The 88,098-nt window shown below is 73.5% G+C and carries 81 protein-coding genes and 1 pseudogene; 32 read left to right on the top strand and 50 right to left on the bottom strand.

The window, feature by feature from the left end:
- Positions 1-145 precede the first annotated feature (145 nt).
- Positions 146-1,153 (top strand): PHP domain-containing protein, encoded by a 1,008-nt coding sequence (locus EES43_RS28640; RefSeq protein ID WP_124271462.1) that lies wholly within the window; start codon positions 146-148, stop codon positions 1,151-1,153.
- Positions 1,154-1,264: 111 nt separating this feature from the next.
- On the opposite strand, the gene EES43_RS28635 is transcribed toward EES43_RS28640, so the two are convergent.
- The gene (locus EES43_RS28635) at positions 1,265-1,456 is read right to left on the bottom strand and encodes a DUF6381 family protein (RefSeq protein WP_124271461.1); all 192 of its coding nucleotides are present in this window, start codon (positions 1,454-1,456) and stop codon (positions 1,265-1,267) included.
- 118 nt (positions 1,457-1,574) lie between these two features.
- Positions 1,575-2,795, bottom strand: a complete 1,221-nt coding sequence (locus tag EES43_RS28630; RefSeq protein ID WP_124271460.1) for an FUSC family protein — start codon at positions 2,793-2,795, stop codon at positions 1,575-1,577.
- A 156-nt stretch (positions 2,796-2,951) separates the two neighbouring features.
- On the opposite strand from EES43_RS28630, the gene EES43_RS28625 reads away from it, so the two are divergent.
- Complete coding sequence (locus tag EES43_RS28625; protein ID WP_124271459.1) at positions 2,952-3,170, top strand: DUF6480 family protein; 219 nt, start codon at positions 2,952-2,954, stop codon at positions 3,168-3,170.
- A 155-nt stretch (positions 3,171-3,325) separates the two neighbouring features.
- Here EES43_RS28625 and EES43_RS28620 read toward each other — a convergent pair whose 3' ends face one another.
- A complete protein-coding gene (locus EES43_RS28620; RefSeq protein ID WP_124271458.1) occupies positions 3,326-3,505 on the bottom strand; it encodes a CsbD family protein in 180 nt (59 codons plus the stop codon).
- Between the two features lie 75 nt (positions 3,506-3,580).
- Positions 3,581-3,967, bottom strand: a complete 387-nt coding sequence (locus EES43_RS28615; protein WP_124271457.1) for a hypothetical protein — start codon at positions 3,965-3,967, stop codon at positions 3,581-3,583.
- Between the two features lie 77 nt (positions 3,968-4,044).
- Between EES43_RS28615 and EES43_RS28610 the strand changes: the two genes are divergently transcribed.
- Positions 4,045-4,410, top strand: coding sequence for a DUF779 domain-containing protein (locus tag EES43_RS28610; RefSeq protein ID WP_124271456.1), 366 nt, complete (start codon positions 4,045-4,047; stop codon positions 4,408-4,410).
- Positions 4,411-4,435: 25 nt separating this feature from the next.
- Here EES43_RS28610 and EES43_RS28605 read toward each other — a convergent pair whose 3' ends face one another.
- The 14 genes from EES43_RS28605 to EES43_RS28540 form a co-directional block, all read right to left on the bottom strand.
- Entirely contained in the window at positions 4,436-5,176 is a 741-nt protein-coding gene (locus tag EES43_RS28605; RefSeq protein WP_124271455.1) for a hypothetical protein, read from the bottom strand.
- A 41-nt stretch (positions 5,177-5,217) separates the two neighbouring features.
- Positions 5,218-5,412: a hypothetical protein gene (locus EES43_RS28600; protein ID WP_124271454.1), complete on the bottom strand. Its 195-nt coding sequence runs from the start codon at positions 5,410-5,412 to the stop codon at positions 5,218-5,220.
- A 116-nt stretch (positions 5,413-5,528) separates the two neighbouring features.
- Entirely contained in the window at positions 5,529-6,416 is an 888-nt protein-coding gene (locus EES43_RS28595; RefSeq protein WP_124271453.1) for a phosphatidylinositol-specific phospholipase C/glycerophosphodiester phosphodiesterase family protein, read from the bottom strand.
- Between the two features lie 187 nt (positions 6,417-6,603).
- Complete coding sequence (locus EES43_RS28590; RefSeq protein WP_124271452.1) at positions 6,604-7,284, bottom strand: ABC transporter ATP-binding protein; 681 nt, start codon at positions 7,282-7,284, stop codon at positions 6,604-6,606.
- Positions 7,277-8,209 carry an ABC transporter ATP-binding protein gene (locus EES43_RS28585; RefSeq protein ID WP_241192734.1) on the bottom strand — a complete coding sequence of 311 codons (933 nt, stop codon included), beginning with the start codon at positions 8,207-8,209 and terminating at the stop codon, positions 7,277-7,279. Before EES43_RS28585 ends, EES43_RS28590 begins: the two co-directional genes overlap by 8 nt.
- Before the next feature lie 116 nt (positions 8,210-8,325).
- Positions 8,326-9,183, bottom strand: a complete 858-nt coding sequence (locus EES43_RS28580; protein WP_124271450.1) for an ABC transporter permease — start codon at positions 9,181-9,183, stop codon at positions 8,326-8,328.
- Complete coding sequence (locus EES43_RS28575; protein WP_124272194.1) at positions 9,176-10,141, bottom strand: ABC transporter permease; 966 nt, start codon at positions 10,139-10,141, stop codon at positions 9,176-9,178. The genes EES43_RS28580 and EES43_RS28575 overlap by 8 nt, the downstream gene beginning before the upstream one ends.
- A 23-nt stretch (positions 10,142-10,164) precedes the next feature.
- Complete coding sequence (locus EES43_RS28570) at positions 10,165-11,772, bottom strand: ABC transporter substrate-binding protein (RefSeq protein WP_124271449.1); 1,608 nt, start codon at positions 11,770-11,772, stop codon at positions 10,165-10,167.
- 171 nt (positions 11,773-11,943) lie between these two features.
- Positions 11,944-12,933: a hypothetical protein gene (locus EES43_RS28565; protein ID WP_124271448.1), complete on the bottom strand. Its 990-nt coding sequence runs from the start codon at positions 12,931-12,933 to the stop codon at positions 11,944-11,946.
- Positions 12,934-13,038: 105 nt separating this feature from the next.
- Positions 13,039-14,523 carry a glutamate--tRNA ligase gene (gltX, locus tag EES43_RS28560; protein WP_241192563.1) on the bottom strand — a complete coding sequence of 495 codons (1,485 nt, stop codon included), beginning with the start codon at positions 14,521-14,523 and terminating at the stop codon, positions 13,039-13,041.
- 1 nt (position 14,524) lies between these two features.
- Entirely contained in the window at positions 14,525-15,658 is a 1,134-nt protein-coding gene (locus EES43_RS28555; RefSeq protein WP_124271446.1) for an SIS domain-containing protein, read from the bottom strand.
- Positions 15,651-16,457 carry a BtpA/SgcQ family protein gene (locus EES43_RS28550; RefSeq protein WP_124271445.1) on the bottom strand — a complete coding sequence of 269 codons (807 nt, stop codon included), beginning with the start codon at positions 16,455-16,457 and terminating at the stop codon, positions 15,651-15,653. The genes EES43_RS28555 and EES43_RS28550 overlap by 8 nt, the downstream gene beginning before the upstream one ends.
- Before the next feature lie 65 nt (positions 16,458-16,522).
- A complete protein-coding gene (locus tag EES43_RS28545; RefSeq protein WP_124271444.1) occupies positions 16,523-18,100 on the bottom strand; it encodes a pyridoxal phosphate-dependent aminotransferase in 1,578 nt (525 codons plus the stop codon).
- A gap of 72 nt (positions 18,101-18,172) precedes the next feature.
- Positions 18,173-18,880, bottom strand: coding sequence for a TauD/TfdA family dioxygenase (locus tag EES43_RS28540; RefSeq protein WP_164493302.1), 708 nt, complete (start codon positions 18,878-18,880; stop codon positions 18,173-18,175).
- Between the two features lie 358 nt (positions 18,881-19,238).
- Between EES43_RS28540 and EES43_RS28535 the strand changes: the two genes are divergently transcribed.
- Positions 19,239-19,493 (top strand): phosphopantetheine-binding protein, encoded by a 255-nt coding sequence (locus EES43_RS28535; protein WP_164493301.1) that lies wholly within the window; start codon positions 19,239-19,241, stop codon positions 19,491-19,493.
- A gap of 23 nt (positions 19,494-19,516) precedes the next feature.
- Positions 19,517-21,121, top strand: a complete 1,605-nt coding sequence (locus tag EES43_RS28530; protein WP_164493300.1) for a class I adenylate-forming enzyme family protein — start codon at positions 19,517-19,519, stop codon at positions 21,119-21,121.
- A 2-nt stretch (positions 21,122-21,123) separates the two neighbouring features.
- Here EES43_RS28530 and EES43_RS28525 read toward each other — a convergent pair whose 3' ends face one another.
- Together EES43_RS28525 and EES43_RS28520 are read right to left on the bottom strand one after the other, a co-directional pair.
- Positions 21,124-21,675, bottom strand: coding sequence for a GNAT family N-acetyltransferase (locus tag EES43_RS28525; RefSeq protein WP_241192562.1), 552 nt, complete (start codon positions 21,673-21,675; stop codon positions 21,124-21,126).
- Positions 21,668-22,153, bottom strand: coding sequence for a cupin domain-containing protein (locus EES43_RS28520; protein ID WP_124271440.1), 486 nt, complete (start codon positions 22,151-22,153; stop codon positions 21,668-21,670). The genes EES43_RS28525 and EES43_RS28520 overlap by 8 nt, the downstream gene beginning before the upstream one ends.
- Positions 22,154-22,496: 343 nt before the next feature.
- On the opposite strand from EES43_RS28520, the gene EES43_RS28515 reads away from it, so the two are divergent.
- Complete coding sequence (locus tag EES43_RS28515; protein ID WP_277426089.1) at positions 22,497-23,837, top strand: aldehyde dehydrogenase family protein; 1,341 nt, start codon at positions 22,497-22,499, stop codon at positions 23,835-23,837.
- Positions 23,838-23,863: 26 nt separating this feature from the next.
- On the opposite strand, the gene EES43_RS28510 is transcribed toward EES43_RS28515, so the two are convergent.
- A complete protein-coding gene (locus tag EES43_RS28510) occupies positions 23,864-24,862 on the bottom strand; it encodes an aldose epimerase family protein (protein WP_124271438.1) in 999 nt (332 codons plus the stop codon).
- Positions 24,863-24,961: 99 nt separating this feature from the next.
- Between EES43_RS28510 and EES43_RS28505 the strand changes: the two genes are divergently transcribed.
- Positions 24,962-25,939 carry an LLM class flavin-dependent oxidoreductase gene (locus EES43_RS28505; protein WP_124271437.1) on the top strand — a complete coding sequence of 326 codons (978 nt, stop codon included), beginning with the start codon at positions 24,962-24,964 and terminating at the stop codon, positions 25,937-25,939.
- Positions 25,940-25,942: 3 nt separating this feature from the next.
- Here EES43_RS28505 and EES43_RS28500 read toward each other — a convergent pair whose 3' ends face one another.
- The 3 genes from EES43_RS28500 to EES43_RS28490 form a co-directional block, all read right to left on the bottom strand.
- Positions 25,943-26,710 carry a class I SAM-dependent DNA methyltransferase gene (locus EES43_RS28500; RefSeq protein WP_164493299.1) on the bottom strand — a complete coding sequence of 256 codons (768 nt, stop codon included), beginning with the start codon at positions 26,708-26,710 and terminating at the stop codon, positions 25,943-25,945.
- A gap of 193 nt (positions 26,711-26,903) precedes the next feature.
- The gene (locus EES43_RS28495; protein WP_241192560.1) at positions 26,904-27,422 is read right to left on the bottom strand and encodes a GNAT family N-acetyltransferase; all 519 of its coding nucleotides are present in this window, start codon (positions 27,420-27,422) and stop codon (positions 26,904-26,906) included.
- A gap of 112 nt (positions 27,423-27,534) precedes the next feature.
- Positions 27,535-28,755, bottom strand: coding sequence for an ATP-grasp domain-containing protein (locus tag EES43_RS28490; RefSeq protein WP_124271434.1), 1,221 nt, complete (start codon positions 28,753-28,755; stop codon positions 27,535-27,537).
- A 207-nt stretch (positions 28,756-28,962) separates the two neighbouring features.
- Here EES43_RS28490 and EES43_RS28485 point away from each other — a divergent pair, with 207 nt between their 5' ends.
- Positions 28,963-29,697, top strand: a complete 735-nt coding sequence (locus tag EES43_RS28485) for a glutaminyl-peptide cyclotransferase (protein ID WP_124271433.1) — start codon at positions 28,963-28,965, stop codon at positions 29,695-29,697.
- Positions 29,698-29,778: 81 nt separating this feature from the next.
- Here the strand turns inward: EES43_RS28485 and EES43_RS28480 are convergent, their stop codons facing one another.
- The 6 genes from EES43_RS28480 to EES43_RS28455 all read right to left on the bottom strand — a co-directional run bounded on the left by EES43_RS28480 (position 29,779) and on the right by EES43_RS28455 (position 34,880).
- Positions 29,779-30,897 carry an acyl-CoA dehydrogenase family protein gene (locus tag EES43_RS28480; protein ID WP_124271432.1) on the bottom strand — a complete coding sequence of 373 codons (1,119 nt, stop codon included), beginning with the start codon at positions 30,895-30,897 and terminating at the stop codon, positions 29,779-29,781.
- Entirely contained in the window at positions 30,894-32,084 is a 1,191-nt protein-coding gene (locus tag EES43_RS28475) for an acyl-CoA dehydrogenase family protein (protein WP_124271431.1), read from the bottom strand. Before EES43_RS28475 ends, EES43_RS28480 begins: the two co-directional genes overlap by 4 nt.
- Positions 32,081-33,049 carry an NADPH:quinone oxidoreductase family protein gene (locus EES43_RS28470; RefSeq protein WP_124271430.1) on the bottom strand — a complete coding sequence of 323 codons (969 nt, stop codon included), beginning with the start codon at positions 33,047-33,049 and terminating at the stop codon, positions 32,081-32,083. Before EES43_RS28470 ends, EES43_RS28475 begins: the two co-directional genes overlap by 4 nt.
- Before the next feature lie 104 nt (positions 33,050-33,153).
- The gene (locus EES43_RS28465; protein ID WP_124271429.1) at positions 33,154-33,753 is read right to left on the bottom strand and encodes a helix-turn-helix domain-containing protein; all 600 of its coding nucleotides are present in this window, start codon (positions 33,751-33,753) and stop codon (positions 33,154-33,156) included.
- An 82-nt stretch (positions 33,754-33,835) separates the two neighbouring features.
- Positions 33,836-34,573 (bottom strand): PIG-L deacetylase family protein, encoded by a 738-nt coding sequence (locus EES43_RS28460; RefSeq protein WP_124271428.1) that lies wholly within the window; start codon positions 34,571-34,573, stop codon positions 33,836-33,838.
- A 28-nt stretch (positions 34,574-34,601) separates the two neighbouring features.
- Positions 34,602-34,880 (bottom strand): metal-sensitive transcriptional regulator, encoded by a 279-nt coding sequence (locus tag EES43_RS28455; RefSeq protein ID WP_124271427.1) that lies wholly within the window; start codon positions 34,878-34,880, stop codon positions 34,602-34,604.
- A 107-nt stretch (positions 34,881-34,987) separates the two neighbouring features.
- Between EES43_RS28455 and EES43_RS28450 the strand changes: the two genes are divergently transcribed.
- Positions 34,988-35,560 carry a rhodanese-like domain-containing protein gene (locus tag EES43_RS28450; RefSeq protein WP_124271426.1) on the top strand — a complete coding sequence of 191 codons (573 nt, stop codon included), beginning with the start codon at positions 34,988-34,990 and terminating at the stop codon, positions 35,558-35,560.
- A gap of 42 nt (positions 35,561-35,602) precedes the next feature.
- Here the strand turns inward: EES43_RS28450 and EES43_RS28445 are convergent, their stop codons facing one another.
- Positions 35,603-36,898 carry an alpha/beta fold hydrolase gene (locus EES43_RS28445; protein ID WP_124271425.1) on the bottom strand — a complete coding sequence of 432 codons (1,296 nt, stop codon included), beginning with the start codon at positions 36,896-36,898 and terminating at the stop codon, positions 35,603-35,605.
- A 127-nt stretch (positions 36,899-37,025) separates the two neighbouring features.
- Here EES43_RS28445 and EES43_RS28440 point away from each other — a divergent pair, with 127 nt between their 5' ends.
- Positions 37,026-38,189: a betaine/proline/choline family ABC transporter ATP-binding protein gene (locus EES43_RS28440; RefSeq protein ID WP_124271424.1), complete on the top strand. Its 1,164-nt coding sequence runs from the start codon at positions 37,026-37,028 to the stop codon at positions 38,187-38,189.
- A gap of 14 nt (positions 38,190-38,203) precedes the next feature.
- Here EES43_RS28440 and EES43_RS28435 read toward each other — a convergent pair whose 3' ends face one another.
- The 3 genes from EES43_RS28435 to EES43_RS28425 are packed head-to-tail and all read right to left on the bottom strand — an operon-like array spanning position 38,204 to position 40,499.
- Positions 38,204-39,157, bottom strand: coding sequence for an ABC transporter substrate-binding protein (locus EES43_RS28435; RefSeq protein ID WP_241192559.1), 954 nt, complete (start codon positions 39,155-39,157; stop codon positions 38,204-38,206).
- On the bottom strand, positions 39,154-39,825 hold the full coding sequence (locus tag EES43_RS28430; protein ID WP_124271423.1) for an ABC transporter permease: 672 nt from the start codon (positions 39,823-39,825) through the stop codon (positions 39,154-39,156). Before EES43_RS28430 ends, EES43_RS28435 begins: the two co-directional genes overlap by 4 nt.
- A complete protein-coding gene (locus tag EES43_RS28425) occupies positions 39,822-40,499 on the bottom strand; it encodes an ABC transporter permease (protein WP_124271422.1) in 678 nt (225 codons plus the stop codon). The genes EES43_RS28430 and EES43_RS28425 overlap by 4 nt, the downstream gene beginning before the upstream one ends.
- Positions 40,500-40,924: 425 nt before the next feature.
- Here EES43_RS28425 and EES43_RS28420 point away from each other — a divergent pair, with 425 nt between their 5' ends.
- Genes EES43_RS28420 through EES43_RS28385 form a run of 8 tightly spaced genes read left to right on the top strand, consistent with a single transcriptional unit; the run spans position 40,925 to position 50,426 of the window.
- Positions 40,925-42,088, top strand: coding sequence for a glycosyltransferase (locus EES43_RS28420; RefSeq protein WP_124271421.1), 1,164 nt, complete (start codon positions 40,925-40,927; stop codon positions 42,086-42,088).
- Positions 42,085-43,566, top strand: a complete 1,482-nt coding sequence (locus EES43_RS28415) for a sugar transferase (RefSeq protein WP_124271420.1) — start codon at positions 42,085-42,087, stop codon at positions 43,564-43,566. Before EES43_RS28420 ends, EES43_RS28415 begins: the two co-directional genes overlap by 4 nt.
- Before the next feature lie 2 nt (positions 43,567-43,568).
- Positions 43,569-44,948 (top strand): O-antigen ligase family protein, encoded by a 1,380-nt coding sequence (locus EES43_RS28410; protein WP_124271419.1) that lies wholly within the window; start codon positions 43,569-43,571, stop codon positions 44,946-44,948.
- The gene (locus EES43_RS28405) at positions 44,945-46,672 is read left to right on the top strand and encodes a lipid II flippase MurJ (protein ID WP_124271418.1); all 1,728 of its coding nucleotides are present in this window, start codon (positions 44,945-44,947) and stop codon (positions 46,670-46,672) included. The genes EES43_RS28410 and EES43_RS28405 overlap by 4 nt, the downstream gene beginning before the upstream one ends.
- Positions 46,662-47,474 (top strand): polysaccharide deacetylase family protein, encoded by an 813-nt coding sequence (locus tag EES43_RS28400; RefSeq protein ID WP_124271417.1) that lies wholly within the window; start codon positions 46,662-46,664, stop codon positions 47,472-47,474. The genes EES43_RS28405 and EES43_RS28400 overlap by 11 nt, the downstream gene beginning before the upstream one ends.
- Positions 47,471-48,607 carry a glycosyltransferase gene (locus tag EES43_RS28395; protein ID WP_124271416.1) on the top strand — a complete coding sequence of 379 codons (1,137 nt, stop codon included), beginning with the start codon at positions 47,471-47,473 and terminating at the stop codon, positions 48,605-48,607. Before EES43_RS28400 ends, EES43_RS28395 begins: the two co-directional genes overlap by 4 nt.
- Positions 48,604-49,281 (top strand): YveK family protein, encoded by a 678-nt coding sequence (locus tag EES43_RS28390; RefSeq protein ID WP_124271415.1) that lies wholly within the window; start codon positions 48,604-48,606, stop codon positions 49,279-49,281. Before EES43_RS28395 ends, EES43_RS28390 begins: the two co-directional genes overlap by 4 nt.
- Positions 49,278-50,426, top strand: coding sequence for a GNAT family N-acetyltransferase (locus EES43_RS28385; protein WP_124271414.1), 1,149 nt, complete (start codon positions 49,278-49,280; stop codon positions 50,424-50,426). The genes EES43_RS28390 and EES43_RS28385 overlap by 4 nt, the downstream gene beginning before the upstream one ends.
- Positions 50,427-50,506: 80 nt before the next feature.
- On the opposite strand, the gene EES43_RS28380 is transcribed toward EES43_RS28385, so the two are convergent.
- Both EES43_RS28380 and EES43_RS28375 read right to left on the bottom strand, forming a co-directional pair.
- Entirely contained in the window at positions 50,507-51,367 is an 861-nt protein-coding gene (locus EES43_RS28380) for a tyrosinase family protein (protein ID WP_124271413.1), read from the bottom strand.
- A gap of 20 nt (positions 51,368-51,387) precedes the next feature.
- Positions 51,388-51,909, bottom strand: coding sequence for a tyrosinase family oxidase copper chaperone (locus EES43_RS28375; RefSeq protein ID WP_124271412.1), 522 nt, complete (start codon positions 51,907-51,909; stop codon positions 51,388-51,390).
- 242 nt (positions 51,910-52,151) lie between these two features.
- On the opposite strand from EES43_RS28375, the gene EES43_RS28370 reads away from it, so the two are divergent.
- From EES43_RS28370 to EES43_RS28355, 4 genes are all read left to right on the top strand, one after another.
- Entirely contained in the window at positions 52,152-53,441 is a 1,290-nt protein-coding gene (locus EES43_RS28370; protein WP_124271411.1) for a cytochrome P450, read from the top strand.
- Positions 53,442-53,566: 125 nt separating this feature from the next.
- Positions 53,567-54,832, top strand: a complete 1,266-nt coding sequence (locus tag EES43_RS28365) for a glycoside hydrolase family 26 protein (RefSeq protein WP_124271410.1) — start codon at positions 53,567-53,569, stop codon at positions 54,830-54,832.
- A gap of 241 nt (positions 54,833-55,073) precedes the next feature.
- Positions 55,074-57,545: a SpoIIE family protein phosphatase gene (locus EES43_RS28360; RefSeq protein ID WP_124271409.1), complete on the top strand. Its 2,472-nt coding sequence runs from the start codon at positions 55,074-55,076 to the stop codon at positions 57,543-57,545.
- A gap of 85 nt (positions 57,546-57,630) precedes the next feature.
- Complete coding sequence (locus EES43_RS28355; protein WP_124271408.1) at positions 57,631-59,247, top strand: MFS transporter; 1,617 nt, start codon at positions 57,631-57,633, stop codon at positions 59,245-59,247.
- Between the two features lie 196 nt (positions 59,248-59,443).
- Here the strand turns inward: EES43_RS28355 and EES43_RS28350 are convergent, their stop codons facing one another.
- Positions 59,444-59,893 carry a subtilase-type protease inhibitor gene (locus EES43_RS28350; RefSeq protein ID WP_124271407.1) on the bottom strand — a complete coding sequence of 150 codons (450 nt, stop codon included), beginning with the start codon at positions 59,891-59,893 and terminating at the stop codon, positions 59,444-59,446.
- 424 nt (positions 59,894-60,317) lie between these two features.
- Between EES43_RS28350 and EES43_RS28345 the strand changes: the two genes are divergently transcribed.
- The 3 genes from EES43_RS28345 to EES43_RS28335 are packed head-to-tail and all read left to right on the top strand — an operon-like array spanning position 60,318 to position 64,353.
- Complete coding sequence (locus tag EES43_RS28345; RefSeq protein ID WP_206430140.1) at positions 60,318-61,226, top strand: ABC transporter ATP-binding protein; 909 nt, start codon at positions 60,318-60,320, stop codon at positions 61,224-61,226.
- A complete protein-coding gene (locus EES43_RS28340) occupies positions 61,223-62,197 on the top strand; it encodes an ABC transporter substrate-binding protein (protein ID WP_124271406.1) in 975 nt (324 codons plus the stop codon). Before EES43_RS28345 ends, EES43_RS28340 begins: the two co-directional genes overlap by 4 nt.
- A 2-nt stretch (positions 62,198-62,199) precedes the next feature.
- Complete coding sequence (locus tag EES43_RS28335; protein ID WP_124271405.1) at positions 62,200-64,353, top strand: iron ABC transporter permease; 2,154 nt, start codon at positions 62,200-62,202, stop codon at positions 64,351-64,353.
- 76 nt (positions 64,354-64,429) lie between these two features.
- Here EES43_RS28335 and EES43_RS28330 read toward each other — a convergent pair whose 3' ends face one another.
- From EES43_RS28330 to rhaI, 5 genes are all read right to left on the bottom strand, one after another.
- Positions 64,430-67,633, bottom strand: coding sequence for an alpha-L-rhamnosidase (locus tag EES43_RS28330; RefSeq protein ID WP_124271404.1), 3,204 nt, complete (start codon positions 67,631-67,633; stop codon positions 64,430-64,432).
- 29 nt (positions 67,634-67,662) lie between these two features.
- Positions 67,663-67,788, bottom strand: a complete 126-nt coding sequence (locus EES43_RS31790) for a hypothetical protein (RefSeq protein ID WP_277426082.1) — start codon at positions 67,786-67,788, stop codon at positions 67,663-67,665.
- An 83-nt stretch (positions 67,789-67,871) separates the two neighbouring features.
- Positions 67,872-69,329: a rhamnulokinase gene (locus EES43_RS28325; RefSeq protein WP_124271403.1), complete on the bottom strand. Its 1,458-nt coding sequence runs from the start codon at positions 69,327-69,329 to the stop codon at positions 67,872-67,874.
- Entirely contained in the window at positions 69,326-71,365 is a 2,040-nt protein-coding gene (locus EES43_RS28320; RefSeq protein ID WP_124271402.1) for a bifunctional aldolase/short-chain dehydrogenase, read from the bottom strand. Before EES43_RS28320 ends, EES43_RS28325 begins: the two co-directional genes overlap by 4 nt.
- A 53-nt stretch (positions 71,366-71,418) precedes the next feature.
- Positions 71,419-72,579, bottom strand: a complete 1,161-nt coding sequence (rhaI, locus tag EES43_RS28315; protein WP_124271401.1) for an L-rhamnose isomerase — start codon at positions 72,577-72,579, stop codon at positions 71,419-71,421.
- Between the two features lie 261 nt (positions 72,580-72,840).
- Between rhaI and EES43_RS28310 the strand changes: the two genes are divergently transcribed.
- The 5 genes from EES43_RS28310 (at position 72,841) to EES43_RS28290 (ending at position 78,719) form a co-directional block, all read left to right on the top strand.
- Positions 72,841-74,358 (top strand): sugar ABC transporter ATP-binding protein, encoded by a 1,518-nt coding sequence (locus EES43_RS28310; protein ID WP_124271400.1) that lies wholly within the window; start codon positions 72,841-72,843, stop codon positions 74,356-74,358.
- Positions 74,355-75,395: an ABC transporter permease gene (locus EES43_RS28305; RefSeq protein WP_124271399.1), complete on the top strand. Its 1,041-nt coding sequence runs from the start codon at positions 74,355-74,357 to the stop codon at positions 75,393-75,395. Before EES43_RS28310 ends, EES43_RS28305 begins: the two co-directional genes overlap by 4 nt.
- A complete protein-coding gene (locus tag EES43_RS28300) occupies positions 75,388-76,383 on the top strand; it encodes an ABC transporter permease (protein ID WP_124271398.1) in 996 nt (331 codons plus the stop codon). The genes EES43_RS28305 and EES43_RS28300 overlap by 8 nt, the downstream gene beginning before the upstream one ends.
- Positions 76,384-76,411: 28 nt before the next feature.
- Positions 76,412-77,494, top strand: a complete 1,083-nt coding sequence (rhaS, locus tag EES43_RS28295) for a rhamnose ABC transporter substrate-binding protein (protein ID WP_124271397.1) — start codon at positions 76,412-76,414, stop codon at positions 77,492-77,494.
- 193 nt (positions 77,495-77,687) lie between these two features.
- Entirely contained in the window at positions 77,688-78,719 is a 1,032-nt protein-coding gene (locus EES43_RS28290; protein ID WP_124271396.1) for a LacI family DNA-binding transcriptional regulator, read from the top strand.
- Positions 78,720-78,818: 99 nt separating this feature from the next.
- Here the strand turns inward: EES43_RS28290 and EES43_RS28285 are convergent, their stop codons facing one another.
- From EES43_RS28285 to EES43_RS28260, 6 genes are all read right to left on the bottom strand, one after another.
- Positions 78,819-79,808 carry a zinc-dependent alcohol dehydrogenase family protein gene (locus EES43_RS28285; protein WP_124271395.1) on the bottom strand — a complete coding sequence of 330 codons (990 nt, stop codon included), beginning with the start codon at positions 79,806-79,808 and terminating at the stop codon, positions 78,819-78,821.
- Entirely contained in the window at positions 79,805-80,707 is a 903-nt protein-coding gene (locus EES43_RS28280; RefSeq protein WP_124271394.1) for a carbohydrate ABC transporter permease, read from the bottom strand. The genes EES43_RS28285 and EES43_RS28280 overlap by 4 nt, the downstream gene beginning before the upstream one ends.
- Complete coding sequence (locus tag EES43_RS28275) at positions 80,704-81,669, bottom strand: carbohydrate ABC transporter permease (protein WP_124271393.1); 966 nt, start codon at positions 81,667-81,669, stop codon at positions 80,704-80,706. The genes EES43_RS28280 and EES43_RS28275 overlap by 4 nt, the downstream gene beginning before the upstream one ends.
- Complete coding sequence (locus tag EES43_RS28270; RefSeq protein ID WP_124271392.1) at positions 81,666-83,030, bottom strand: ABC transporter substrate-binding protein; 1,365 nt, start codon at positions 83,028-83,030, stop codon at positions 81,666-81,668. Before EES43_RS28270 ends, EES43_RS28275 begins: the two co-directional genes overlap by 4 nt.
- A gap of 113 nt (positions 83,031-83,143) precedes the next feature.
- A complete protein-coding gene (locus EES43_RS28265) occupies positions 83,144-83,905 on the bottom strand; it encodes a DeoR/GlpR family DNA-binding transcription regulator (RefSeq protein WP_124271391.1) in 762 nt (253 codons plus the stop codon).
- Positions 83,906-84,274: 369 nt separating this feature from the next.
- Positions 84,275-84,451: a CsbD family protein gene (locus tag EES43_RS28260; RefSeq protein WP_124271390.1), complete on the bottom strand. Its 177-nt coding sequence runs from the start codon at positions 84,449-84,451 to the stop codon at positions 84,275-84,277.
- A 225-nt stretch (positions 84,452-84,676) separates the two neighbouring features.
- Here EES43_RS28260 and EES43_RS28255 point away from each other — a divergent pair, with 225 nt between their 5' ends.
- Entirely contained in the window at positions 84,677-85,312 is a 636-nt protein-coding gene (locus EES43_RS28255) for a TMEM175 family protein (RefSeq protein ID WP_277426081.1), read from the top strand.
- 54 nt (positions 85,313-85,366) lie between these two features.
- A pseudogene (locus EES43_RS28250) lies at positions 85,367-85,881 on the top strand (ATP-binding cassette domain-containing protein); the annotation flags it as partial.
- 44 nt (positions 85,882-85,925) lie between these two features.
- Here EES43_RS28250 and EES43_RS28245 read toward each other — a convergent pair.
- Positions 85,926-87,128, bottom strand: coding sequence for an MFS transporter (locus tag EES43_RS28245; protein ID WP_124271388.1), 1,203 nt, complete (start codon positions 87,126-87,128; stop codon positions 85,926-85,928).
- A 104-nt stretch (positions 87,129-87,232) separates the two neighbouring features.
- The coding region (locus EES43_RS28240; RefSeq protein WP_206430139.1) for a hypothetical protein at positions 87,233-88,098 on the bottom strand (866 nt) is incomplete at its 5' end.

Raw genomic sequence — 88,098 nt, 5'->3', positions numbered from 1 at the left:
GGGGGCGGGCGGGCCGGGTGCGGTGGCCGTCCGGGCCCCGCTGCGCCCATGCTGGGGTCAGGCGGACCGCCGCGCCGTCCTTCGACGGCTCCGACGCTCCACGGGCGGACGCACCGCCCCGGCCGACGCTTCACGGGAGGTGCCGATGGAACCCGTCACCGCGCTGCGGCGGATCGCGTTCCTGCTCGAACGCTCGCAGGCCACCACCTACCGGGTGAAGGCGTTCCGCACGGCCGCCGCCGCCGTCGACGCGATGGCGGCCGGCGAGGCGGCACGGCGGGTCGAGGCGAAGAGCCTGGAGCGGGTCCCCGGTATCGGACCGCGCACGGCCGAAGTGATCCGCGAGGCGGTGGCCGGCCGGGTTCCCGGCTATCTGGACCGGTTGGAGAAGGAGGCCGCCGCAGCGCCGGCGGTCGAGGGCGGCCGGGATCTCCTGGCGCGGATCCGGGGCGACTGCCATGTGCACTCCGACTGGTCGGACGGCGGCAGCCCGATCGAGGAGATGGGGCGGACCGCCGCGGAACTGGGCCACGCCTGGGCGGTTCTCACGGACCACTCGCCGCGGCTGACGGTGGCGCGCGGGCTGTCGCCGGAGCGTCTGCGGGAGCAGCTCGCGGTGGTGGACCGGCTCAACGAGTCGTGGGCTCCGTTCCGCCTGCTGAAAGGCATCGAGTGCGACATCCTGTCGGACGGATCGCTGGACCAGGAGCCCGCGCTGCTGGACCGGCTCGACGTGGTGGTGGTCTCGGTCCACTCCGAGCTCCGGATGGACCCCGCGGCGATGACGCGGCGGCTGGAGGCGGCGGTGCGCCATCCGCGGGCCGACGTGCTCGGCCACTGCACGGGGCGGCTGCTCTCCGGGCGCGGCCGGCCCGAGTCGCGGTTCGACGCGGACCGGGTGTTCGCGGCGTGTGCCGAGGCGGGCACGGCGGTGGAGATCAACTGCCGTCCGGAGCGCCTGGACCCGCCGCGCGCGCTGCTGCGCCGGGCCGTCGGGGCGGGCGTCCTGTTCGCGGTCGACACGGACGCGCACGCGCCCGGCCAGCTCGACTGGCAGCGGGCCGGGTGCGCGCGGGCCGAGGAGTGCGGGGTCCCGGCCGACCGGGTGGTGACGACCTGGACGGCGGACCGGCTGCTGGAGTGGGCGGGCTGAACCCCCGTCGGGCCCCGCCGCGCCGGGGAGGCGGGGGGCCGGAACGGCCGCCGCGACCGCCTCCGGGCGGGCCCGGGGGCGGTCGCGGAATGCGCCGCGTGGAGGCGGCGGCTACTTCTCGGGGTAGATGTCCCCGCTGGCCATGGCGCTCTGCTGCTCGCTCCGGTCCCGGATCGTGCGGGACTTCTTCTCCAGCCGCTGCCGTTCCTGCGGGTCTGTCGCGCGCTCGGCGGCCTCGGCGAGCTGCTGGGCCTTGTCACGCATCTGCCGCGCCAGGTCGGCGGGCTCCTGGGAACCGCTCATCACCACTCCTCGCTCCTCGGACGACGGGACCGTCTCCCCCAGCGAACCAGCGACCGGCCGCTTCCGCATCCCGCGGCCTCCCGCCGGGGCGGGCGGATCGGGCGCGCTCCCGGGAAGGTCAGGCGGCCCGGCGGCCCAGCCGACGGCGCAGCGCGCTCAGCCGGGGCCGGCGGTCGTGCACCTCGGCGGACCGCCGGTCCAGCTCCTCGCCCAGCCGCTTCGCCCGCTCGTCGGTGTCCAGCTCGGCCAGCACCCGGTCGACCTCGGCGAGCAGGGCCCCGTGCAGCTGCCACTGGCGCGGGTGCTCCTGGACGTCCTCCAGCAGCAGGTCGGCGACGAGGTCGCGGGAGGCCCGGCTGCGGGTGAGGGCTTCGGCGAGCCGGTCCTCGGCCGCCTCGCCGTCGGCGGCCAGCGGGGTCGTCACCAGTTCGGCGAAGCTCTCGACGGCGTCCGCGAGATGGCCGAACAACTGCCGGAGCGGGGCGGCCACATCGGCCGGGAACAGCTCCTCCTCGGTGCGGGCCTTCGCGAGGTCGGTGAGCGTGCGGGACAGGACCCGTACGACGACGGCGCAGATCTCCAGGGTGTCCAGTCCGGTGCGCAGGACGACCCGGTACAGCAGCCCCTGTCTCACCCTGGGGTTGAGGGTGAGACTCTCCTCCGCCTGCCGCAGCGAGGCGTCCACCTCGACGATGTCGTGGTCGAGCCTGCGGGCCTCGTGCAGCCGGGCCGCCGCCCGGGACACGGGGATGTTCCCGGCGACCTCCTGGCCCATGCCGCGGAGCATGTCCCCCATCCGGTCGGCCAGCCCGACGATGGAGGAGCCCGCCGAGCGGACCCAGACGGGCGGGGCGAAGACGAGGTTGAACAGCAGCCCCACGACCGCGCCGATCAGCGTCTCCCACACCCGCTCCCAGGCCGTGTCGGCGACCTGGGAGACGCCGAGGACGAGCATCGCGCTGATCGCCACCTCGGGCACGAACTCGTCCACCCGCACCAGCCGGCCGATCAGCAGCGAGGTGAAGATGGTGAGCCCGAGGCTCCACCAGCTCAGTTCCACCAGGGCGCTGAAGCCGATGGCGATGAGCACGCCGACGACGACGGAGTTCACACGGCGGATACCGGTGGTGAGGGTGGCGTAGAGGGTCACCTGGACGACGAGGAGCGCGGTGAGGGGTGCGGTGAGCGGCGCCGGCTGGGGCAGCAGCGCCACCGCGAGGGAGTAGGCGATGACGGCGGCGGCGGTCGAGCGCAGCGTCTGCACGCCCGCGGGTTCGGTGGTGCGCTGCACGAGCTTGACGACGGGGGCCTTGATGACGGGGGCGGAGACTCCGGGCATGCCTTGACGGTGCCCCGATTCCCGCCGCCGCAGCTCTCCGGGCCGGAGGCTGCGTCCGTACGGCCCTGTGCGGGCGGCCGGGGCCGGCGCGGCGGCGGGCCCCGCCCGGGGGCCGGGCGACATGCGGTGGGGGCCTGGCGGAGAGATCCTTGGAGTATGGCTATTTCGCGGACCACCCCAGGGTCCCGGGTCCCTCCGGGCACCGGCACTCCCCCGCAGGAGACACCGCCCGCCGAGGGCTCGATCGGCGACGCCCACCAGGAGCGGCCGGACGGCGGGATCTGGGAGCACCCCGTCGTGTGGATGGGGCTCATCATGCTGGGCGCGCTGGTGATCGCGGGGTTCTTCATCGGAAGGATCTTCGGCTACGGCTGAGCACCGGGTACGACACGACGCCGCCAGGCGCTCTTCGCGTGGGCACGGCGGAGCCCGTGCCGCCGTGCGCGGCACGGGCTCCGCCGCCCTTCTCCCTACCGGAACTGCTCGGTACGGGAACTGCTCGGTACAGGGACTGCTCGAAACTCCGGAACTCAGTGCTCGAAGGCGCCGCGCGGTTCGCGCGCCCGTTCCTCCTGCCGGCGGGCGGCGGCCTGCTCCCGCCGTCCCTCGGCCTTCAGCCGCTCGTCGCCGAGCGCGATGCCGTCCGATTCCTTGATCATGCCTTTGAGCCTCCGCGCCTTGGCGCGGGCGAGGTCGGTGCTCTTTCCCACAGCTGCCTCCATGCCGCGAGGGGGATGCGGTACCTCCTCCATGATGCATACGAGCGCCGGGGAACGCAGTTCCCGCTACATCAGCGGGTCCTCGCCCTCGTCGGTGCCGCCCTCGACCCGCAGGGCGAGGTCCTGGAGGACGTCGGCCGAGGAAACGTCCGTCTGCCCGGAGTCGTGCACCTGCGCCAGCATGGTGAAGGCGAGCGTGAAGGCGCTCACGAGCTGTTCGACGGCGCCGCCGACCTCGCGCCCGACCACGGTCACCACCTCCTCGACGGAGAAGTCGTCGGGGATGGCGATGTGGGGCATCGTCTCGTTGAGCAGGGCGGTGACGGCCCCCGCTCCCGCATCCAGGTCTTCCCGTTCGAGGTCCGCCTCCAGCAGGCGCTGCATTTCGCGCGCCTCTGTGAGGATGCCGATCACGCGCTTCACGACTTCCCGTTGCTCCATGGCCGCGAGCATAGAACGTGCAACCTGGTCGCAACGTCCGATGGAGTTCACTTGCACCCCGTCGCCTCAGGCCGGGAGAGGAACGATCGATGGAACACGACACGAAACCACCCGCCGTCGAGCTGACCGCCGGGGCCGCCGATCTCCTGCGGCGGTTGCGCGCGGACCACGGCCCGCTGATGTTCCATCAGTCGGGCGGGTGCTGCGACGGCAGCGCGCCCATGTGTTATCCGGCCGGTGAGTTCCGCACCGGGGGTTCCGACGTGCTGCTCGCCGCCCTCGACGTGGACGGCGTGGCGGAGCCCGTCCCGTTCTGGATGTCCCGCAGCCAGTACGAGGTGTGGGCGCACACCCGGCTGATCGTCGACGTGGTCGAGGGGCGCGGCAGCGGGTTCTCGCTGGAGGCGCCGGAAGGAGTGCGCTTCCTCATCCGCTCCCGGCTGGTGGACGGCTGAGCCCGTCCGGCCGGGCCCCCGGGGCTCAGCGCGGCGGGGGCTTCCCGCGCGAGCGGTTCTCCAGCATCGCCCGCCGGATGCCGGCCGCCGTCGCCCGCGCGTGCTCCGGGCTCGCCGTGTGGTCGGCGACGGAGGTGACGAAGCGGTGCAGCGGCCGGCGGCAGCGGGTGCACGGCGCGTCGGTGGTGACGAGGTGGCCGTCCTCGCACTGCGGGTCGGCGCAGGCGCCGGGCGCCAGCAGGTGCTCGGCGATGTCCTGGGCGCTCCAGCGGCGGCGGCCGTCCTCGTCCTTCTCGTTCAGGGCGTGGGCCCAGCGCAGGTTCCAGCGCCGCTCGACGCGCTCGCGCAGAAGGCCGGGGGTGCGTACGGCAAGCTCCTGGTGGATGAGGTCCTGGACGGCGCTGGGCACCCGGCCGCCGAGGGCCTGGAGGAGTTGCGGCGGCAGCGCCTGGAGCACGTAGCCCGGCGCGTTGCTCTTGGCGTTCTCCCGCCAGCGGTCGCACGCGCAGGTCCCGTCGGGACGCTTGGGGCTGCGGCACCGGCCGCACAGTCCCCGGCACTCGGCGCACAGACCGCCGTCGAGCCCGTCCAGATGGGGCGCGGGAGCCCGGCCGCACGCGTGGCAGCAGGCGGCGCAGGGGCCGCAGAGCCGTTCGGAGCCGGCCTTCGTCGTCCAGGTCCGCATCTGGCAGCGGCAGCACAGGCCGGAGTTGCAGTACTCGTGGTGAGCGGCGCCCGAGTGCCGTCCGGGAGGCGGAAAAGACATCTGCCCATTGTGCCTCGGCGGACGGCGACGGTGCTCCGAGGTCAGGGATGCAGGTCGCCGACCAGGCGTGCGGTGGCGCTGATCCCGTCGTGGATGGTGGGCGCCATGCTCGTACTGGCCATGAGGAAGCCGAACAGCGCGCAGACCAGTGCGTGCGAGATCTTCAGTCCGCCGTTCCGCAGGAAGATCACTGCGAGGATCAGCAGAAGCAGCACCAATGAGATCGAAATGGCCATGGCCAACCTCCTCCGCCGCGCCGGATTTGCGGCTTTCGGCCGCCAGTGTGGCGCAGCGGAGAGGCCGTTCGGCGCACTGGCGTGTCCGCCGAACGGGTACGGGCCGACGGGGCGCGTTACGCGGACGGCCGCGCGCGGTCGCGGGCGCGCAGGAAGCGTTGGAGTCCGGCCAGGTCGTCGGTGTTCAGGTGGTCGACGCCGGCGGCGAGCAGTTCGCTCCAGACGGCCTCGCGCTCGGGGCCGGGCTGGTCGGGGGTGGCCCAGAAGCGGATGCGCCGTCCTTCTCGGTGGGCGGTCGCCACCAGCGCGCGGAGCCGGTCGCGTTCCGCGCCGGGCATGGGGCCCGCGCCGAGCCAGCCGAAGGCCGACGTCCAGTTCGCGCTGACCAGCGGGGCGAAGGAGGCGGGGGCCGGGGTGCCGAGGTCGTCGAGGCGGCCGTCGTAGAACGCGTGGCGGGTGCGCTGAGCCTCCATCGGGACCCGGGCGGCGCGGTCGCCGGAGACGACGACGGTCACCGCGCCGGGGCGAACCCGTCCGTGTGCGTAGCCGGTCAGGATGCGGCGGTGGCGGCTCAACTGCCGGTCCAGCTCGCGGTAGGCGGCGACGCCGTCGGCCTTGATGTCGACGAGGAGCTGGAGCGGGGCGCGGTGGTGCGGGTGGACGCTGCCGTGTCCCCGGCGGACCAGGGCCTCCAGCGGGTCCAGGTAGAGCGAGGCGAGCGTGCGCGCGGGGTCGATCTCGTCGGCCTCGTGGGCGACGAGCAGTTCGCCGCCGACCAGGAAGATGTCGGCCTCGACGCTGGTGAAGCCGTGTTCGATCGCGTCGAGCAGCGGACGGGGGTGGAGGTAGTCGTTGTGGGCGTGGGCGCGCGCCAGCGGGCGCGGGCCGCGTGGACGCGCGGACGCGGCCGGAGCGGCGGCGGCGACGCCCGCCGGGACGGTGACGGCGGCGGCTCCGGTGAGCAGCGCGGTGGTCAGGATGCGGCGGCGGGTGGGGTGGCCCATGCGGTTCTCCCTCGGGGGGCGGTGGTGCGGTCGCGACGAGTATGGAGCCGCACACCCCACTTCCATCAGGTACCTGCCAAACGTTGGCGTGATCTTCGCCTGCCGGTCGGCGGCCTCCCGCCGGGAGTTCGCCGTACGGCGGCGGCGCCCGCCGCGTGCCGGCCGCCCCGGGGCGGCCGGTACCGGATCAACGCGCGGCGGCGAGCGGGGCGTCGGCGTCCTCTGCGGTCCATCGGACCGTGCGGTCGCACCAGCGCTCCAGGAGCACCTGGTCGTGGCCGACCGCGAGCAGCGCCGCGCCGGACCCGGCGCGGTAGGACTCCACCACGGCCACCAGGGCGGCGGTCGTGGAGGCGTCGAGCATGGCGGTCATCTCGTCGCAGATCAGCAGCTTCGGCCGCAGCACCAGCGCCCGCGCCAGGCAGGCGCGCTGGAGCTGGCCGTCGCTCACGGCGTGCGGGCGGCGCTCCAGCAGTTCCTCGGACAGGCCGACCCGCGGGGCCAGTTCCGCCAGCCGGGCCGGGACCTCCGCGCGGCGGCCGGTGGCCCGCAGCGGCTGGGCGATCAGCTCGCGCAGGCTCAGGCGCGGGTCGGCGGAGAGCCGGGGCTGCTGGAAGACGACGCCGACGCTCGTCCGCTGCTCGCGCGGTGCGCGGTGCCGCCAGCCGCGTACCACCGTGCCGTCCAGCGTCATGGTGCCGGCGTCCGGGCGGTGCAGCAGGGCGGCGACCCGGGCGAGGGTGGACTTGCCGCAGCCGCTGGGGCCGAGGAGGCCGACCGCCTCGCCGGGGCCCACGTGCAGCGAGACGTCCCGTACGACGGGGTCGCGGCGGTCGTAGCCGGCGGTGATCCGGTTCAGGTCAAGCACCTGCGGCCTCCTTGGCGGGCAGCTCGCGGCCGGTCAGGCCGTGGTGGCAGGCCAGGTCCGCCTCGAAGGCCGGGCGTTCGCCGGTGCAGCGGGCGTCGGCCCGGACGCAGCGGGCGGCGAAGGCGCAGCCCTCGGGGAGCGCGCCCAGCTCCGGGGGCATGCCGGGGATCGGGGCGAAGTCGCGTTCGGGCAGGGCGTCCAGCAGGCCCTTGGCGTACGGGTGGCGGGGCCCGGGGGCGCCGAAGAAGCGGGCGGCCCCGGCGATCTCGACGATGCGTCCGGCGTACATCACGGCGACGCGGTCGGCGACGCGCTCGGCGGCTGCCAGGTCGTGCGTGATGATCAGCAGCGCCCGGCCCTCGTCCGTGTGGCGGCGCAGTTCGTCGACGGTCCGTTCGACGAGGTGCCGGTCGAGTCCGGTGGTCGGTTCGTCGGCGAGCAGCAGCGGTGCGTCGCCGATCAGGGCGAGCGCGGTGGCGGCGCGCTGGGCGAGGCCGCCGGAGAGTTCGTGCGGGTAGCGGTCGAGGTGCCCGTCCGGGAAGGAGGCGCGGGCGGCGGCCTGCCGGGCGGCCTCCCGTACGGCGTCGGAGCCGCGCACGCCGGTCAGCTCGCGCAGTGTCTCCTCCAGTTGGGCCCGGACGGTGCGCACCGGCGTGAGGTGGGCGGCGGGGCTCTGCGGGACGAGCCCGATGCGCCGCCCCCGTACGGAGCGGGCCAGGGTGCGTTCGCCTGCCGTGAGCAGGTCGGTGTCCCCGTCGAGGACGGCGCTGCCGGAGGTCCGCGCGTTGGCGGGCAGCAGCCCGAGCAGGGCGGAGGCCAGGACGGACTTGCCGCACCCGCTCTCGCCCACCAGGGCCAGGCACTCCCCCGGTGCGACGGAGAAGCGGGCGTCGGTGACCGCGGCGATGTCCCGGCCGCCGCGCATCCGGAAGCGGACCGAGAGGTCGCGGACGGCGAGGACGGGGGTGGCGGCCGGGGCCGCCGGGAGGCCCGCGCCGCCGGTCGCGGCGGGACGGCGGGCGGCGCTCTCAGGGGTGCGGGTCACAGCATCAGCTCCGATTTCCGGCGCGGGTTGATCCGGTCGCGCCAGGCTCCGGCGAGTCCCGCGAGCGCGAGGGTCGGAATGATCAGGAAGAGGCCGGGGAAGAGCGTCGGCCACCAGTCCCCGGCGAGCAACGAGCCGCGCGCCGACTGGACCAGGTTGCCGAGGCTCGCCTGGTGGGCGGGCAGGCCGAGTCCGAGGAAGGAGAGCGCCGACTCGTGCCACATGGCGTGCGGCACCATGAGCACCGCCGCCAGTCCGGCCTGCGGGAGCACGCCGGGCAGGAGGTGCCGTGCGATCACCCGGAAGCGGGAGGCGCCGCCGGACACGGCCGCGTCGACGAACGGGCGCGAGCGGAGCGAGAGCACCTCGGAGCGGACGATGCGGGCGGTGGAGAGCCAGTGCGTCAGGGCGACCGAGACGATCACCGGCCAGACGCCGGGCCGGAACATCGCGACGATGAAGATGCCGAGCAGCAGGTGCGGCACCGAGGAGAACGTGTCGACGAGCCGCATCACGACCCGGTCGGTCCAGCCGCCGAAGGCCGCCGCCAGCGCGCCCACGGCGGTGCCGACGACGGTGGCGGTCAGGGCCGCGACCAGGCCGACGAGCAGCGAGACGCGCAGTCCGTAGACGCAGCGCAGCAGCAGGTCGCGTCCGACGTCGTCGGTGCCGAACGGATGGGCCCAGGACGGCGGCCGGAGCTTGTTCGACAGGTCGACGGCCTGCTGGTCCAACTGGGCCAGCGGCGGTACGAGGAGGACGGCGAGCAGGACCGCTGCGACGATCACGGCGGAGGCGGTGACCCGGACGCGGCGGCGGTTGCGGCCCGGCAGGGCGAGCGCGGTGTCAGCCATCGAAGGCCACCCGGGGGTCGGCGAGTCCGTACAGCACGTCGGAGAGGAGGTTGCCGAGGAGCACGGCGGCAGTGGCGAGCACCGTGAGCGCGGCGAGCAGCGCGAAGTCGACGGAGGTGGCCGCCTCCACGGTGGCGGCGGCGATGCCGGGCCAGCTGAAGACCGTCTCGACGAGCAGGGCCCCGGTGATGAGTTCGGGGACGCGGGACCCGATCAGGGTGAGCATCGGCAGCATGCCGGAGCGCAGCGCGTGGCCCAGCAGCACGGTCCGCTCGCTCAGACCGCGGGCGCGGGCGCCGCGCACCGGGTCCTCGGCCAGCGCGTCGGCGACTCCCTGGCGTACGTAGAGGAAGAACCACGGCAGCTGCGAGACGCCGAGGACGGCGGCGGGCAGCACCAGGTGGGAGGCGACCTGGCCGAAGGTGACGGTGTCGCTGGCGGCGTCGGTCAGTCCGCCGGCCGGCAGCACGTCCAGGGTCAGGGCGAAGAACCAGATCGCGAGCAGTCCGAGCCAGAAGGCGGGGGCGGCCTCCAGGGTGTACGCGGCGGAGCTCGCGCAGCGGTCGAGCCAGCCGCCGGGCCTGCGGGCGGCGAGCACGCCGAGGCCGGTGCCGAGGACGATCGCGACGGCGAAGGCGGTGGCGGCCAGCAGCACCGACCAGCCGACCCGCTCGGCGATCACGTCGGCGACGGGCTGGCGCATCACGCTGGAGTCGCCGAAGTCGCCTTGGAGGGCCGAGGTCAGCCAGTTCCACCAGCGGGCGGGCAGCGGCTGGTCGACGCCGAGGTTGGCGCGGAGCTGGTCCAGGTTCTCCTGCGAGGCGGTGAGCCCCGCCGTGCCCGCGTACGCCTTGACGGGGTCGAAGGGGGACGCGGCGGCGACGGCGAAGACGCCGAAGGTGACGACGAGGAGCACGGGGACGGCGAACAGGGCCCGCCGTCCCGCCATCCGCGCCATCGGCCCCCAGGGGAGGCGGCGGCTCACTTCTCCGCGCCCCCGGTCCGCCACTTCTCGACGTTCCACCAGGGGCCGGAGGCGAGTCCGTGGTCGTGCGGCTCGACCTGGGTGCTCAGCGCGCCGAACCTCTTGTCGACGACGTAGAGGTGGTCGATGTGGGTGAGGAAGGTGTAGCCGGGGTTCTTCACCAGTTCGCGCTGGACGGTGTCGTACGCCTTCTTGCGCTCGGCCTTGTCGCCGCTCCTGCGGCCCGCCTCCACGGCGGCGTCGACGGCCTTGTTGTCGTACCAGGCCATGTTGTTGAAGCCGTCGCCCGCGAGGGAGGACTTCAGCAGGTTGTACTGGTCGAAGTCGGGGTCGGCGGGCGAGCCGCCGCCCGCGAGGACCGCGTCGTTCTTCATCCGGGGCTCGATGACCTCCCAGGTGCCGCCCTCGGTGGTGATGTCGATGCCGGCCTTCTTGGCGTCCGAGGCGTAGGCGAGGGCGTGCTCCTGGCGGAGCTTGTCACCGGTGAGGTACCAGAGCGGGAAGGCGGCGCGGACGCCGTCCTTGACCCGGACGCCGTCCTTGCCCGGCTTCCAGCCGGCCTCGTCGAGGATCCTCTTCGCGGCGGTGAGGTCGTGGCGGCGCTCGGTGCCCCGGGCGAACCACTCGCTGTCGGTGGGCACCGGGCCGTAGGCGGGCTTGCCCGCGCCGTTGAGGATGGAGTCCACCATGGCCTGGCGGTCGACCGCCACGTCGAGGGCCCGGCGCACCGCGGTGTCGCCGGCGACCTTGTTGCCGGTGGGCAGCGTCACCGTGCGGTAGTCGTAGGTCGTGGCGGTGTACGTCCTGCGGTTCGCGTCGTCGGCGAAGCCCTTGGCGAGGTTCGGCGGCAGGATCGCGGCGTCGAGGTCGCCGGAGCGCAGCCGGGTGGCGCGCACGTCGTCGTCCTTGATGATCGCCATGGTGAACTTCTTCACCTCGGGTGCGCCGCCCCAGTAGTCGGGGTTGGCGGTGAAGCTCAGCTTCTCGCCCTTGGACCACTTGGTGAGGACGTAGGGCCCGGTGCCGACGGGCCGGGTGGCGAAGGCACCGGTGTTGACGTCCTGCTCGCCGGCGATGTGCTCGGGGGCGATGGGCAGGACGGTCCGCTGGGCGAACGGGGCGTAGGGGTACTTGAGGGTGAAGACGACGGTGTCCTCGCCCTTGGCCGTGACGTCCTCGATGGCGTCCAGCTCGGTGCGGGAGGGGTTGTTCGTCTTCTCGTCCAGGATGGTGCGGTAGGTGAAGACGACGTCCTTGGCGCCGAACGGCTTGCCGTCGCTGAACTTCACCCCCGGGCGGAGCTTGTAGGTGTAGGTGAGCCGGTCCGCGCTGATCCGGGGCAGTTCGACGGCGAGTGCCGGGCGGAGCTTCATGTCCGCGTCCAGGGCGAGCAGCCCGTCGAAGATCTTGGAGTTGCCGTCCTTCCCGTAGCCGAGCAGCGGGCTCAGGCTGTCGGGCTCGTAGGCGATGCCCACCACGGCGGACGTGGACGCGGATCCGGAACCGCCGTCCGAGCCGTCCGGGTTCGAGCAGGCTGCCGCGGTCAGGGACAGTGCGGTCACCAACGCGGCGGCAGCCGCACCCCGTATCGATCGGGCCGTCATACTCTGCACATCCCTGTTCAAGATCGGCTGTTATTGCGAACAGTATGCAATTAAACAGCACGTAAAAGATCCTGGTACACCCCCGCCTACTGAATGTATGCGGACGTTCCGACAACGCGGCGAGGCGCCGTAACTGTCGTCGCGCGCCCGCCAGGGATTGCGGGACGGCCCTCAGGAGCCTCCGGAGGCAGACTGCCGGTCCCGGGCCGGAAGCGGGAGATCCACCCCCGCCTCCTCCAGCGCTCGGGCGGCCAGCTCCAGCGCCCAGTCGTCGTACTTGTTACGGGCGAAGTGCAGGAGTGACACCTCACGCAACGCCTCGCCGGTCAGGCTCCCCCCGTTCAGACGGGCGACCTCCAGATAGGCAGTCTGGTCCTGCGACGTGGTGCCGTGGAGAGGGGCGCGGAGCGCCAGACCCGGCATGAAGTTCCAGCGCAGCGGCAGTTCCCCCACCAGCGCGCGGTCCGCGGCCTCGTGCAGCGCCAGCCACAGGCACAGCTGGTCGTTCGGGACGAATGCCGCGCGGTGCGGACCGGTGGCGATCCGCCGGTAGAGCTCCGCCCAGCGGGTGCACAGCGGGCGCAGGGTGCCGGCGCGCCCCAGCAGCACACCGGAGTTCCAGCAGAGCAGCCGATCGAGTTCCGCCGAGGTGAGCCGGATGTCCAAGGCCCGGCGGAGAAGGTCGCGGATGTCGTCCGCCGAGGGGTCGCGAGCGGTGAAGTTGAGGCGGCCGAAACCCATCAGGGTGGGGATGACCGGTCGGCGCAGCAGCATCATCAACGGCCGGTCCCCGTGTGGCTCCGCCTCTCGCAGCCCGCGCACCTCCAGCACGTCGTCCAGGAGCAAGGTGTCCGAGTCGATGTACAGGATGTCGTCGAACGGGGCCGAGCCGATGGCCCCGATCTTGAGCAGCCTGGACCGGATGAACTCGTTCTCGACCGCGAGCGGGGCGGTGACGAGTTCGACCCGCAGACGTCGCGCCGCCGCCTCGGCACGTTCGTCCGGGGCGTCCACCACGAGCCGTACCGGTACGGAGGGCGAGTGGGCGCGAAGCGAGCTGATGGATGCCATGGCGAAGGGGACATGGCTGCGCGTCGCGGCGAAGACCACCCCGAAATCGGAGCGATGCCGGGCCTCGGCCCGCTGTGTGCTGTCGGACATGCGCTCCCCTGGTGACGTGGACGACGGCTGTTCACGTGCGCGGTGGCCGCGGAGCGATCGCCGCGGCGTGTCCTGGGACGGTCCGCCGGGCTGCCGGCCGCCGGGTCACCGTCCCCCGCCCGCCGGCGGTGGCCCGGTGGTCGCCTGCGCGCCCTCCAGCAGGGCCAGAGCCCGGCCGATCCGGATCAGCGTCCGGTCCCGCCCCAGCAGATGCACCGACTCGTAGAGGGGAAGCGACACGGAGGCGCCGGTGACGGCCACGCGCACGGCGCCCAGCCGGCCGCGGTCGACCGCTCCGCGCATCGCCCGCGCGATCCCCTCCGTGTCCCACGGGTCGAGGGACCGCAGTGCGGCAGCCGCGCGGCGCAGTGCTGCTCGCGCCTCGTCCGCGGGCAGACCGGCGCGGGGATCCTCGGCACCGCGGAACTCCTCCTCCCCGAGCAGGAGGAAGGCGAGGAGCGGGGGCGCGTCCCGCAGCACGGTGATCCGGGGCCGCACCAGGGGCAGGGCGGCCCGCAGCACGTGTTCGGCGGGGCCCCGGGCGGGCAGCCCGGCCCGTTCGAGGTGGGGCCGGACTGCCGCGAGGAAGCGGTCCGGGTCGAGCAGACGCATGTGAGCCGCGTTCAGGGCGCGCACCCGGTCGGCGTCGAAGCGCGCCGGGGCGGGGCTGACCCGTTCCAGGCTGAAGGAGGCGACCATGTCCGCGAGGGTGAACACTTCCCGGCCGTCGGGCGGCGACCAGCCGAGCCGGGCGAGGTGGTTGACCATGGCCTCCGGCAGACAGCCCTCGTCGCGGTAGCGGAGCAGGTGCGCCTGAGGGCTGCTGCGGCCCAGGCGGCGGCGGTTCGCCCCCACGACCGAGGGCAGGTGGCCGAACCGGGGGACGTGGGCGGCCACGCCGATGCGGTGGAGCGCGTCGTGCAGGGCGAGGTGGCCAGGGGTCGCCGGAAGCAGGCTTTCGCCGCGCAGGACGTGGGTGATGCCCATCACGGCGTCGTCGACCGGATTCGCGAGGGCGTAGAGGGGCGCGCCGGAGCCGCGGGTGAGAGCGGGGTCGGGAACGCTGCCCGCCCGGAAGACGATGCGGCCCCGGACCAGGTCGTCGACGACCGCGTCGCGATCGGGCATCCGCAGCCTCCAGACGGGTCGGCGCCCCTCGGCGAGGAAGCCCTGGATCTGTCGGTGCGTCAGCCGCCGGTCGTAGTTGTCGTAGCCGAGTCGCGGATCGCCGCCGGCCGCCGCTCGACGCGCGGCGGCCTCCTGACGGGTGGAGAAGCACGGATACACCTCTCCGGCCTCACGCAGACGCCGCAGGATCTCGGCGTACAGGTCACCGCGCCCGCTCTGCCGGTACGGCGCGTGCGGGCCGCCGGTCTCCGGCCCTTCGTCCCAGGGGAGGTTCAGCCAGCGCAGGGCCTCCAGCTGGGGTTGCTCGTACTCCGGTCGCACCCGTGTCGTATCGGTGTCCTCCAGCCGCAGCACGAACACTCCTCCCCTGCTGCGGGCGAACACCCAGTTGAAGAGGGCTGCGTGGGCCAGGCCGACGCTGGGCGGCCCGACCGGCGAGGGGGTGTAGCGCACCCTGGTCACGTCAATGTGCCCTACCGCCCTTCTTCCGGCCCGGCGCCGTCACCGACGCCGTGGCCCGGCCGCCCTCGAACGGCTCCCGGCCCAGCCGCAGAGCCAGCGCGGCGGTGACATGGTGCACGAAGAGGTGGTAGAGCAGGGGGGCGAACTCTTCGCGTACGTCTCCGTGGACGGGCAGTACGGTCCCCGCCTCGCGTTCCGTCCACTCCGTCCCGCAGGACTCATGGGGGACGACCGCCACGACCCGGCGGCCGAGGTCCCGGGCCCGGACGGCGACGGCGCGGGCGTTTCTCCGGGTGCGTCCGGGCGGGGCCAGGACGATGAGCGGCAGGTCCGCCGGGGAGGCGAAACGCTCGACGTGGCACCACTCCTCCAGGTCCTGCCCGGCCGCCGGAACCCCCGCACCCTCCATGATCTTGGCGGCGCAGAACAGGGCCGTGCCCTGCCCGGGGCCGCTGCCGGCCAGCAGGATCGCGGGAGCGTCGGCGAGTTCCCCGCCGAGCGCCCGGCCGGCGCCCGACGTGCTCCGTACGGTGGTGTCCACGGGCCCGGCCAGATCGGCGAGCTCACGTCGGAGTCGGCCGGCCGCGGGCGCGTCCAGCGCCCCGCGGCCCTCGCCCAGTGCCACGGCGATCAGCAGCAGACCGAGCAGCGAGCTCTGGTAGGTGCGGATGCCCGGGGAGGGCTCCAGGACGGGCGGCCGGATCAGAAGGGTCCGCTCCGCCGTCTCGGTGAGCGGGCTCCCGGCGCCCGCGGTGACGCCGACGGTCAGGGCGCCGCTCGCGCGGCATCGCGCGACCGCCTGGAGGACCCGTTCGGTCCGACCGGAGGCCGACACCGCGACCACCAGGTCTCTCCCCGGTCCTGCGGTGGGGCGCGGACCGTACTCCAGCAGGCGCAGGGCGCTCCACGGCCGGCAGTCGACGGCGGCGAAGGCGCGGAAGGCCGATTCCGCGGCGCGGGCCGCGTGGTAGGAGTCTCCGTCGCCGGTGAGATGGACGTTGCGCACGGTGGCCCACTCGGCCGGGCTCAGCAGTTCGCCGGCGCGGCGTCCGCAGGGCGCTGTCAGCAGGCGCACGTCGTCCGCCAGCGCCAGAGCTTGACGGATCATCACCTCAGGACGGCATCGCTCAGGCATGTCCGGCCTCCTCCGTACCGCTTCGGGGGCGGACGCGGGGACGTCCCGCCCCGGCCGCCGCGGCGACGTACGCCCTGACCCGCCCCGGGTCCACCGGGCCTCCCCAACCGCCCGGCTGGAGGCAGCCGCCCACGAACGCCCCGTCGGCCGCGGCCAGCAGGCGGCCCGCGTTGGCGTGGTCGGTGTGCCCGGCGAGGAGCACCGGAAGGCCGGGGCAGGCTCGGCGCAGGGCGGCCACCGTCCTCAGCAGCGCGGCTTCGTCGGGGTCGCTCACGGCGAGGGCGTCCGCTCCGGCCTGTTCGGCCCAGCGTCCCACCTGCCCGATGGGCGGACTGCCGCCCAGCCAGGAGAAGTGCATGGACGACACCTCGGCCACGACCCGCACCCCCCAGGCTCCGATCTTCTTCCGGTACTCCATGACGCCGGTCGGATCGGCCTCCACCAGCCCGTGCGGGGAGAGGGTCGCCCCCACCAGTGTGGCCACGCGTACGAAGTCGGCGTCCGCCGTCCGTGCCACGGCCAGCGACGCGCGTACGGCGTTCCGCATCATTTGTACCCCGACGCGGAAGTCCGCGCCGACCGCCTCGCGGACCGCGCGCACGGCCAGTGCCATGGCGGCGGTGCGGGCCGGGTCGCTGTCGTCCGCCGCACCGGCCACGCGGTCGGCGGTCTGCACCAGGCAGCCGTCCGCGCCGCCCTCCCTCAGGGCCAGGGCGTCCGCCACGGCCCGGTCGATGATCTCGGGCAGGCTTCCGTCGCGGTGGAAGGGCGTGCCGGGTAGCGGCGCGAGATGCACCATTCCGAGGACGGTGGAGCCCTGTGCCCGCAGCAGTCGGCCGCCCGCGTCTGCTGGGCCGGGGCCGGTCACGCGGAAGTCCCGGGGCCAAGGCGCGAGAAGGCGAGTGCCAGGTCGTCCCAGGGGCGTGACGTGGTCACGCGGACGGGTCCGCCGCCCAGGCAGAAGGTGAGGACTCCGGGGAAGACGGAGACGCCGGTGTCGTGGAGCAGGCGTCTGAAGCACAGGTAGGAGTCGTCGAAGGAAGGGAACTGCACCGTCGCGTTGATGGAGTACAGGGGAGGGACGACGCGTGCCGGGAGGTCCTCCAGTCCGGCCACCGCCGCGGCTCGCACGACGCGCAGGGACTCCTCGCGTGCACGGCGTTCCAGACGGTAGCTCCGGTACGCGGCCCGCAGCCCGTCCGGCCGCAGCCGGTAGCCCGCCTCGAACTCGGCGCACTCGGCCGCTCCGGGTTCGACCAGGCCCTCGGCCATCCACCGTTCCATCCGGGCCAGCACCTCCACCACGGTGTAGAAGAAGGACGGCGGACCGCCGAACGCTGTGGAGGCGTACTCGTGGTACTCGTCCACGAGGCGTCTGTCGGCGAGGATCCATCCCACCTTCAGACCCGGTGCCGACCATGCCTTGGAGAGGCTGCTGACCCGCACCACGTGCGGTGAGCGCCGGGCCGCCGAACGACGCCGTTCCGGCCCCAGCCACTCGTGGCACTCGTCGAGGACCACGACGCACGAGGGCGCCGCCGCCCGGATCAGGGCGGCCAGTTCGTCCTCCGCGACGGCGGCCCCGGTGGGGTTCCCGGCCGTCTGCAGCAGCACCATGGGGGTGTCCGGCCGGATCGCCTCGATCAGCGGTGCGAGCGATACACGGCCCCCGGACGAAGGCAGCGGGACCAGCCTCACCGGGTGGCGGCGGGCGGAGGTCTCGACCAGGGGAGGGTAGTTCGGGATGGCGCACAGCACCGGTGGCCGAGAGCCGCTGTCGTTCGGCCGCCCGTAGGGGCCCGTCAGGATCAGATCGGCCAGGGAGCTGATCGCCGCTGTGCCGCCCATGGTGATGGCGACCTCGGACTCGTCGTATCCGCCCTCCTCGATCCGGGCGTTCTCGTAGCCGGCGACGGCACTGCGGGCGGCGGCCCGGCCGCGTGAATCGGAGTACCCGTACCAGTCCCGGTCGAGGGCGTAGCGGACGCACTGCTTGAGCGCTCCGGGCAGACCCCACACCTCCTCGCTCACCGAGCCGCCGGACAGGATCACGTCGGAGCGCTCCCGCAACGCGCCGTAAAGGTCGTCGCGGAAGAACCAGTTGAACAGTTCCTTCACCATGCGCACGGTGGCCCGTGATCCCAGCACCTCCTCGGCGTCCACGGTCCGCAGGGGCCGGGCCGAGCGCCAGCGCTCCGCGAGCCCTGGCCGCAGCGCGTCCGCTCCGAGCGCGTGCTCGACCCGCCCCAGCCACAGGTCGCGCAGTTCGAAGGGGTCTCGCGGATCGCGTGCCCGGGCGAAGACGTCCAGGGCCGCGGCGTCCACATGGGGCAGGAACACGGCGTCGTCCCGGTGCGGGGCAGGAGGGTGGCGGGCCATTTCCCGCGCCTCGTCCGGCACCGCCGGCGTCTTGAGCTGAGGAACGGAAGCGAACAGTCGCATACTCACTCCCAAGTGCGGACTCGATACGGAGAGATCTCCTCGGGCGGGCCGCGGATCGTCCGGGAAGGCCCGTCAGAGGACGCGGAGCCGTTGGAGGTGGCGCAGCCCCACTCCCGAGGCGGGCGCCGCGGTTCTGCCGTGGAAGAAGCGGCGGTTGTCCACCACGACCAGCAGGCCCGCCTCCCAGCGCACGCCGGAGGCGCGCGTCGTGTACATCGCGGCCAGCAGTCGCCGCAGGGCCGCGTTGACCCGCTCCGGCTCGGGCTCCGGCTCGCGGGCGCGGGCCGGTTCGGGCGTGTAGCGCCATCGCAGCCGCTGCCCCATGAAGTCGCGGAAGGAGAAGACCGGGCGCTCCTCCTCGTAGCGCAGTACGGGAGGCGGAGTACCGGCCCGATAGACGGTGGCCGTGAGCAAGCGTCTCTCCTCGCGGTCCAGCCGACTCGCCACCTCGGCCATCGGCACGAGCACGGTCTGCGCCGCGGCGGCGCCTCCTGGAGCACGGCACATCAGCACGATGTAGCGAGGCTGCTGAGCGACGCCGCGTCCGCTGCCCTCGCTGTGCAGGGCCAGTGCGTCGCGGGCGAAGGGCTGCAGCGCCGGGTCCGCGGTTCGCTTCCGTACGCTGCGCAGGTTGAGTACCACCCGCTCCTCGGTGAAGGGGAGTACCGCGGGATCGGTTTCGGGCTGCGGTGTCCCCAGCAGGGAGCCGAACTGGAGCAGTTGGCGCACCGGCAGGGGGCTCCCCAGCCTCGCCGACGCGAAGCCGTGCTCCCGCACCATGTCGAGGAGGCTCTGTCCGCCACAGGCCGGGAACGGTCCGGAGCGCAGTCGCAGAGGTGCGGGTGAGGGAGGCGGGAGAACAGTGGCGCCGTGCAGAAGAGACCGTCTCATCGAACGGTGAACATCGTTTTCCCGTTCGACTAATTCCGCTTCGGTCAAAGCCCACACCCTTCACCCAGTGATTTCACGGTAGTCAGGCGGTTCGACGGCAGCGAGTGCAATGCAGGCCATCATCTGGCCGGATCAACTCTCGTCATGACGCCGTCCCGTCGAATGACCGGCCCTGTTTCGGAGTGCGAAAAAGTCGATCACTGTTCGTCTTCTCCCCCGCCGAAAGCACATGCCCTATCGTGGCTCCGTGGACGAAATCATGCGTTCCGTCGCCGAAGCCGTCCGACACCACTCCGCGCGGGCGGACGCGCCCGCTTCTCTTCCCGACGCCGACGCCCCGCTCAAAGAGGCCGGTCTGGATTCCCTCGCGCTGGTGGGTCTCCTGTCCCACCTGGAAGAGCACTTCGCGGTGTTCTTCCCCGACCGCATGCTCACCCGGGAGACGTTTCACAGCGTACGGACGGTGGCCGAGGCCGTCCGGGAGCTGCGGGGAGAGGGCTGATGGCGCGGCGGAACGAAGCGGTCGTGACTCCCCCCGCCGGCCGGCCCGGTCCGCCGCGGAACCGGGCGACGGTCCTGGACCATCTGGCCCGCAACGCCCGCGCGCTCGGACCGGCGCCCTATCTCACCGCGGTGGACCCCGACGGCGGGGAGGACACCCTCACCTTCGCCGACGCGGAACTCCTCAGCCGCCGCCTGGCGGGCCGGCTGCGGGAAGAGGTGGGCGCTGCCGCGGGTGTCGTGGTGGGACTGGCGCCCGCCAACGACGTCAGCTCGGTGCTCGCGGTGCTGGCGCTGTTGCGGACCGGCGCCGCGGTCCTGCTCCTGGGACCGCACGACCCTCCCGAGCGCGTGCGGGCGCAGACCGCACGGCTGGGCGTCAGGACCGTGCTGCGCTCGCCGGCGCTGCCCGTCCGGGCGCAGGCTCCCGGTCCGCCCCGGCAGCTCACCCTTCCCGGCGTCCGGCGCGCGTGCGACCCGCGTGCGGACGGCCGGCCTGCCGTCGACCGGGCCGTCGCGCTCCCCGACGACGCCCTCGTGTTCGCCACCTCCGGCTCCACCGCCGCCTCCAAACTGGTCGTGCAGTCCCATCTGAACCTGGTGTCCAACGCGGAGATGCTCACCCGGCACCACGGGCTGCGGCCCGGCGACCGGCTGTTGGGATGCCTTCCGATCCACCACGTGAACGGCCTGCACTTCACGGTCCTGGCGCCGCTGGTGGCGGGGGCTCACGTGGTACTGGCGCACGGCTTCGATCCGCTGACGCACCCGCGCCTGATCGTCCGCCACCGCCCCCGGATCGCCAGCGTCGTCCCGTCGGTCCTGGACGCGTTGCTGGAGACCTGGCGCCGGCCCGGGCAGCAGGACCATCTCGGCTGCTTCGTCACGGCCGCCGCCCCGCTGACCTCCGGCACCGCACGCTCCGTGGCGCAGCGCCTGCGGGTGCCGGTCGTGCAGGGCTACGGACTGACCGAGACCACCAACTTCGCCACCACCATGCCGCACGGCCTGACGGAGGATCTGTACCGGCGGCTCGTCCTGGACGAGGGCATTCCGTCCGTGGGCGTGCCGCTGCCCGGAACCGGACTGGCCGTGCTGCGCGAGGACGGCACCCCGGCGGCCCCGGGCGAGGCGGGCGAGGTCTGCATGCGCGGTCCGCATGTGATGTCCCGGTACGAAGGGAACCCCGAGGCCACCGGCCGGGCGTTGCGCGGCGGCTGGTTCCACTCCGAGGACCTGGGGCGGATCTGGCGGGATCCGGCGTCCGGCCGCGTGTTCCTGACCCTCACGGGGCGGATCAAGAACATCGCCAAGGTCGGTGGCGAGGCCGTGTCCCTGGACGAGATGGACCGTGTCCTGCGGGCCGTGCCCGAGGTGCGCGACGCGGCCTGTGCCGCTCTCCCCCACCGGCTGCTGGGCGAACAGGTCGTGGCCGCCGTCGTTCTCGCCCCCGGGGCGGCGACGGCGGGACTCCGGGAGCGTCTGGCCGCCGTCTTCCCCGCCGCCGTGCTGCCGCACCGCATCGTGGCCCTGGACGCCATCCCCCGGACGGCCACCGGGAAGGTGCTGCGCCCCGACCTCGCCCGGCGGCTGGCAGCGGATGAACACCCCGTCGCACGGCCGCGCTGACGTCACGTCGCCGTGAGCCGCCGCTGCAGGTGCACGCGGCGCACTCCGGCGTCCTCCAGGACCGGCCCCTGCTGCTCGAAGCCGAGCTGTGCCAGCAGCGCCGAGGAGCCGCGCAGGTCCGGATTGGCCTGGGCGCGCAGAACGTCGGCCCCTCGGGCACGGGCTTCCCGCAGGGCCTCACGGAGGCAGCGCAGTCCGGCCGGCTCACCGGTTTCGAGCAGTGCGGGCAGGACCGACAGCCGGCTGAGGTAGAGGGGGCGCGCGGCCGGGGCGAAGCGCGCCTCGTCCGGCGGGAAGGGCGGTTCGGTGGTCAGGGTGAACGAGGCCACGGCCGTGCCGCCGCTGCGCAGTACCCGGACGCACCCGGCTCTGACCCGGCGTCTGGTGGTCTCCGGGTCCCGCCGGGGAACCGGCGTACCGCTGAGGCGGGCGTGCAGGGCGTCGCTCGCGCACAGCAGGGCGTGGACCTCGGCGTCCAGGCGCGCGACCTCCCACCGTCCGCTGTCCGTCGGGGGACGTCGGCCGCGGTCCGGAACGGCGGCCGGCTCAGCCATGTGCCGCTTCTCCGAGACGCGCCGGGGAGCCCGGCCCGGGATCGGCCGCGAGCGGCTCCTCGGGGACGAGCGTCATCCGCTCGGGCGAGGTGAGCGGCATGTGGGGCACGCCGAAGGCGAGCAGTTCGAAGGGCTCCCGGGCGGCCCGGTGGGTCCGTACGCCGTGCGCGTACCGCGCCGGTACGTAGATGGTGTCGCCCGGGCCGATCTCGTAGTCGATCCCGTCGACGTGGATGACGCCGCGGGCGCGCAGCACGTACAGCAGGTGGGCCCCGGGGTGGGTGTGGAGTTCGAAGGCGCTTCCCGGTCGCATCACGAGCCGGTCGACGCCGATCTCGACATCGCGGTCGATCATCTCCGCGGCGCCCTCGACCCCTTCGATGCCCGACAGCGCGACGCCGTCGGGGCCCGCGAGCAGCACCGCGCGTTTCTCCAGCACATTGCGGATATGCCGTTGTGCGTCGAATTCGTCAGTCATGCGGCCTCCTGTTCCCAGTCCACCGTCTTACCCAGCCGGTCGGGCGTGTGAAAGCCGAGGCGCGAGAATGGCGGAAAGAGAAGTGGGTTCCCGGTGGCCGCGAGATACAGAGTTACCGGTGTTGCGCCTGTTTCCCGAGTGATTCGAGAAGAGAAAGAATTGAGCCCCCGAGGCTCGCAGCAACGTGTTCCGGACGGCTTTCGGCCATACTTCACGCGTGTGTTCTGCGCGACGGGTGACACTTCTACTCTGAGTGGCCATGGCCTCCCGTCCTGTTTCCCCTCGTGCCGAGAAGGCCCCACCGGTTCTCACCGGCGACCCGCCGGCCGGGTCTCCGTGGCGGCTGACCGACCCGCGAACCGGAGGGGCGCGCGGGACGATGCGGGCCGCCGACGGCCCGGACGTCGCCGCCGCGGTCAGGACCGCGCGGAAGGCGGCCCGCGGCTGGGGCGGCCTCAGCGGCGGCGAGAGGTCACGGCGCCTGTCCCGGCTGGCGGACCTCATGGAACGCGAAGCGCCGGCGTACCTGGCCGCCGAGCTGGCCGGGACGGGCAAACCGCCCTCCGAGGCCGCTGCCGAGGTCGCCGCGAGCATCGACGTCCTGCGCTTCTACGCGGGCGCTCTGCGTACGGGCACGTCCCCGGCCGCGGGCGAGCTGATCCCCGGCCACGAGAGCTGGGTGCGATGGGAGCCGCTGGGCGTGGTCGCCGCGATCGTGCCCTGGAACTACCCGCTGCTCATGGCCGCCTGGCGGATCGGCCCCGCGCTCGCCGCCGGCAACGCGGTGATCCTCAAGCCGGCGGCCACCACACCCGACAGCGGACTGCTGCTCGCGCGCGACGCCGGGCAGGAGCTGGGACCGGGAGTCCTGCAGACCCTCGTCGGAGGACGCGCCACCGGGCGCACACTGACCGCGGGCCCGGTGGACGCGGTGGCCTTCACCGGCAGTCCGGCCGCCGGCCTGGACGTCCTCGGCCGTGCCGGCACGCGTCGCGTGAGCCTGGAGCTCGGCGGCAACAGCCCGGTGATCGTCCTGCCCGACGCCCCAGCCGACGCCTGCCGGGCGCTGATGGACGCGTGCACGTACAACGCCGGGCAGAGCTGCGCCGCTCCGGCCAGGGTGATCACCCTGCGGGAGAATCACGACGCGGTGGTGGCCGGGCTGGTGGAGGCCATGGAGTCGCGGCCGGCGGGCCCGGCGTTCGGCCCGCTCAACAACGCCGAGCAGGCGGCCCGCTACGACACGCTGCTGCGGAGCTCCGCCGCTTCCGTCCGCCGGTCCGGGCCGATGGACGTCACGGAGGAGGAGCGGGGCGGGTACTGGCGTCCCGCGACCGTTCTCGCCGGGCTGCCGGAGGACGACCCGGCGGTGCGCGAGGAGGTCTTCGGCCCCCTTCTCACCGTCCAGGTCGCGGCCGACCCGCACGACGCTCTGCGGCTGGCCGGCTCCGTGCCGCAGGCCCTCGCCGCCAGTGTGTGGAGCCGGGACCTCGCCCGTGCCCTGCCGCTGGCGCAGGCGCTGGACGCGGGCGAGGTGTGGGTCAACTGCCACCTCGCACAGACCGCCGAGCTCCCCCATGGCGGTCGGCGCGGCTCCGGACACGGCACCGACCTCAGTGTGCTGGCGCTGACGGAGTACCAGCGGCCCAAGACCGTCACCGTCCGGACCGGACCGGGCCTCTGAGCGATCCGGGCGGCCGGGCGGGCGTGTCAGCGGTCGGAGAACAGGTACTCGGTCCGTGCCCGGTACCGGTCGCCCGGGTCCAGTCGACAGGACGGGTAGTCGGGGCGGTTGGGCGCGTCGGGCAAGGGCCCGGTCTCCAGGCACAGCCCGGCGCGCGGCCTCTGCGCCCAGTGGTCGGCGGAGTACACGCCGACGGCGGGCTGGTCCGTGTACACGCGCATCACGCGCCCGGTGCGCCCGTCGGAAAGGGTCGCCGCCCACCCCTCTCCTTCCAGCAGATAGCAGTTGTCCAGCGCCACGTGGTCCAGCGGGCGGGGACGGGTGAAGTCCAGTGCGGTGCCGTCGACCGGAACGGGCGCGCCGGCGAGGGGCATCAGCCGGGCGTCGAAGGCCACGGCGTGCCGCGCCCCGAGCCGCAGCCGGTGTCCGTCCACGGTTCCGGATCCGGCCAGGTTCCAGAACGCGTGGTTGGTGAACCCCACGATCGTCGGCGCCGATGTCGTCGCCCGGTACTCGATGGTCAGACGCCGGTCCGGACCGACCCGGTAGACGGCTTCCGCCCGCAGTTCGCCGGGATAGCCCTGATCGCCGTCCGGACTGGTCAACCGCATCCGCAGCACGGCCCCGCCACCGTCGCGGTCCGCCTCCGCCTCCCACACGGAGCGGTCCGTCCCCCAGGTGCCGCCGTGCATGTGGTGGGGGCCGTCGTTGCGGTCGAGCCGGTACTCGGCGCCGTCCAGCCGGAACCTGCCGTCCGAGATCCCGCGGCAGTACCTGCCGACGGTGGCGCCCACGTACGGATTGCGCGCCCGGTCCTGGTAGGCGGCCAGATCGGGCAGCCGGGCCACGACGTTGGCCCTGCGGCCCGCATGGTCGGGCGCCAGCACTTCGACCAGGGCGGCCCCGTAGGTCCAGACGGTGACCGCGAGACCGTCCTCGCCGCCGAGGGTGTAGGCGTCCACGGGACGGGGCCCCTGGCCGGGGTGTCCCTCGGTGGTGCCGACGTGGGAGCGTCGGATGTCCATCGTGTGCGTCTCTCCTCGCTCGATGTGCCCGAAAGTCCGCGGTCGGTCCGCGGGCGTTGCGATGATGGGCGAAGCGGTTCCCTGACGAAGGGCGGCACGGTGCGGATCCACGGTGAGGCGGTGCGGTTCGGCGTCCATTCCGGACAGCAGTACGAGAGTTTCGGGGCGTGCCTGGAGCTGTGGCAGCGGGCGGAGGCGCTGGGATACGACTGGGTGTCGCTCTTCGACCATCTGCGACCACCGCTCGGCGGGCCCGGCGGTCCCTGTCTGGAGGGGCCGACTCTGCTGGCCGCGCTCGCGGCCCGGACGCGGCGAGTCCGCTGCGGGCTGCTGGTCCTGGCCGTGCCCAACCGGCACCCGGCTTCGGTGGCCGCCATCGCGGCGACCCTCGACCATGTCTCCGGCGGCCGTCTGGAACTCGGCCTGGGTTCGGGCGGTCCGGACCTGATGTACGACCAGTTCGGCCTGGAGCGTCCGGCGCCCGCCGACCGCGCCGTCATGCTGGACGAGACCTGCCGCGTCGTGCGCTCCCTGTGGACCCGCGAGAGCACCGATTTCCGCGGTCGCCACTACACCCTGGACGGTGCGCACCTGGCGCCCAAACCGCTCCAGCCCCACATCCCGCTGGTCCTGGGAGGCGCGGGCTCCGGGGTGCTGCGGGCCGCCGCCCGGCACGCGGACATCTGGAACACCCTGCCCGGCACTCCCGAGGCGTACCGCCGTATGTGCGCCGCTCTGGGCGAACACTGCGACGAGGCGGGCCGGGATGCGGCGGACATCCGGCAGTCCATCACCTTCCGGGCCGTCCTCGCCGAGGACGAGAAGGAGGCGATGCGCCGCCGGGAGGCGCTGCTCGGGCATCTGCCACCGGATTCGCCTCTGCTCGACGAGTATCTGAGCTTCGGCACCCCGGAGAGTTGCGTGGCCGATCTGGCGCCGTACGCGGCTCTCGGAGCGAGGGACTTCATCCTGGGCGCTCGCCCGCCCGTCGACTGGACGACCGTGGAGCTCGTCGCCACCCGCGTCACGCCCGCCCTGCGACAGATGGTCGAGGGATCTTCGGGGTCCGACCGGTAGAAGTCACCGGACGGGCTTGAGCGCACGGTAGACCGTACGGCAGGGGACTGCCGACTTCGAACACGAGCCCGACTCGCAGGTCGAGTACCGCGCGTCGACGTCGTGCTCGACCCGCACGAGCCCGGCCTCGGCCAGCGCGGACGTCACCTCGGCCGCGGAGTAGTACCGGCTGCGCAGTGTCTGCTCGACCCGCACGATGCCGGTGTCGGAGCCGACCACGCCGGAGACCCTCAGCATGCCGCGACCCACCTCGTCGTCCCACGCCCCGCGTTTCGCCACGACGGTGTCGTCCTCGTCGATGAGCGTGAGGTTGTTCCAGTGCCGGAAGTGGGGGAGTTCGAAGAGGTCGAAGACGAACTCTCCCCCCGCGTGCAGCGCCTCGGCCACGCTGGTGAAGCAGCGGACCAGGTCCTCCCGGCTCTCGAAGTGGTTGAGCGCCCCGTCCAGACACACGCAGGCGCCGACCGGTTCGGGAAGCGAGAAGTCCCGTGCGTCCCCCTCGACCAGACGCACACCGCCGGCGCGGACCTCCTCCGCCGATCTCCTCGCGGCGATCCGCAGCATGGCGGCGGACCGGTCGAGGCCCGTGACGTGCCGGCCCCGTTCGCTCAGGACGGCCGTCGTCACACCCGTTCCGCAGCACAGGTCCAGCACACCGTGGCCGCCGCCGGTCCTGTCCAGGTGATCCGCGAGCGCCGGAGAGTAGTCCCGGACCCAGCCTGTGAAGTAGCGGTCGTAGAAGGTCGCGAACCCCTGCGTGTAGTACGTCACCGTACGACTCCCTCCTCCGCCGGCGTGGTGCCGGCCCGGCACCACGCCAGGCTAGGACGCACCGGGCGGCGCACCGCAGGTGGCGGAGACCGAGGTTGTGCGCCCCGCGTGCACCGGTGCGGCTCGAACGGCACCTGTGCGGTGGTCGGCCGCGTGCCCGTGGCGGCGGTCGGTCACCCGTGGCGGTGGCCGGTCACGTGCCCGTGCGGGACGGTCCCCCTCTGAGGAGGTGTTCCGTGCGGACCATGGCGAATTCCCGCCTGTCCGCGGCGGCGTCTTCGGCGGGGCCGCCGGCCGCCGTGCGGCGGAAGCCGTGACGGGAGTAGAGGCGTTCGGCCGCGTCGTTGCCCTCGCTCACCGTCAGCCGCACCTCGACGCAGCCGTGCTCCTCGGCCCAGCCCAGCGCCGCGTCCAGCAGCAGCCCGCCCACGCCCTGTCCGCGCGAGCGGGGCCGGACCCAGACGGAGACCAGCTCGGCGACCCGGGGCTCCGCCGGAACGACACCGGCGATACCGCACGGATCGCCGTCCTGCCTCGCGACGAACTGGCCGCGGCCTTCGAGCCGGCGTCTCCACTGATCCTCGGTGAGGGCTTCCTCGCGGGCCAGCGTGGAGCCGAACTCCTGGGGCGCGTCGGTGAGGGCGGCCAGCCGAAGGGCGCGGTACAGGCGCCAGTCGGCGGGTTCCAGAACGTGGGTGGTGAATGAGGACACCGGTGCATGCTCGCACACCGGGCCGCGGGCCTCGGGCCCCGATACAGCCGGTTCACCCGCGCGCGGGGCGGGGAGGCACGGTGTCCCGCCGCCGCGTGCCCCGCCGCGCGGCTCAGGGCCGTACGGTCACCCGCAGGGTCCGGTGTGCCCGGTCCAGGCGTTCCGCGACGGCACGCGCACTTGGACCGCACACCGTGATCATCGCTATTCCCTGACCCCAGCTGGTCGCCGGGACGATCTGCTGCCCGGGCCGGTAGAGCGGGCTGAACTGCACGATCCACTCCTCCTGCGGCACCCGGTCGTACGCCACCAGGGCGCCCAGCTCGCGCGGGTAGACGACGGCGTGGCCGCTGGAGCGCTCCGCGGGCGGGCGTGCCTCCTGGAACTCCGGGAAGGGTTCGCCGACTTGGGGCAGCAGAGCGGCCTGCACCAGGCTCACGCCGAACCGGTGCCGGAAGGCGGGCGCGATGCCGCCGCCGCCCGGTCGACCGCCGATCTCGCAGAACACCGGCTGACCGGCCCGGTCCAGGAAGAGCTGGAGGTGGGTCACGCCGGAGAACCACGGGATCGCGCCGAGCACCTGATCGTTGAAGGCCAGCACGGTGTCGCGCTCCGGCCCGTCGTCGAGCAGCACGGAGCGGCAGACTCCCCCGGCCGGGAAGACCGTGTCGGGATCGAGCATCGTGGAGGCCGTGGCCACGAGGGCGCTGCCCCGGTCCACCACCGAGTCGATGTGGAACAGGCGGCCGTCGATGAACTCCTCCGCCTCGTAACGGCTCCCGGCACTCAGCCCTTCGCGGTCGAGCCGCCGGAGTTCCGACCGGCTCCCCACGAGGTGCACACCGGCGGAGCCCATGGAGTCCACCGGTTTCAGAACGACCGCGCCGTGACGTTCCAGCAGTCCTGCCGCGTCTCCGGGTCGCCCGATCGCCGTGAACTCCGGCGTGCGCACCCCGCGAGCGGCGAAGTACTCCTTCATCCGCACCTTGTCCCGAAGGGGCTCCATCCGGCTCCATCCCGGTCCGGACACCCCCAGAGCCTCACGCAGCCGGGCGGCGGGGAGCAGCGTCCATTCCGAGAGCGAGACCACCGCGTCCACCGGCGCACCGGCCGCCAGAGCGGGCACGGTGCTCAGAACCTCCCGCTCGCTGTAGGTGTCGGTGTGCACGACCGTGACCGCGTCCTCGGGACGCACATCGCGCCCGCGTCCGGGACGGGTCAGCAGGGTGACCCGGTACCGCTCGGGGTCGAGGAACGGCCGTCCGTCCTGGTGCCGGTATTTCCCGTAGTCCGAACGGTCGACGATCACGACGTGCCGGCGATCGCGCTTCATGGCTCCTCCTGGTCGGGGCGGGGAGACGAGGGCTCCCGGCCGACGGCCGAACGCTACCCATGGTGACGCAGGGTATTCACAGTCGGGCGGCGGACGACCCGGCCCGGCCACGAGGCGACGCGCTCTTCGGGTTGCCGCACGCCCCGACACGGGTATCGCTTCCCGGGAAGCCCGCCGTGCGGCCGATCCCCCGTCAGAGGAGGGGCGTTGAGATTTCGCAGCTTCCGGACCCTGCACCGGCTCCCCCACCGGGGACAGCCGTTCGTCCAGGGCATAGAGATCGACCGTGGAACGATCTGGGAGAGCACCGGCCGCTACGGTCGCTCCACGCTTCGCCGGCTCGACGCGGCCGACGGAACCGTGCGGTGGAGCAGGCGGCTTCCCGACGATCTCTTCGCGGAGGGGATCTGCCGGGTCGGAGACGTCCTGTGGCAACTGACCTGGCGAGAAGGGATCGCGCTGCGCTGGCGCGTGCGCGACATGACGTGCGAGCGGGTTCCCTACGACGCCGAGGGGTGGGGGATGTGCTTCACCGGAACCGATGTGGTCACCAGCGACGGCTCCGACCGGCTGATGGTGCGCGATCCGGGGAGCCTGCGGAGCCACCGCGCGGTGGCCGTCCGTATCGGCGACCGGCCCGCCTCCGCCCTCAACGACCTGACCTGGGCCGACGGCGTGCTCTGGGCCGTCGTCCACGGCACCCCGTACGTCCTGGGCATCGACCTGGCGGACGGGCGGGTGTGCAGTTGGGTGGACGCCTCGGACATGCGCCGTGACGAACTGCCGGTCACCGCACATGTCATGAACGGCATCGCGGCCCTGCCGGGAACCGACCGCTTCCTGCTCACGGGAAAGCACTGGCGGTCCTTGTACGAGGTCGAGCAGCGACCGGCCCCGCCACCACGCTGGGCGCGCCTCGAAGGACTCGACTCCCCGCCCTGACGCCGCCGCACCGCGCGGCGTCGGGGTCGGCGTCGTCCGCGTACGCCCCCGTACGCGGACGACGCCCCGTCGCGGGCCACCCTAGGGAGCCGGCAGCTCCACCAGTCCCGCGACGGTGTCGCGGTGCCGGCCCGCGCTGCCGTACGCGATCGAGTCCGCCTTGGCGCGCTTGAGGTAGAGGTGCGCCGGGTGCTCCCAGGTCATCCCGATGCCTCCGTGCAACTGCACGCACTCCTCCGCCGCGTGGACCGCGACGCCCGCGCAGTACGCCTGGGCCACGGCGACCGCGAGCGGCGCGTCGGGGCTGCCGGTGGCGAGCGCGTCGGCGGCGTTGCGGGCGGCGGCCCGGGCCGAGACGACTTCCAGCCACAGGTGCGCCATCCGGTGCTTGAGCGCCTGGAACGAGCCGACGGGCCGGTTGAACTGGCGGCGTTCGCGGGTGTGGCGGACGGTCTCGGCCAGGCACCACTCGGCGAGGCCGAGCTGTTCCGAGGCGAGCAGTCCGGCCCCGGCGAGGAGTCCGCGGCGTACCGCGGCGGCGCCCGCGTCCGGACCGGCCAGCGGTGTGGCCACCGCACCGGCGAAGGTGAGCGTGGCGAGCGGGCGGGTCAGGTCGAGCGGGACGAGGGGCTCGACGGTGACGCCGGGAGCGTCCGCCACGACCGCGTACAGGCCGTCGGCCGCCGGCACCAGCAGCACGTCGGCGACGGCCGCGTCCGCGACGCCCCGCACCGTGCCGTCGAGCGAGGCGGTGGCCGCGTCCGCGCCGGAGGGCGGCGTGCCGAACGGCACGGCGAGCACGGCGGTTCGGCGGCCGGCGGCCAGCTCGCGCAGAAGGTCCGCGGCATGACGGGACTCACCGCTCAGCGCGAGCAGCGTCTCGGTCGCCACGACGGAACTGGTCAGATACGGCGCGGGCGCCACGCTGCGCCCCAGCTCCTCCAGGACCACGGCGGCCTCGCGGTGCGAGGCGCCCTGCCCGCCGAGCCTCTCGGGCACGAGGAGTCCGGCAGCGCCGATGCCGGCGGCCAGCGCCTCCCACAGCCGCGGGTCGTACGGCGTGGCGGACTCGGTGGCGGCGATGACCGCCGGCGCGTCGGCCCGGTCGGCGAGGAGGGCGCGCACGGCGGAGCGCAGGTCCTCCTCCTCGGCGGAGTAGAGGAGGTCGGGGGTGGCGGGCGGCTGGTGCGGCGCGGTCATCGGCTCAGGTCCTTCCAGGGGACGTCCTTGTCGTTGCGGGGTTCGGCGGGGAGGCCGAGGACGCGTTCGGCGATGATGTTGAGCAGGACCTCGCTGGTGCCGCCCTCGATGGAGTTGCCCTTGGAGCGCAGGTAGCGGTAGCCGGCGTCCCGTCCGGTGAAGTCGACGAGTTCGGGGCGGCTCATGGTCCAGTCGCCGTACAACAGGCCCTCGTCGCCGAGGAGTTCGACTTCCAGGCCGCTGATCTCCTGGTTGAGGCGGGCGAAGGCGAGCTTCATGCCCGAGCCCTCGGGGCCGGGCTGTCCGGCGACCAGTCGCTGGCGCAGCCGTTCGCCGGCGAGCCGGGCGACCTCGGCCTCCACCCAGAGCGTGAGCAGGCGCTGGTGGGTGTCGTGGGTGCGCAGCTCCGGGCGTTCGCGCCAGGTCCGCGAGACGGGGCCGATCATGCCGCCCTCGCGCGGGAGCCGGGAGCCGCCGATGGAGACGCGTTCGTTCATGAGGGTGGTCCGGGCGACCTTCCAGCCCTCGCCGACCGGGCCGAGCCGCCGGCTGTCGGGGATGCGAACACCGGTGAGGAAGACCTCGTTGAACTCGGCCTCGCCGGTGATCTGGCGCAGCGGGCGGACGTCGACGCCGGGGTCGGTCATGTCGCAGACGAAGTAGCTGATGCCGCGGTGCTTGGGCTGGTCGGGGTCGGTGCGGGCGATGAGGATCGCCCAGCGGGCGAGATGGGCGCTGGAGGTCCAGACCTTCTGGCCGTCGACGATCCAGTCGCCGTTCTCGTCGCGGACGGCCCGGGTGGCGAGGGCCGCGAGGTCGGAGCCGGCTCCGGGTTCGCTGAACAGCTGGCACCAGATCTCCTCGCCGACCCACAGCGGGCGCAGGAAGCGCCGCTTCTGCTCGTCGGTGCCGAAGCCGAGGAGGGTGGGCGCGGCCATGCCGAGGCCGATGCCGATGCGGCGGGGGTCGTTGTCCGGAGCCTCGGCGGCGGCGAGTTCGGCGTCGACGGTCTGCTGGAGGGAACGGGGCGCGTCGAGCCCGCCGAGGCCGACCGGGTAGTGGACCCAGGCGAGGCCGGCGTCGAAGCGGGCCCGCAGGAAGTCGGTGCGCCCGGTGGTGGCGGGCGGGTGGGCCGCGAGCAGGTCGCGGGTGAGGCGGCGGACTTCCGCGGCGTCGACGGTGGTCACCGGGCGCCTCCGGTGGGCAGGACGACGATGCGGCCGGTGCTGGCGCCGTCGGCGACGCGCTGGACCGCCTGAGCCGCCCCGGCCATCTCGACACGCTCACTGACCAGGGGTTTGACGATGCCTCGGGCGGCGAGCTCGGTCAGTTCGCCGTGGCAGGCGCGGACGGCGGCCGGGTCCTTGGCGGCGTAGAGGCCCCAGTGCAGTCCCACCACGGAGTAGTTCTTCACCAGGGCGTGGCTGAGGGCCGGTGCGGGGATGGAGCCGCTGGCGAAGCCGACGACGACGATGCGCCCCTCGAAGGCGACGCACTTCACGGACTTGGCGTACGCGTCGCCGCCGACCGGGTCGTAGACGACGTCGGCGCCCCGCCCGCCGGTCGCCTCCTTGACCGCCGCGACGATGTCCTCCTCGCGCCGGTCGACGACGAGGTCGCAACCGAGCCGCCGGGCGACGGCCGCCTTCTCCGGGCCGCCGACGACGCCGATCACGACTGCGCCGGCCGCCTTGCCGAGCTGGACGGCGGCGCTGCCGACACCGCCCGCCGCCGCGTGGACGAGGAGGGTCTCGCCCGGCTGGAGGCGGGCCCGGCGGTGCAGGCCGAACCATCCGGTCTGGTAGCCGATGTGCAGGGCCGCCGCCTCCGCGTCGTCGAGGGAGTCGGGCGCGGGAAGCAGGGCCGCCCGGTCGGCGACCACGTACTCGGCGAAGCCGCCGTACGGAAGGGACGGGGTGGCGAGGACCCGCCGGCCGTCGTCGGTCGTGCCGCACACCTCGACCCCGGGGGTGAACGGCAGCGGCGGCCGGATCTGGTACTGGCCGCGGCAGAGCAGGGCGTCGGGGAAGTTGACGTTGGCCGCCCGGACCCGGAGGGCCACCTGCCCCTCGCCGGGGACCGGCCGGTCCGCCTCCTCCAGCCGCATCACCTCGCCCGGCTCGCCGTTACGGTGCACTCGCCATGCCTGCATGAGGGGCCTCCACGACACTGTCGGCATTACCACTGCTCCGGCGCATACTAAGCGGTCGCTTGCCTTTCTGGGAACCACCTCGGAGCGGCCCGCGCGGCAGGGGCTCAGCCGCGTTTCGGCTTGGCCCGTACGTGCATCCGCTCGCCCTGCGGCCCGAAGAGGCTGAGGAATTCCACCGGCCTCCCGCCCGCCGGACCGAACCAGTGCGGCAGCCGCGTGTCGAACTCGGCGGCCTCGCCCGGCTCCAGCACCAGGTCGTGCTCGGCCAGCAGCAGGCGCAGCCGCCCGGAGAGCACGTACAGCCACTCGTAGCCCTCGTGGGTCCGCTGCTCCGGCGTGTCGTGGGCGTCGGCCTCGATCACCAGCTTGTACGCCTGGAGCCCGCCGGGCCGCGCGGTCAGCGGGAGCATGGTGCGGCCGTTGCGCACGATCGGCTCGGCCCGGACCCGGGGGTCGCCGACGGGCGGCGCGCCCACGAGGTCGTCGAGCGGGACCTCGTGGGCGCGGGCGATCGGGAGGAGCAGTTCCAGACTCGGCCGACGGCCGCCGGACTCCAGCCGGGAGAGTGTGGAGACGGAGATTCCGGTGGCCGCGGACAGAGCGGAGAGCGTGACCCCGCGATCCTTGCGCAGACGGCGCAGCCGGGGGCCGACCCCGGTGAGGACGGCGTCGAGTTCCGGATCGCCCCGGTCGTGTTCCCTCACGTCTCCCCCATCTCTCTCCCCTGCTCTCCCCCTGCCCGATCGGCGGAGCATCCTGCTCGGTTCCGCGGAACGTCGTACGCGCTCAGTGCGCGAAGAGCTCGAAGGCGACGGCGGGGCGGCCGTCGAAGCGCTCGGCGGCGGCGTCGACCGCGTTCGTGAGGAAGGTCCGGCAGTACGCCTCCGGCTCCTGGTCGGTCAGCACCTCGATGTAGCTGCGGTGTTCCAGCAGCGAACGGACCGCGCGCTCGAACCCCGCCGCCGCGTCGACCGCGTGGGTGGGGCGGTCGCTGCCGGCCACGGCTGTCCAGCGCACCCCGTTCCACGGTTCGAGGCCCTGTTCGCGGAGTTCCGGGAAGATCCACCGGTTGCCCGCGTCGGCCACCGCGTCCAGGGTGGCGCGGCCCACCGCCCGGTGGTCGGGCGTGTTCCAGGCGCGCCCGCCGCCCCAGGTGTCGCGGTGGTTGAGGGTGATCACCAGTTCGGGCCGGTGACGGCGTACGGCGGCGGCGATGTCGCGGCGCAGAGCGGCGCCGTACTCGATCACCCCGTCCCGGTGGTCCAGGAACTCCACCGCGCGCACGCCCACGACGGCGGCGCTCGCCCGCTGCTCGCGCTCACGTACCGGTGCGCACTCCTCGGGCGGCAGGGTGTCGATTCCGGCCTCTCCCCGGCTGGCGAGGAGGTAGACGACCTCGCGGCCTCCGTCGGTCCACTCGGCCACGGCTGCCGCCGCACCGTATTCCAGATCGTCGGGGTGGGCGACCACGGCGAGGGCGCGGCTCCAGTCGGCGGGCATGGGTTCGAGTCGCTGCTGCGTCATGCCCGCAGGCTAAGGGCTGTCCAGGCGGTCAGGCGAGCGACAGGAACAGCTTCTCCAGGCGGGCCCGCATCCGGTCGCGGTCGGCGGGCTCGGCGGCGGCGTCCGCCAGGCAGTGCTGGAGCCCGGTGGCGATGATCGCGAAACCCGCCCGGTCCAGCGCCCGGGAGACGGCCGCCATCTGCGTGACGACGTCCTCGCAGTCGCGGCCCTCCTCGATCATGCGGATGACCGCGGCGAGCTGGCCCTGGGCGCGGCGGAGGCGGTTGAGGACCGCCTTGAGCTCGTCGGCCGTCATGTCGAGTTCCACCGAACCTCCTCCTGATACCCCGAGGGGTATTCTAGGGGGTCAGCCCGACGGGGGAAGGAGGCGACCGAGTCTCCGCCTCCCTCTCCGGCGACCGAAAGGACCTGCTCGTGACCACCCCCGCATCCCTCTCCCCCGCCCAGGCCGCAGCCCGTCTGGAGGAGTTCACCGTCATCGACGTGCGGGCCCCTGGCGAGTACGCGGGCGGCCATGTGCCCGGTGCGCTGAACATCCCGCTCGACAGGCTGCCCGACGCGCTCCCGGCGCTGAAGTCCGCCTCGGCGCGCGGGTCCCTGCTGGTGGTGTGCGCCTCCGGCGTGCGTTCGACGCGCGCCTGCGAGATCCTGGCGGGCGCCGACATCCAGGCCACGACGCTGACCGGCGGCACCTCGGCCTGGGAGGGCGACGGCCGCGGCCTGGACCGCCCCGAGGGCGCTCGCGCCGTCTGGCCGATGGAGCGTCAGGTGCGGCTCGCGGCCGGTTCGCTCGTGGTGGCCGGCCTGGTGGCGGGCATCCGCTTCCCGGCCGCGCGCCGGCTGTCGGCCGGCGTCGGCGCGGGGCTGGTGTTCTCCGCCGTGACGAACACCTGCGGCATGGCGGCCGTCCTCTCCAAGCTGCCGCACAACCGCGCGCCGCGCTCCGGCGCCGGACTCGACGCCACCCTGGAAGCCCTCCAGCGCTGAGCCGCGCCGGCCGGCCGGACACCGCCCGCCCGCCGCCCGGGATCAGATCTCGTCGCGCACCATGGCCAGCAGGCGGTCCAGGACCCGTGGCCCGCCGGCCCGCAGCCCGTCGTGCTCGAACTCGTTCGTCACCCAGGTGCGCAGCCCCCGTACGGCCGCCGCCGTCCGCAGCGAGTGCGCGGTGTCCACGTACATGTCGTCGTGGTAGACGGCGGCGGCGACGGGCACCTCGTTGGCGGCGAGCCGTTCGGGGTCGTAGAGCGCGGGCCAGTCGGTGCGCCGGGCGAGGAGTTCCGCCGTCTCGCGCAGCGGGCGCAGCGCCGGATCGACGTCGAAGTGCCAGGGGTGGACGGTCTCGCCGGTGAACAGCAGCGGCCCGTCGCCCGCCGTCGCCCGCTCCGGGTCGAACTGCGGGAACTCCGCGCGCACGCGCTCGGCCGCCCAGTCCGTCGCGCGCCCGCCCTGTCCGTAGATGGACTCGTGCAGCAGGGCGTAGAGCGGGTGCCCGGCGAAGGAGCAGGCCGCGCGCACGGCCTCCTGGAACGCGTCGGACAGCTCGGCGCCGTGCGGGGTGCGGACGAAGGCGTTCTCCAGCAGGTAGTGGAGCTGGTGGCTGCCGCTGCCGCCGCCGAGCATGATGCCCAGCGACTGGAACCCCTGAGGCGTCAGCCGGTGGCCGGCGCTCTCGGGGCGGTGCTCGGCGAGGTACGCGGCGATGTCCCGGGCGCGTTCGGCGTCCTGCGGGTAGCGCGCGTAGTGGGCGGCGACCTTGCGCTCGATGCGCGGATACGCGGCCCGGTAGACGTCGTCGGCGTGGGCGTCCAGCGAGGGCAGGCCGCCGGTGATCAGGACCGCCTTCAGCCCCTCGGGCGCGGCGGAGAGGTAGCGGACCGCGCAGAACCCGCCGAAGGACTGGCCCAGCACGGTCCAGGGAGCGCCGCCGGTCACCTGCGCCCGGATCAGCTCGCAGTCCCGCACGATGGAGTCGGAGCGGAAGTGGGCGAGGTAGTCGGCCTGTTCGCGCGGGCCGCCGCGCAGCGGGAGCGTCTGCCGGTTGGCCGGTGTGGAGAGTCCGGTTCCGCGCTGGTCGAGCAGGAGCACCCGGTACTCGCGCACCGCGCGGCCGAGCCACGCCTCCGCGCCGACGAACCTGCGGGCGCCGAAGCCGGGTCCGCCCTCCAGGTAGACCAGCCACGGCAGCTCCTGGCCGACGCGTCCGGCGGCCACCGCCTCGCGCCCGAAGACCTCGATCCGCTCACCGCCGGGGTCGGCGTGGTCGAGGGGGACGGTGAACCGCCGGTCGGTGAGGACGACGCCGGGCTGCCGGTAACTGCTCACAAGGTGCTCCTGAATCCGATGCTCCGGGCCAGTTCAGCACATGGCCGCCGCTCTCCCGCACCGGGGCAGTGCCCCGGACGGTCCCGGTGCGTGTGCGCGGCGGCCGGCTCCCTCCTAGCGTGCAGTCATGATCCGGTTCGAGCAGGTCGGCAAGGTCTACCCGGACGGCACGACCGCGGTCGACGGGCTCTCCTTCGAGGTCGCGGAGGGCGAGCTGGTGACGCTGGTCGGCCCGTCGGGGTGCGGCAAGACGACCACGATGATGATGGTGAACCGGCTGATCGAGCCCACGTCGGGCCGGATCCTGGTGGACGGCGAGGACATCGCCGCGGTCGACCCGGTGAAGCTGCGCCGCCGGATGGGCTATGTGATCCAGCAGGTCGGCCTCTTTCCGCACCGCACCGTCCTGGACAACACCGCGACCGTGCCGGCCCTGGTCGGCTGGAAGCGCGCACGGGCGCGGGAGCGGGCCGCCGAGCTGCTGGACCTGGTGGGCCTGGACCCGAAGACGTACGGGCCGCGCTATCCGGCGCAGTTGTCCGGGGGCCAGCGCCAGCGGGTCGGGGTGGCGCGGGCGCTCGCCGCCGATCCGCCGGTCCTGTTGATGGACGAGCCGTTCGGGGCGGTGGACCCGGTGGTGCGCGAACGGCTGCAGAACGAGTTCCTGGGGCTTCAGGAGCGGGTGCGCAAGACCGTGCTCATGGTCACGCACGACATCGAGGAGGCCGTGCGGATGGGCGACCGGATCGCGGTGTACGGCGAGGGGCGCATCGAGCAGTTCGACACGCCGGCCGCCGTGCTCGGCACTCCGGCGACCCCGTACGTGGCCCGGTTCGTCGGCTCCGACCGGGGGCTGAAGCGGCTGTCGGTCACCGCGGTCGAGCCCAAGGACCTGGAGGAGCCGCCGGTGGCCCGGCTGGAGGAGCCCGCCCGGGAGGCGGCGGCCCGGCTGAGGACGTCGGGGGCGCGCTGGGCGGTGGTGCTCAACGCCTCCGGCGAGTTGCACGGCTGGGTGTCGGCGGACGCGCTGCGGCGGGCCCGGGAGCGGGACGCGGTGGGTGCGCTGGCCCGCCGGATGGACGCGTGGGTGCCGGTGGGGGCGCCGCTGAAGCAGGCGTTCAGCGAGATGCTCCAGCACGACGCGGGGTGGGTGGCGGTGCTGGACGGGGCGCGGTTCCTCGGTGTGCTGACCCCGGCCAAACTGCACGAGGCGCTGCGCCGGTCGGTGGACGCCGACGCCCAGGGGGTGGGCCGGGAGGAGGTGGACTTCGACTCCGTCTCGGACGCGTGAGAGGGCCGGTCCCCTCAGGTCCTGGGGATGAGCTTCTTGGACTCCAGGTAGTCGCGGGCGACGTCCTCGGGGAGCCTGCGCCGGCTGTCGACCTGTTCGTTCATGTCGGCCAGGTCGGCCGTGGTCAGGACGGTGTTGAGCCGGTCGAGGGCGCGGCGCACCCCCGGGCCGCCGGCGCGGGAGCGGTTGACCACGGGGACCAGGTGGTCGGCGTTCTGGAGGCGCCGGTCGTCGGCGAGCAGGACGAGGCCGAAGTCGTCGAGGGTGGCGTCGGTCGTGGTGGTCAGGACCATCTGGTCCTGGCCGTTCTGCACGGCCTGCTTGGCCTGCGTGGTGCCGACCCCCTTGGGGTCCACCGCGACGATGTCGATGCCGTAGACCTTCCTCAGCCCGGGGGCGCAGTAGGGCCGCTGTACGCATTCGTCGCCCGCCGCGAGCCGTACGGGCAGCTTGGACGCGCCGAGGTCGCTGAGCGTCCTGAGGTGGTGTTCGCGCGCGTACGCCCGGGTGACGGCGAAGGCGTTCTGGTCGACGGCCCGGCCGGGGGCGAGCACGGTCAGGCCGCGCCGGGCCGCCGACGCGCGCAGCGCCTTCATGGTGGCGGCGAGGTCGGGCGATCCGACGGGGCGCGCGTCGGGGCCGTGGGCCTTGGTGTTCAGCCAGTCGGCGAAGGTCGCCGCGTACTCCGGCACGACGTCGATCTGGCCTTTCTCCAGGGCGGGTTCGTAGATCTCCCGGTTGGTCACGGAGATGATCTCGGTGGAGTATCCGGCGTGCTTCAGCAGCAGCGCGTACATCTGCGCCAGCAGGTCGCTCTCGGTGAACCCGGCCGATCCCACGGTGAGCCGTCTGCTGTCCCCGGGCGGAGCGGTGACCTCGCCCTGGTCCTCCAGCGAGGGCCCGGAGGTGCAGGCGGTGGCGACCAGCAGGATCGCGGCCAGGGCGCGGCGGACGCGGGCGGGGATCACGCGGCCTCCCGTCCCCGGTCGGGCGCGACGCGCCGCCCCGCCTCGAAGACGCACTCGACCAGGAGCGCGAGGACGGCGACCAGGAGCGCGCCGGCCACCACCTGCGGCGTGGAGGCGAGATTGAATCCGGCGGTGATGATCCGGCCGAGTCCGCCGCCGCCGGCCAGCGCGGCGAGGGTCGCGGTGGCCACCAGTTGGACGGCCGCGATGCGGACGCCGGTGAGGATCAGCGGGAGCGCGAGCGGCAGTTCGACGCCCGCCAGCACCTGACGTCCCGTCATGCCCATGCCCCGGGCGGCGCGCACGACGTCGCGGTCGACCTCGCGCATCCCGACGTAGGCGTTGGTGAGCAGCGGCGGCACGGCGAACAGGACCAGCGCGATGACCGTCGACCACTGCCCGTACGTGCCGATCGGGGTGAGCAGCAGCAGGACGAGCACGGCGAAGGTGGGCACGGCCCGGCCGATGTTGGAGACGTTGACGGCGAGCGCGCCTCCCCTGCCGAGGTGGCCCAGGACGAGCGCCACGGGCAGGGCGATCAGGCAGCTGATGAGCAGGCAGACGACGGTGAGGTAGAGGTGCTCGCCGAGCCGGGTCCAGACACCGTCGGGGCCGGACCAGTGGGAGGCCGTGGTGAGCCAGGACCACGTCGCGGAGAGCGTGTTCACGTCCGCCTCCGGGTCCAGGGGGTGAGCAGCCGCTGCGCGCCCAGGAGCAGCAGGTCGGCGACGACGGCGATGACGACGCAGAGCACGGAGGCCGTCAGCACCTGTGCCTTGAAGTAGGTGTTCATGCCGGAGTAGATGAGGTTGCCGAGTCCTCCGAAGCCGACGATCGCGCCGACCGTGACCAGGGAGACCGCGGAGACGGTCGCGATGCGCAGGCCCGCCATGGCCGCGGGCAGGGCGAGCGGCAGCTCCACGGCGAGCAGCAGGCGCACGGGGCCGTACCCCATGCCGCGCGCGGCCTGCCGGGTCTCCTCGGGGACGGCCCGGAGGCCGGCGAGGATGTTGCGCACGAGCAGGGTCAGCGAGTAGAGCACGAGTCCGGCGACGACGAGGGCGGCGGAGAGTCCGTACAGCGGCAGCAGCAGCGAGAACATCGCCAGCGAGGGGATCGTGTAGAGGACGGTCGTCAGTCCGAGCACGGGCCCGGCCGCCCAGCGCCACCTGCGGGCCGCGAGGGCCAGCGGGACGGCGAGTACCAGGGCGATCAGCACGGAGACGGCGGTCAGCTGGAGGTGTTGCAGGGCGGCGTCCCAGAGGATCTCCCGACGGCTCGAGAGGTACGCGCCGCAGATCCACTCGTTGCGCGCGAGGCAGTCGTCCGGAGGAGCCGTCACCCGTCCATTGGAGCCCGGCCGGCGGGCCGCCGCCCGTCGTGATCGCCTGTTCGGGCGCCGGCGGCCGATGAGGGCCGGCCCGGGGGCGGCGGGCGCTCGCCCGACGGTGGATGGCGCTGCCATCCGGTGTGGCGATCGGCGGCACGGAACGGGTCGGAAAAAGTGACGACCGTACCGCGGGGTGGGCGTCGGCGCACCCGCGGCCCCTCCCCGCGCCACCCCTCCACAGCCCTTTTCCCGCTTGGGCGACGGGGGCCGCAGGCACGTCGGCGAGCCCTTCGCGGACCGGCGGGAGGAGCCTGCCGTTCAGGCGGTCCCCAGGTGGTCGTATGAGCGAGTCACGCGCACGATTTCGCCATATATCTGCCAAAGTGCACTTCGGCTTTACTCACCGGATTGAGCGAAGAGAGCCGTACGTGCTGCACATGCGTCCTGCTGAAGAAAGACAATTGACGGTCCTTCATCTGGTTCAGCCCGTGGACGGCGGAGTGGCCCGGGTCGTCACCGATCTCGTCAGGGCCCAGGCCGGGGCGGGTATGCGACCCGTGGTGGCCTGCCCGCCGGGAAGCCCGCTGGCCCGTGAGGCCGCCGCCGCTGGCGCGCAGGTCCGCGGCTGGTCCGCCACCCGCGCCCCCGGCCCCCGGCTGGCGGGCGAGGTGGCCGCCGCGCGCCGGATCGTCCGCTCCTGCCGGCCGCACGTGGTGCACGCGCACAGCGCCAAGGCCGGGCTCGCCGGCCGCATCGCCGTACGGGGCCGGGTGCCGACGGTCTTCCAGCCGCACGCCTGGTCGTTCGAGGCCGTGCAGGGCCGTACCGCCGAACTGGCCCTGGGCTGGGAGAGGTTCGGGGCCCGGTGGGCCGACCACATCCTGTGCGTCAGCGAGTCGGAGCGGCGCACCGGCCAGGAGGCGGGCATCGCCGCCCGCTGGTCGGTGATCCACAACGGCATCGACCTCGCCCGCTTCCGCCCCGGCGGCGACGCCGAGCGCACCGCCGCCCGGGCCGCGCTGCCCCCGCTCGCCCGGACACCCCCCGGATCCCCGCTCGTGGTCTGCGTCGCCCGGCTGACCCGGCAGAAGGGGCAGGACGTCCTGCTGCGGGCCTGGCGGCGGATGCGCGTGCCGGGTGCGCGGCTGGTCCTGGTGGGCGACGGTCCCGAGGAGGCCGCACTGCGCCGGGCGGCCCCGGCCGACGTGGTGTTCACCGGGGCGTGCGAGGACGTGGTGCCCTGGATCCACGCGGCGGACGTCCTCGTTCTGCCCTCCCGCTGGGAGGGGATGGCGCTGGCCCCGCTGGAGGCCATGGCCTGCGGCCGGGCCGTCGTGATGAGCGACGTCGGCGGGGCCCGGGAGAGTCTGCCGCCCGGCCAGGGCCGCTGTCTCGTCCCGCCCGAGGACCCGGCGGCCCTGGCCCGCGCGCTCACCGCCCTGCTCACCGACGCCGGCCTGCGCGACGAGGTGTCCCGCCGGGTCCTGCGCCACACCCGGACGACATTCGACGTACGGCGGACCGCGGGGGCGGTCTCCGGCCTCTATCAGGAACTTGTCGGCATGTCCGGCCCCACGACGAGGAAGCGCACCGAGCGATGACCATGGAGAGTGCACCGGTTCCCGGCGCCGGTCCGGCGACGGCCGTACAGGCCCACACCGTTCATCCGCCGCGGAGCGGCGGCGGAGCCGCGCGCGCCCCGCGCGCCTCGCGCGGACGCGCCCGCTGGGGTCCGGCAGCACAGCTCCTGGCGGCCGACGCGGCGGCGACCGCCCTCGTGTTCGCCCTCCTCGCCCCCGCCTCCCTGCCGTGGACCGTGCTCGCGGCGCAGGCCGCCGTCCTCCTTCCGCTCCACGCCTACCGGGGTCTGTACCGGCTGAGCCTGTCGCCGTCGGCACTGTCCGAACTGCCCGCGCTCCTCGGCCTCTCGCTCCTCCAGTGGTACGCGACGATGCAGGCGCTGGGCGTCCTGGCCCCGCACCACGCCATCGGCTGGACCGTCCTGGCCTACGCGGCGGCGGCGCAGAGCGCGCTCTGCGCGGCGGGGCGCGCGGCGGTGTACCGGTCGCGGCAGCGGGCGGGCGTCCGCCGGCCGGCGTCGACGCTGGTCGTGGGGCAGGGTCCGGTCGCCCGCCAGGTGACGGCCGCGCTGCACGACCATCCGGAGTACGGGCTGCGTCCGGTCGGCCTGGTGGACCCGGCGGGCGACCACAGCGCTCCCGCGCGTTCCGGCGCGGCCCCGCTGCCGGTGCTGGCGGGCCCGCGCGAGGCGAGCCGGGCCGTGGTGCAGAACAGCGTGCGGCACGCGGTGTTCACCGCTCCGGTCGACTCCACGCCCGACGGCGCGGCCCTCTTCGCGCTGCTCGACGGGCATGGCTGCCGGATGTGGCTGGTGACCGGCCCCGGTGCGGGCGCGGTCCCCGCGCGCTCCGCCGGAAGCCGCCCCGACCACCTGTGGGGCTTCACCGCGCACCCGCTGCACGACCGGACGCGCCGGCCGGTGGGCCACGCGGCCAAGCGGGCCATGGACACCCTGCTGGCCGGGCTGGGGCTGGTCGTCGCGGCGCCGGTGATGGGCGCGTGCGCGCTGGCGGTGCGGCTCTCCGACGGGCCGGGCGTGATCTTCCGGCAGGAGCGGGTCGGCCGGTACGGACGCCCCTTCGTCCTGCTCAAGTTCCGTACGCTGCGGCCCGCCGACGCGCAGGAGTCGGCGACCCGGTGGAACGTCGCGTCCGACGGGCGCGTGAGCCGCGTCGGCAGACTGCTGCGCCGCACCTCGCTCGACGAGCTGCCGCAGTTGTGGAACGTGCTGCGCGGCGATATGAGCCTGGTCGGCCCGCGCCCCGAACGACCCTTCTTCGTCGCGCAGTTCAGCCGAGCCCACCCCGGTTACCAGGACCGCCACCGGATGCCCGTGGGCCTGACGGGACTGGCCCAGGTGAACGGGTTGCGCGGCGACACCTCGATCGAGGAGCGGGCCCGGTTCGACAACCGCTACATCGACACCTGGTCGCTGTGGCAGGACGCGTGCGTGCTGGCGCGGACGGCGGGCTCGCTGTTCCGGCTGGGGGGCAGCTGACGATGGCCGCCACCCTGACCGCTCCGGCGCCCGCCGCCCCGGCCGCCGCCTCCCGCGCCCGCCGCGACCGGTGGCGGGGCCGGTGGGCCGAGAGGTGGCCGCTGCTGCCGCTGCTCGCGATCGTGGCGCTGCCCGCCCTGCCGTCTCCGGCGGCGGGAACGGGAGGAGGCCCGGAGATCGGGCCCGCGGACCTGGCCTCGGCGGTGGCGGTGCTGGTGTGCGCGGGACGGCTGCTGTACCTGCGCCGCCGCCCGCTCACCGCGGTCGCCGCCCTGGTGCTGGGCCTGCCGGCCGCGGGCTTCGCCGTCGCCGCCGTCACCGCGGCCGACCCGGTCGCCGCCCTGCCCGGCCTGGTCCGCTACCTCCAGGTCTTCGTCCTGGTCCCGGCGGCCGTCTGCCTGCTGCTCAAGGACGCCCGGGACTTCCGGATCGTCGCCGGAGCCCTGGTGGTGCTGGCCGCCGTCCAGGGCGTCGTCGGCGTCCACCAGTACGCCACCGGGACCGGCGCCTCGTACATGGGCGAGGAGGTCCGGGCTGTCGGCACCTTCGGGCCCAGCGACATCATGGGCATGGCCACGGTGGTCGCCTACGGGCTGCTCGCCGCGGCGGCCTGCGCGCTGCGCGCCCCGCGCGACGCCCCGGTCTGGCTGCGGCCGTGCGCCGCCGCCGTCGCGGCGGCGCTGGCGGTGCCGCTCGCGCTCTCCTTCAGCCGGGGCGTGTGGATCGCCACGGCCGCCGCCCTCCTCGTCGTGCTGGCCCTGACCGGCCGGCGGCAGGCGCTGACGACGCTGGCCGTGCTCGGCGCGACCGGTGTGGTGCTGGTGGGCGGGTTCGGCATCGGCTCCGACATGATCGCGGAGCGGGCCGCCAGCGTGACACAGGTGGCACGGGCCCCGGACCGGTCGGTGAGCGACCGCTACGCGATGTGGAGCGCGGCCGGCGCGATGTGGCGCGAGCGGCCCGCGGCCGGAGTCGGCCTCAAGGGCTTTTCCGCGCACCGCGACTCCCACGCCTCGATCGGTCTCTCCTCGGGCAGCGACACCGCGGGGGCGGGCCAGGCGTTCCGCCGGCAGCCGCTCCTGTCCCCGCACAACATGTACCTGCTGGTCCTCAGCGAGCAGGGCCTCATCGGTCTCACCGCGGTCGTCGGGAGCTGGGCGGCGATCCTCACCGGGGCCGTGCGCCGCCTGGTGCTGGCCCGCGCGCGCGATCATGCCGCCGTCGACTGCGGCCTGGCGGCGGTCGCCCTGATGGCCTGGCAGACGGTCGACTTCCTGTACGCGGACATCGGCGGGCCGACGTCCGTCCTCACCGGCGTCGTGCTGGGGCTCGCCGCCTGGTGGGCGCTGGCCGAGCCGGAGAAGGCCGCGGTCGCGGCATGAGCGACACCGGTACGGGGACGCGGGCGGAGCGCCGTACGGCGGACGGGTCCGCGCCGCCCCGTCGCCCGGCCCCCGGACCGCCGCCGCTCCCGGTGCGGCCCCCCGCTGCCGCTCCCGTGCCCAAGGCGGCCCGGGGCACGGCTGCCGAGACGCCCCGGCTCGGTGCGTTCCTGGCCCGGGCGGCGGCGGCCACGGCGGCGCTGACCGTGGTGGGCGCGGTCCTCGGTCTCGTACGGGACCAGGCCATCGCGCGGTTCTTCGGGGCGAGCGGAGCGAGCGACGCGTTCCTGATCGCCTGGACCGTGCCGGAGATGGCGGCCACGCTGCTCATCGAGGACGGGATGGCCCTGCTCCTCGTCCCCGCGTTCAGCCTCGCCCTGTCCCGGCGGACGGCGGACGCCGGCGGTGCGGCGGCGGGAGCCGACCCCGTACGTGACCTGGTGGCGGCCACCCTTCCCCGGCTGTTCCTCGCTCTGGCGGCGGGCTCGGCGCTGCTGATCGCGGGCGCCGGGTGGGTCGTCGGCGTGCTGGCCCCCGGACTGGCGGATCCCCGCCTCGCCGTCGACTGCACCCGGCTCACCGCCGTCACGGTGCTGACGTTCGGCGTCACCGGCTACTTCAGCGCCGCGCTGCGGGCGCACGGACGCTTCCTGCCGCCCGCCGGCGTCTACGCCGCGTACAACCTCGGCATCATCGGCATGACGCTGGCGCTGCACGCGGTGTGGGGCGTGCGGGCGGCGGCGGCGGGCGTCGCCGCCGGCAGCGCCCTGATGATCCTGATCCAGCTCCCGGCCTTCCTGCGGCTGGCGCCGCCCGGCCGCCCCCGCCTGCCGCGGCGGAGGCGCGGAGCGGCGCGTTCGGCTCCGCTGCTCGGGTTCGCGGTGCTCGCACCGGTCGTGCTGTTCGTGCTGAGCCGTCAGTCGCAGGTGCTGGTCGAGCGGTTCCTGGCGTCCACGCTGCCCGCCGGCGCGATCTCGCATCTGAACTACGCGCAGAAGGTCGCGCAGATGCCGATGGTGCTGTCCCTGATGATCTGCACGGTGACCTTCCCGGTCGTGGCGCAGGCCGTGGCCGACGGGAACCGGCAGAAGGCGCGGCTGCGGGTCGAGCGGGATCTCGCGCTGGCGGGGCTGGTGGTGCTGCTGGGCACGGCGGTGGTCCTCGGCTACGCGCCGCAGATCATCGAGGTGCTCTTCCAGCGCGGCGCGTTCGACGCGTCGGACACCGGGGCGACGGCCCAGGTGATGCGGGTCTACGCGCTGGGGCTGCTCGGCCACTGCCTCGTCGGCGCCCTGAGCCGGCCGTTCTTCGCCTCGGGCCGGCCCACCTGGTTCCCGGCGTTCGCGATGGGCACCGGCCTGCTGGTGACCATCGGGGCCGGGTACGCGCTGACCTACCGGTTCGGGGTCGACGGCATCGCCGCGGCCAACGCGCTCGGGATCAGCTCGGCGGCGCTCCTGCTGCTGATGGGGCTCGGCACCCGGGTGGTCCCCATCCGCGCCCGGGACGTCGTGCTCGGCCTGGGGCGGCTGTCGGGCGCGGCGCTGGCGGCCGGTGCGGCGGGCTGGGCCGCGGCTCCGCTGGTGTCCGATCCGGTGCTGAGCCTGGCCGCCGGGTGCGCCCTCGTCCCCGCGGTGTTCTTCCTGACCGGGCTCGCGCTGCGCTCGCCCGACCTCGCATCCCTGCTGGCACTCATCCGACGGAGGTTCCTCGATGGCCGCTGATCCCTCGGCACCCGGCTCCGGCACTGCCCCGCCCCGGCCGCGCCCGCACACCCGCAGACGCCCGTGGATCCTCACCTACCACTCGGTCGCCGATCCCCGGGACGACCCGTACGGGATCACCGTCTCCGCCGAACGGCTCGGTCAGCAGTTGTCGTGGCTGCGCAGCCGGAAGCTCACCGGTGTCGGCGTGGCGGAGCTGCTGCGGGCGGAGGCGGCGGGGCGGCGCGGTCTGGTCGGGCTGACGTTCGACGACGGGTACGCGGACTTCCTCGGGGAGGCCCTGCCGGTCCTGCGCGAGCACGGCTGCACGGCGACGGTCTTCGTCCTGCCGGGCCGCCCGGGAGGCGTGAACGACTGGGACCCGCTCGGCCCGCGCAAGCCGCTGCTCACCGAGGAGGAGATCCGGCGGGTCGCCGGGGCGGGCATGGAGGTCGGTTCGCACGGGCTGCTGCACCGCCGCCTGACGGCTCTGTCGGACGAGGAGCTGCGGCACGAGGTGCGGTACAGCCGGGAGTTGATCGGGGAGCTCACCGGCACACCGCCGGAGGGCTTCTGCTACCCGTACGGCACGCTGGACCGGCGGGTCCTCGCGGCCGTCCGCGCGGCCGGGTACGGCTACGGCTGCGCGCTGGAGCCCGGCCCGCCGGCCGGCCGGTACGCGCTGCCGCGTACGCACGTCAGCCAGGCGGACCGCGGGGTGCGGCTGTGGGCGAAGGACCTGCGGCACGGGCTGCGGTACGGACGGGTCGTAGGCGCGGGATCGCGGGCCGTCTCCCCATCGGGTGCGGGCGGTGCGCGGTGAGGGCGCTCCACGTCATCACCGGGCTCGGGGTCGGCGGCGCGGAGCAGCAGTTGCGGCTGCTGCTGCGTCATATGCCGGTGCCGTGCGACGTCGTCACGCTGACCAATCCGGGGGCGGTGGCGGCGGGGCTGCGGGCGGACGGAGTCCGCGTCGTCCACCTGGGCATGGGCGGCAACCGCGACCTCTCGGCCGTGGGGAGGCTGGTCCGGCTGATCCGCGACGGCCGCTACGACCTGGTGCACACGCACCTCTACCGGGCCTGCGTGTACGGCAGGATCGCGGCCCGGCTCGCCGGGGTCCGCGCGACGGTGGCGACCGAGCACTCCCTGGGCCGCGACGAGATCGAGGGCCGTCCGCTCACCCGGGGCGTCCGGGCCCTCTACCTCGGCACCGAACGGCTCGGCTCGGCCACCGTGGCCGTCTCCCCCACCGTCGCGGGCCGGCTGCGGGACTGGGGGGTGCCGGCCGACCGGATCCGGCTGGTGCCGAACGGCATCGACGCGGACCGGTTCCGGTTCGAGCCGGAGCGGCGCGCGGCCGTCCGTGCGGCCCTGGGGCTTCCCGACGGCGTCTTCGTGGTCGGCGGAGTGGGCCGGCTGGTGCCCGGCAAACGGTTCGACGTCCTCGTCCGCGCGGTCGCCGCGCTGCCCGGCGCACGGTTGCTGCTGGCGGGCGACGGGCCGGAGGCCGGGCGGCTGCGGGCGCTGGCCGGGCGGCTGGGCGCGGCGAACCGGATCCGCTTCCTCGGCGAGTGCGGCGACGGGCGCGGCCCGGTGCCCGGGGTGCCGGAACTCCTCAGCGCCGTGGACGCGTTCGTCTCGGTGTCGCGCGAGGAGTCCTTCGGACTGGCCGCCGTCGAGGCGCTCGCCGCGGGGCTGCCCGTCCTGCACGGCGCCTGCCCGGCGATCGACGACCTGCCGACCGCCCACGCCCCGGGCGCGACCCGGATCACCGGGTGTCCGGACGAGCTGACGGCGCTGCTGCGCCGGCGGATACACGCCCCCTCCTGCGACCGGCTGCCGCCGCCCCGCGCCGTCGGCCACTACGACATCCGGCGCAGCAGCACGCGCCTGATGGACGTGTACGCGTACGCCCTCGACACCGTCCCACCGAACCGGAGAGCCCTGCCATGACCGATTCTCCCGAGCAACGGCGACACGTCCTTCGACGCCGTCCGCGCACCGCTGTCCCCCGGCCGCCCCGGTGGTGGCCCCTGCCCGCCCTGGTGCTGCTCGGCGCCGCGTCCGGACTGTCGTACGGCCTGCTGACGGCGCCGCGGTACGAGGCCACCAGCTACGCGATGGCGGTCGCCCAGGAGGAGACGGACCCGTCGGCGGCCCTGGGCTACGCGCAGTCCTTCGGGCGTCTGGTGACCAGCGACGCGACCCTCTCCTACGCCCAGGGCGCGGCGGGTGAGCCGGTGCGCGAACTGCGCTCCCGGGTGCGGTCGGAGACGTCTCCCGACTCGCCCATGATCGCGGTCACCGGCACGTCGACCCAGCCGCGCCGGGCGGCCGACATCGCCAACGCGGTCATCGAGGCCGTCGTCGTCAGCAGCGAACACGTCTCCGAGGACACCGGCGTGAAGCTGATCGAGTTCACCCACGCGATGACACCGGATCAGCCGGTCTCGCCGTCGGCGCCGCTCGGCACCGCCGTGGGCGCGGCGGCGGGCGGTCTGCTGGGCGGACTCGTCCTGCTCGTACGGCCCCGGCGCGCGGGCTGGAGCGTCTCGGCCCAGGTCCCCGGGCCGACGGCCTCCGGCGGCCAGGGCGTCCCCGCGGGCGACCGGGAACTCGCTCGATGAGGGCGCGCCGGGCGGGACGCCTGTCCGTGACGCTGTGCCGGGACTTCCGGGAGTTCGGCGCGCTGGCCGGGGAGTGGGACGCGCTGCACCGCCGGTGCGCGACCGCCACGCCGTTCCAGAGCCATGCCTGGCTCCACTCGTGGTGGATCTCCTACGGCCAGGAGGGCCGCCTGCGGGTGCTGCTGGTACGGCGGTCGGGACGGCTGATCGGCGCGGCGCCGCTGATGCTGGCGCACCGGCCGATGCCGCTGCTCGTTCCGATGGGCGGGGCGATCAGCGACTTCTTCGACATCCTGTTGGACGAGGAGGAGGCCGGGTACGCCGTCGGGGCCCTGGGTCGCGGACTGGAGCGGGCGGCCCGGCACGCGGTCGTCGACCTGCGCGAGGTCCGGCCCGACGCGTCGGCCCAGTTGCTGTTCGGCCGGTGGGCGGGCGGCCGGAGCAGGCTCACGGACTCGACGTGCATGGAGCTGCCAGCACGGCCCCTGGGGGATCTGGCGAGCCCGCTGACGGGTGCGCGGGGCCAGCGGCTGCGGGCGAAACTGCGCAGGGTCGACGCGCTGGGCGTCGAGACGCGCCGGATCCCGCCGAGCGAGGTTCCGGCGGCGATCGGAACGCTGCTGCGCCTGCACGAACTTCAGTGGCGCGACCGGGGGGTGAACCCCGAGCACCTCAGGACGCGGTTCTCGGACCACCTGATCCGGTCCGTCGGGAGGATGGCGGGGGACGGCACGGCGGCCATGACCGAGTTCCGGCTGGACGGCACGGTGGTGGTGGCCAACCTCACGCTCCAGTCGGGGCGTCTGGCGGGCGGCTATCTGTACGGCGCGGACCCGGGGCTGCGGGAGCGGAAGGTCGATGTGTCGACCCTGCTGCTGCGGGAGGTGGCCCAGCAGGCGTCGGACGCCGGCCATGAGGTGCTGAGCCTGCTGCGCGGCGCGGAGCAGTACAAGGACCACTGGCGGCCGGTGCGGGTGGTCAATCAGCGGCTGCTGCTGGCCCGGCCGGGGCTGGAGCCGCTGCTGCGGCTGCGCGAGTCGCAGGTGGCGGTCCGCGAGCGGGCGGCCGGGACGGTGAAGTCACGGTTCCCCGCCGCCCGGGACTGGCGCGACCGGCTCGCCGGGCTTCCGGTCCTCGGCCGCTGAGGAAGGCGGCGTACGGCGGCGACGAGAACGGCCGGTCTCCTCCCGCGCGGAGGAGACCGGCCGTTCTCGTCGCCGCCGGGTCAGGCGTAGCGGTAGAGCTTGCCGTGGCCGGTCAGCTTCGCGGGCGTCACGTTCCAGGGCGGCATGGGGTCGTGGAGGCCGAAGACGGTCTTCCGGCCGGGTCCGGGCTCGGCCGGTGCGCGGCCCGGCAGATAGGCGGAGCGCGGGTGCGCCTTCTGCCAGCGGTCCCAGAGCAGGTCCATGAAGGAGTGGTGCAGCCAGAACACCGGATCCTCCGGCGAGGCCGCTCCGGCCATCGGGCCGCCGACCCACTGGTGGACCCGGTTGTGGTTGGCCACCCCGCGCACCTGGTGGATCCCCCATCCCTCGACGCGGTTGCGGAAGCCCTTGACGCTGGTGCTGTTCCACGGCTCCGTGTCGTAGACCGGGTCCTTCAGGGCGCGCGCCACGTCCTCCTTCGTGGGCAGGGCCACCGGGTCCTCGGGCCGGCCGAAGTTGCGCGTGAGGTAGTTCTCGTCGGTGACTCCGACCCCCACCTTCCAGTTGCCCGCGCGGTAGGCGAACGGCCCGGTGGTGACCTCCCGGTCGCCGGCCCTGCCGTTGCCGCCGAGGAAGTCCTCCGCCCACAGGGAGGCGGCGGGCGTGTTGTCCCGGGTCCAGTCCCAGTACGGGACGCTGACCTTCGGATCCACGGCTTGCAGGGCTTTCTCGAACTCCAGCAGGTATCGGCGGTGCCAGGGGAAGAACGAGGGCGTCATATGGGCGGGACGCGGCTGGCCCTCGGTGTCCATCACGTAGAACTCGCGGTGCATGACGACGAAGTCGTCGTAGCGGCCGGAGCGCTTGAGCCTGAGGATCGCGTCGACGAGCCGGCGCTTCTCGGTGCGCGTGAGATCGCGCTGGTTCCTGCGGGTGTGCACGGGTGCGGTCCTTCCTGGTTTCACATGGAGTGCGACGGGGCCCTGAGGCGGGCGGAGCCGAGCTCGTCGACGGCCGCGCGCGCCGTCTCCAGGAGCGTCGGGTACGACTCGTAGTGCCTCACCTCGCTCAGATAGGTGCCGTCCGCCCGTCTCATGACGTGCAGCGGCCTGCCGTCGATGAGGACTTCCGTGACCTGTCCGGACGGGAGGCCGCGGCCGGCCGGCACGACGTCGGTGGCCGTGCCCCGGATCTCGCGGCCCCGGTACGTCTCGGCGAACCGCTCCGTCGCCCGGCCGCGGTCCGGCCGGTCCGCGGCCGGTCCCGGCGCGGAACGGGTGGCGCTGCCCGCCTCCCGGTCGAGGACCGGCAGGAGGACCGCGGCGGCGCCGGCGACCGCGGCGGCGGTGAAGGCGGTGCGGAGGGCGACGCGGCGGGACGTCCCGCTCGTCGCGGGGGGTGCGTCGGCCCGGTCCGTCGCGGGGGTCGGGGAACCGGCGGAATTCGGAGCGGTCGGGGAGTTGGTGGGGGGCGCAGGGGGCATGGGGGGCTGCCTGCCTCTCGTCGACTGGTTTGCGGGTGGCGGCCGTTGACGGCGATGTCGTCAACGAGGCGAGCGGGGAACAGTTCTCCGCGTGCGGCGTTCGGCCCTCCCGCTTCGGGCAAACGCGTGACATGCGCGGCCATCCGCCCGGGTCGGCCGCGTCGGGAGGCGCGGTGCGCGCCCCGGACCGGAACATGGCTGAGGGCCGGAGCCCGGCCGTCGAACCCGTGGAGGTGTCGATCATGACCGTTGCGCACCGGACGTCCGGGAACCGCGTACGCCACGCGGCGGACGTCGATCTCGCCGACCCGGACTTCTGGCGGCTGCCGCGCCCCGACCGCCTCAGGGCGTTCGCCCGGCTGCGGGAGCTGGACGAACCCGTCCTGTTCACCCCGGGACCGGGCGCCGCCCGCACGTCGGGCAAACCCTTCTACGCCCTGGTGCGCCACGCGGACGTGCGGACGGCGAGCCGCACACCGCAGGTGTTCGCCAGTGCCCCGGGGGTCACGACGCCGGAGCCCGCCCGCTGGGCCAGGGCGCTGTTCGGGGACTCGATGGTGAGCATGGACGGCGTCGAGCACGCGGCGCTGCGCCGGATCGTCTCCCGGCGCTTCACGCCTCGGCTGCTGGCGGCGGCCGAGGAGAACATCGGCCGGCTCGCCGGCAGGCTGGTCGACGAGATGGTCCAGGCCCGTTCCGGCGACTTCATGCCGTCGGCCGCCTCGCGGCTGCCGCTGGAGGTGATCTGCGACCTGATGGGCATCCCCGGCGCGTACCGGGCGCGGATCGCCGCGCAGATCGACCACGCCTCGGAGCACGTCGGCGTGGCGCGGCGCGGCCGGGCGAGAATCCGGATTCCGGGGCGCGGGCTCGCCTCCCTGGCCCGGATGCGGCTCCTCATGGCGCGACTGGCGCACGAGCGCCGCCGCCGTCCGCAGGACGATCTCGTCTCGGCCCTGGTGTGCGCGGACGTCGACGGCGAGGCGCTCTCCGCGCGCCGGCTCGGCGCGTTCTTCTCGCTGCTGCTGGTGGCCGGCGTGGAGACCACGCGCAACGCCCTCGCCCACGGGCTGTCGCTGCTCCATCGGCATCCGGAGCAACAGGCGCTGCTGCGCTCCGACTTCGACCGGCACATCGGCGGCGCGGTCGACGAGATCGTCCGCCATTCGACGCCGATCATCCAGTTCCGCAGGACCGTCGTGGCGGAATTCCGGCTGGGCGGTCGCACGTTCCGGCCCGGCGAGAGGGTCGCGCTCGTCTACGCGTCGGCCAACCGCGACGAGGCGGTCTTCACGCGCCCGGATATCTTCGACATCACCCGGTCGCCGAATCCGCACCTGGGGTACGGGGGCGGCGGCCCCCACCACTGCCTCGGCGCCCACCTGGCCCGCCTGGAGATGACAGCCCTCTTCCGGGAGATCCTCACGCGCGGGCGCGTCGTCCCCCGTCCGGGAGATCCGCGGCTCATCGATGCGAACTTCGACAACCGCGTCGGTTCGCTGCCGCTCACGTTCGGCCCCGCGTTCACCTGAACGGCACGCCCGCAACGCCGCACACGAGTGATGGCCCACCGCGTTCGAGGGCGGTACACGATGATGAACCCCTCTCCCCACCGGGCCGAAACCGCCGGAAATCGCCACCGCAGCCAGGAGGAGCCATGCCGGCCAAGCGCCGACTCATCAGCACGTGCGTCGCGGCGGTCGCTCTGAGCCTCCTGGCGGGCGGCGGCATCGCGGGCCAACCGCCTCCGGGCGCCGACGCCGTCGACAGCGCCGCGCCCGGCCCGCCGGCCGTCCCGGGCGCCACCGCCCACGGCGCCTACCTCGACTACGGACCCGCCGGAGTGAGCAGGATGGCGGAACTGTCGCGGTGGCTGGGCGGTGCGGACCTGCGCGTGGGGCACACCTACCTCCCGGGCGACCTGTGGGTCAACATCGAGGGCGCCCCCGGTTTCCTGACGTCCTGGGCGGACTGGCGCGCCGAGGACGAGGACCGGCTGTTCGTCCTGAACGTACCGATGCTGGAGCGCAACGAGGAGCGCGTCCCGGACGCGGAGGTCCGCTCCCTGCTGCGGTCGGGCGCGGCAGGCGACTTCGACCGGCACTTCACCAGGCTGGCCGAGCGGCTGGTGTCGCTCGGCGTGCCCGACACGGTCGTCGTGCTCGGCTGGGAGATGAACGGGACCACCTACACCCACCGCTGCGGCCCCGATCCCGCGGCCTGGAAGGCGTACTGGCAGCGGATCGTCACGGCGATGCGGGACGTGCCGGGCCAGCGGTTCCGCTTCGACTTCACGCCGAGCCGGGGACGGGACGCGGTGCCCTGGACGGAGTGCTATCCCGGTGACGACGTCGTCGACATCATCGGCATGGACTCCTACGACCAGCCTCCGGGCGAGTCGTTCGACGACCAGATCCACGACCCGTACGGGCTCCAGAAGCACGTCGACTTCGCGGCGGCCCACGGGAAGCCGATCTCGTTCCCGGAATGGGGCCTCTTCCGCAACGGCGACAACCCCGTGTACATGCGGCGGATGCTCGAATGGATCGACCGGCACGATCCGCTGTACCAGACGATCACGGACTACTGTCCGCACGGCGTCTGGCAGTGCAAGCGCAATCCGCGGTCCTCGCGGGTCTACCGGACCATGCTCACGGAGATGGCCGCGCCCGCCCGGCCCGCTACCGGCACTCCGAGCCCCGCGCCCACCCCGCCTCCCGCGCCGACGGCCCCCGCGCCCGGCCCGTCCGGGACGCCGGGCGCCTCGGAGCCCTCCCCGCGGCCCTCGCCCCCGGTGCGGCCCGCGCCCTCCTCGGCTCCTCCCGCACCGGCGACGCCTCCGCGCAGGTGGTGCGTGACGGTTCCGTTCGCAGACCTGCTCGGGCGGTGGCTCAGGGAACGCAGGATCTGCTTCCGCTACTGATCCGGCGGACGAAAGCGGCTCCGGCTCCCGCTTCGGGAGCCGGAGCCGTCCTCCCACACGGGTCCAGCGCGGGGCAGGGGGACGAGCGACCGCTCGTCTCTCCTCCCAACGGGGGCACGAACCGCTCCGTCACGCCGCCGAACGGGGGAACGGCCCCGTCCCCGCCCCGTCCGGAGTACGCACCGGTGCGCACCGCCCGGCGAGGAGCGACCATGGAAACCTAGAGATGGTGGTGAGATGCATGGCATCCGCCGATGAGGGCCCCCCGGCGGGGCCCGGCCCGGTGTCCTCCGTGGACGCCTGGGGGACGGCGCAGGTGGCCGACGACGCCGCGGCGGTCATCGCCGGGGACGGCACGGTCATGGGCTGGACCCGCGGGGCGGAGGCGCTGCTCGGATACCCGGCCGCCGAGGTCGTCGGCCGGTCCTCCGCGCTGCTCCTGGGCGGGCCGCCGGACCTCCGTCGTACGGCGGCGGTGGCGGACCACTGCCGCGGCGGGGCCGGCTGGAGCGGGCAGGTCGCGCTGCGCGCGCGGGACGGCCGGCCGGTCGATGCCGACCTGCGGGTGTCCGGCTCGTTCCTGGTCGCCGGGCGTGAGGGCTTCCTGGTCTCGGGGCGGGAGCGCACCCGGCGCTGGACCGTGCGGGGCTCGGTGCTGGACGGCTTCCTGACCAGGTCCCCGGTGGGGATGGCGGTGCTGGATCCGCAGCTGCGCTACCTCTGGCTCAACGACACCCTGGAGCGGTTCGGCGGAGTGCCCCGGGAGCAGCGGCTGGGCCGCCGCCCGAACGAGGTGCTGCCCGGGGAGCTGGCGGCGACCACCGAGCGGCTGATGCGGCAGGTCCTGGTGACCGGCGCGCCGATCACGGACTACGAGTACCTGGGGTGGAGCTGGTCGGATCCACATCGCCGGCGGGCGTATTCGAGTTCGTTCTTCCCGCTGGCCGACGCCGAGGAGAACCGGATCGGCATCGGCTACATGGTCCTCGACGTGACCGACCGGTGGAACGCGCGCCGGCTGCTCGCGCTGGTCAACGAGGCGGGCGCGAGCATCGGCAGCACTCTGGACGTGCAGCGCACCGCACAGGAGCTCGCCGACTTCGCGGTGCCCCGGTTCGCCGACTACGTCTACGTCGACCTGCTGGACACCGCGCTCGGCGACGACCGGGCCGGGCTGCTGATGTCCGGCGGGGAGAACGGCGGCCGGCTGCTGCTGCGCCGCACGGCGATGCGCTCGGTGCGCGAGGGATGCCCGGAGGCGGCTGTACGGATCGGCGAGACCGTCGACTTCGTCCTGCCGTCGCACGACGAGCGCTTCCTCGTCGACGGCGACCCGGTCCTTCTGCCGATGCTCGATCCCGACAGTCCTCCATGGGCCGTGGAACAGCCCGTACGGGCCTCGCGGATCCGGGAGTTCGGACTGCACTCGCTCATCTCCGTGCCCATGCGGGCGCGCGAGACCGTCCTCGGGCTCACCACGTTCATGCGGTCGCGCAACCCCGTGCCGTTCGACGAGGACGACGTGGCGCCGGCCCGGGAACTGGTGGCGCGGGCCGCGGTGTGCGTGGACAACGCCCGCCGCTACACGCGTGAGCACACCGCGGCGCTCGTCCTCCAGCAGAGCCTGCTGCCGCGCACGCTGCGCGGCGGGACGGCCCTGGACGTGGCCTCCTCCTACCTTCCGGCGGACGCGAAGGACGGTGTGGGCGGCGACTGGTTCGACGTGATCCCGCTCTCCGGCGCCCGGGTCGGTCTGGTCATCGGCGATGTCGTCGGGCACGGCATCAACGCCGCGGCGACGATGGGCCGGCTCCGTACCGCCGTCCAGACGCTGGCCGACATGGACCTGCCGCCCGACGAGCTGCTGGCCCGGCTGGACGACCTCGTCCTGCGGCTGAGCGAGGAGGAGACGTCGGGCGAGCGAGCCGACCGGGGCGGCACGACGGTGCTGGGCGCGACCTGCCTGTACGCCGTCTACGATCCGACGACGCGCTGCTGCACGATGGCGCGGGCGGGTCATCCGCCGCCGGTCCTCCTCACCCCGGACGGAACGGTCAGCTTTCCGGCGCTGCCCGCCGGGCCGCCTCTGGGGCTCGGCGGACTGCCCTTCGAGGCCAGGGAGGTCGAGCTGCCCGAGGGAAGCCTGCTGGGCCTCTACACCGACGGGCTCGTCGAGGGCGCCGACAAGGACATCGAGCACGGAATGGACCGGCTGCGGCACGCCCTGGCGCGGCCGGGGCTGGGTCTGGAGGAGCTGTGCTCGGCGGTGGTGGCGGAGCTGCTGCCGGCGCCCCAGCCGGACGACATCGCCCTGCTGCTGGCCCGCACCCACGCGCTGAGCCCCGATCAGCTGGCCTCCTGGGACGTGCCTCTCGACCCGGCGGCCGTCGGGACGATCCGGAGCGACGTGGCGCGCCGGCTGGAGGAGTGGGGGCTGACGGAGCTGACGATGACGACCGAGCTGATCGTCAGCGAGCTGGTGACCAACGCGATCCGCTACGCGTCCGGGCCGGTGCGGCTGCGTTTGCTGCTCCAGTCGGCGTTGATCTGCGAGGTCTCCGACGCCAGCAACACCTCGCCCCGGCTGCGGCACGCCCGGACGACGGACGAGGGCGGACGGGGACTGTTCCTCGTCGCGCAGCTCTCCCGGCGCTGGGGGACGCGCTACACCCCGCAGGGGAAGATCATCTGGGCGGAGCAGAACCTGCCGTGAGACCGGGCCGGCGCCGGCCTCCTCGCGCCGCCCGGATGACCGCGCTCGGCGTGCGGCCCCGCCCGGGGCCGAGCACGATGGGCCCATGCCTGGAGGAACCCCGAACCCGGGCGGTCCGGAGCCGACGTCGTCAGGACCGTCGGATCCGGGCCGCGGCGGGACAGCACCGAACCAGAGGCTCGCCCTCGCGGCGATGCTGTTCGCGGTGTCGATGACCTTCATCGACCAGACGATCGTCGCCATCGCGGCCCCGGAGATCATCCACGAACTCGGTCTCACCTCCTCGCAGATGCAGTGGGTCGTCAACGCCTACCTGCTCGCGCTCGCCGCCTTCTTCGCGCTGGGCGGGCGGCTGTCCGACATCTACGGGCACCGCCGGGTGATGCTCATCGGCACGCTGGTCTTCGTCATCGCCTCGGCGCTCTGCGGGGCGGTGCCGTCCGGCGACTTCGCGCAGGCGTGGCTGATCGGCTTCCGGGCCGTCCAGGGCATCGGCGCGGCCCTGATGTTCCCGGCCGCGCTCGCCGTGGTCATCGCGGTATTCCCGGTGGAGCGCCGGGGGCGGGCGCTGGCGCTGTTCTTCGGGCTCTCCGGGGCGCTGACGGCGGTGGGGCCGCTGCTCGGCGGCTGGCTCACCGACTGGACCTGGCGCGCGATCTTCTGGGTCAACGTGCCGGTCGCGGTGATCGCCATCGTGCTGACGCTGCTGGCCCACATCCCGGAGCGGACCCGCCGCGAGCCGCTCGACCTGCCCGGGGCGGCCCTGGTCGCGATCGGCATGGGCCTGACGGTGCTGGGACTCCAGCAGGCGTCCACCTGGGGCTGGGGCAGCGCGGCGACCTGGGGGTGCATCGTCGGCGGGCTGCTGGTGCTCGTGCTCTTCTGCCGGCTGGAACTGCGCACCCGCTACCCGCTCATCAAGCTGCGGGTCTTCCGGGACCTGGCGTTCCGGGTCGACACGGCGGTGCTGTTCTTCGCCATGATGGCGTTCGTCCCGGTGTTCTTCTTCGCCTCCGTGTACGCGCAGGTCTCGCTGAGCGCGTCGCCGAACCAGGCCGCGCTGTACCTCCTGTACTTCTTCATCGGCTTCGGCCTCTCCTCGCAGTGGGGCGGCCGGATCCTGGACAAGCGCGGGGCCCGTCCCGCCATGCGGCTCGGCACGGCGGTCGGCGCGGTGGGCTTCGCCCTCTGGGCGGGGAAGCTGACCACGCTGTCGATGCACGACCAGTGGCCGTACGCGGCCCTGGCCGGCGCGGGCATCGGGCTGCTGCTGGCGCCCGCGTCGACGGACGCGGTGAACCGGTCGATCGACGCGTCCTACGGCGAGGTCACCGGCATCACCCAGACCGTGCGCAACTTCGCGGCCAGTATCGGACTGGCCGTTTACGGCACCGTGCTGACGCACACGACCGCCGACAAGGTGGCCGCCACCCTGCGGGGCAGGGGCGTGCCCGAGGGGGCCGCGCGGGACGCCGCCGAGGCGGTCGCGCAGTCGGTGACCGGTAACGCGGACTCCCGCGGGCCGTCCGGCGGCGGGCCGGTGGCCGAGGTGGTACGGGACTCGATGCAGGCGATCCGGGTGGACTTCGCCGAGGCCAACCAGTGGGTTTTCTACGGGATGGCGATCGCGCTGGCTCTCGCGTATCTGTGCTCTCTGCGCCATCCGGGGACGCGTGTGACGCAGGAGGAGCCGCCCTCGTGAGGGGCGGCCCCGACCCGAGCTGACCGGGGCGGGCGCGTCCGGCCGTGGCGGAAACGGCCGGGGCGACCGACTGGTCCCGGTCATCGTGTCGGGTCGGCGTGTGCGGGGCACGCCGGGATCGGGGAGGGAACCGGGTGCGCCGGGACGGCGGCGAAGCGCCCCGTCACGTCGGCGTCGGCTCCCGCCCCGGGCGGTCTCAGAAGGCGAAGACCGTGCTGTTGTCGACGCTGCCCTGCATCTCGCAGGGGTTTCCGTACGTGGCGGCGAAGTCGACCCGCTTGCCCTGCCAGACACCGTGGGCGGTGAGCGAGACGGGGTCCCACTGCCTGGTACAGGTCTTGGTCGAGGGGGCGTCCATGAGCCGGTTGAACTGACCGTCCACCGCCTTCAGCTCCTTGCAGGCGGCGGCTGCCGCCGGGTGGGAGCCCTCGGCGCGCGGGGCGCAGGTGAGCGTGACGGCCCGCTCGACGGTGGCCGTGAGCGGGTCCTCGCCGCGGGCGACGGTGAGCACGAGCGCGGACGGGGCGTAGAGGCTCTGCGGCTTGGCCGGAGCGGCGTGCGCGCTGGCGGTGGCCGTGGCGAGACCGCCCAGCAGCAGGGCGCCGGCGGTGAGGGTCGTGAAGATTGCGTGAGTGTTGCGGTGCATTGGTGAAAACTCCTCGCTCGGGTGTTGATTGCGGTCAGGAGTCTTGCGCATGCGGAAAGTAGGCGCACATCGACGACCGGCTTCCAGCCGTAGACGTTCGTTCGACCCGACCGGATGGTCGTTCGGGCAGCTCAGAAGGGTCGGCGCGAGCTGTCCACCATGTGGACGATCTTCGGTGGCTCCCGCCGGGAGAACCGTCCGACCTGCGGTGATCGCTGAATTGACCTGCCGTCACGACACGCCGGTTCGGCCGGAAAGTACCGCCGCCCGAGGTGGGCGCCGTCACACCGGAGGGCCGACCTGTGGGCCATGTCACGCGAAAGAGACCTCCGGGGCGATCGACCCTCGCGACCCCGGTATCCGGAGTCTTAAGTTCCGGATACCGCGTCATGGGGTGAATTTAGGCTAGGCTAACCTCACGTTCGTGATCGCTCCTGCCCTCGACCGAGAAGACCGCCCGCCGCGCCGGCAGCCCGTCCCCGACGACGGCGTCTCCCCCGCGCCCGTCGGCCTCGACGCCCGTTCCATGACCGTCGCGTACGACCGCACCGACGTCGTGCACCAGGCCGACCTCCGGCTACCCCGCGGTCGCGTCACCGCGCTCATCGGCCCGAACGGCAGCGGAAAGTCCACCCTGCTGCGTGCCGTGGCCCGGCTCCACAAGGCACGCGCCGGCTCCGTGACCGTAGCGGCGCAGGACGCCGAGCCCGTCGACGCGCTGGCCCTGTCCCGCTCCGACTTCGCCCGCCGCGTCACGCTGCTGGCCCAGAGCCGGACGTCCCCGGCCGGGTTGAGCGTCCGCGACGTGGTGGGTTTCGGCCGCCACCCCTACCGGCACCGGCTCCGCGGCACGGACCCCGACGGCGCCCGGATGATCGAGCACGCGCTCGCGGTCACCGACCTCGCTGACTTCGCCGACCGCGGCGTCGAAAGCCTCTCCGGCGGGCAGTTGCAACGCGTCTGGTTCGCCTGCTGCCTCGCCCAGGACACCGACGTGCTGCTCCTCGACGAGCCGACGACCTATCTGGACCTGCGCTACCAGGTCGAGATCCTCGACCTGGTGCGCGACCTCGCCGACACCCACGGCGTGACCGTCGGCGTCGTCCTGCACGACCTGGACCAGGCCGCCGCGGTGGCCGACCAGGTCGTCCTGCTCACGTCGGGGCGGATCGTCGCCGCCGGAACGCCCGCACAGGTCTACGAATCCGCACGGCTCACCGAGGCGTACGGCATCCGCATAGACGTCGAACCCGACTCCACCACCGGCGTCCCCCGCACCCGCGCGGTGGGCCGCCACCACCTTCGCACCGAAAGGCCCCACCCCTCCTCATGAGCACCAAGCACCTGGCCTGGCCCGTCGTCGCAGCCGCGGCGGCCCTCGCCCTCACGGGCTGCGGCACGAGCGAAGCGCCGAAGAAGGAGTCCGCGGCCGACTCCACGCTGACGATCACCGATGTCCGCGGCAAGAAGATCACGCTCGACGGACCGGCCGAGCGCGTCGTCGGCACCGAGTGGAACGTCGTCGAGTCGCTCGTCACCCTCGGCGTCCAGCCCGTCGGCGTCGCCGACGTCAAGGGCTACACCGCGTACGACAAGGCGGCCCCGCTCAAGGACGGCGTCACCGACATCGGCACCCGCGGCGAGCCCAGCGTCGCGACCGTCGCGGGCCTCAAGCCCGACCTCGTCGTCGCGACCACCGACCTGTCCGACGCCGCCATCGCGCAGCTCTCCAAGGCCGCACCGGTCGTGGTGGTGCGTTCCGCCGACGCCGGCCGGCAGATCGACCAGATGGTCGACACCATGAACCTGCTCGCCAGGGCCACCGGCACCGAGGACCGGGCGAAGGCCGAGGTCGCCTCCTTCCGCGAGGCCGTCGCCGACGGCCGGAAGAAGCTCGCGGACGCCGGGCTCGACGGCGAGAAGGTCGCCTTCGCCGACGGCTGGAAGGAGGGCAACCAGGTGTCGGTGCGCCCCTTCGTGACCGGTTCGCTGCTCGCCGACGTCAACACCGAACTCGGCCTGGTCGACCCGTGGAAGCTGAAGGGCGACAAGGCGTACGGACTGGCGGCGACGGACGTCGAGGGTCTGACCGAACTCGGCGACGCGCGCTTCACCTACATAGCCAACGACTCCGACGGCGGCGACCCGTTCGCCGACGGGCTCAAGGACAACGCCGTCTGGAAGTCGCTCCCGTTCGTGAAGAACGACGAGGTCCACCGGCTGCCCGACGGCATCTGGATGTTCGGCGGCACCGCGTCCATGCGCGCCTACATCGACGCGCTCACAGAAGCGCTGACCGCCTGAGCATGAGCACCCGCACCACGGACCCCGCCCCCGCGCCGGTGTCCGCATCCCCACCGGCGCCGGGGACCGCTCCCCCGTCCCAGGCCGGGGCGACCGCGTCCCCGGCCGCATCCGGCCGCGGCCGGATGCCGCTCCTGGCACTCGCCGCGCTCCTCGCCCTGGCCGCCCTCGCGGTCGTCCACATCGGGCAGGGCACCGCCTCCGTCGATCTGCACACCCTCTGGCGGCTCGTCACGGGCGCGGCTCCCGAGGAGGGTTCGCCCGACCAGGCGTCCGCCGTGGTCCTGGCGTCCCGGCTGCCCCGGCTCGCCGCCGGGCTGATCGTCGGCTGCGCCCTCGGGGCGGCGGGCGCGGCGCTCCAGTCGGTGTCGCGGAACATGCTGGCCTCGCCCGACACGCTCGCCGTCAACGCGGGCGCGTATCTCGCGGTGGTCTCGGTCGCCGCGTTCGGCGTCTCCCTGCCGGCGGTACCGGCCGGGGGCACGGCGTTCCTCGGCGGCCTGCTGGCGGCGGGCGTCGTCCTCGGGTTGTCGCGGGCCGGGGCGGGCCCGATCCGGCTGGTCCTGGCGGGGTCGGCGCTCACTCTCGCGCTGAGCGGGCTGAGCGGCATGCTGCTGCTCCTGCGCTCGCAGCAGACGACCGGGCTGTTCGCCTGGGGCAACGGTTCGCTGGCCCAGATCGGGATGGAGACCATCGGCCGGCTCACGCCGGTCGCGCTCCTGGCGTTCCTCGGACTCCTGCTGCTGGGCCGCAGGCTCGACATCCTCGCGCTCGGCGACGACGGGGCGGCGTCGGTCGGCGTCAGTCCCCGGGTCACCCGGAGCGTCGCCGTGACGCTCGCCGTGCTGCTGGCGGCCGTCGCGGTGACGGTCGCCGGGCCGATCGGGTTCGTCGGCCTGTGCGCGCCGGCCGTCGTACGCCTGCTCAGTACGTGGGTTCCCGGCCTGATACGCCACCGGGCGTTCATCCCGGCGTCGGCGGTCGCGGGGGTGCTGGTGGTCCTGGGCGCCGATGTGGCCCTGCGGGCCGTGTTCGGCGCTCAGGCGGGGGCCGAGGTGCCGACCGGCATCGTCACCACCTGCCTCGGCGCGGTCGTCCTGGTGGGCCTGGCCCACCGCTCGCGCGACCTGGGATCGGACGGCGGCTCGACCGCCTTCGCCCGGCTGCGCGGACGGCGGGCCTTCGTCCTCACCCTCGTGGTGACGGCTCTGGCGCTGACCGGCTCGGTGGTGGCGGCGACGCTCCTGGGCGACGCGACCCTGCTGCTCGGCGATGCGGCGAACTGGCTCACCGGCCGTTCCGGCACGTTCGTCTCCTACGTCCTCGACACCCGTGTGCCGCGGGTGGCCGCGGCCCTGCTGGCCGGGGCGGCGCTGGCGGTCGCGGGCGCGGTCGTCCAGGCGGTCTCGCGCAACCCGCTCGCCGAACCCGGCGTGCTCGGGGTGGTCGGCGGCGCGGGAGTCGGCGCGGTCAGCGTCCTGACGGTCGTGCCGCTGGCGAGCTTCTGGCTGATCGGCGGCTCCGCGCTGGCCGGTGCGACGGCCGCGGCGGCGCTCGTGTTCGGGCTGGCCGCGCGCCGCGGCCTGGAGCAGAACCGGCTGGTGCTGATCGGTGTCGGCGTCTCCGCCGGAGCCGGCGCGTTCACGAGCCTGCTGATCGTGCTGACGGACCCGTACAACGCGACGAAGGCCCTGGTGTGGCTCTCCGGTTCCACCTACGGCCGGACGTTCCCGGAGCTGACTCCGGTGCTGGTGGCGCTCGCCGTCTCGCTGCCGGTGCTGGCCGTGATGCGGCGCGATCTCGACCTGATCGGGCTGGACGGCGACACCCCGCAGTTGCTCGGCGTCCGCCTCGGCGCGACACGGCTGGGGCTGCTGAGCCTCGCCGTGCTGCTCACGGCGGGCGCCGTGGCGGCGGTCGGCGTGATCGGCTTCGTCGGCCTCGTCGCCCCGCACGCGGCGCGCGCGCTGGTCGGCCGGCGCCATGTGCGGGTGATCCCGGTGAGCGCGCTGCTCGGCGCGCTGCTGGTCGTGGTCTCCGACCTGATCGGCCGGTACGTCATCGCGCCGGCCCAGATCCCGGTCGGCCTGGTCACCGCCGTGGTGGGGGCTCCGTACTTCGTCTGGCTGCTCTGGAGGTCCCGGAGCGAGAGCTGAGAGCGGGCCCGGTCCGCGGTGCGCCCCGTCCGGTCCGCCGGGCGGGGCGCGCCGCGTCGCGGGCGTACTGTACGGCTCAGGCCGTGAAGCGGTGCTGCCCGGAGCCGACGTGGAAGACGGCGCAGCCGTCCTCCGTCCTCAGGTGCCGCGCACCGCCCCCGTGCCGGACGTCCCCGGCCTTCGCGGCCGGTATCCACACCTCGGCGGTGGTGTTCACGGGCACGCCGACGACCAGCCGGAACCCGCCGCGCTCGGTCGTCCACTCCGTCGTGATCGGCCCGTACTGCGACTGGAACCGGCCGCGGGCCCGGGTGACGCCGCCGCCGGGCCGGGGCCGCACGGTGATCTCTCGGAAGCCGGGGGCGGCGGGTGCGATACCGGCGATGTGGGCGTACATCCACTCGCCGACGGAGCCGTACGCGTAGTGGTTGAAGGAGTTCATCCCGGCGTCCTGGAAGGAGCCGTCCGGCCGGATGGAGTCCCAGCGCTCCCACATGGTCGTGGCGCCCCGGTCGATCTGGTAGCCCCAACTGGGGAACGTCCGCTGGAGCAGCAGGCGGTAGGCCACGTCGGTATGGCCGGTGTCGGTGAGGACGGGCAGCAGCCGGGGCGTGCCGAGGAAGCCCGTGGACAGGTGCCAGTCCTCGGCCCGGACGAGTGCGACGAGCCGGGCGGCAGCCGTCCGGCGTTCCGGCTCGTCCAGCAGGTCCATGGAGAGGGCGAGGACGTACGCGGTCTGGGTGTCGCCCTTCACGCGCCCGCCTCCGGTGACGTAGGCGGCGCGGAAGGCCGCGCGGATCTCGCCGAACAGGGCCGTGTACGGGGCGGCGTCCCGGCCCAGCACCCGGGCGGTCCGCGCGACGAGGTCGGCGCTGTGCGCGTAGTAGGCGGTGGCGATGACGTCCTTGGGCGTGTCGTCCTCGATGTTGAGCCAGTCCCCGTATCCCTCGGCCGGGCGCAGCCGGCCGGTGCTGTGGGCGTCCAGGTAGTCCAGCCACTTCAGCATCGAGGGCCACGAGCGTTCCAGGACCCGGGTGTCGCCGTACGCCCGGTAGAGGGCCCACGGGACGGTGACGCCCGCGTCGCCCCAGCCGGCGGAGCCCGCTCCCAGGGCGCCGGCCTGCGGGGCGACGTCCGTGAAGGCGCCGTCGGCCCTCTGGTCGTCCTGGAGGTCCCACAGCCATTTGCCGAGGAAGCGCGCCGACTCCATCGTGTAGGCGGCGGTGGGAGCGAAGACGTTGATGTCGCCGGTCCAGCCCAGCCGTTCGTCGCGGGCGGGAGTGTCGGTGGGGACGGAGAGGAAGTTGCCGCGCTGGCCCCAGGTGATGTTGCTGTGGAGCTGGTCGAGCAGGGGGACGTTCGTCTCGAACTCCATGGTGGAGGGCGCGTCGGTGTGGATGACGCGTCCGAGGACCGCGTCGCGCGGCGGCTTTCCCGGATAGCCGGTCACCTCGACGTAGCGGAAGCCGTGGAAGGTGAAGCGCGGCTCGTAGGTCTCCTCGCCACGGCCCTTGAGGGTGTAGTGGTCGGTGGCGGCGGCGGTGCGGAGGTTGGCGGTGTAGAGGGTGCCGTCGGGGTTGAGCACTTCGGCGTGGCGCAGTCGTACGGTGGCGCCCGCCGGGCCGGCGACCCGGAGGCGGGTGGTGCCGACCATGTTCTGGCCGAGGTCGAAGACGAAGACGCCCGGTTCGGGCTCGGTGACCTCGCGGGCCGGGAGTTCCCGCACGACGCGGCAGGGCGCGTCGACCTGCGCCACCAGTTCGGCCGTGACCTTCCCGGCCGCCTCGGCCCGCGCCCAGGCGGAGTCGTCGAATCCGGCGCGCAGCCAGCCGTCCGTCTCCCGGCGGGCGTCGTACGTCTCGCCGGTCAGGAGGTCCGCCAGCGTGATCGGCCCGGTGGCGGCCCGCCAGTCGGAGCCGGAGAGCAGGCGCTCGGTGGAGCCGTCCCGGTAGGTGATCTCCAGCTGTCCGAGGAAGGCGGGGATCTCGCCGTACTGGTGGGGGCCGAACATGCCGACGTTGCCCGCGTACCAGCCGGCCGCCAGCTCGACGCCGACGGCGTTCGCCCCGGGCCTCAGGAGGCGGGTGACGTCGTGGGTCTGGTACTGGACGCGCTTGCGGTAGTCGGTCCAGCCGGGTGCGAGCCGGTCCTCGCCGACCTTCTCGCCGTTGAGGTGGGCCTCGTACAGGCCCAGGGCCGAGGAGTACAGCCGGGCCTGGCGGATCGGCTCGTCCCGCAGCCGGAACTCGTGGCGCAGTTGCGCGACCGGCGCGTAGGAGGCGGCGACCCTGCCCCACGGTCCGGCTCCCCAGCGGGCGAGGACCTTCGCGGCGCTCCAGGCCCCGTCGTCGTAGTCCGCCGCCGTCCAGTCGCCGGCGGGCTTCTCGGCCGCCGCCCTCCAGCCACCGCCGGTGGCGACGGAGCGGGTGCCGTCGGCGGTCGTCAGTTCCAGCACGCCGAGCAGTCCGGCGGGGCCGGGCGCGGCGTTGGTCGCGGCCACGGCGAGGACGTGCCGGCCGGGGGCGAGCCGGTCGGTCAGGTCCGTGAGGGAGGGCCTGCGCCAGGTCTCGGCGGACTCGTCGGCCGAGGCCCGCGCGATCTCGTCGCCGTCCAGGTGCGCGGTGTAGCCGTTGTCGGCGGTGAGCACCAGGCGGGCCCGGGTGACGCCCTCGGGTACGTCGAAGGCTCCGCGGAAGTAGCGGGTGGCGGCGGGGGCGCCGGTGGCCGGGTCGCCCTCCGGGAACCAGATCCAGGAGGCGGGTTCCAGGGAGGGTGCGCCGACGAGGGCGGCCGGGGCGCCGATCCACCGGGCGGACCAGTCGGCGGCCTCGGTGAGGCCGGTCTCCCACCAGGCGGGCTCGGACCAGGCGGAGACCCGGCCGGCGCTGTCCCACACCCGCACGGTCCAGAAGTAGCGGGTGCGGGAGCGCAGTTCGGGGCCGCCGTAGACCACCTGCACCGAGTCCGCCGACTCGACCCTGCCGCTGTCCCACACGTCGGGCTCGGCCAGCGCGCGTTCGCTGAGGGCGACGCGCACCTGGTAGGCGGTCTGGGCGCGGCCCGGCGCGGTCGAGGCCAGGGGCCAGCTGAGCCGCGGGCGGGCGGCTCCGAGGCCGAGCGGTGCGCGCGCGTACTCGGCTGTCGGCCTGCTGACCCGGAGCGCCCCGGCTCCGGTCGCGCCACGTTCCGCGGCCCGCGCCGCGGCCGGCACGGCCCCGGCGAGGAGGGAGGCGCCCACGGCGGTGGCGGTCGTGTTGAGCAGTCGTCGTCTGCTGATCACACTCGGCTCCGATACGGCGAGGGGATGAATCAGGCGTGAATCGTTTCACTCGCCAGGTTCGAGGTGCCGCCGCATGGCGTCAAGGCCGCGTACTGGACTTTCGGATCCGAAGGCTCACCCCAACTGGCTTCGCTTGCACGGGTGTTGACGTTCACTCAGACATCGTTTCAGAATGGCCCGCGCGCGAGGCCGCGACGCCCTCCGGCCTGTGCGGGATCTCGTTCGCCGCCGCGTACCGCTACGCTCCGCGGCCGTCCTCGACGCGCCGCGCCGCCGAGTCCCAGGCCGCCCGGTCGCCGGACGGCTCGTAGCGGGCCGACGGCCGGCTGCGGGCGAGGAGTTCACGCGTCGCCGCGAGGTCGCCGGCAGCACCGTGCGCGCGCGCCTGGACGAGCGCGTTGCCGAGGGCGGCGGCCTCGGCGGGACCGGCGACGACCGGCAGGCCGCAGGCGTCCGCCGTCAGTTGGCACAGCAGCGCGTTGCGGGCCCCGCCTCCGACCACGTGCACCACGTCGACCGCGCGGTCGGCCAGCCGCTGGGCGTCGCGGACCGCGCGCCGGTGGGCCAGGGCGAGCGAGTCGAGGACACAGCGGGTGATCTCGCCGCGGGTGGCCGGCGACGGCTGCCCGGCGGCCCGGCAGGCCGCCGCGATGCGCGCGGGCATGGATCCCGGGGCGAGGAAGTCCTCGGCGGCGGCGTCCACGACGGACCGCAGCGCCGGGGCCTCGGCGGCGCGCGCGAGCAGCGGCCCGACGTCGTCCTCGCCCCATTCGCGCATGCATTCCTGGAGCAGCCACAGGCCCATGATGTTGCGCAGGAAGCGGACCGTGCCGTCGACTCCCAGTTCGTTGGTGAAGTTCGCCGCGCGGCTCGCCTCCGTGGTCACGGGGGCGTCCAGCTCCAGTCCGGCCAGCGACCAGGTCCCGGTGCAGAGGTAGGCGAAGCGCTCGCCTCGCGCGGCGGGGACGGCGGCCACCGCGGAGGCGGTGTCGTGGGAGGCGACCGCCGTCACCGGCACGGGCCCGAGGCCGGTCGCCTCCCGGACGTGCGGCAGCAGCGTGCCGGCCGGGTCGCCGGGGTGGCGCAGCGGGGCGAACAGGCCGAGGTCGACGCCGAGGCGGTCGGCCAGGGACCGGTCCCAGTCACGGGTGCGCGGGTCGACGAGCTGGGTGGTGGAGGCGTTGGTGATCTCGGTCCCCTGCTCCCCCGTCAGCCAGTGGGAGATCAGGTCCGGGATCAGCAACAGTCGCTCGGCCGAGCGGAGTTGAACCGTCCCGCGAGCGGCTGCGAGCTGGTACAGCGTGTTGAACGGGGCGTACTGGATGCCGGTCGCCCGGTACAGCTCGTGCGGCGGGACGGTGTTCCACACCTGCTCGGCGGCGCCCCGCGTACGGTCGTCGCGGTAGTGGACGGGGTTGCCGAGGAGGGCTCCGTCGGCGTCCAGGAGCCCGTAGTCCACGGCCCAGCTGTCGACGCCGACGGAGTCCACCGGGCCCGCCGCGCGCAGCCCGTCGAGCACGCCCCGGTACAGGCCGAGCACGTCCCACCGCAGCCCCTCCGGCAGTCGCACCGGCCGGTTGGGGAAGCGGTGGGCCTCGGTGAGATCCAGGGTGCCGGGCCCGACGCGGCCGACCATGACGCGCCCGCTGGACGCGCCGAGGTCGACCGCGGCGAACGTCTTCGTGCGCGCGCTCATCGCAGGAAGGCTCCCGCGACGCCCGCGTCGACGGGGATGTGCAGGCCGGTGGTGTGGGTGAGGTCGCCGCCGGTGAGGGCGAACACCGCGTTCGCGACGTGCTCGGGCAGCACTTCGCGCTTGAGCAGGGTCCGCTGGGCGTAGAACTCGCCGAGCTTCTCCTCCTCGATCCCGTACGTCGCGGCCCGCTGGGCCCCCCAGCCGCCGGCGAAGATGCCGGAGCCGCGCACCACGCCGTCCGGGTTCACCCCGTTGACCCGGATACCGTGCTCGCCCAACTCCGCTGCCAGCAATCGTACTTGGTGGGCCTGGTCGGCCTTGGCGGCGGAGTAGGCGACGTTGTTGGGACCGGCGAAGACGGCGTTCTTGGAGGCGATGTAGACGATGTCGCCACCGAGCCGCTGGGCCCGCATCACGCGGGCCGCCTCACGGGAGACGAGGAAGGAGCCGCGCGCCATGATGGCGTGCTGGCGGTCCCAGTCCTCGGCCGTGGTCTCCAGCAGGGGCCTGGAGATGGAGATGCCCGCGTTGTTCACGACGAGGTCGACGCCGCCGAAGGCGAGGGCCGCCGCCTCGAACGCCTCGGCGATCGCCTGCTCACTGGTGACGTCGACGGTGACGGCCACCGCCCTGTCGGGGCCGCCCAGTTCGGCGGCGACGGCCGCGGCGCGCTCCGCGTCCACGTCCGCGACGACGACGCAGGCCCCCTCCGCGACGAGGCGGTGGGCGATCGCCCGGCCGATGCCGCTGCCCGCGCCCGTCACCAGGGCGACCCGGGTGGCGAGCGGCTTCGGCTTCGGCATCCGCCGCAGCTTGGCCTCCTCCAGGGCCCAGTACTCGATGCGGAACTTCTCCGCCTCCTCGATCGGCGCGTAGGAGGAGACGGCCTCGGCTCCGCGCATCACGTTGACCGCGTTGAGGTAGAACTCGCCGGCCACCCGCGCCGTCTGCTTGTCCCTGCCGAAGCTGAACATGCCCACCCCGGGGACCAGCACGATCGCCGGGTCCGCGCCCCGCATCGGGGGCGAGTCGGGCTCCGCGTGGCGGGCGTAGTAGGCGGCGTACTCCTCCCGGTAGGCGGCGTGCAGCTCGCGCAGGCGCTCGACGGCGCGGTCCGGTCCGGCGGTCGGCGGCAGGTCCAGGACCAGGGGCCTGACCTTCGTACGGAGGAAGTGGTCCGGGCAGGAGGTGCCCAGGGCCGCGAGCCTCGGGTGCTCGGCGCGGGAGAGGAAGTCCAGCACCGCGCCGGAGTCGTCGAAGTGTCCGACCTGGGGCCGGTCCCGGGAGGCGAGGGCGCGGACGTACGGGGCCAGGGCCGCGGCGCGGCGGCGGCGTTCGGGGCCGGGCAGCGGCGCGAACCCCTCGATCACCGGGCCGAACGGCTCGGGCCTGCCGCGCTCGGCCAGGAACTCCTCGGCGGTGCGGATGATGCGCAGCGCGTTGGCCTCGCACTCCTCGGACGTGTCGCCCCAGGCGGTGATGCCGTGGCCGCCGAGTACGCAGCCGATCGCCCGGGGGTTGGCGTCCTTGACCGCGGCGATGTCCAGGCCGAGCTGGAAGCCGGGTCGGCGCCAGGGCACCCAGGCGACCGTGTCCCCGAAGCAGTCGGCGGTCAGCCCGGGGCCGTCGGCGGCGCAGGCGAGGGCGATGCCGGAGTCCGGGTGGAGGTGGTCGACGTGCGGCGCGTCGACGAGGCCGTGCATGGCGGTGTCGATGGACGGTGCCGCGCCGCCCCTGCCGTGCAGGCAGTAGTCGAACGCGGCGACCATCTCGTCCTCGCGCTCCACGCCCGGGTAGACGTCCCGGAGCGAGCGCAGGCGGTCGAGGCGGAGCACGGCGAGGCCGTCGGCGGTGAGCGTGCCGAGGTCGCCGCCGGAGCCCTTGACCCACATCAGCTCCGCGTCGCGTCCGGTCACGGGGTCGGGCTCGACGCCCTTGGCCGAGGCGTTGCCGCCCGCGTAGTTGGTGTTGCGGGGGTCCGCGCCCAGCCGGTGGGAGCGGGCCAGGAGCGCGGCGGCTTCGGGGTGGAGTGCCATGGTGTGTTGTCGGTCCTTCGCGAGGGGAGGGGTGGACGTGCCGGGGCGGAGGGTCACGCCCCCCAGCCGGCCTGCCGGCCGCCGACGCGCTCGGCGGCGGTCCGTTCCGCCCAGCCGGAGCGCCGGTAGGCGGCCATCGGGTCCGGGTCGAGGCCCTGTTCCTCGCGGACCTCCGCCAGGAGCGGGCGCACGTCGGTGTTGTAGGCGTCCATGAGCACGGCGTTGGCCGCCAGCACGTCGCCGGAGCGCTGGGCCGCGGCGAGGGCGTTCCGGTCGACGAGCAGGGCCTTCGCGGTGGCCTCCTGCACGTTCATCACGGAGCGGATGATCGCGGGAATCTTCGCCTCGATGTTGTGGCACTGGTCGAGCATGAAGGCGATGTCCGGGGTGAACCCGCCGCCGCGGACGACCTCGTACATGATGCGGAAGAGCTGGAAGGGGTCGGCCGCGCCCACCATGAGGTCGTCGTCCGCGTAGAAGCGCGAGTTGAAGTCGAAGGCGCCGAGCCTCCTCTCCCGCAGCAGCGTCGCGACGATGAACTCGATGTTGGTGCCCGGGGCGTGGTGCCCGGTGTCCACGACGACCTGCGCCTTCGGGCCGAGCTTGAGGCAGTGCGCGTACGCGGTGCCCCAGTCCGGTACGTCGGTGGTGTAGAAGGCCGGCTCGAAGAGCTTGTACTCCAGCAGCATCCGCTGGGCGTCGCCCAGGCGCGCGTACACGGCGGCGAGGGCTTCGGCGAGGCGGTCCTGCCGTTCGCGGATGTCGTCCTGGCCGGGGTAGTTCGTGCCGTCGGCGAGCCAGAGCTTCAGGTCCCTGGAGCCGGTCGCGTCCATGATGTCGACGCACGCGGTCAGGTGGTCCAGCGCCTTGCGGCGCACCGCGGGGTCCGGGTGGCAGACGCTGCCGAGCCTGTAGGCGTCGTCCTGGAAGGTGTTGGAGTTGACGGTGCCCAGGCGCAGGCCGCGCTCCTCGGCGTACGCGGCGAGCGCGGCGAAGTCGTCGACCGTGTCCCACGGGATGTGCAGCGCGACGGTGGGCGCGGCGCCGGTGAACTCGTGCACCTTGGCCGCGTCGTCCAGCTTCTCCCGCGGGGTGCGCGGCACGCCGGGCTGGGCGAAGACCTTGAAGCGGGTTCCCGAGTTCCCGTAAGCCCATGAAGGGGTCTCGACGGCCTGGGACGTGAGCGCGGCCTTCACCGCGGCGGGCTCGGTCACTTCGGCGCTCCTGTGTGACTTCGGTGTGAACGAGAATGAATCTGAAACGATTCACGCGGTGAAGCTATGAGCCTGCCCCTGGCACTGTCAACCCCTCGAACGCCCTCGCCCGCACGGCAGTTCACCCGCGAAGGCGGCGACCGGGCTTTTCGCCGCGCGCCCATTGACTCGGCCCGCGTCACGTGTCTACCGTCCCGGCAACTCATTTGAAACCTTTCACGGTGTCGCGAGGACGCCCTCCGCACCGTTGAGGAGCCCCCAATGACCCACCGGTCCGCACAGGATCCGGCCCCCGTGCTGGCGCTGAGGGAGATCTCCAAGTCCTTCGGCGCCGTGCGGGCCCTGCGGGACGTGTCCCTCGACCTGTTCCCCGGAGAGGTCCACGCCCTCGCCGGGGAGAACGGCGCGGGCAAGTCGACCCTGATCAAGACGCTCGCCGGCGTGCACCGGCCCGACGCGGGCAGCGTCCTGCTGGACGGCGAACCCGTCGTCTTCCACGGGCCCGCCGACGCGCGGGAGGCCGGCATCGCCGTCATCTACCAGGAACCCACGCTCTTCCCCGACCTGTCGATCGCCGAGAACATCTTCATGGGCCGTCGGCCGCGCCGCTCGCTCGGCCGCATCGACCACCGGGCCACCCGTGCCGCCACGGCGGCGCTGATGGAGCGGCTCGGCGTCGGACTCGACCCGGACCGCCCGGCGCGCGGCCTCTCGATCGCCGACCAGCAGATCGTCGAGATCGCCAAGGCGCTCTCCTTCGACGCCCGCGTCCTGATCATGGACGAGCCGACGGCGGCTCTCACCGGCAGTGAGGTGGCGCGGCTCTTCGGCGTCGTCCGCACGCTGCGCGAGCAGGGCTCGGCGGTGCTGTTCATCTCGCACCGGCTGGAGGAGATCTTCGGCGTCTGCGAGCGGGTGACCACCCTGCGGGACGGCGCGCTGGTCTCCAGTGAGGCGCTGGCGGGCATGACGGAGGAGGACCTGGTCCGCCGGATGGTCGGCCGGGATCTGGACGAGCTGTATCCGAAGCAGGCCGTCGAGCCGGGCCCGGTCGCGCTGAGCGTCCGCAGGCTGACGCGCGAGGGCGTCTTCACCGACGTCTCCTTCGACGTCCGGTGCGGCGAGATCGTCGGCCTGGCCGGACTGGTGGGCGCCGGGCGTACGGAGGTGGCGCGGGCGGTCTTCGGGGTGGACCGGTGGGACGCCGGGGAGGTCGAGGTCGCCGGGCGGCGGCTGGCCAACGGCGCTCCGTCCACCGCCATGGCCGCGGGGCTCGCGCTCGTCCCGGAGGACCGGCGGGCCCAGGGCCTGGTGATGGGCATGTCCATCGAGCGGAACATCGGCCTCACCGGCCTGCGCACCACCGTGCGGGCGGGTCTGATGGACCGGGGCGCCGAGCGCGACCGGGCGCTCGACTGGGCGGTCAGGCTCCAGGTCAAGTACGCCCGCATCGCCGACGCGGTGTCCACCCTGTCCGGCGGCAACCAGCAGAAGGTCGTCCTCGCCAAGTGGCTCGCCACCGCTCCCGCCGTGCTGATCGTCGACGAGCCCACGCGCGGCATCGACGTCGGCACGAAGGCCGAGGTGCACCGGCTGCTGAGCCGGCTGGCCGCCGACGGAGTGGCGATCTTGATGATCTCCTCCGACCTGCCCGAGATCCTCGGCATGGCCGACCGGGTGCTCGTCATGCACGAGGGCCGCCTCACCGCCGAGATCCAGCGTTCCGAAGCGACCGAGGAGAGCGTGATGGCCGCAGCCACCGGGAGGGCCGCCGCATGACGACGACCGCGACCGAGCCGGCGCCCGCCGGGGCGACGACCGCCGCGAGCGGCGCCCGGCTCGTCGACCGCGTCCTCAGGATGCGCGAACTCGCCATCCTGGTCGTGTTCCTGGTGATGATCGCCGTCACGCAGGCGGGCAACGGCGCGTTCCTGTCCGAGCAGGGGATCAAGGACCTGCTGCTCAACGCGACGATCCTGGTGCTGGTCGCCACCGGCCAGTCCCTGGTGGTCATCACGCGCAACGTCGACCTGTCGGTCGGCTCGACGCTCGGCATCAGCGCCTTCGCCGCCGGCGCGTACCTCCAGGGCGGCGGGAACCCGTTCACGGCCGTGGCGCTGTCCGTGCTGCTCGGCGTCGGCTTCGGCCTGCTGAACGGGCTGCTGGTCAGCCTGGGCCAGGTCCCGGCCCTGGTCGTCACCCTCGGCACGCTCTACGTCATCCGGGGCGTCGACTCCATCTGGGTCGGCTCCCGGCAGATCACCGCGGCCGACCTGCCGGGCGGCTTCGTCGACTTCGGCTCCGGCGGCGTCTCGGCGGTGCCGTGGCTCGCCCTGATCGCCCTGGCGCTGCTCATGGCCACGGCGTACTACCTCAAGCACTTCGGCAGCGGACGCGAGTTGTACGCGCTCGGCTCCAACCCGGAGGCGGCGCGGCTGGCCGGCATCCCGGTGCGCCGGCGCATCCTCCTCGCGTACACCTTCTGCGGGGCCCTCGCGGGACTGGCCGGCGCACTGTACCTGGCCCGGTTCGGGAACGTCGACTCCGGCACCGGCACCGGCTACGAACTCACCGTCGTCAGCGCCGTCGTGGTCGGCGGCGTCGTCTTCACCGGCGGCTCCGGCAGCGTGTACGGGGCGGCGCTCGGCGCGCTCCTGCTGACCTCGGTCAACAGCGTGCTGCCCGCTCTCGGCGTCAGCTCCGTGTGGGTGCTCGCGATCAACGGCTTCCTGCTCATCCTCGCCATCGCGGTCGACCGGATCGTCGCCCTGCGCGTGGCGTCCGCCCTGAAGAAGAGGAACGCCCGCCATGGCTGACTTCGCATCGCGCGCCATCCGCTGGGACACGGTCGTCGGGGCCCTCCTCGTCGTGGTCCTGCTGCTGTCGTTCGGCTTCGTCGACGGGTTCGGCAACGCGCTGAACCTGTCGTTCCTGATCGGCAACACCCTGCCGATCGCGTTGATCGCCCTGCCGATGACGCTGCTGGTGGTCTCCGGCGAGATCGACCTGTCGGTGGCCTCGACGGCCGGGCTCTCCGGCGCGGTGATGGGCGCGCTGTGGAACCAGGGCCTGACCATCGAGGTGATCATCCCCCTCTGCCTGCTGCTCGGCACCGTGTGCGGACTCGTCAACGGGCTGCTCGTCACCCGCCTCGGCCTCCCCTCGCTCGCGGTCACCATCGGCACGCTCGCCGCCTACCGGGGCATCGCGCAGATCGTCCTCGGCTCGGACGCCGTCACCGACTTCCCCGGCCCCTACCTGGAGTTCGCGTCCGGGCGGATCGGCGACACCTTCGTCCCGTACGCCCTGGCGCCGTTCCTGGCGCTGCTCGCCGCCGCCGTGCTCACGCTGCACGCCACCGGGTTCGGACGCTCCCTGTTCGCCACGGGGGCCAACGAGGAGGCGGCCCGGTTCGCCGGCGTCCGGGTGAAGCGGCAGAAGCTGGTCCTGTTCACCCTGACCGGTCTGATGGCCTCGCTCACCGGTGTCTTCTGGGCCCTGCACTACGCCAGTGCCCGCTTCGACAACGCCACCGGCCTCGAACTCTCCGTCGTGGCCGCCGTCCTGCTCGGGGGCATCGACTTCGACGGCGGCAGGGGCACGCTCGGCGGCGCGATCGCGGGAGTCTTCCTCCTCGGCGCGCTGCAGAACGTGATGAGCCTGCTGAACGTCTCCGCGCAGTCGCAGATCGTCGTCACCGGCGTCCTGCTCGTCGTCTCCGTGCTCGGCCCGCGGGTCGCACGGCAGATATCCGTCGCGAAGGCGGGGCGCAGAGCCGCCCCGGCCGCGACCCCGGCACCGTAACCAGCCTCCCGAAAAGGACTCCCCCGCCATGCGCAGCTCCTCCGTCCGCCGTGCCTGTGCCGCCCTCGCCGCCGTCACCTCCCTCGCGCTCGCCGCCACCGCCTGCGGCGGCACGTCCAGGAGCGACGTGCGGAAGGAGGGCCCGTCCGCCGCACCGGGCGGGAAGGCCGACCCGAACGCGCCCACCAAGAAGGGCCTGACCGTGGGCTTCCTGCCCAAGCAGGTCAACAACCCCTACTTCACCACCGCGGACAAGGGCGGCGAGAAGGCCGTGACGGAGCTGGGCTCCCGCTACAAGGAGGTCGGTCCCAGCAGCGCCACCGACACCGCCGGCCAGGTCTCCTACGTCAACACCCTCACGCAGCAGCAGGTCGACGCCATCGCCGTCTCCGCGCAGGACCCGGGCGCCCTGTGCACCGCGCTGAAGCAGGCCATGAGGAACGGCATCAAGGTCGTCACCTACGACTCCGACACCAAGACCGACTGCCGCAACGTCTTCGTCTCGCAGGCCGGGGCCGAGGACCTGGGCCGTACCCAGATCCAGCTCCTCGCCGAGCAGATCGGTCACCGGGGCCAGATCGCGGTCCTCTCCGCCGCGCAGACCGCGACGAACCAGAACCTCTGGATCGACTACATGAAGGACGAGCTGAAGGACCCGAAGTACAAGGACATCGAGCTGGTCAGGGTGGCGTACGGGAACGACGACGCCCAGCAGTCGTTCCAGCAGACCCAGGGCCTGCTCCAGGAGTACCCGCGCCTGGCCGGGATCGTCTCGCCGACCACCGTCGGCATCAAGGCCGCCGCCCAGTACCTGTCCGGCTCCAAGTACCGGGGCAAGGTGAAGCTCACCGGACTCGGCACCCCCAACGACATGCGCAAGTACGTCAAGAACGGCACCGTCGACGCCTTCGAGCTGTGGGACCCGGCCAAGCTCGGCGAACTGGCCGGCCACACCTCGATCGCGCTGGCGTCCGGGCAGATCACGGGAGAGAAGGGGCAGACCTTCGAGGCGGGTGACCTCGGCTCCTTCACGATCGGCGAGGACGGTGTGGTCAGCCTCGGCAAGCCGACCGTGTTCGACGGGAAGAACATCGACGCGTTCGACTTCTGACCGCCGCCGTCCCGCACCCGCCCCGCGCCTTCGTACGCCGTCCGGGCCCGCACAGGCCGCCGCACCGCACAGGAGCCCTCCGTATGACACCTCGCGCGTCGCCCTCCCGCGCCACCCGGTCCGCGGCGGCCGGACCCGCGGGTAGGGTGAGGGTTCGTCCGGCGTTCCTCGCCCCTCTGGAGGTCTCCGTCTGATGGCCCGGTCGGTGGGTATCAAGGACGTGGCCCGAGTCGCCGGAGTGTCGGTGGGCACGGTCTCGAACGTCATCAACCGTCCCGACTCCGTCGGTCCCGAAACACGGGCCCGCGTGCGGTCCGCGATCGAACGGCTCGGCTACGTCCGCAGCGAGTCGGCCCGTCAGCTCCGGGCCGGGCGCAGCCGGATCATGGGGCTGCTCGTGCTCGACATGGGCAACCCGTTCTTCGTGGACGTGGCCCGCGGGGCGGAACGGGCCGCGCGCGAGGCGGGGCTCGGCGTCATGGTCTGCAACAGTGCGCAGAGCCCGGCCGAGGAGGCGGAGTACCTGGCGCTCTTCGCCGAGCAGCGGGTGCGCGGAGTGCTGCTGACCCCGGCCGACGCGACCGGGCGCAACATCGACGCCTTTCGCCGGCACGGCATCCCGTTCGTCCTGGTCGACCGGGTCGCCGAGGGCACCACCGAGTGCTCGGTGTCGGTCGACGACGTGGCGGGCGGCGCGCTCGCCGTGCGGCATCTGATCGACGCCGGGCACCGCTCCATCGCCTACGTGAGCGGTCCGCCCGGCTTCAACCAGGTCCAGGACCGCCGCACCGGTGCGCTCGGCGCGCTGGCCGAGGCCGGTCTCGGCCCGGATGCCCTGCGGGAGCTGCCGACCGGACGGCTCGACGTGGCGGCGGGGCGTGACGCGGGGGCGCGGCTGCTGGGCCTCGCCGACCGGCCGACCGCCGTGTTCTGCGCCAACGACCTGCTCGCCCTCGGGGTTCTGCAGGCGCTGTTCGCCGCCGGGGTGTCCGTCCCCGGCGACCTGGCCCTGGTGGGCTACGACGACATCGAGTTCGCGGCGGCGGCGGCCGTCCCGCTGACCTCCGTACGGCAGCCGGCGACGACGATGGGCGCGCTGGCGGCCCGGCTGCTGCTGGAGGAGACCGAGGCCGGGGCGGTGCCGGGGGCGCACGAGCACCGGCGCGTGGTGCTCCAGCCGGAGCTGGTGGTGCGTCGCTCCAGCCTCGGCGCTGTCCCGGGCTGAGCGGACCACGCGCCACGCCCGCCGCCCGCCGTCCGGTTTCGCGTTTCGCGTTTCGGGGGGCGGCGGGCGGCGCGGCGTCAGCCGCGGGGCGCGGACAGGTCAGGGCTGGACCACGATCTTGCGGCCGAGGCCCGCCTGGAACCGCTCGACCGCCTGCGGGTACTGCTCCAGCGGCAGCCGGTCGCTGATGAAGACCTCCGGGTCCAGCACCCCGGCCGCGAACAGCGCCGCGGCCCGCTCGTAGCTGTGCAGGACCGCCATCGAGCCGGTGATGGTGATCTCCTGGTTGTAGATCCGGTAGGGCTCGATGACCGCCGTCGTGGCGTAGTCGGCGACGCCGAACTGGAGGAACGTGCCGCCCTTGGCGACCCGCCCGAGGCCGTCCTGGATGGCCGCCGCGTTGCCGGTGGCGTCGATCACCACGTCCCAGCCGCCCGGGCGGTCGAACTCCTCGGCGCGCGCCGCCGACCCGGAGCAGCCGAGGAGCGTCGCGGTCGCCAGGCGCTGGGGGTTGACGTCCAGGACGTCCACGGAGGCGGCGCCGGTGCGCTTGGCCAGCTCCAGCATCATCAGGCCCATGGTTCCGGAGCCGTAGATCAGCACCTCCGCGCCCAGGTTGCCGTTGAGCACGTCGTAGCCGCGGACCGCACAGGACAGCGGTTCGATCAGCGCGGCGTCCCGGACGTCGACGTGGTCGGGCAGCCGTACGCAGTTGGCGGCGGGCGCGACGGCGAACTCGGCCGCTCCGCCGGGGACGGTGACGCCGATGGCGGCCCAGTTGTCGCACAGGTTGCCCCTGCCCGAGCGGCAGTAGCGGCACTCGTGGCAGTGCAGGGACGGGTCGACGGCCACCTTGTCGCCGACGGACAGCTCCGTGACGTCGGCGCCGACGGCGACGATCTCCCCGGCGAACTCGTGCCCGGGGACGATCGGCAGGGTGGGGGCGAACTCGCCCTGGAGGATGTGCAGATCGGTGCCGCACAGACCGCAGGAGGCCACCGAGACCACCACGTCGCGCGGTCCGGGCGAAGGGTCCGGGACGGTGGTGACGGACACCTTGCCGGGGGCCTCGACGATGGCTGCCCTCATTTGACTGCTCCCAGGGAAAGGCCCTGGACGAGTTTGTCCTGGGCGGCGTAGCCGGCGACGAGCACCGGCAGGGACACGACGACCGACGCCGCGCACAGCTGGGCGAGGAAGAGGCCCTGGCTCGTGACGAACGTGGTCAGGTGGACGGGTGCGGTCCCGGCGACGACGCCGGTCAGCACCCGGGCGAACAACAGCTCGTTCCAGCTGAAGATGAAGCAGATCAGGGCGGTGGCGGCGATGCCGGGCCCGGCGACCGGGGCGACGACCCGGCGCAGCACCGTGGGCAGCCGCGCGCCGTCGACCTGCGCCGCCTCGATGATGGAGACCGGCACGTCCGCGAGGAAGGACTGCATCATCCACACCGCGATCGGCAGGTTCATCGAGGTGTACAGCAGGACGAGCAGCCAGATGTTGTCCAGCAGGCCGGCGTTCTTCGCGAAGAGGTACACGGGCAGCAGGCCGGCGACGACCGGCAGCATCTTGGTGGAGAGGAAGAAGAACATCACGTCCGTCCACTTGCGCACCGGCCGGATGGAGAGCGCGTAGGCGGCCGGCAGTGCGAGGAGGAGGACCAGGACGGTGGAGAACACGGACGCGGACAGCGAGTTGACCAGGGGCGGCCAGGGCGTGGCGCCGCCTCCGTCGCCGAAGAACGTCCGGTAGCCGTCCAGGGTCAGCGAGGCGGCGAGCGAGGGCGGGTTGGTCGCCGCGTCGGCCTCGGCGTGGAAGGACGTCAGCACCATCCACAGGGCGGGCAGGCAGAAGACGACGCCCACCGTCCAGGCGGCGACGGCCGCCAGGGTGGCGCGCCGACGGGCCCGGCGCGGCGGCGGCGAGCCGGGCGCGGTGCGGCCACGGGCGGCGGGAGCGGGTGCGGTCGGTGCGGTCGAGGCGCTCATGCGCGGCTCGCCTCCTCGCGGAAGAGGGAGGAGACCACACGGAGGGCGAAGGTGGCGATGATCATGGTGCCGATCACCACGACCACACCGGCGGCGGACGCCAGCCCGTACTCGTGGGCCCCGTAGAAGGTCTCGTAGACGGTGTACGGAAGGTTGGCGGTGCCGAGACCGCCGGAGGTGATGGTGAACACCGCGTCGAAGTTCTGCACGATGTAGACCGATCCGAGCAGCACGCCGAGTTCCAGGTAGCGGCGCAGGTGGGGCAGGGTCAGGTGGCGGAAGATCTGCCAGGGGCCCGCGCCGTCCAGGCGTGCGGCCTCCAGGATCTCCGCCGGCCGGCTCTGCAGTCCGGCCAGCAGGATCAGCATCATGAACGGCGTCCACTGCCATACGAGTGCCGCCTCGACGGCCATCAGCGGCATCGTGGAGGTCCAGTCGGGCTGGACCATGTCCTCGATGCCGAACAGGTTGCCGATCCAGGTCAGCGCCCCGTTGAACAGCCCGTACTCGGGGTTGTAGAGCGCGTGCTTCCACAGCAGCGCGGCGGAGACCGGCACGATCAGGAAGGGGGTGATGAGCAGGGTCCGCACCAGGCCGCGGCCGAAGAAGGCGCGGTCGAGCAGCAGGGCGAAGGCGAGGCCCAGCAGGACGCTGGCGATCACCACGGAGGCGGTGAGCACCACGGTGGTCACGACGGACTCGCGCAGCGCCGGGTCGGTGAAGACGGAGGCGTAGTTGGACAGGCCGGTGAAGCGGCGCTTGTCCGGCTTCAGCGAGTTCCAGTCGAAGAGGGATATCACCAGCGTTGCCACGAAGGGCAGTTGGGTGACGGCGATGAGGAAGACGAGTGCGGGAAGGAGCGGCGCGCGGGTCGCCCACGCGCGTGCTCTCCCGCCCCGGGCAGGGTTCTTCCGCGGGGCCGCCTGCGCGGCGGCCGGCGGCCGGGTGGCGGTGGCGGTCATCGGTACTCCTCGGCGACCTTCTCGGCCAGCTTCTGGGAAGCGGAGAGCGCGGCGTCCACCGACTGGCGGCCCGCGATGGCGGCGCTGATCTCCTGTGCCACTTTGGTACCGAGGTCGGTGAACTCCGGTACGCCGACGAACTGGATGCCCGCCGTGGGACGGGGCTGGGTGCCCGGGTTCTTCGGATCGGCCTCGGAGATGGCCCGCTCGGTGACGTCGGCGAACGCGCCCGCCTCCTTGCGGTAGGCGGGGTTGGCGTAGGTCGAAGCGCGTTTGCCGGCGGGTACGTTGGCCCAGCCGCTCGTGGAACCGACGAGCTCCTCGTACTCCTTGCTCGACGCCCAGGAGATGAACTTCCAGGCGTCGTCGGGCTTCCTGGACGCCTTCTGCATGCCCCAGGCCCATGTGTAGAGCCATCCCGAGCTGTCGGTGCGCTCGACGGGGGCCGGAACGTAGCCGATCTTCCCCTTCACCGGGGAGCCCTCGGCCTCCAGCGAGCCGGCGCCGGCGGTGGCGTCGTACCACATGGCCGTCTTGCCCTGGGTCATGTTGTTCAGGCATTCGGCGTAGCCGGACTGGGGTGCGCCGAGTTCGCCGTGCTCGCGCACCAGGTCGACGTAGAACTCCGTGGCCCTGCGGAACTCGGGCGAGGTGAGCCGCGGTTTCCAGTCCTCGGTGAACCAGGTGCCGCCCATGGTGTTGACGACGGTCGTCAGCGGTGCGATGACCTCGCCCCAGCCGGGGAGCCCGCGCAGGCAGATGCCCTTCATTCCGCGCTGCGATCCGTCGGCGCGGGCGGCGAGTCCGGCCACCTGCGTCCAGGTGGGCTTCGCCGGCATGGTGAGCCCTTCCGCCTCGAAGACGTCCTTGCGGTACATGAGGAAGGACGACTCGCCGTAGAACGGCTGGGCGTAGAGCTTGCCGTCCTCGGCGGTGAGCGATTCGCGCAGCGGGGGGAGGATGTCCTGCTGGTCGAAGGCGGTGTCGGCGTCGGCGTAGGCGTCCAGCGCGTGCAGCCAGCCGTTCTTGGCGAAGAACGGCAGCTCGAAGTTGCTGATGGTGGCGATGTCGTACTGACCGGCCTGGTTGGAGAAGTCCTGGCTGATCTTGTCGCGGACGTCGTTCTCGGGCAGCACCGTGAAGCGGACCGTGATGCCGGTCTCCTTCGTGAAGTGCTTCGCGGTGAGCTTCTGCAGTTCGACCATCTGCGGGTTGTTCACCATCAGGACGTTGAGCGCGTCGCCGCCTCCGAAGGAGGTCCCGCCCGCCCCCGCGCATCCGGCGAGCAGGGCGAGGACGGCTGTTCCGGCGCACAGGCGGAGGAGGCGGCGTGGTCCGTGCCGTCGTCGGTGGTGGCGCATGGGTACTCCTGATCAGTCGTAGCGGCTCGGTGATCGGGCGTGCGGGGGCAGGGCGAACCGGGCCCGGGGGCGGGGCCGGGCGGGTCGCGGGAGGGCCGTGCGGCCGGGCGGGATCAGACCCGGATGACCTGCGGGCCGAGGAGGGAGTAGCGCTGGGCCTCGGCGGAGGGGAGCCCGACGTCGGTGACGATGGCCTCGAAGTCCTCGACGCCGGCGAACCGGCAGAAGCTCACCGCGCCGAACTTGGCGTGGATGCCGGCGAAGACGCGGCGCCGGGAGCTGCGCATGGCCTGCGCCTTGACCTCGCTGACGGCCGGGTCCGGGGTGGTCAGGCCGTACTGGCGGGAGATGCCGTTGGCTCCGACGAACGCCAGGTCGATGACGAAGTCGGCGAGCATCCTGGTCGCCCAGTGGTCGACGGTGGCCATCGTGCCGCCCCGCACCCGGCCGCCCAGCAGGAGCACCGCGATCTTGTCGGCGTCGCCGAGGACGGTGGCGACGGCGAGGGAGGCGGTGACGACGGTGAGCGGCCGGTCGCGCGGAAGCGCCTCGGCGACGAGCTGCGGGGTGAACCCCTCGTCGATGAAGACGGTTTCGGCGTCCTGGAGCAGGTCGGCGGCGGCGACCGCGATCCGCGACTTCTGCGGGACGTTGCGGGTGGTGCGGACGGCGAGCGTGGTCTCGAAGCCGGCCGACTCGACGGGGTAGGCGCCCCCGTGGGTCCGGCGGACGAGGCCGTGCTCCTCCAGGAGGTGCAGATCGCGGCGGACTGTCTCCTTGGCCACCTGGAACAACTCCGCGAGCGCGTTCACCTCGACCGACCCTTCCCTTCGGGCGGTGTCGAGAATTCCCCGGCGGCGTTCCTCGGTGTCCACGGTCGCACTTCCCTGATCCTCGCGGCGGCCCTGTTCGGGCCGGAGCCCGTCCGTTCGGTCCCCTGTGTCGTTTCTACAAGCACGGCGAGTGGCTCGACCAGCTTCTTCGCCGTATCCCCTGTGCCCGTTCACGCCCGTTTCCCCCAGGGGGGCACCGCTGGTCAGACCGGTGGCGGCGCGCACAACGGGCGCCTCGGCCGCCCGTTTCGGCCGATGCGGGGCCCGAACGGCGTCCGGACGGGGTCCGGACGCCCGGACGGACCCGGCCGGTACCGTCGACCCGATTGCCTACCCGGCGCCGGGTGCGCGGACACACCGCGTCCCGGCACCCCGGGGAAGCGGGTGCCGGGACGGGCGGGGCAGGCGCCGCTACTTGTCCTTGAAGGCGTCCTTGGCCTTCTCCTTGGCGTCGCGCAGGTCGCCCTTGGACTCCTCCGCGCGCCCTTCGGCCCGCAGGGACTCGTTGCCCACGGCGCCCCCGACCGTCTTCTTGACCTTGCCCTTGGCCTGCTCGCCCTTGGCCTGTGCCTTCTCGTCCGCAGCCACAACCGCTCACATCCCGTCGTACTGGAAAACCTTGCCGCCCTCCGTCTCTCCCCGGTTCCGGCGGCTAAACCAGGAGAGTTGCCGCGGGGAAACTCTCGCGCGGGAATCACGCGGAGAAGTCACGGAAAGGAATTACGGGAACGCATCAGGGGAACGCATCGCGAGGCCATGCCCGCCGTCGGCGTAATACGCCCGCCCGGCGGGACCGCCGGGGACGCTGACCCGGTGAACAACGCGCAGACAGACAAGAGCGCGGACCGGCTGATCGCCCTGTCCGACGGCATCTTCGCGATCGCCATGACGCTGCTGGTCCTCGATGTGCGCGTGGAGCCGGGACTGGACTCCGCCGGTTTTCACGACGCCGTCCGCGGCGTGCTGCCCGATCTGGGGGCCTACGGGCTGAGCTTCATGATCCTCGCCGGCTTCTGGCGCGACCACCGCCGCCTCACACCTCTGGTGCACCGCACCGGAAGGCTCTCGGTCCTGCTGGAGCTCGTCTGGCTCTGCGCCATCGCCCTGCTCCCCTTCCCCACCTCACTGCTGTCCGAGTACGCCTCGCAGCCGCTGGCCGTCACCATCTACGCGGGAGCCGTCACCATCACCAACCTGCTGGAGCTGGCCTGGCTGCACGCCGGCCGCTCCGGCCCCCGCGGCGCCGGGCGGACCGACCCGGACGCGGAGAGGGTGGTCCGCTCCGTGACCGCCGACCTGAGCGCGACGGCACTCGTGTTCGGCGTCAGCATCGTCCTCGCCTACACCGCCTCGGCGCCGACGGCCCTCTGGTCGTGGCTCGCTCTCTTCCCGATCAGATTCGTACTCGGACGCCGGAGCCGCGCCGCGCGGCCGAAGCCCTCGCCGTAGTCCGAGCCGTGCCCCGGTGGCGCCGCGTTCACCCTGCCGCAACGCCCGTTCCCGCTCATCGGCGCCTCGGGGTCCGGGAAGTCGACGCTGCTGCGCTGCGCGAACCTCCTGGAAGAGGTCGACGACGGGGCCGTCTGGCTGGACGGTGTGGAGATCACGGACCCGCGGGCCGACGCGGACGCGGTGCGTCGCCGGATCTGCGTCCTCTTCCAGGCGTACGACCTCTTCCCGCATCTGACGGTCCTGCAGAACATCACCCTGGCCCCGCGCCACGTCCACGGCCTGTCGCGGGTCCGGGCCGAGGAGCGCGCCCGCGAGCTGCTGGAACGGCTGGGGCTCGCGGCGCAGGCCGACGAGTATCCCGACCGGCTCAGCGGCGGGCAGCAGCAACGGGCGGCGATCGTCCGGGCGCTGGCGGTACGCCCCCGGCTGAGGTGGTGGACCAGGTGTGCTTCCTGGACGCGGGAGTGGTGCTGGAGCGCGGCACTCCCGACGAGGTCTTCGGCGCACCCCGGGAGGAACGGACCCGGCGGTTCCTGCGCCGCGTCGTCGAAGCCGGACGGCTGTAGGGCGGCGGGGCGGCGGTCGCCTCCGACGCCCGTCCCGCCGCGGCTCAGTCCTCGACGGACGGCCGGCGGGCCAGGTACAGACCGACGCCCAGGGCCAGCAGCAGGACGCACACGGCGAAGACCAGGCCGGCGTTCCTCAGTCCGAGCCAGAGCGTCAGAGCGCCGACGCCCACGACGGGCAGGGAGATGCCCAGGTAGGCGACGACGAAGAAGGCGGAGACGGTGCCTGCCCGGTGCTCGGGCGGGGCCGCCGCGCTGATCGCCGTCATCGCCGCGCGAAACGCGAGCCCCTGCCCCAGACCACCGCAGACCGCTCCCGCGACCAGCACGGGCAGCGACTCGGCCAGGAGGGAGGCGGCCACCAGCGCCAGACCCGCGACCAGGACGAGGCAGCCGCCCGGCAGGGCCCGCCGCGCCCCGACCCGCCCCATGAGCGCCTGACCGACCGTGGAGGCGAGGAACACGGAGAAGACGACGGCTCCGGCCAGGGCCAGGTTGTGCACGTCCAGGGTCTCGGCCACGAACGTCGGCGCGACCGCGGTGAACAGGCCCAGCAGGGCGAACCCGGCGAAGGCGGCGAGCGCCGAGGTGGTGAACACGCCCCGCACCTGTGGCGGTACGTCCAGCCCCTGTGGCTTCAGCCGCAGCCGGCGGGCGCGGGAGGCGACGGTCTCCGGCAGCAGCCACGTCAGCACCGCGGCGACGCCGATCAACGACAGGTGCACCACGAAGGTCAGCTTCAGGGGCCAGGGGGCGTACTGGGCGAGCAGACCGGCGAGCAGCGGGCCGCAGCCCAGACCGCCCATGTTCGCGGCGGTCGCCGCCAGACCCGCCCGTGCCTCGTGCCCGCGTGTGGCCAACTCCATGACCGTGACCGTCGCGGCGCCGCTCAGCAGCCCGGCGGCGAAGCCGGACAGCAGACGGCCCGCGAACAGGGCGGGGAGCCCGCCCTCGAAGAGGAAGCAGAAGGCGCTGGCGGCCGAGAATCCCAGCGCGGCCAGCAGAACGGGCCGACGGCCCACATCGTCGGAGACGTTCCCGGCGAGGAGCAGGGTGGCGATGACCCCGAGCGCGTAGACGGCGAACACCACCGTCACCATCAGCTCGGAGAATCCGAGCTGCTCCCGGTACAGGCCGTACAACGGGGTGGGCAACGTGGTGCCCGCCATCCCGATGGCGAAAACGGCGGCGGCGGCCGGATAGCCCGGCCGCCTCCTTCCCTCCGCGTGCGGAACAGAACGGTTCATCGACGTGCACTCCCTCGCTGCGCGGTCGTGGGAATGCTCGCACAGGCGGGACGTCCTTGGCCGCACGCGGGACGGTTCGACACGCGCAGCAGGTCCGTCGACTCTCAGGTCCGCTGGACCGTAAACATGATCCTGTTGAGATCCTTATTCATGATCGCCGTTTCCGGCGATTTCCAGCTCTCCGTCGCATAGTAGTTCCCATTGGGGTGCCGGACGAGTACGGTCTGCGGGACTTTCTCAACCGGAAGGTTGGCCATGGGATCGGCATAGTTCACCGGGCCTTTCGCCCAGCTACCATCGGGCTGACGCGCGAACTGCTCTGTGACCATCACCGGGCTACGGCTTCCTTGTCGCGGAGCGGTTCCCAGGTAAACAGTCGGCCCGTCGGCTCCGAACGCTTCCGGGATTCCGTTGGCGCTCCGGTACTGATCCACCTGGCTGTTGTGCCACGGCACGTCGTAGCCTACTTCTTTGGTGAAGAACAGATTGTTGCTCGGGACCTCTGCGGGCGGCCTTGGCGAAGTGGAGAAGAGTCCGCCGCGCGAGGGTGCAGCAGGGGTGGACGGTTTCACGAGCTGCGCCGAACCGGAATTCTTCCAGTTCTTGTACGCTCCCTGCGCCTTGCCGTACAGGCTCTGCGCTGACCCCTGTATCTTCTTCGCGGCTGCGGGTGCTTTCGCTGCGCCGACCACGCCGCCGGCGATGCCTCCGGCGAGGGCGACGACGTCGAAACCGGTGCGGACGTCGTCCGGCATGAAGCCCTGGCCGTTGTTGGCGTGGGCCGCGATCTGGTCGGCGGCGGAGCCGACGGTGGCGGCGGCGGCGCCGATGGCGATGGCGACGGGGACGGTCATGGTGCCGCCGGAGGCGATGGTGGCGGCGGCGAGGCCGATGCCGGCCAGGGCCATGTCGAGGTAGGGCATTCCTTCCCAGCCGAGGAAGTCGTCCGTGAACCATTTCCAGGCGCTTT

This window comes from Streptomyces sp. ADI96-02 (assembly GCF_003846185.1).
In the GTDB taxonomy this organism is placed as follows: Bacteria; Actinomycetota; Actinomycetes; order Streptomycetales; family Streptomycetaceae; genus Streptomyces.
The sequence above is the reverse complement of the archived record's forward strand: the minus strand, read 5'-3'. Positions and strand labels throughout refer to the sequence as shown.

What these genes read in the sequence shown, in the direction of transcription:
- EES43_RS28290 (WP_124271396.1), top strand. Translation starts at nt 77,688, where the DNA reads ATGGCCCGGTCGGTGGGTATCAAGGACGTGGCCCGAGTCGCCGGAGTG.
- EES43_RS28525 (WP_241192562.1), bottom strand. Translation starts at nt 21,675, where the DNA reads ATGGCTGAGCCGGCCGCCGTTCCGGACCGCGGCCGACGTCCCCCGACG.
- EES43_RS28635 (WP_124271461.1), bottom strand. Translation starts at nt 1,456, where the DNA reads ATGAGCGGTTCCCAGGAGCCCGCCGACCTGGCGCGGCAGATGCGTGAC.
- EES43_RS28595 (WP_124271453.1), bottom strand. Translation starts at nt 6,416, where the DNA reads ATGGGCCACCCCACCCGCCGCCGCATCCTGACCACCGCGCTGCTCACC.
- EES43_RS28490 (WP_124271434.1), bottom strand. Translation starts at nt 28,755, where the DNA reads ATGAAGCGCGATCGCCGGCACGTCGTGATCGTCGACCGTTCGGACTAC.
- EES43_RS28405 (WP_124271418.1), top strand. Translation starts at nt 44,945, where the DNA reads ATGAGCGACACCGGTACGGGGACGCGGGCGGAGCGCCGTACGGCGGAC.
- EES43_RS28245 (WP_124271388.1), bottom strand. Translation starts at nt 87,128, where the DNA reads ATGAACCGTTCTGTTCCGCACGCGGAGGGAAGGAGGCGGCCGGGCTAT.
- EES43_RS28625 (WP_124271459.1), top strand. Translation starts at nt 2,952, where the DNA reads ATGGCTATTTCGCGGACCACCCCAGGGTCCCGGGTCCCTCCGGGCACC.
- EES43_RS28420 (WP_124271421.1), top strand. Translation starts at nt 40,925, where the DNA reads ATGCGTCCTGCTGAAGAAAGACAATTGACGGTCCTTCATCTGGTTCAG.
- EES43_RS28400 (WP_124271417.1), top strand. Translation starts at nt 46,662, where the DNA reads ATGGCCGCTGATCCCTCGGCACCCGGCTCCGGCACTGCCCCGCCCCGG.
- EES43_RS28305 (WP_124271399.1), top strand. Translation starts at nt 74,355, where the DNA reads ATGACGACGACCGCGACCGAGCCGGCGCCCGCCGGGGCGACGACCGCC.
- EES43_RS28340 (WP_124271406.1), top strand. Translation starts at nt 61,223, where the DNA reads ATGAGCACCAAGCACCTGGCCTGGCCCGTCGTCGCAGCCGCGGCGGCC.
- EES43_RS28390 (WP_124271415.1), top strand. Translation starts at nt 48,604, where the DNA reads ATGACCGATTCTCCCGAGCAACGGCGACACGTCCTTCGACGCCGTCCG.
- EES43_RS28550 (WP_124271445.1), bottom strand. Translation starts at nt 16,457, where the DNA reads ATGGTGCATCTCGCGCCGCTACCCGGCACGCCCTTCCACCGCGACGGA.
- EES43_RS28540 (WP_164493302.1), bottom strand. Translation starts at nt 18,880, where the DNA reads ATGGTGCGGGAGCACGGCTTCGCGTCGGCGAGGCTGGGGAGCCCCCTG.
- EES43_RS28480 (WP_124271432.1), bottom strand. Translation starts at nt 30,897, where the DNA reads ATGACCGCGCCGCACCAGCCGCCCGCCACCCCCGACCTCCTCTACTCC.
- rhaS (WP_124271397.1), top strand. Translation starts at nt 76,412, where the DNA reads ATGCGCAGCTCCTCCGTCCGCCGTGCCTGTGCCGCCCTCGCCGCCGTC.
- EES43_RS28415 (WP_124271420.1), top strand. Translation starts at nt 42,085, where the DNA reads ATGACCATGGAGAGTGCACCGGTTCCCGGCGCCGGTCCGGCGACGGCC.
- EES43_RS28460 (WP_124271428.1), bottom strand. Translation starts at nt 34,573, where the DNA reads ATGACGCAGCAGCGACTCGAACCCATGCCCGCCGACTGGAGCCGCGCC.
- EES43_RS28440 (WP_124271424.1), top strand. Translation starts at nt 37,026, where the DNA reads ATGATCCGGTTCGAGCAGGTCGGCAAGGTCTACCCGGACGGCACGACC.
- EES43_RS28575 (WP_124272194.1), bottom strand. Translation starts at nt 10,141, where the DNA reads ATGGCGCGGATGGCGGGACGGCGGGCCCTGTTCGCCGTCCCCGTGCTC.
- EES43_RS28610 (WP_124271456.1), top strand. Translation starts at nt 4,045, where the DNA reads ATGGAACACGACACGAAACCACCCGCCGTCGAGCTGACCGCCGGGGCC.
- EES43_RS28270 (WP_124271392.1), bottom strand. Translation starts at nt 83,030, where the DNA reads ATGCGCCACCACCGACGACGGCACGGACCACGCCGCCTCCTCCGCCTG.
- EES43_RS28335 (WP_124271405.1), top strand. Translation starts at nt 62,200, where the DNA reads ATGAGCACCCGCACCACGGACCCCGCCCCCGCGCCGGTGTCCGCATCC.
- EES43_RS28360 (WP_124271409.1), top strand. Translation starts at nt 55,074, where the DNA reads ATGGCATCCGCCGATGAGGGCCCCCCGGCGGGGCCCGGCCCGGTGTCC.
- EES43_RS28385 (WP_124271414.1), top strand. Translation starts at nt 49,278, where the DNA reads ATGAGGGCGCGCCGGGCGGGACGCCTGTCCGTGACGCTGTGCCGGGAC.
- EES43_RS28520 (WP_124271440.1), bottom strand. Translation starts at nt 22,153, where the DNA reads ATGACTGACGAATTCGACGCACAACGGCATATCCGCAATGTGCTGGAG.
- EES43_RS28365 (WP_124271410.1), top strand. Translation starts at nt 53,567, where the DNA reads ATGCCGGCCAAGCGCCGACTCATCAGCACGTGCGTCGCGGCGGTCGCT.
- EES43_RS28410 (WP_124271419.1), top strand. Translation starts at nt 43,569, where the DNA reads ATGGCCGCCACCCTGACCGCTCCGGCGCCCGCCGCCCCGGCCGCCGCC.
- EES43_RS28470 (WP_124271430.1), bottom strand. Translation starts at nt 33,049, where the DNA reads ATGCAGGCATGGCGAGTGCACCGTAACGGCGAGCCGGGCGAGGTGATG.
- EES43_RS28565 (WP_124271448.1), bottom strand. Translation starts at nt 12,933, where the DNA reads ATGTCCGACAGCACACAGCGGGCCGAGGCCCGGCATCGCTCCGATTTC.
- EES43_RS28580 (WP_124271450.1), bottom strand. Translation starts at nt 9,183, where the DNA reads ATGGCTGACACCGCGCTCGCCCTGCCGGGCCGCAACCGCCGCCGCGTC.
- EES43_RS28310 (WP_124271400.1), top strand. Translation starts at nt 72,841, where the DNA reads ATGACCCACCGGTCCGCACAGGATCCGGCCCCCGTGCTGGCGCTGAGG.
- EES43_RS28615 (WP_124271457.1), bottom strand. Translation starts at nt 3,967, where the DNA reads ATGCTCGCGGCCATGGAGCAACGGGAAGTCGTGAAGCGCGTGATCGGC.
- EES43_RS28375 (WP_124271412.1), bottom strand. Translation starts at nt 51,909, where the DNA reads ATGCCCCCTGCGCCCCCCACCAACTCCCCGACCGCTCCGAATTCCGCC.
- EES43_RS28555 (WP_124271446.1), bottom strand. Translation starts at nt 15,658, where the DNA reads ATGCCTGAGCGATGCCGTCCTGAGGTGATGATCCGTCAAGCTCTGGCG.
- EES43_RS28275 (WP_124271393.1), bottom strand. Translation starts at nt 81,669, where the DNA reads ATGACCGCCACCGCCACCCGGCCGCCGGCCGCCGCGCAGGCGGCCCCG.
- EES43_RS28280 (WP_124271394.1), bottom strand. Translation starts at nt 80,707, where the DNA reads ATGAGCGCCTCGACCGCACCGACCGCACCCGCTCCCGCCGCCCGTGGC.
- EES43_RS28355 (WP_124271408.1), top strand. Translation starts at nt 57,631, where the DNA reads ATGCCTGGAGGAACCCCGAACCCGGGCGGTCCGGAGCCGACGTCGTCA.
- EES43_RS28600 (WP_124271454.1), bottom strand. Translation starts at nt 5,412, where the DNA reads ATGGCCATTTCGATCTCATTGGTGCTGCTTCTGCTGATCCTCGCAGTG.
- EES43_RS28510 (WP_124271438.1), bottom strand. Translation starts at nt 24,862, where the DNA reads ATGGACATCCGACGCTCCCACGTCGGCACCACCGAGGGACACCCCGGC.
- EES43_RS28545 (WP_124271444.1), bottom strand. Translation starts at nt 18,100, where the DNA reads ATGCGACTGTTCGCTTCCGTTCCTCAGCTCAAGACGCCGGCGGTGCCG.
- EES43_RS28285 (WP_124271395.1), bottom strand. Translation starts at nt 79,808, where the DNA reads ATGAGGGCAGCCATCGTCGAGGCCCCCGGCAAGGTGTCCGTCACCACC.
- EES43_RS28350 (WP_124271407.1), bottom strand. Translation starts at nt 59,893, where the DNA reads ATGCACCGCAACACTCACGCAATCTTCACGACCCTCACCGCCGGCGCC.
- EES43_RS28370 (WP_124271411.1), top strand. Translation starts at nt 52,152, where the DNA reads ATGACCGTTGCGCACCGGACGTCCGGGAACCGCGTACGCCACGCGGCG.
- EES43_RS28605 (WP_124271455.1), bottom strand. Translation starts at nt 5,176, where the DNA reads ATGTCTTTTCCGCCTCCCGGACGGCACTCGGGCGCCGCTCACCACGAG.
- EES43_RS28300 (WP_124271398.1), top strand. Translation starts at nt 75,388, where the DNA reads ATGGCTGACTTCGCATCGCGCGCCATCCGCTGGGACACGGTCGTCGGG.
- EES43_RS28585 (WP_241192734.1), bottom strand. Translation starts at nt 8,209, where the DNA reads ATGCGCGGCGGCCGGGACATCGCCGCGGTCACCGACGCCCGCTTCTCC.
- EES43_RS28570 (WP_124271449.1), bottom strand. Translation starts at nt 11,772, where the DNA reads ATGACGGCCCGATCGATACGGGGTGCGGCTGCCGCCGCGTTGGTGACC.
- EES43_RS28325 (WP_124271403.1), bottom strand. Translation starts at nt 69,329, where the DNA reads ATGAGCGCGCGCACGAAGACGTTCGCCGCGGTCGACCTCGGCGCGTCC.
- EES43_RS28320 (WP_124271402.1), bottom strand. Translation starts at nt 71,365, where the DNA reads ATGGCACTCCACCCCGAAGCCGCCGCGCTCCTGGCCCGCTCCCACCGG.
- EES43_RS28640 (WP_124271462.1), top strand. Translation starts at nt 146, where the DNA reads ATGGAACCCGTCACCGCGCTGCGGCGGATCGCGTTCCTGCTCGAACGC.
- EES43_RS28630 (WP_124271460.1), bottom strand. Translation starts at nt 2,795, where the DNA reads ATGCCCGGAGTCTCCGCCCCCGTCATCAAGGCCCCCGTCGTCAAGCTC.